A 112,113-nucleotide genomic window follows, 5' to 3' on the forward strand; every position below is an offset into this window, starting at 1 on the left:
TCGATGGCAGCCAGGATCTTCTTTTCGGTTTCCAGCAGCGGCGCCATTTCGTCGGAGCGAATGTCCACCGCCATGCGCGCATCGGGCGCAATGGTGTTGACCGACGTGCCGCCGCCCACCGTGCCCACGGTGAACGTGGTCTTGGGGAAGGTCGGCGTGCGCACGTCGGCAATCTTGGCAATGGCGCGGCCCATGCCGTGGATGGCGCTGGGCACCTGGCCGAAGGCGCCGAAGCTGTGGCCGCCCGGGCCCTTGAAAGTGACCTCGTAGCGGTGCGAACCGGTGCCCAGCATCAGCACCGTGCCTTCGGGCGCGGGCTCCAGGCCGACCATGCCGTCGATGTCCAGGTTGTCGCGAAAAATCGCTTTCATGCCGCGCAGGTTGCCCAGCTCTTCCTCGCCCACGTTGCCCACGAACAGCAGGTCGCCCACGGTCTGCACCTTGTTGTCGTTCAGCACCTTGAGCCACGACAGCAGCACCGACAGGCCGCGCGTGTCGTCGGAGATGCCCGGCGCATACAGCTTGCCGTCGCGCTCCTTCACCTTCACGTCGGTGCCGGCGGGGAACACGGTGTCCAGGTGGGCGGAAATGAGCAGCTTGGGCCCGTTGCCCGTGCCCTTGCGCAGGCCGACCACATTGCCTTCGGCATCGATCTTCGCGTCGGTGAGGCCCAGGGCCTTCATGCGGGCCAGGAAGGCTTCCGCGCGCCTCTGTTCCTTGAAGGGCGGGGCTTCGATTTCGGTGAGCATCTTCAGGTCGTCGACCGAGCGCTCATGGTCTGCCTTCACCGCGTCCAGCAGCTTCTGGATGGCGGGCGAGGCCATCAGCTGCGTGTAGGCCTTGTCGACGTCGGGGCGCACCTGCGTGGGCGTGGCCGCAACGGAGCCGGTCTGGGCATGGGCAAGGCCGGTGGCGGATGCAATGGCAAGCACGAGCGGGGCAAGGCGAAGGAGCGCAGGGCGTGACATGGTGAGCGGGAGTCCTTGAGAGTGAAGCAGTGAAACCGTGAGACGAAAAAAGGCACGCCGCCTGGGCAGCGTCGTCAGCAATTCTTGCGAGTGTGCTAGCCGCCTGCTCTGGTTTAATCTTCGGCGTTGTCAGTTTTTCTAACGAACCAGCCTTTTCAGGCGCCTTCATGGCCACCATGCGCCGACACATTCCCAGCACGCGCGCGCTGCTGATCTTCGACGCCGTGGCGCGCCATCACGGCGTGGGCAAGGCCGCCGAAGAGCTGTGCCTCACGCACAGCGCGGTGAGCCAGCAGCTGCGGCTGCTCGAATCGCAGATTGGCGTGCGGCTGGTGCAGCGCACCGCACGCGGCAGCGAGCTCACCGAGGCCGGGCGGCGCTACCACGGGCAGATTGCCGGCGACTTGCTGCGCCTGCAGAACCACACGCTCGAAGCCATGGCGCAGCGCACCGACGGCCTGCGCCTGCTGGTGGGCGCGGTGCCGGTGCTGGCCGAAGGCTGGCTCATGCCGCGCCTGCCGCAGTTCATTGCGCGGCACCCCGGCTGCAGCCTGCACCTGCAGGTGTTCCCGACCAACCTCTACATGGAAGACATGCCCTTCGACGTGGGCGTGCAGTACGACGACGCGGTGTGGCCCGGTGCCAATGCGCAGGCGCTGATGGGCGAGTCTTGCGTGGCGGTGTGCGCGCCCAAAGCCAAGGGACGCGCGGCCATGGCGCGTGGCGACTTCCGCGCCGCGCCGCTGTTGCAGTTGCGCACCCGCATGGGCGCGTGGGAAGAATGGTTTGCGCAGACGGCGCACGCGCGCGCGCCGGAGAACCTGGTGGCGGGCCACCGCTTCGACCTGTTCTCCACGCTGGTGGCCGCGGTGCGTGCCGACCTGGGCGTGGGGCTGGTGCCCGCGTACTTCGTGGAGCGCGAACTGCGCACCGGCGAGCTGGTGCTGGCCTGCCCGCACAGGGCGCCGTCGAGCCGGGGCTACAGCGTGTTCGTGGCGCCCAGCCGCACCGACGACCCGCTGGTCGGCGCCTTCGTGGCGTGGCTGCGCGCTGCGGCGGCCTCGCCGCCGGTCTAGCCCGCGCGGCGGAACAGCAGCACGGAGTTGGTGCCGCCAAAGGCGAATGAATTGCTGACGGCGGCTTCGAGCGACGGCGCCGCGGTGTCGCCGGGCATCACCAGGTTCAGCGGGCACGCCGGGTCGACCTGCGTGCAGTGCGCATTCGGCGGCAGTTGCCGGCGGTGCAGTGCCAGCACGGTGATGAGCGCCTCGATGGCACCTGCCGCGCCCAGCATGTGGCCGTGCAGCGCCTTGGTGGAGCTCACGCGCAGGGCGTCGAAGTCGTCGCCCCACACATCGGCCAGCGCATTGCGCTCGACCACATCGCCGATGCGCGTGGCCGTGCCGTGCGCGTTGCAGTAGCCCACGTCGCGCGGGTGCAGGCCGGCCTGGCGCAGGGCGGCGCGCAGGGCGCGCGCCTGGCCCGGGGCGTCAGGCTTGGTGAGGTGGGTGGCGTCGCTGCTCAGGCCCCAACCAGCCAGCGTGGCGTAGCTGCGGGCGCCGCGCGCGCGGGCGCGCTCGACCGATTCGAGAATCAAAAAGGCCGCGCCTTCGCCCAGCGCAAAGCCGCTGCGGTCGGCCGCAAAGGGCCGCACCGCGCGGCCTGCTTCGCCGGGCTGGAAGGTGGCCAGCGTCTGCATGGCCTGCCAGGCCACGACCACGCCGGGCACGATCAGCGCCTCGCTGCCGCCGGCAATGGCCACATCGACCTCGCCGCGCTGCACCGCCTTGGCCGCTTCGGCGATGGCCGCCGCCGACGACGCGCAGGCCACGGAATAGGTGAGCACCGGGCCCTGCACGCCCTGGCGCATGGCCACGTGGGCGGCCGGCGCGTTGGGCATGAAGGCCGGAATGGTGAGGGGAGAGACGCGCCCGTTGCCGCGGTAGGCCGCCTCCAGCGCCGCCGCGCCGCCCATGCCGCAACCGGCGTAGACGCCCATGCGCTCGGGGTGGGTGTCGCCGGCGTTCAGGCCCGCGTCGCGCATCGCCTGGTCGGCGGCGGCCACGGCCAGTTGGCTCACACGGTCGACGCCCGCCAGTTGCAGCTTGGTGAACCAGCGGGTTTCGTCGAAGGCGACGGTGGCCGCAGCGGCGGGCTTGGGCAGGTCCGCAAACACCGGCTGAATGGCCGAGCGGCCTTGCAGCAAGGCTTCGAACAGCGCGCCAGGCTCGTCGCCGTGCGGCGCCACCACGCCCAGACCGGTGACGGCAACCTGGTGGTTCACGCCGTCTTCGCTGCGCGCACCTTGTCGACCAGCAACGCCAGCTCGGCCAGGGTGTCGATGCTTGCGTCTTCGTCGGGCATGGTGATGCCGAAATGGTCTTCGATGGCGAAGAGAAATTCAGCGAGGGCCAGCGAATCGAGTCCGCCGGTTTCCCGCATCGATGCATGCGGGTCGAGCTTGGACGGCTCTATGCCGTACTTCTCGTGAATCAGGTCCTGCAATTCCTTCAGCGAACTCATCGTGCGATGCCTGTCGTCATGTGCCGCCGATCGATTGCCACCCACGCGGGGTGTGCCATTGAATCGATCCCTTCCTCGTTCGGTCAGCGGTGAGTGTGATCAATGGTTGCCGATGATATCCGCTCTCAAACGAGGGATATCCCCTGGCTAACGCTTGCCCGGGCGCCAGCGCAACGAAGGGAATGCAAACGCCATGCCCAGCAGCGCGCCGGCCGCCACGTCGAGCACCACGTGCTGCTTGACCGCCAGCGTCGAATAGGCAATGGCGGCAAACCACAGCCAGTTCAGCACGCGCCATACGAGCGGCGTGCGCGCCTCGCGCAGCAGCTGCTCCACGCGAATGGCGGTGAAGATGGCCACGGCCACGTGCATCGAAGGGCAGGCGTTGCCCGCCGCGTCCACGCCCTGCAGCATCGCAAAGCCCGGGTAGGCCGACACATCGAGCGGCAGCGGCGGAATCTGGGTCGGCCAGAAATAGAAGATGCCCAGCCCGGTGACGCACAGCGCGCCGATCCACAGCCCGTAGACCACCAACTCCTTGAAGGTCAGCTGCAGCCCGGGCGCCACGCCCACGTACAGCCAGAGCGACAGGTACGCGCCCAGCGTGTAGGGCTGAAAGGCAATGAGGTGGTCCAGCGCCGTCAGCGGCATCTCCGTGACCGGAAAGGCCGGGTTGCGCAGCAGGTGGAAGTAGCCGATGAAGAAGATCCACGTGAACACCGTGGTGCCGACCGCCTTCAGCAGAAAGTGCCGGCGCATGCGCAGCCAGATGTCGGCGGTCCATGTCGGCGGCCGGGCGTCGGGCGCCATGTGCAGGGGAATCGGTGAGTGCATGTCGGTCGCCGATCTTGCCAGAGCGGCAAGACGCGCCACACGCATGGCCCCGCAGCTTCAGACGCAGCCCGGTCCGGTTCAGTCCGGCCCAGCCCCGTTTCAGCCCCGTTTCAGGCCGCAGCAGCGCGCTTGCGGTGCTGGAACGACGTGGGCGAGCGCCCCGTGGCCGCCTTGAACATCGCGCAGAACGCGCTGTCGGTGGCGTAGCCGCTGGCCGCGGCCACCTGGCTCACGGCCATGCCGCGCGCCAGCAGGGGCAGGGCATGCGCCATCACGGCCTGCTGGCGCCATTGCTGCCAGCTCATGCCGAGCTGGTCGCGAAACAGCCGGGCCACGGTGCGCTCGCTGGCGCCGATGGTGGCCGCGCGCTCGGCCAGCGTGGCGCGGTCGGCCGGGTTGCGCAGCAGCGCCTCGCACAGCAGGCGCAGGCGCTTGTCGGTGGGCAGCGGCACGTCGATGCGAATCTGCGTGGCGCGCTCCACCTCGTCGACCAGCAGCGGCGCAATCATGCGTTCGCGCTGCGGCGCATGCGGGTCGGCCGGCGGCAGGCCGTCGGGCGTGGTGTCCAGCGCGAGCATGAGCGCGCGCAGCAGCGGGCTGATCTCCAGCACCTCGCATTTTTCCCAGGTGGGCGCGATCCAGGCGTGCAGGTACACGGTGCGCAGCTCGGCGTCTTCGATCAGCGTGATGCTGTGCTGCATGTTGGCCGGCACCCACAGCGCGCGCGAGGGCGGCACGATGTAGCTGCCGTCCTGCGTGCTCAGGCGAATCACGCCGCGGGTGGAGAAGGTGAGCTGCGGCCACGGGTGCTCGTGCAGCTCGACCCGCGTGTCGGCGGTGAGAAAGTGCTCCTTGGCGCGCAAGGGGCGCACCGCGTCGGGGGCGTACAGGTGGGGCGTGAGCGGGCCGACGCTGTGGGCGGGGGCGGTAGCGGGTCCGCGCGCAATGCGCGGGGGCGGCTGAACGGCGGGGGGCACTGCTTGCACAGTGGGCACCGTGGGCACCGTGGGCAGGGCGTTTGGGCCGGTCGCGGAGGTGGGTGAGGCGTCGCTTGGCATGGTTTCGACAAATGTTGTCGCTGTATCGCCATTCTGCCGCGTCACCGGCGCATAGCATCGACGCCCGCACCGGTTTTTTGTAGCAATCCATGTCCTCTTCTTCCTCGTCCGCAGCCGCCCCCGCCACCACCTTGCGCACCGACGCCAAGCTGATCGGCCTGGTCGGTCTGGCCCACGCGGTCAGCCATTTCAGCCAGCTCATCCTGGCGCCGCTGTTCCCCTGGCTCAAGGACGCGTTCAACGTGAGCTACGTGGAGCTGGGCGCCGTGCTCACGGTGTTCTTCGTGGTCTCGTGCATGGTGCAGGCCGCCTCGGGCTTCATCGTCGACAAGCTGGGCCCGCGCCCGGTGCTGTTCGTGGGCCTGGGCGCGCTGGGGCTGGCGGCCTTCGGCTATGCCGCGGCGCAGAGCTACTGGATGCTGCTGGCGTGCGCGGTGGTCGGCGGCATTGGCAACGGCGTGTTCCACCCGGTCGACTACACCCTGTTCAACCGCAAGGTGGCGCCCACCCGGCTGGGCCATGCGTATAGCGTGCACGGCATCACCGGCAGCCTGGGCTGGGCGCTGGCGCCGGCCTTCGTGGTGCCGATTGCCATTGCCTTCTCATGGCGCGTGGCGCTGGCCTCGGCCGGCGCGGTGGCCATCGTGGTGCTGCTGGTGCTGTGGGTGTACCGCAGCGTGCTTTCGCTGGACGCGGCGGCGGTGCAAAAGGCCACGGGGCAGGGCGCGGGTGCCCCGGCCGGCGGCGGCGACTTCGACTTTCTGCGCATCCCGGCCGTGTGGATGTGCTTCGGCTTCTTCTTTTTCTATGCCGCGGTGATCAGCGTGGTGCAGACCTTTGCGCCGGTGGCCGCGGGCCACCTGCATGCGGTGCCGGTGGCGCTGGTGGCGATGTGCCTCACGGTCTACATGGTGGCCAGCGCGACCGGCATGGTGTTCGGCGGCTTCCTGGCCTCCGACCCGTCGCGTTGCGAGCGCATCGTGGGCGCGGGCTTCGGCATTGCGGCAATCCTGGCGCTGGTGCTGGCCTTTGCCGACTTTCCGCCGGTGCTGGTGCCGGTGCTGTTCGGCGCGATGGGTTTTGTGTCGGGCATCGCGGGGCCGTCGCGCGACCTGCTGGTGAAGAAGTCGACGCCGCCCAACGCCACCGGGCGCGTGTACGGCGTGGTGTACGCGGGGCTCGACATCGGCCAAGCCGTGGCGCCACTGGTGTTCGGCCGGCTGATGGACAGCGGCCAGTACACGAGCGTGATCGTCGGCCTGGCGCTGGTGCAGGGCGTGCTGATTGCGAGTGCGTTCAACGTGCGTCGCGTGCGCCGCACGGCGTTGGTGCCGGCAGCGGCTTGAGGTTGGTTTGAGCTGACGCGCGGGCGAGGGCGGGCGTCGGCGGCATCGGCAGTCATCGGCGGCATCGACGCCGTTGCACGGAGGCTGACCGACCCAGCCGGGAACCTTCCCGGCTGCGCGGCTTCCAATCGCGGGCTGGCCGACTGAGCCGGCTTTTTTTCTTCTGGAGCGTCCCCCCCGAAATGCGCATTTGAGCCTCCCCTGATTCGCCGCGATGCAAGGCTCTTGCATCGCCTCGCAACGAACTCATCGGAGGGCCGCGCATGGCTCATCGCAAGCACGCTCCGCGTCCGGCCTCAGGCCTGGGCGCTTCTCTTTCTTCTTCTCCGTCTTCGTCTTCATCTGGTTTCGCGCTGCGCCACGTCAGCCTCGTGCTGCCCGACGGCCGCTTGCTGTTCGACGACATCGACCAGACCTTCCCCGCGGGCCGCACCGGCCTGGTCGGGCGCAACGGCGCGGGCAAGACGCGCCTCATCGATCTGCTCGCAGGCCGAGCGGCACCCAGCGCCGGCGTGGTGCTGCGGCCGGCGCGATGGGCCGACGTGCCGCAGAACATCGCGTCGGCACCAGGCGCCACCGTGGCCGACCTGGCCGGTCTTGCGCAGCCGCAGGCGGCGCTGGCGCGCATAGCGGCGGGCAGCAGCGCACCCTCGGACTTCGACCTTGCCGACGGCCACTGGGACCTGCCCGCGCGCTTCGCCGCGGCGATGGACGCTGCGGGGCTCGCGCTGTCGCCGCACCGCCTGGCCGATGGCCTGAGCGGCGGCGAGCGCACGCGCGTGGCGCTGGTCGGCGCCTTCCTGTCGAGGGCAGACGCCTTGCTGCTCGACGAGCCCACCAATCACCTCGACACCGATGCCCGGCGCTGGCTGCGCGAGCAGCTCGCCGCCTGGCGCGGCACGGCCGTCATCGCGAGCCACGACCGCGAACTGCTCGACGGCATGGACCGCATCTTGGAAATCACACCGCAAGGCCGCCTGCGCAGCTGCACCGGTGACTGGACCACCTACAGCGCTTGGCGCGAACGCGAAGCCGCAGCCGCACAGACCCGCCTCGACCATGCGCGCACCGAACGCGCCAGCGCGCTGCGCGACCAGCGCAAGCAGCACGACGCGCAACAGCGCCGTGCCGCGCGCGGCGCCAGTTGGGCGCGCGGCGCCAACCTGAGCGGCCTGCATCTGGGCCGCCTGAAAGAAAACGCACAAGCCTTCGCGGGCCGGGAAAGCGAACGCAAGCGCGAGATCCGAGAAACGCTCGACAGCGCCGTGCGCCAAGCCGCGGCGCGGGTGAACGCGCCCCCGGCCATCGCGCTCGCGCTGCCCGCCTCGGCCGTGCCCGCCGGGCGCCGCGTGCTCTGGCTCGAGGAGGCCGTCCCGCCATGGCCGACCGATGCGCTGCCGTTGAGCATCAGCCTGCACGGGCCCGTGCGCATTGGCATGACGGGCCCGAACGGCTGCGGCAAGACCAGCGTGCTGCGCATGCTTGGGGGCAGGCTGGCGCCGCTGGCCGGTCGTTGCGAGGCGCCGTTGCGATCTGCATGGCTGGGCCAGGGCCACGGTCACGGCGCCGACGGTGCGGTGCAGCCAGACCGGTCCGTGCTGCAGCAACTGCATGCGCTGCATTCGCCGCTGTCCGAGGGCGAATTGCGCACCCGGCTCGCACTGCTCGGCCTCGACGCGGACGCGGTGTGCCGCCCCGCTGCGCAGCTCAGTGGCGGTGAGCGCCTGAAGGCCGCGCTGGCCTGCGCGCTGTGGGGCGGCGAGGCCGCGGAGATGCTGCTGCTCGACGAGCCGACGAACCACCTCGACATCGCCTCGGTGCTTGCGCTGGAGCAGGCATTGCAAGGCTTTCCGGGAGTCATCGTCGTCGCGTCGCACGATGCGCGGTTCCTTGCGGCGCTGCGACTTACGCATCGGCTGGCTGCGACGGGGAGCGGGTGGGCGTTGATCGATTTGCGATAACGGAAGCGGCGCCGCTGCAAAGCGGCATTGGAGGGCCGGCGGAATGTGCAATACGCCGGCCCTGCTCCGACCCGCAGAGTTTTATGGCTTTCGGGTGATCGGTGGAAGCAGTACACAAAATGCGGCTTCGATATCCTTCTTTTCAGGCTGTTTGCCTTTCAATGCGACTGCGAATTTCTCTATTCTTTTGTGCCCGGTGGTCAGTTGCATCATTTCTGCATCTCGTGAATTGTCGTAGACGATGATTCCGTCGAAGCCGTCATAGGCGTATTCGTCTACATAGCTTTTCAAGGCTTCGTTCAACAATTTCTTTTCTGGAATTTTGCCTTTCAAGAAAACATCTGCAACAAGAGCATTGCTGATTTTTGGCGGGCGCTTTTTCATGTATAGCAACGATGTCCCGGTAAACCAGCTGCCGTTGCAGCGGGTCGACCTGTCGCTTGCGAATGACGCAACTATTTTGTTGACTCGTTCGCCGTTGGCGGATGAATCCAGATTTACCCAGACGACGTGTGGGCCGCTGACCGATCCGGCGAGTACCGGGACGCTAAACAGAAAAGCTAGCCAAAAGGCAATTCGCTTCGATAATTCTGTTCTTTGGAGGTGCAAAATAAATGGCGAAAAAATTTCAAAGTAGAGGTATAGGTTTGTTTTTTGGTTTTTCATTTTTTATTCCCATTGCTTTATTGGTTTCATCGGCGTTTGCATGTTCAAGTCCATCATTGGCGAGATCTTTTTTGGCTTGCTCGTAGTAAGAAATCGGGATAAAATATCTCAGATAAGTGCGGCTGCCCTTATGCCTTGTTGTTTTTCCATTTTTATCTTTTTCCGTATGCGGAGCGGAAAGCGAAATGTCGAATGGTGAGAAATTTATTCGTTGATTTTGGTTTCCTCCGAGTACAACCAGCTCTTTTGATCCAGTTCTTGCGTATACAAAGCCGACGTGATTGCCATGGTTTGATCTTGAAGTAACCATCGCAATCGCGCCATATATTGGCTTGTCCAACTCAACGAACAAAGGATTTCTTATGGTGGGGTAAGCACTTTCCTTTTTGTCTTTCGGCCCGCTCACCTCATAGAACCCGTGTGCGCGCGCCTTTGCGATCTTGCGATTGGGATAGCTTGCGTTTTCAATTGGGTAATTGGCCTGCGCCAGGCACCAATTGACAAAAGCTGCGCACCAAGCATTGTTGCTTTCGTACAGGGACTTCAGGCCGTCATCAATTTCCACGTGGTAATTGATTTTTTCCTGCAGCGTCAGCTCGGTTTCTCCGCCTCTGAATTTTGCTTCTGCTATGGCAATAGGCATCCAGGGTGCCCGGCCGGGCGACGGATTGATCAGCGCCAGAACCTTGCCCGTTCCTTCCTTGGATCGCACCGAATTCGAAGGTTGAGTGCTTGACGGCGCAGGAGGTTTTGGCGGTGTTGCAGGAACGGGACGTTTTCTGGGAGCTTGAGTGGAAATTCCGGGCGTTGCTTTTGGCATTGAAGCTTCAGATTTCCCATGTGCATTGATGGATTTTTCATTTTCATTTCCGCCGATAAAAAGAACTTCACCAGGAAATATCCTGTCATCGCTCAAATCATTGGTATTCATGATCGCGGCCGTGCTCGTGCGATGAAGTTTGGCAATTTTCCATAGGCTGTCTCCGGGTTGAACCACATAGCGGATTTGGCTTTTTGAATTAAGGCTGGCGCTGTTGATTTTTTCCGACCCAGCCACGCCCTTCCATTTGTCGAATTTCGCTACCAAGTTCACATCCCTGCCAACGTCGCCTTGAATTTTTCCAACCGTCACCAACTCTTTGGTCTTGCTGTCCGCCACTTTGACATGCACGGCGCTTTTATCGGCGGGATGAATCACCGGCGCGAAACGTCCTGTGGCATCGGATTTGACGGTTTTTTGCTTGTCGCCAATCTGCAGAACAATTTCGGTATCAGGCAGAGGCTGAATTCCATTGGTTGCATTGATCGTGCTCACCGTCACCCATGTTTCCTTGCGGGTTGCAGTGCTCGCGTGGTAGCCCTCTATTTCTGCAATGCTGTCCATTGTTTTTTGCAGGTCCGACTCGCTGAAATCCTTGATTTTCTTGTCGGCGCCAATGCCACTCGTTCTGAGTAGGTCGGCGATGTATTTTTCTGTGTCGTTTTCTTTTTTTGGCGCGTAGAAGGGAATGGCTTGCGGAATGGTCAGCTCGCCATGCATTCTTTTAAGATTTGCCTTCAACTCAGCGCGACCTGAATCCACATCCGGGAAAATAAGAAATGTTCTTGCAGATCTGGTGGTCGCAAATCCGATGTAGCCTTTTGCTTTTTTGGGCGCCGCTACACCGCCTTCCATTCGCGCAGTCAAATCTCCCGGGTTGTTTATTCGCCATGGCAGAGTACCGCCAGAGCGCAGAAGGTGTCGCCCATCGTCGCAAATGAATTCGGCGACTTCGATGTTCGGGTGGTAGGTTGCAGATATCAGTTTTGGCATGTTCATGTGAGGCGCTCAGGCAAGCCCGTTCAAATGAGATTCCACCGCCGATTCAGAAAGAAAACGGGTGGCACTGGCGTGAACTGGCAGGCTGTACCTGGTGCTGTCGATTTCTGACCACCTCGATTTCGAATCGCTGACCTCGAATTCGCCGTTGTCCATTTCGACGAGATCGGCCGACTCGGCCTCATCGGCGTCTGTGTGCACCATTTGCGCTGTCGGCGCCGGGCACCATGCCCACGTCTCCTCTCCCACGATCAGCGTGGCCTCGTCAGGTGTCGAAAAGACGACCCGCGGCAGCCGCCCGCTGGCTGGAATGACGCCTTCTGCCCGCACGGCATTGCGCTCGTCCAGGATCCGGTACGGCAAGCCGACCATGTCCGCGTGCTTGAAGATGTCGTCGCTGCCGAGGGGCGCGAAGCGAACGCTGTACCGGTCGTCGTCGCTGACGCCCTGCATCCGCACAACTTTGTCCATGTTCATCGGGCCGACCAGGCTGTGCGACGCGGCGTGTTCGCGCCACATGCCGCTGGTGCCGTGGACGATGCCCGCGGCATTCCACTTTGTGAAGCTGCTTCCCCCGTTGATCAGGATCTCGTCCTTGGCCGTGATGCTGATCCGGTCGGCCTCCAACTTGATGTCGAGCCTGGCCAGGAGGTTGATGCTGTTCTGAAGCGCAACGATATCGATGCCTGCCGTGGCGGCAGTCAGGCGAACGGCCTTGTAGGCGAAGAGACGCACGGCCTCCTTGGCGCTCACCAGAAAGCTCTTGCCTGCGCTGAGGCTGGTGTGGCCGCCGCTGCTGAGCGCGGTGTGCGCGATGCTCGCGATGTGCGTGGTCGTTCCAGCGGTGCTGTGAATGCCTGTGGCACTGGACAGCACCAGGTGCGGTTCGTCGAGCTCCGGAAACGGGGCGCCGCGTTCGTGGCCAGCACGGCCCCTGATGGTGTCGTTCTGCTGCGCCAGAACCTTCGTGACCGCGTCCTGGTCGCCTGCTTCGTGCGCTTTGGCCTCTTGCGCAGTTCGACTTTGGTGTTCGTGCAGATCGTGTGCGGCCGCAAGTCGCGCAAGGGTTTCTCCCATGTCGGTGATGTGCGCCCGCGCATCGGGCCGGGCCTCGGTGGTGACCAGCAGGCCTTTGGCGGCGCGGATTGCACCGTGGCCGTCGGTGCGCAGTTCGACACCCTGGCCCCGGTCGTCCTTGCGGCCCGACGTGCCGTCGATTCGCCCGATGTGCCCAAGGCTCAGGCTGCTGCTTTGGTGATCGCTCTTGAGTTGCGCCTGAATCTTGGCGGGATGGTCGTCCAGGGTGAGGTGGTTGCCTCTTGCCGTCGGGTTGCTGCCATCCGCACTCAGCTCGCGGCTGCGAAAGCCCGAGAGGTTCTGCTGACCGGGCAACTGCCTCGGCGGCATGTTCAGCCGGTTGTAGACACGCCCGGTGACGATGGGGCGATCGGGGTCGCCGTTCTCGAAATCGACGATCACCTCCTGTCCGATGCGCGGAACGTGCATGCCGCCGAACTGACTGCCGGCCCACGAGGAGGCCACGCGGATCCAGCAGGAGGCGTTCTCGTCCTTGGTGCAATAGCGGTTCCAGTGAAAACTGACCTTGATGCGACCGTATTCGTCGGTCCAGATGTCCTGGCCGGCCGGGCCGGTGACGATGGCAGTCTGCGGCCCCATCGTGCGGGGTTTGGGTTGCGTCTGCGGCAAGCGAAAGATGTTGTCGGCGGGTTGGACGTCGAAGTCGCAGTGGCAGGCGTAGCTGTCTTGGCCGCTTGCATGGCCGCTTTCGTGCAGTCGCAGCGTGCTTGCAATGACCAGGTAGTCGAGATTGGCCACGTCCTGCGGACACCCAAACAGCGAGAAGGTGCACCCCGTGACGACCGCGCGCAGGTTGCCGCTTCCCCGGCCGCGGCTGCCTGGTGCGCCGGTGGCCTCCATGCGTGTGCGCGCCAGATCCCGGCCCTCATCGGGCTCGCAGAAATCGCCCGGCCACTTGTAGAGCTCCAGTGTGCAGTTGCCGGTGTTGCGCGGCATTCTGGCGATTTGCCGGAGCCTGGCTCGCGGCTGCGTGAAGTCGAAGTCGTCGGTGACCCATTGGCCGGACGCCAGGTTCTCGATGCTGCTGAACGCGTGGCAGTGCTCCTCGTCGGTCCGGCGGCCCGGCGGGTGGTAGCGAATGGCCTGGTAGGCCTTGCTCTCGAAAGGCCTGTGCGCCCCGGCGTCGTCCACAAGCACCAGCCTGTGGGCGCCATGCCTGTGCTCGAAGAAATAGTAGATTCCGAACTCCTGCATCAACCGGGTGATGAAATCGAAATCCGTTTCGCCGTACTGGACCTGGAAGGTGCGCAGGGGGTAGCGATGGGTGATGCGTTTTTCCGTGGGGAAGCTGTAGTCGGCCAGCACCTCTTCGATGATCTCGAAGGGGGTCTTGTTCTGGAAGATCCTGTAGTCGCTGGTGTGCGTGGCCAGAATCAACCAGGGGCGCAGAACGATTTCGTAGATGCCTCGCCGGTCTTCCGAGCGCAAGAAGCGCGCGCTGGTCACAAGGCCGTTCAGCTCCCGTGTGCCCGCCCCCGTGCGCGCAGCGACGCCAGAGCCCTTGCCGTCGAGTTCGATGCGAATGCTGAACTCCTTGCCGACCAGTTGCTTGACCGGCACGTTGGCAGTCACCACTTCGGTGAGCAGCGGGCTCTCGGGCGTTTGCAGCTGCACGGTGTAGTCGAAGAGCTGCCCCAGGGCCTCGCTGCCTTCGAGGGACTTGAACGCCAGCGCCGGGGCGCCCAGCAGGCTGGGCATGGCGACGCTGCCAACGCAGACGGTTCGTGAGACGGTGAAGATGGAAGACATGCACGGGACCTTGACGAGTGATCGGTCAAAAAGTCTGATGCACGCCTTGCATGCACTGTTGCAAACAATGGTCGCCCGGGCGAATGCCGGCGCCAAACCCCACAAGAGTGCGAATTAGTTTGCGGCGTTCGTCTGGCGTGGGCGTCGGATGCGCAACCGCGGGCAGTGCTTGCCCGCCGTGAAGCCGCGCTGGCGCTACGGGGCTACCGCGGCAAGGCCAGCGCGAACGGCAAGCTCACCACCCCCAGCAAGGTCGACAGCGTCACCAGCCCCGCCACATACGGCCCGTTGTAGCCCATGCGCGCAGCCAGCACATAGGCGCTCGACGCTGTCGGCACGGCCGAGAAAGCCATCAGCACCGCCGCCTGCGTGGCGTCCAGCCGCAGCGCGTGCACCAGGCCCCACGCCACCAGCGGCGATAACAGGTGCCGTATCGACAGCACCGACACCGCCAGCACCTTGCCCGTGCCCAGCGTCGAAAACTTCATGCCCGCGCCAGCCGCCAGCAGGCCCAGCGCCAGCGATGCGGCGCCGATGCGCGTGAGCGTGGGCGTGGCCCAGGTCGGCACGGTGAGGCCCAGCACATTGGCCAGCAGCCCCGCCAATGTCGCCACGATCAGCGGGTTGCGCACCAGCTGGCGCATGAAGCCGGTCTGCGCATGCCGCGTCATCGGCCACACGGCCGCGATGTTGAAGATCGGCACGCACACGCCGATCAGCACCGCAATGAGCAGCAGGCCTTCGGCCCCGGCCAGCCGCTCGGCCAGCGCCAGGCATATGAAGGAGTTGAAGCGAAACGCAATCTGCGTGCTGGCCGCGTGGTCGCGCCGGTCGATGTGCGATCGCAGGCCGGGAACAAAGGGCAGGGCGTAGGCCGTCGCAATGCCGAAGGCGCCAATGCACAGGCCGGCCGTGAGCAGGTTCGACGTGGCGCCAAAGTCGAGCGGGCTGCGAACGATCGAATGAAACAGCAGCACCGGAAAAAGAAAGTAGTAAACCAGGCTCTCCACCTGGTCCCACACACGGCGGTCCAGCGCGGTGTAGCGGCACAGCAGCCAGCCGATGGCAATGAGGGAGAAGTCGGGGAAAAGCAGCTGGGCGTAGTTCACCGCTTCGAGGATAAACCGGGCAGACCGTGGGTATTCCACAGCACGTGCACGATGGCCGAACCGCTAGCATCCGGGCTTCGTTTTTTCAGACATCCGTCTATACCAAGGAGATATCGATGCAACGTCGTCAATGGAGCGCGCTGGTGGGGGCCGCCGCGCTGGTCACGGTCGCAGGCCAGAGCTTTGCCCAGGGCTATCCGAACAAGCCCGTCGAGCTGAGCGTGCCTTTCGCACCCGGTGGCACGACGGACATCGTGGCGCGCGTCATCTCCGACCCGCTGGGCAAGGTGCTGGGCCAGCCGGTGGTGGTGATCAACCGCGCCGGTGGCGGCGGCATTGTGGGCGCGGCCGAAACCGCACGCGCCACGCCGGACGGCTACAAGCTCGGCATTGCCACGGTGTCGAGCACGGCGGCCAACCCGGCCATCAACCCGAAGACGCCGTACGACCCGATCAACGACTTCACGCCCATCATCAACATTGCGGCCACGCCCAACATCATTGCGGTGAACCCGAGCTTTCCGGCCAAGAACTACGCGGAGTTCGTGGCGGAGCTGAAGAAGAACCCGGGCAAGTATTCGTATGCCTCGTCGGGCACGGGCGGCATCGGCCACCTGCTGATGGAGCTGTACAAGAGCCTGACCAACACCTTCGTCACGCACATTCCGTACCGCGGCGCGGGCCCGGCGCTGAACGACGTGGTGGCCGGCCAGGTGCCGATCATCTTCGACAACATTCCCTCGGCCATGCCCTTCATCACCAGCGGCCGGCTGATTCCCATCGTGGTGTCGGCGCCCCAGCGCCTGGCCGCGCTGCCAAATGTGCCCACCTTCAAGGAAGTTGGGCTGGAGCCGGTGAACCGCATGGCGTACTACGGCATCCTGGGCCCCAAGGGCCTGCCGAAGGAAGTGGTCGAGAAGATCAGCGCCGGCGTGAAGAAGGCCGTGGAAGAGCCGGCGGTGCGCAAGCGCATCGAGGACACCGGCTCGCTCATCGTGGCCAACACGCCCGAGCAGTTCTCCGCGCAGATCAAGGCCGAGTACGAGGTCTACAAAGACGTCGTGAAGAAGCAGAACCTCAAGCTCGACTGAGCGTTCTTTCGCCCCCTGAAAAAAGCCGCCCGCATGCCGGGCGGCTTTTCTTTTTGCTTTTTCTTTTGTTATCTTGCAGCGCATGACAGAGGCCGCCACGCAGACACCCGATATCGACGATTTCATCGACGCCCTCTGGCTGGAGGACGGGCTCTCGAAGAACACGCTGGCCGCCTACCGGCGCGACCTGGCGCTGTTTGCCCAGTGGCTGCGCGCCCAGCGCGAAGGCGCCGTGCTAAGCGCCGCGCGGGAGACCGACGTGCAGGCCTACATGGGCGCGCGCCTGTCGGACAAGGGCAAGGCCACCTCGGCCAACCGCCGGCTCACCGTGTTCAAGCGCTACTACCGCTGGGCGCTGCGCGAGCGTCGCGTGGTGGCCGACCCGACCATTCGCCTGATGCCCGCGCGGCAGATGCCGCGCGCCGTGAAGACGCTGTCGGAGAAGCAGGTCGACGACCTGCTCGGCGCGCCCGACGTCGAGACACCGTTGGGCCTGCGCGACCGCGCCATGCTGGAGCTGATGTACGCCAGCGGGCTGCGCGTGAGCGAGCTGGTGGCGCTCAAGGCCATCGACATGAGCCTGAACGACGGCGTGCTGCGCGTGCTGGGCAAGGGCAACAAGGAGCGGCTGGTGCCGTTCGGCGGCGAGGCGCGGCGCTGGATCGAGCGCTACATCGACGAGTCGCGCCCTGCCATCCTGGACGGCCAGCAAACGCCCGACCTGTTCGTGACCGCGCGCGGCGCTGGCATGACGCGCGTGATGTTCTGGATCATTGTGAAGAAGCATGCGGCCACCGCCGGCATTCATGTGCCGCTGTCGCCGCACACGCTGCGCCACGCTTTCGCCACGCACCTGCTGAACCACGGCGTCGACCTGCGCGCGGTGCAGCTGCTGCTGGGGCATGCCGACATCTCGACGACCACCATCTACACGCACGTGGCGCGGGAGCGCCTGAAGCAGTTGCATGCCAAGCACCACCCCCGCGGGTGAGCCGCAGGAATCCTGTCGCATCGGCTGTGCCGGCTGGAGCCTGCCACGCGCGCTGTGGGGCGAGTTCCAGGCCGAAGGCTCGCACCTCGAGCGCTATGCGCGGGGCTTTGGTGCGGTCGAGATCGACACATCTTTCCATCGGCCGCACCGGCGCGAAACCTACGAGCGGTGGGCGGCCGGCACGCCCGCGGGGTTCCGCTTTGCCGTCAAGTTGCCGAAGGTCGTCACGCATGAGCGGCGGCTGGTCGATACAACGCTGCCGCTCGAAGAATTTCTTGCGCAGGTCGGGGGGCTCGGCGACAGGCTCGGCGTGCTGGTGGTGCAGTTGCCTCCCAGCCTGGCGTTCGACGCGGCCGTGCTGCGCCGCTTCCTCGCGGCGTTGAGGCGCCGGCATGCAGGCGCGGTGGCGCTGGAGCCGCGGCATCGCAGCTGGTTCACGCCGCAGGCGGACGCATTGCTGGCGGGTTTCGAGGTGGCGCGCGTGCTGGCCGACCCGGTGCTGTTCGACGACGCTGCGGCGCCCGGCGGCTGGCCGGGCCTGGTCTACCTGCGGCTGCACGGCTCGCCGCGCCGCTATTGGTCGGCCTACGACGACGCGCTGCTCGAGCGGCTCGCGCAGCGGCTGCGGCTTGCCAAGGAGGAGGGCGCGCAGTGCTGGTGCATCTTCGACAACACGGCCGGCGGCGAGGCGGTCGGCAACGCGCTGACGCTGGAGCGCCTCCTGCAAAATCGATGACCGATCCGAGGAGACACAACATGAAATTCGACAGACTTTGCGCCGGCGTAGCTTTGGCCGCCGTCACCGGCCTTGCCGCCGCCCAGGGCTTCCCGAGTGCCAAGCCCATTCGCCTGATCGTCGGCTACCCGCCCGGTGGCGGCATCGACTTTGCCGCGCGCACCGTGCAACTGCCGCTGCAGGAGGCGCTCAAGCAGCAACTGGTGGTCGACTACAAGCCCGGTGCCAGCGGCATGATTGCCGCCACCGAGCTCACGCGCCAGCCGGCCGACGGCTACACGCTGCTGCTGGCCAACACCGGGCCATTCGCCATTGCGCCGTACCTGCAGAGCAAGCCGCCGTACGACCCGATCAAGCAGTTCACGTACATCGGCCAGATCAGCCAGGGCAGCTACATCGCGGTGACGCGGCCGGACCATCCCGCGAAGAACCTGAAAGAGTTCGTGGCGTGGGCCAAGGGGCAGCCGGGCAAGGTGAACTTTGCGTCGGGCGGCAACGGCACCTCGACCCATCTGAACGGCGAGCTGATGAACCAGGTGACGGGCCTGGACATGACGCACGTGCCCTACAAGGGCAGCGCGCCCGCGGTGCAAGACCTGCTGGGCGGGCAGACGCAGATCCTCATCGACGCGGGCAGCGTGCTGCTGCCGCAGGTGAAGGGCGGCAAGCTGAAGGCGCTGGCCGTCACCGGCCCGGTGCGCGACCCGCAACTGCCCGACGTGCCGACCGTGAAGGAGCTGGGGCTCGCGGGCATGGAGGCGGTCGGCTTTCAGGGCCTGGTCGGGCCGGCGAACATGCCGAAGGACGTGGTCGACAGGCTGTCTGGCGAACTGGCCAAGGCGCTGGCGCAACCCGACATCAAGGCCAAGTTTGCAGCCGCGGGCGCGGAGGTGCATTCGCTCGGCCCGGTGGAGTTCGCGGCCTTCGTCAAGGCGGACAATGAGAAATGGTCCAGGCTCATTCGCGAGCGCAAGCTGCAGCTGGACTGACCCCACCCACGCAAACCGACCGATATGAATTTCCTGGCATCTTCGAAGCATTCGCGCCGCACGGCGACCCGGCTCCTGGCCGCCGCGGCCCTGTGCGCCGCATCCGGCGCGCACGCGCAGGCCGTTCCCAAGACCTTGCGGCTGATCGTCGCGTACCCGGCCGGCGGCGTGAGCGACGTGATCGCGCGGGCGCTGGGCGACCGCCTGGCCGCGCAGATGGGCACCACGGTGATCGTGGACAACCGCGCCGGTGCCAGCGGCGCCATCGGCATGGACGCCGTGGCCAAGGCTGCGCCCGACGGCGCCACGCTGGGCTTCTCGGCCATCAGCCCGCTGGTGCTGAGCCCGCACCTGGGCAAGCTGCCATTCGATCCGCTGAAGGACGTGGTGCCGGTGGCCAGCGTGATGTATTCGCCCGTGCTGCTGATTGCCACGCCGGCCAGCAAGGCGAAGGACTTTCGCGCGCTGATCGACGACGCCAAGGCGCACCCGGGCGCGGTGCGCTGGGCCACGTCGGGCTCGGCCTCGCTGGGGCACATCGTGCTGGAGCAATTGCATGCGGCGGCCGGTGTCGACATCACGCACGTGCCGTACAAGGGCGGCGGCCAGCAGCTGAACGACGCCATTGGCGGGCAGTTCGAGATCTTGTCGACCAACGCGAGCCCCACGCTGTCTTCGCACATTCAGTCGGGCAAGCTGCGCCCGCTGGCCGTGGGCGCGCCGGCGCGGCTGGAGAGCCTGCCGCAGGTGCCCACGCTGGCCGAGCTGGGCTACAAGGCGGCGAACATCAATTCGCTGTTCGGCGTGTTCGCGCCGGCCGCCACGCCGCCCGCGCTGGTGGCCCGGTACAACGCCGAAATCAACAAGGCGCTGGCCAGCCCGGAGCTGCGCGCCAAGCTCACGGCCACCGACAACGTGCCGACCGGCGGCACCTCCGCGGCTTTCGCCAAGGAGATCGCGTCGGAGTTCGAGAGCAACGGGCGCATCGTGAAGGCGGCGGGCATCAAGGCCGACTAAGGCCGACTGAAGCTCGCTGACGCCGAAGTGACCATTGCGCTTGTGGTTTGATTTTACCTACCTTATAGTAGGTAGATGAGCACCACTTCCGCCACCGCTGCCGCCCTTGCCACCGGCAGCACCCGCGAGCAGATTCTTTCGGTGGCGCGCGGCTTTGTCGAAACGCGCTCCTACCTGGGCTTCAGCTTCCAGGACGTGGCCGACGCGGTGGGCGTGCGCAAGGCCAGCCTGTACCACCACTTCCCGACCAAGGAGGCGCTGGGCATCGCGGTGATCCGGGAGGCCACGCAGGGCTTCAAGGACTGGGACACGGCCCGTTCGCGCGAGCCCAGCGACGCACTCGAATCGTATTTCCGCATGTACCGCAACACGCTGCGGGCCGGCTCCGCCGTGTGCCCGGCAGGTGCGCTGGCCCCGGGCTGGGGCGTCATCAACGAAGAGCTGCGCCAGGCTGTGCAGGAGCTGCGCAACACGCAGGTGACGTGGCTCACCGGTGTGCTGGGGGCGCTGGGGTCCGTCCACGCGAAGGAGCCCCAAAGCGCAAAGAGCTCAAAGAGCACCAAAAGCGCCAAGGCACCGAAACCCCCCTCGGTCGCTTCCCAGGCTGCCTATGTGTTTTCGGTTTGCCAGGGCGCGCTGTTGTCGGCGCGCATGACGGGGCGCGTCGACGACTTCGACGACGCCATTGCGCAACTCAGGAGTTCACTGCCCGGCTGACCGCCTGGCCTGACGCGGGCACGTTTCGGCGTGCCTATTTCTTGACCTGATAGCCTACCGATTGGATGGTAGGTTTCGCCTGTTGGAGCACCCTCATGAAAGCCGTCATTTCCGCCTACGCCCGTTCCCCCTTTCACTTCGCGAAGAAAGGCGCGCTGGCCGACGTGCGCCCCGACACGCTCGCCGCCGGTGTGGTGCGCGGCCTGCTGCAGCGCACCGACCTCGACCCCGCGCTGCTCGAAGACATCATCCTGGGCTGCGCCTACCCAGAGGCCTCGCAGGGCAACAACTTGGCGCGCATCGTCGGGCTGCTGGCCGGCCTGCCGCACGAAGTGGGCGGCATGACGGTGAACCGTTTCTGCGGCTCGTCGATGCAGGCCGTGCACATCGCGGCCGCGCAGATCGAGGCGGGCATGGGCGAGGCCTTTTTGTGCGTGGGCGTGGAGTCGATGTCGATGGTGCCGCAGGGGGGCTTCAACTTCTCACCCAACCCCGAGCTGCTGCAGAACACCGACGCCTACATCTCGATGGGCGAGACGGCCGAGAACGTGGCGCAGCGCTGGAACGTGAGCCGCGCCGACCAGGAGGCGCTGGCCGTGCAATCGCACCGCAAGGCTGCCGAGGCGCGTGCGCAAGGGCGGCTGTCCGGCGAGATCGTGCCGGTGCGGCTGGCCTCGGGCGACATCGTCGACGCCGACGGCTGCATTCGAGCGACCACCTCGGCCGAGGCGCTGGCCCACCTGAAGCCCGTGTTCCGGCCCGACGGCGTGGTCACGGCCGGCACCGCGTCGCCGCTGACCGACGGCGCGGCCGCGGTGCTGGTCACCAGCGATGCGTTTGCCGCGAAGCATGGCCTGCAGGCACTCGCGCGCATCAAGTCGTTCGCGACGGTGGGCGTGGACCCGGCCGTCATGGGCATCGGCCCGATTCCCGCGACCCGCAAGGCGCTGGCGCGCGCCGGGCTGAGCGCGGCGGACCTCGACGTGATCGAGATCAACGAGGCCTTCTCTTCGCAGGCGCTGGCCTGCATCCGCGACTTGGGGCTGGACCCGGCCAAGGTGAACCTCGACGGCGGCGGCCTGGCCATTGGCCATCCGCTGGGTGCGACCGGCGCGCGCATCACGGGCAAGGCGGCGTCGCTGCTGGCGCGCGAGAAAGGCCGCTATGCGCTGGCCACGCAATGCATCGGCGGCGGGCAGGGCATTGCGACGATCCTCGAGCGTCTGTAATCGGCTGTGATCACCCGAGAATGACCGCCGTCACAACCAGGAGACCCTCCATGTCCAAGCTGTACCTCGACGACCTGAAGGTCGGCGACCGCTTCCAGAGCGCCGAGCACGCGCTCGACGTGGCGCAGATCAAGGCCTTCGCGCAGCAGTTCGACCCGCAGCCTTTTCACACCGACGAAGAGGCCGCGAAGAGCACCTTCTTCGGCGGGCTGGCGGCAAGCGGCTGGCACACAGCCGCGCTCACCATGAAGCTGCTGGTGGAGAGCGGCATTCCGCTGGCCGACGGCATCATCGGTTCGGGTGGCGAGCTGCAGTGGCCCCAGCCCACGCGCCCCGGCGACGTGCTGCATGTGGTGAGCGAGGTGGCGGCCATCGTGCCGTCGCGCTCCAAGCCCGGCCGCGCGATGGTGACGATGCGCTGCCAGACGCTCAACCAGCGCGGCGAGGTGCTTCAGCACTTCACGCCGAAGCTGGTGGTGCACGCGCGGCCTGGGTAGGCCGGCTCGTTCAACGCTTGTCGCGCGCCGCCTGGTCGGCCTGCGACGTCGCCACCAGCTGTCGCAGTTCCTCGTCGCTGAACCCGGCGCGCCCGCGCGCCTCCAGGTTGAACGGCGGCTTGTGGCGCGGCGCGTCGTAGCGCGCCACCAGTGCGGGGTAGGTCGCCTCGGCGTCCAGGCCGGCGCCGTCGCACAGCCATCGGTACCAGTGGTTGCCGATGGCCACATGGCCCACTTCGTCGCGCAGGATGATGTCCAGTATTTCGATGGCGCGCAGCGCGTCGGGCGTGTTCACGCGCCTGAGCTTGGCCTGGATGAGCGGCGTGGCGTCCAGCCCGCGCGCCTCCAGCGTGCGCGGCACCAGCGCCATGCGGGCGAGCACGTCGTCCTTGGTCTTCTCGCACATGTTCCACAGGCTGTCGTGGCCGGGGAAGTCGCCGTAGCGGTGGCCCATGGTCTGCAGGTGCGTGTGCAGCAGCGTGAAGTGCAGCGCCTCCTCGTCGGCCACGCGCAGCCAGTCGCGGTAGTAGGCCTCGGGCATGCCGTCGTAGCGCCACACGGCGTCCAGCGCGAGGTTGATGGCGTTGAACTCGATGTGGCAGATCGAATGCACCAGCGCCGCGCGGCCTTCGGGCGTGAAAGGCGAGCGCTGGTGCACCGCCGTGACGGCCACGCGCACGGGCTTGTCGGGGCGGCCGGGCACGCCGGTGTCGTCGCCGGGGGTGCGAATGGCGTCAGTTGCTATGGAATGCATAGCGGCTTGCGAAGCCGCGGCGCGCGTGGCCGCCACTTTTTCGTCGGGATCTGTGAGGCGTAACGCGGCGAGCGCGCTCAATCGGGGGTGCATCCCTACAATTCTAGTTTTGACCTTCTTTGACATTCCGGAGACAAAAACAATGGCGCTCTACGAACTCGACGGTGTGGCCCCCCAGCTGGGCGAAGGTGCATGGGTGGCCGACAGCGCGCAGGTCATGGGCAACGTCAAGCTGGCCGATAACGCCAGCGTGTGGTTTGGCGCCGTGCTGCGCGGCGACACCGAGACGCTGACGATCGGGCGCAACAGCAACATCCAGGACCTGTCGGTGCTGCACGCCGACGTCGGCTGCCCGCTGACCATCGGCGAGAACGTCACCGTGGGCCACCAGGTGATGCTGCACGGCTGCACCGTGGGCGACAACTCGCTGATCGGCATTCAGGCGGTGATCTTGAATAACGCGAAGATCGGCCGCAATTCGATCGTTGGCGCCGGCAGCGTGGTGACCGAGGGCAAGGAGTTTCCGGACAACTCGCTCATCATCGGCTCGCCGGCCAAGGTGGTGCGCACCCTCGACGACGCAGCGGCCGCCCGCTTGCGCCAGAGCGCGGCGCACTATGTAGAAAACGCCCATCGCTTTGCGAAGGGCCTCAAAAAGATCGCCTGACCCCTTGGGTTGCGGGCACACAGAGAAAGAAAACGTTTTGAGCGAGCTGCACAAATTCCTGTTCGATGGCCTGCCGGTGCGCGGCATGATCGTGCGCCTGACGGATGCGTGGCAGGAGATTCTTGCGCGGCGCGCCTCCAACACCGCCACCGGCCCGTACCCCACGCCGGTGGCCGAACTGCTGGGCGAGATGACGGCCGCGGCCACGCTGATGCAGTCGAACATCAAGTTCAACGGCGCCTTGATCCTGCAGATCTTCGGCGACGGCCCGGTGAAGGTGGCCGTGGCCGAGGCCAAGCCCGACCTGAGCCTGCGCGCGACCGCCAAGGTCATTGGCGACCTGCCGGCCGACGCGCGCCTGCCCGACATGGTGAACGTGAACAACAAGGGCCGCTGCGCCATCACGCTCGACCCGAAGGACAAGATGCCGGGCGCCACGCCATACCAGGGCGTGGTGCCGCTCTTTGGCGACGACGGCGAGAAGCTGGGCAAGCTCAGCGACGTGCTGCAGCACTACATGCTGCAAAGCGAGCAGCTCGACACCACGCTGGTGCTGGCGGCCGACGACAAGGTGGCCGCGGGCCTGCTGATTCAGCGTTTGCCGGTGAAGGGCGAGGGCAATCTCGAAGGCACCTCGGGCACCTCGAACAGGGACCACAACCAGGGCAACGAAGACCAGATCGGCCTGAACGAGGACTACAACCGCATCTCGATCCTGGCCTCCAGCCTGAAGCGTGAAGAGTTGCTCACGCTCGACATCGAGACCATTCTTCACCGCCTGTTCTGGGAAGAAAAGCTGCTGCGCTTCGAGCCGCAGGCCGGCCCGCTGGGCCCGCACTTTGCGTGCACCTGCGGGCGCGAGCGCGTGGCGCAGATGATTCGCGGGCTTGGGCTGGAAGAGGCCGAGAGCATCCTTGCCGAGCGCGGCGACATCGAGGTGGGCTGCGACTTCTGCGGCAAGCAGTACCGCTTCGACGCGGTCGATGCGGCGCAGATCTTCCGTCCGCCGACCGACCAGATTCCGGGCAGCCCGATCGTTCAGTAAGCGACAGGCGCCGCCGCGCTTTTCAGCGTGGCGCGTCGTCGAATTCGCTGAAGGCGATGTCCGGCGCGCTGGTGTTGTGCTTCGACGGCAGGCTGCGGCCAAAGCGCACCTGCGTGGCCTGCAACGTCTTCACCTCGGGCAGCGGCAGCACCTGCGGTGTGGCCTGCGGCGAGGCCTGCCAGCGCACCTCGCTCACGTCGGCGTTGTCGGGCGTCACGTACATCGAGCGCAGCACCGCGAAGGGCTGTGCGCTGGCGGTGGGCGTCGACAGGGTCACGTCGAGCGCGGTGCGCCGGCGGCTGATTTCGTCCACGCGCGCCACGGCGCTGCCACCGTCGGTGAAGCGCACGTGAATGGCCAGCGGGCGCGGCACGATGCGGATCGACGCGATGTTCACCACGGGCCGCGCCCCGGCTTCCACCGGCCCGAGCAGGAACGACGAGCCGTACACGCCGTCGCCAAAGCGCGCATCGGGCAGCGGCTTCAAGCGCCAGTAGCCGTCGGACGGGTAGAGCACGATGGCCTCCAGCGCCTTGCCGTTTTCTTTCTTGAACAGCTGCAGCAGATGAAAGCCGCTGTCCTTGCGCTTGCCCACCTGCACCGGCACGCGCTGTGCGCGCCAGAAGGTGGGCAGCGTCATGCCCACGATGCGCCACTGGGCGTTGTCCATCAGCACCACGGTGCGCTTGCGGAAGCGGTGCGCGGGGTCGGTGGGGTGCGCGCCGCCGTCGAAATTGCAGCCCGAGAAGTCGGGCTTGGTGACGTCGTTGCCGATGTTGTCGAGGTAGTCGGGCTGCAGCGCCTCGATGCGCATGTGGCGGATGCCGTCGCCGCGCAGGGTCAGCGAAACGTTGTCTTCCTCCGCGCAGGCGGTGGGTGTGGTGCCGTTCTCGACGGTGGCGGCCACCGGGGCCGCAAGGGCGGACGCGGCGGCCAGCAGCAGGGTGGCGAAGGTGGCGGGAACAAGCGCGGCACGCGCAACGGTCGGCAGGGGCATCGGGTCTCCGGTGAAGGGGAAGCGACGGGGCGCGCGGGCGTTATTCGCGGCGCGCGATCAGGTCGCTGAAAAGCTTATGTTCGCATTCCGGGTCGGAACACTTCTCGCAAGGCCATGACCACGAGGCGGGCTTCGATTCAGCGCTGCTGCGCGCGCTGGGCGCGCGTGCGCGGGCCTCGTTTCCCGCGATGGAATTGATGGCGTTCCATGCATTGGCAAGCCGCTCGTCGCCGCTGCCGTGCACCACCGCAAACGACAGCCTTGCGCGCGTGAGCGCGGCGCGCACCAGAGCATCGGTCGGCTGGCGTGCGTGCGGGCCGTCGCGCATGTCGTCGGCCACCCAGGGCAGATCGAGCGCGGTGAGCAGGGTGATGGCGTAGCGCCGCTGCGCGGCCAGTGCGCTGTCGTAGAGCGCGGTGTCGGCGAACAGCTGCTCGCTGTACACCGCCGTCATCAGCGCGGTGGTGTCGGCCACCACCACGCCCAAGGCAGCGGCGGCGCCGATGCGGCGGGTCTGCTCGTCGGCGATGGCCTGTTGTTCGTCGGGGCGCGGCGTGCGGCCTTCGCGCTCGCACCATTCGCGCAGGTACTCGCTCACCAGGGTGGTCGGCGTGCCGCGGTCTTGCAGGCGCTGCGCAATGGCGCGGGCCAGCTCGGTCTTGCCGGTGCTCTCCGCGCCCACGAGCGCAATGACGCAACCGGTGGGCAGGCTGGGCGTCATGCGGTCACCGCCTTCGCGGCCGTGCCCGGCATGCGCTGGCGCCATGCCAGGTAGCCGGCCACGCTGAGCACCGCGAACACCGCGTACAGGCCCACGGTGAGCCACAGGCCCTTGTGGATGAACAGGCCCACGCTCACCACGTTCACGGCCAGCCAGATCAGCCAGTTCTCGATGAACTTGCGCCCGAGCAGAAACTGGCCGACCAGGCTCAGCCCGGTGGCAAAGCCGTCCCACCAGGGCACGTCGGTGTCGGTGAAGCGGCGCAGAAAGAGGGCGACGGCCGGCCATGCGAAAGCGCAGGCGGCCAGCGTGAGGGCGATGCCGCGCGGGGAGAGCCGGCTTACCTGCAGCGCGCTGCCGTCGGCGCGACGGCCACGCAGCCATTGCGCCCAGCCCCACAGGGCGACGAAAGCGAAGAAGACCTGGAGCGAGGCGTCGCCGTAGATGCGGGCCTTGGCGAACACCGCCACATAGAGCAACGAGCTGACGATGGCCAGTGGCCATCCCCAGTGAATCTCGCGCATGTTGCAGCCGACCATGGCCAGCGCCAGCAGCGCGGCCACCAGCTCGAGCCAGCTCACGGGAGAGCCCCACAGCAAGAAGGCGGGGGCCGAGAGAAGCTCGGTCATCGGCGGGCTAAATACAGGCTGGAAAGAGAGTGGACCGGGCCAGCGAGTGAAGGGTCAGTGCGCGATCTGCACGAACACTTCGTTCGGCTTGACCATGCCGAGCTCGGCGCGCGCGCGCTCCTCGACCATCTCGAGGCCGTCCTTCAGGTCGTTGACCTCGGAGGTCAGGCGCTCGTTGTTCAGCGCGGCCTTGCCGTTGGCTTCCTTCTGGTCGGCCAGCTTGGTGCGCATCTGCGCCACGTCGCGCACGCTGCCGCGCCCGTTCCACAGCTGCCACTGCAAAACGGCCAGCAGGAGCAACAAGATGATGGGTGGAACGAGGCGGGCGCGCATGACGCGGGCAGGGGTGGCGTTACTTCAGGTTGTAGAACGCGCCGCGGCCGGGGTACATGGCGATGTCACCCAGGTCTTCTTCGATGCGCAGCAGCTGGTTGTACTTGGCGATGCGGTCCGAACGCGAGAGCGAGCCGGTCTTGATCTGGCCGGCGTTGGTGCCCACGGCAATGTCGGCAATGGTGCTGTCCTCGGTTTCGCCCGAGCGGTGCGAAATGACGGCGGTGTAGCCGGCGCGCTTGGCCATCTCGATGGCGGCGAAGGTTTCGGTGAGCGTGCCGATCTGGTTGATCTTGATCAGGATCGAGTTGGCAATACCCTTGTCGATGCCCTCTTGCAGGATCTTGGTGTTGGTGACGAACAGGTCGTCGCCCACCAGCTGCACGCGCTTGCCCAGGCGTTCGGTCAGGTGCTTCCAGCCGTCCCAGTCGCCTTCGTGCATGCCGTCTTCGATGCTGATGATCGGGTACTTGTCGACCCAGGTCGCGAGCATGTCGGTCCAGCTTTCGGCCGACAGCGACAGGTTTTCACCAGCCAGCACGTACTTGCCGTCCTTGTAGAACTCGCTGGCCGCGCAGTCCAGGCCCAGGGCAATTTGCTCGCCCGCCGTGTAGCCGGCCTTGTCGATGGCTTCCAGAATCAGCAGGATGGCCGCTTCATGGCTTTCCACGCTGGGGGCAAAGCCGCCTTCGTCGCCCACCGCCGTGCTGATGCCGCGGTCGCCCAGGATCTTCTTCAGTGCATGGAACACTTCGGCGCCGTAGCGCACGGCCTCGCGGAAGCTCTTGGCGCCTACGGGAATGATCATGAACTCCTGCAGGTCCAGGCTGTTGTTGGCGTGCGCGCCACCGTTGATGACGTTCATCATCGGCACCGGCAGCTGCATGCCGCCCATGCCGCCGAAGTAGCGGTACAGCGGCAGGCCGGACTCTTCGGCCGCGGCGCGGGCCACGGCCATCGACACTGCGAGCGTGGCGTTGGCGCCCAGGCGGGCCTTGTTGTCGGTGCCGTCCAGGTCGATCATCGTGCGGTCCAGGAAGGCCTGTTCGCTGGCGTCCAGGCCCAGCACGGCTTCCGAGATCTCGGTGTTGATGTTCTCCACGGCCTTGAGCACGCCCTTGCCCAGGTAGCGGCTCTTGTCGCCGTCGCGCAGCTCGATGGCTTCGCGCGAACCGGTGGATGCGCCCGAGGGCACGGCCGCGCGGCCCATGGTGCCCGACTCGAGCAGCACGTCGCATTCGACGGTGGGGTTGCCTCGGCTGTCGAGAATTTCGCGGCCGACGATGTCAACGATTGCACTCATCTTTTGTCTTTCTCTTTCTGGTCTCTTGGGCGAACAAATGAAATGGGATCAGAGGCCTTCGACCGCAATCATGTTCATGATGGCGGCGCCGGCACGCGCTTGCCGTGCCTTCAGGTACTCGGGCGTTTCATAGAAGGCCTTGGCCTTCTCGAAACTGGCGAACTTGAGCACGACCACGCGCGTGGGCTGCCAGTCGCCTTCCAGTGGTTGCACTTGGCCGCCGCGCACGCACACTTCGGCGCCGTGTGCCTGCATGGCAACGCTCGACCACTTCTTGTATTCCTCGTACTGGGTCGGGTTGGTCACCTCGACGTGGGCAATGACGTAGCCACTGCTCATGCCACGGCCTTCAGCGACTTGTTGGTGCTGCCGGCGCCCTTGTCCTTGTGCTCGAGCGCCGCCTTGATGAAGGCGTTGAACAGCGGGTGGCCGCCCCATGGGGTCGACTTGAACTCGGGGTGGAACTGCACGCCCATGAACCAGGGGTGCACGTCCTGCGGCAGCTCGACGATTTCGGTCAGGTGCTCGCGCTGCGTGAGCGCGGAGATCACCAGGCCCGCGTCGCGCAACTGGTCGAGGTAGTTCACGTTGGCTTCGTAGCGATGGCGATGGCGCTCGGTGACCACGTCGCCGTAGATGCTGTGGGCCAGCGTGCCGGGCGTGACGTCGGAGCTTTGCGCGCCCAGGCGCATGGTGCCGCCCAGGTCGGACTTTTCATCGCGCGTCTTCACGGTGCCGTCGGCGTCCTTCCACTCGGTGATGAGGGCGATCACGGGGGTGGGCGTTTCGGGGTCGAACTCGGTGCTGTTGGCGTTCTTCAGGCCGGCCACGTGGCGGGCGTATTCGATGGTGGCCACCTGCATGCCCAGGCAAATGCCCAGGTAGGGCACCTTGCCTTCGCGGGCGAAGCGGGCCGCGGAGATCTTGCCTTCGACACCGCGCTGGCCAAAGCCGCCGGGCACCAGAATGGCGTCGTACTTGGCCAGGCGCGAGACGTCCTGCGTGGTGATGGTCTCGGAGTCGATGTAGTCGATCTTCACGCGGGCATGGTTCTTCATGCCGGCGTGGCGCAGGGCTTCGTTCAGCGACTTGTAGCTGTCCGACAGGTCCACGTATTTGCCGACCATGGCAATCGAAACTTCCTTTTGCGGATGCTCGACTTCGTAGACCAGGTCGTCCCAGCGCTGCAGCTTGGCGGGCGGCGTGTTGATGCGCAGCTTGTCGCAGATCAGGCCGTCCAGGCCCTGTTCGTGCAGCATGCGGGGCACCTTGTAGATGGTGTCCACGTCCCACATGGAGATGACACCCCACTCGGGCACGTTGGAGAACAGCGAAATCTTGGCGCGCTCGTCGTCGGGAATGGGGCGGTCGGCGCGGCACAGCAGCACATCGGCCTGAATGCCGATGGCGCGCAGTTCCTTGGCGGTGTGCTGCGTGGGCTTGGTCTTGAGCTCGCCGGCGGCGGCGATCCAGGGCACGTAGCTCAGGTGCACGAAGGCCGAGTTGTTCGGGCCGTTGCGCAGGCTCATCTGGCGCACGGCTTCCAGGAAGGGCAGCGACTCGATGTCGCCCACCGTGCCGCCAATTTCCACGATGGCCACGTCCACCTCGTGCGAGGTGCCGATGCCGGCGCCGCGCTTGATGTATTCCTGAATTTCGTTGGTGATGTGCGGAATTACCTGCACCGTCTTGCCGAGGTAGTCGCCGCGGCGTTCCTTCTCGAGCACGGTCTTGTAGATCTGACCGGTCGTGAAGTTGTTGGCCTTGCGCATGCGCGTGTTGATGAAGCGCTCGTAGTGGCCGAGGTCGAGGTCGGTCTCCGCGCCGTCGTCGGTGACGAACACTTCGCCATGCTGGAACGGTGACATCGTGCCGGGGTCGACATTGATGTACGGATCGAGCTTGATGAGGGTGACTTGGAGGCCGCGCGATTCGAGGATCGCGGCGAGCGAGGCGGAGGCGATTCCCTTGCCAAGGGAAGAGACGACACCACCGGTGACGAAGACAAATTTGGTCATGCCAGTTCCGGATGCTGTGAATCCGGGCAGTGGGAAATTGCGATTATAGGTGTGCCCCTTGCGACACCTTCCACCAAGGGCTTGTTGCCGTTTGTTCGACGGCCTATGCGCAACAATACGGCCCATGCAAGATCTCGCCGGCAAACACATCGTCCTGGGCCTCACTGGGGGCATTGCCTGCTACAAGTCGGCCGAGCTGTGCCGCCTGTTCGTCAAGGCCGGCGCAACCGTTCAGGTCGTGATGACCGAGGCGGCGGAGCAGTTCATCACGCCCGTCACCATGCAGGCGCTGTCCGGGCGCACCGTGTACACCTCGCAGTGGGACACGCGCGAGCCCAACAACATGCCGCACATCAACCTGAGCCGCGAGGCCGACGCCATCGTGCTGGCGCCCTGCAGCGCCGACTTCATCGCGCGCCTGGTGCAGGGGCGCTCCGACGACCTGCTCAGCCTGATGTGCCTGGCCCGCCCGACGGAGCGCATTCCGCTCTTGATCGCACCGGCCATGAACCGCGAAATGTGGGCCCACCCCGCCACCCAGCGCAACCTGATGCAGGTGGCCGAAGACGGTGCCACGGTGCTCGGCGTGGGCAGCGGCTGGCAGGCCTGCGGCGAGACCGGCGACGGGCGCATGCTCGAGCCGGCGCAGTTGCTGGAGGACGTCACCGCCTTCTTCAGCCCCAAGCTGCTGGCCGGGCAGAAGATGCTGGTGACGGCCGGGCCGACCTTCGAGGCGCTCGACCCGATTCGCGGCATCACCAACCATTCCTCCGGCAAGATGGGTTTTGCCATTGCCCGCGCGGCCCGCGAGGCGGGCGCCGAGGTCACGCTGGTGGCCGGCCCGGTGCACCTGCCAACCCCGCGCAGCGTGACGCGTGTCGACGTGCTGTCTGCCCAGGACATGCTCGAGGCGACCGTCCGCGCCGCGGAGTTCGCTAGCATTTTTGTAGCAACTGCCGCGGTGGCCGACTGGCGCCCGGCCGCGCAGAGCGACCAGAAGATCAAGAAGGACGGCAGCGGCAAGACGCCGGTGCTCGATTTCGTCGAGAACGCCGACATTCTTCTGACCGTGGCGCGCAGCGAGCGCGCACAGTCGAAGAAACTCTTTTGCGTGGGCTTTGCCGCGGAGAGCGAAAACCTCGTCGCGCATGCCAAGGCCAAGCGCGAGCGCAAGGGCATTCCGCTGCTGGTCGGCAACATCGGCCCGCTGACCTTCGGGCAGGACGACAACGCGCTGCTGCTGGTCGACGCCCATGGCGTGCGCGAACTGCCGCGCGCGCCCAAGCTCACGCTGGCACGCGAACTCATGACTGAAATAGCCGCACGACTTTCCGACTGGAGGGCCCCATGAACCTGAATCCGCAATGGAACACACCGCCGAATGGCGACTTCGCCCGCTACGTCGAGCGGCTGTCGGCCCAGGCCGCGCTGCCCAAGCGCGCGGCGAAAGAGGGCGAGCCCGGCCTCGACGTGGGCATCACCACCTTGCCCAACCAGCCAGGCCCCGTGACGGCCGCGATGCAGCAACGCAGCGGAGCCTCGAATGGCGAGGTGTCAGGGTCCGAACCCGGCTCTTTCGACCCGGCGACGCTGAAGGTGATGGGCGTGGTCGGCGCGCTCGTTTTCCTGGTGCTGTGGGCGTGGGGCGTGCCTTTTGGCGCTCTGGTGGTCCTGCTGGGGCTGGCGGTCTGGTTCGGACGCAAACTGAAGGGCGTCAAGTTGAAGGGCGTCACGTTCAAGCCGGGCATTGCCAAGTGGCAGCAGGTGCTCGAGGACGCGGCGCGAAAGCAAAGAGAACAGCAATACAAACAAGGCAGCAAGTAAGTGAAAGTCGACGTTCGAATTTTCGATCCGCGCATGGTGGATCAATTGCCCGCGTATGCCACCCCCGGCAGCGCCGGCCTCGACCTGCGGGCGTGCCTCGATGCCCCCATCACGCTGGAGCCCAACGGCTGGCAACTGGTGGGCACTGGCATCGCGATCCACCTGGCCGACCCGGCCTACGCGGCCATGATCCTTCCGCGCTCGGGCCTGGGCCACAAGCACGGCATCGTGCTGGGCAACCTCGTCGGCCTGATCGACAGCGACTACCAGGGCGAGCTGAAAATCAGCGCCTGGAACCGCAGCGACACGCCCTTCGTGCTGCAGCCGATGGAGCGGCTCGCGCAACTGGTCATCGTGCCGGTGGTGCAGGCGCAGTTTCGGGTGGTCACGGAATTTGCACCTACGCAACGCGGCGAGGGCGGCTACGGTTCCACGGGCAAGCACTGAGCTTTTGCGGGCCCATTTTTCTTAAGGGGACCTGAGTGTCCGAGCGGTAAAGAACGGAACTGCGGCCGCTGTCGGGCCTCGAAGGTTTCAGTGTGTGTTTTGCGTCATCGCGGCAGCGGCTGCGGCGTTAGTCACACGCAGGTGCATTCTTCGTGCACCGTTTCTATCCGAGGAGCCTCTCAACATGAAGATCTCAATGCGCTTCGTTTCCGTCACCGCTTGCGTGCTGGCCGTGGCCACGCTCACCGCTTGCGTGGCACCCGCGCCGGTCTACCAGACCTCGCGCTATCCGTACCAGGCGCCACCGCGTGCCATCCAGTACCAGGAAGCTTCCTACGTCGAATACGGCCATGTGGCCAACATCGAAGTGCTGCGCAGTGAAACTGCCGGCAGCGGCACGAGCGGCGGCGGCGCGGTTGCCGGCGGCGTCATCGGTGGCGTGGTGGGCAATCAGTTCGGGCGCGGCAACGGCCGTGCCGCGGCCACCGCGCTGGGCATCGTGGGCGGCGCCTTGCTGGGCAACACCATCGAGGCGCAGCAGAACGGACCCCGTGCCTATGAAACCTATCGGGTGTCGGTGCAGACCGACCGCGGCGGCTACCGCGCGTTCGACGTGCAAAGCCCGGGCGACCTGCGCGTTGGCGATCGCGTGCGCATCGACAACGGTCAGATCTCGTGCATGTAAGCATGTAATAGCGCGCGTGTGATCCCGCGCTGTTCGACACACGCTGAAAAGCCGGGCATGCCCGGCTTTTTCTTTGGCTTGGTGCGGCCTCAGTGCAGCGTCTGGTTGCCCGGCGCCATCGGCGCGACCTTGAAGAACCCGGTGCCTGCCGACCCGCGGCCAATTTCTTCCTCGGTGGCTTCGCGCACCGTGCGCACCGTGATGTCCAGCCGTATCGCAATGCCCGCCAGCGGGTGGTTGCCGTCCAGCACGAGGTGGTCCGGGTAGGTTTCGGCCACCGTGTAGATGGTGTCCTTCGGAATCGCCTCGCTCACGCCCTTGGGCAGGGCGGAGCCGTCGAAGGTCATGCCTTCTTCCGTGCCCTCGGGAAAGAGCGAACGGGGCTCCAGAAAGAGCAACTGGTCGTTGAAGTCGCCGAAGCCCTGCTCGGGCTCCACCTGCAGCTGCACCCGGGCGCCGGGCTCATGGCCCTGCAGGGCCGCTTCGATCACGTCGAAGAGGTCGTCGCCGCCAACCAGAAATTCCACCGGTTCATCGAGCACGTCCAGCACGTCGCCGAGCGTGTCTTTCATTGTCCAGGTCAAGCCGACCACGCATTGTTCAGAGATTTCCATTGCAGAATTCTCCCATGGAGATTACACAACCGCTGCCGTTGCTCGGCGGCCTGAGTGCCGCGCAGTTCATGCGGCGACATTGGCAGAAAAAACCCTTGCTCGTTCGCCAGGCGATTCCCGCCATGGTGCCACCGATCGAGCGCAGTGCGCTGTTTGCGTTGGCCGAGCGCGAAGAGGTCGAGTCCCGGCTGATCCGGCATGGCAAGTCCGGCTGGTCGCTGAAACACGGCCCGCTGGCCCGGCGCGCCTTGCCCCCGCTCAAACAACCCGGCTGGACGATGCTGGTGCAGGGTGCCGACCTGCACCACGAGGGCGTGCACGAGTTGTTGCGGCAGTTTCGTTTTCTGCCCGATGCGCGGCTCGACGACCTGATGATCAGCTATGCCAGCGACACCGGGGGGGTCGGCGCGCATTTCGACAGTTACGACGTGTTCCTGCTGCAGGCCCAGGGGCGGCGCAAATGGTCGATCGGCAAGCAGAGCGACCTGAGCCTGCAGCCTGGCGTGCCGCTGAAGATTCTGCAGAACTTCGAGCCGGAGCAGACCTTTGTGCTCGAGCCAGGCGACATGCTGTACCTGCCCCCCAAGTACGCCCATGACGGCGTGGCCGTGGGCGACGACTGCATGACCTGCTCCATCGGCCTGCGTTCTTCCGCGGTGGGCGAAATGGGGGCCGACCTGCTGTCCCGCATGGCGCAGGCCTACTCGGAAGACCTCGAAGATGCCGGGCCGGCCGAGCTGGCCCGTTACCGCGACCCGAGCCAGCCGGCCGTCGATGCCCCGGCACAGATGCCCGCCGCCTTGCAGGACTTCGCGCGCAAGGCCGTGCAGGCCGCGTTGCGCGACCCCGACGCCATTGACCGCGCGCTGGGCGAATCGCTGACCGAGCCCAAGGCCAACGTGTGGTTCGGTGAAGGCAGCGACATGCCCGCCGCGGTGCAGCGCGTGGCGCTCGACCGTCGCACGCGCATGCTCTACGACACGCGGCACATCTACATCAACGGCGAGAGCTTTCGCGCCGGCGGCGCCGACGCCACGCTGATGCGCCGGCTGGCCGATCAGCGCGCCCTGGGTCCACGCGAGCTGGCCCGCGCGAGCGAAGGCGCCCTGGGGTTGCTCGACGAGTGGTGCGCGTCAGGCTGGCTGCATGCCGAATGAGCCCGATCAACCCCTGAGCGAAGGCCGCTTCGACGGCCGCGAGGCCTTCGACACCATCTTGCGCGGCGCGCTGGCCTCGGCGGCGCGGGAAGGCTGGCAAGAAATCGTCTTCAGCGACCCCGACTTCGCCGACTGGCCGCTGGGCGAGCGCGCCAGCATCGAGGCGCTGCAGGCCTGGGCCGCGAGCGGTCGGCGCCTCGTGCTGCTTGCGCAGCGTTTCGACGTGCTGGAGCGCGGGCACGCGCGCTTCGTGCCGTGGCGGCGCATGTGGGACCACATCGTCGAATGCCGCGCCAGCGGCAAGGCCGTGGGTTCCGAGGTGCCCAGCGCCATCTGGACGCCCACATGGTTCGTGCATCGCATCGACCCCGAGCGCAGCCGGGGCCTGAGCAGCACCGACGCGCCTGCGCGCCGTGCCTTGCGCGAGCGCATCGACGCCTCCTGGCGTCTGGCACGCCCGGCCTTTGCGGCGTCGACACTCGGCTTGTAAGCCAATGCCGCGAATCGGCCGCCAGACACATTCGGGCAGGGATGCGGGTCTAGAATTTTTTCGTTCCAGACCTTCATTGCCAAAGGAGATTCCATGAAGAAGTCCACATCCGTCCTGGTTGCCTCGCTGATTGCCGCTGCCGCGCTCGTCGCCTGCGGAAAAAAGGAGGATGCCGCGCCGGCGGTGGTGACGCCGCCTCCTGCGCCCGTGACCGAACCCGCGCCGGCACCAATGGCGCCTGCGACTGCACCGTCCGCCGATTCGGGCGCCATGGCACCGGCGCCGGGTGCTTCGTCGGCACTCGACGCCGCGAACGCCGCGACCGAAGCCGCCAAGAAGAACGACGCCCCCAAGCCGTAAAAGTGCTGCGAGGCATTCGCCAACGAAAAAACCGCCGTCGGGCGGTTTTTTTACGGGTGCAGTTTCAATTTCAGCTCACACGTCGAGCCAGGGCGAGCCCTCGGAGGCTGTTGCAGTGAGCATCTCGGCCTCGTCGCCGCCGAGCGCGTCGGCCATCAGGCGCCGCACGATCTCGGGCCTGTTGTTCTGCTCGCTCAGGTGCGCGGCCACCACATGGCGCAGGCCGTCGTGCAGCACGGCGCGCGCAATATCGGCCGCGGCCATGTTCGACAGGTGCCCATAGTTGCCACCCACGCGGTGCTTCAGAAATGCCGGATAGGCCGAGTTGGCCAGCAGGTCGCTGTCGTGGTTGAACTCCAGCAGCAGCGCATGCACGCCGCTCAGCCGGGCCAGCACATGGGCCGTGGCATGTCCCAGGTCGGTCAGCACGCCCAGCGTGCGGTTGCCGTCTGTGCAGCGCAGCTGCAGGGGCTCGCGCGCGTCGTGCGGCACGGTGAAGGGCTGCACGCCGATGTCGCCAACCGCAAACTCGGCGTCGTCGCGTGCAAGGTTGAGCCGGCCTTCGAAGTCGCGCCCGCCCGTGGCAAGCCACGTGCCTTCGCTCATCCAGACAGGAATGCGGTTGCGCCGCGACAGCGTGTGGGCACAACCAATGTGGTCGCCATGCTCGTGAGTCACGAAGACCGCATCGATGTCGCTGGCAACAAGGCCCGCCCGGGCCAGCCGCAGGTCGAGCTGCTTGATGCCGAAGCCGCAGTCGACCAAAAGGCGGGAGGTGTGGCCGGCGCTGGTCGCTTCGACCAGCGCGGCATTGCCCGTGCTGCCGCTACCGAGGCTTCGGAAGCGGAGCATGCGGGTTACTTCAGGTCGTCGGCAATGACCTTGACGATGCGATCGGCATTGGCCGTTGTGACCGGTGCGCCAGCTTCGTTGAGCACAGACACCGTGGTGGCGTCGCCCTGGCCCTTGACGGAAATGCGGAACTTGATGGGTGCTTCGTCCTTCGGCGAGCCGCTGAACAGCTTGCCGAAGAAGCCGGGCTCCTTCTTGTCGGGGTTGGGTGTCACGTAACGCACGTAGTACAGGCCGGCGCTGCGGTCGCGGTCTTCCACGGTGAAGCCGGTGCGGTCGAGTGCCAGACCGACACGGCGCCATGCGCGGTCGAAGCCTTCGCTGATCTGCACGACCGGTTGGCCGCCGACGTTGACAACGGTAGCGGTCTTGGTCGGGGCGCTGGTGGCCGCGATGATCTTCGACTGCTCTTGCGACACACCAAGCTTGACCATCAGGCGGCGCAGGAATTCGGTCTCGAGTTCAGGATCGCTGGGGCGGGGCTGCCACACGGTCTGGTCCTGGCGCGAGTTGTTGTACACCTCTTGCATGCCGCGGTGGCTCACGAAGATCTCGGTGCCGTTGGGCGTGCGTTCCAGGCGGGTGCGAAAGCGGTCGAGTTCGCCGGTCGAGTAGACCGAGTCGACCAGCTTGCCCAGCGTGCCGCGGATGATGTCCTGCGGCAGCTTGGCGCGGTTCTCGGCCCAGTCGGTTTCCATGATGCCGAGGTTGCGCTGCTCGGTGGTCAGCAGAAAACCGCTTTCCTGCCAGAAGTCTTTCACCGGGTCCCAGAGCTGCTCGGGGGTGCGGCTGACGACGATCCAGCGTTGCGTGCCAGAGCGCTCCATGCGCACATCGCCCAGATTGCTCACGGCGGTGGGCACACCGGGTGCGTTGGCAACGCCGGCCTGGTAGGCATTGGCGGTGACCGCGCCGCCGGGCACGGCGTAGCGGTTGTCGCGCGACAGCTGGGACAGGTCAGGCGGGACTTCGAGCGTGGGGGCCTTGCCGGCGCTCTTGTAGTCGATCTTGTCGCTCTCGAGGACGGAGCAGGCGGCGAGGCTGGCAACGAGGGCCAGCAGTGCAAGTCGCGAAAGGTTCTTCAACGTCTTCTTCCTTGTTGGAATGGTTCGGTCTGTCGTCTGTCTATGGGCCGCAATGCCCGCCATCTCTGAGCATGGTTCCCGCAAAAGGTTGCTTAACCTTGTTGCGGCCAGGGTAAAGACGGGTCAGGGGATTGTGGAGTGGGTGCCGTTCAAGCCTTGAGCAGGCCGGTGGCGCGCAGGGCGCCTTCGACTGCCGGGCGGCTGGCTTCGCCGAGTTCGGTGAGTGGCAGGCGCAGGGCGCCACCGCACAAACCGAGGCGGGCCATGGCCCACTTCAGGGGAATGGGGTTGGGTTCGACGAACAGGTTGCGGTGCAGGGGCATCAGCTCGAACTGAATCTCCATGGCCCGCTTCACATTGCCCGCCAGCGCGGCCACGCACAGTTCGTGCATCTTGCGCGGCGCAATGTTGGCCGTGACGCTGATGTTGCCCTGCCCACCGCACAGCATGAGCGCCACCGCGGTCGGGTCGTCACCGGAGTACACGGCAAAGTTCTTCGGCACGTCGCGAATGAGCCATTGGGCCCGCTCGATGTTGCCGGTGGCTTCCTTGATGCCGATGATGCCGGGCACCTGCGTGAGCCGCAGCACGGTGTCGTGCGCCATATCGGCCACGCTGCGCCCGGGCACGTTGTAAAGCACGACGGGCAGGTCGCCCACGGCTTCGGCAATGGCCTTGAAGTGCTGGTACTGGCCTTCTTGCGTCGGCTTGTTGTAGTAGGGCACGACCTGGAGCTGCGAATTGGCGCCCACGCCCTTGGCGAACTTGGCGAGCTCGATGGCTTCCTTGGTCGAATTGGCGCCGCAGCCGGCCATGACGGGCACGCGGCCCTTGGCTTGCTCGACGGATACGCGAATGATTTCGCAGTGCTCTTCGACATCGACCGTCGGCGATTCGCCGGTGGTGCCGACCACGCCAAGGCAGTCGGTGCCTTCTTCGATGTGCCAATCGATGAGCCGCCGCAGGGCGGGGTAGTCGACACTGCCGTCGTCGTGCATCGGCGTGACGAGCGCGACGATGCTGCCTGTCAGTTGCTCCAAGGGAATCTCTTTGTCGGTGGACGAAAGCGCCGATTCTACTTACTCCGGGGCCCCGGCAGGCAGCTGCCCCGGCCCCGCTCAGTTTCTCTTCAGGAGGTGGCGATCGGGCTGGCCCGTGCCGCCCGCGCCCGCCCGCACGGCCGCAATGCGCTGCACGAAGCGTGCGGGCTCCTGAATGAACCCTTCCTCGTAGGCCACCACGCGCAGGCCGGCGCAGGCCGCCAGCAGCTCCCCCGGCTGCAGCAGAAAGTCGGGCCGCGAGGGCTTGCCGACGGTTTCGTTGCCCGCTGCAAAGGTCTCGTAGAGCAGCACGCCGCAGGGCGCCACGGCAGCCACGATGTCGGCCATGCGTGCACGCCACAGGTAGTTGGTGACAACCACCGCGCCGAACGCCTGGCCGGCAAAGGGCCACGGGCCGCCCTCGATGTCGGCCTGCACGGTGCGACCGAACGCGCCGGACGACGCCAGCGCCTCGGGTGACCGGTCGACCCCTGTCGCCGCATGCCCGCGCTCTGCAAACCACTGCATGTGCCGACCGGACCCGCAGGCCACGTCCAGCACCGTTGCGTCGGCGGCCAGCAGGTGCGACCAGCGCACGATCCATTCAGAAGGCGTGGACATGCCGTGCACCGGCGCTGTGTTTGTCATGGCGGTACTCAAAAGCAGGACCAGATCTGGTCGACCAGCGTCACCAGAAAGCTCGGGTGCACGTACATCACGAACACCCCGCCCAGCGCGGCCAGCGCCGCGGCAAGCCAGGCGGCGTGAATGACGTGGTGGCGCATTTGCGGTGTCATGGTGCGGTTGCAGCGCAATCAGCCCGCCGCGCCCACCGGCTGGGGCGCACGCGCAATGGCGTTCTCCTTCACCGGCAGGTTGATCAGCGCCGCAAACACGCCCAGCGCAATCGAGAGGTACCAGACGATGTCGTAGCTGCCCGTGGTGTCGTACAGGTAGCCGCCCAGCCACACGCCCAGGAACGAGCCCACCTGGTGGCTCAGGAACACGAAGCCGCTGAGCATCGACAGGTGCGCCACGCCGAAGATGCCCGCCACGATGGCGTTGGTGGCCGGCACCGTCGACAGCCACAGGAAGCCCATGGCGGCGGAGAACACATACACGCTGGCCGGCGAAATCGGCACCATCAGGAACAGCGCGATCGACACCGCCCGCGCCAGGTAGATGGCCGCCAGAATCTTTCGCTTGGCCAGCTTTTGCCCCAGCAGCCCCACCGTGTAAGTGCCGAACACGTTGAACAAACCGATCAGCGCCAGCGCATAGCCCGCCACCTCGGCCGGCAGGGCGCGGTCGCGCAGGTAGGTCGGCATGTGGATGCCGATGAACGCCAGCTGGAAGCCGCAGACGAAGTAGCCCGCCATCAGCAGCCCGAAGCTGGGGTAGCGAAAAGCCTCGCCCACCGCCTGCAGCACCGACTGCTGGCGGTGCCCGGCCAGCGCCGCCGTCTTGGGCTCGCGCAGCCCGAACGACAGCGGAATGATCACCAGCACCAGCACCGCCACCACAGCCAGCGCGGTCTGCCAGCCGACGGTGCCGATCAGGCGGCCCTCGATGGGCGCCATCAGGAACTGGCCGAACGACCCGGCCGCTGCAGCCACGCCCATGGCCCACGAGCGCCGCTCCGCCGGAATCTGCCGCCCGATCACGCCGTAGATCACCGCGTAGGTCGAGCCCGCCTGCGCTGCGCCAATCAGCACGCCCGCGCTCAGCGTGAACAGCAGCGGCGTGGGCGAATGTGCCATGCCGAACAGCCCCAGCGCATAGAGCACCGAGCCGCCGATCAGCACCCGGAACGCGCCGAAGCGGTCGGCCAGCATGCCCGCGAACACGCCGAAGATGCCCCAGGACAGGTTCTGTATGGCCAGCGCGAACGAGAAGGTCTGGCGGCTCCAGTCCTGCGCCTGCGTGATCGGCTGCAGCCAGAGGCCGAAGCCATGTCGGATGCCCATGGAGAGCGTGACGATCATTGCCCCGCAGAACAGGACTTGCTTGATCGAGAGGGTGGGGGCGGGCGCTTGCATGGGGTCGAATGTAGCTACTTGCATGCCGCGGCAGGTGCGCCGACGGCCAAAGCCATTGATGATTTCTGGGCGGCCTTTCAATGCGCTTTACGCATCAAAGCCGCCGTGTCAAAGCGCTGTCGCGCCTGCGACAGCCCCCGCGCGCGGAAAGCCATGCGCGCAAGCCCGCCAGGCCAGCCACAGCGCCGGCACCAGCAGCACGATCAGCGACCAGGGCAGCGCGCCCGCGCCCCGGCTCTGCAGCAGCACGCCGCCGACCAGGCCGCCCCCCGCAATGGCGATGTTCCATGCCGTCACCACCATCGACTGCGCCACGTCGGCCGCGTCGCCGGCCGCCTGTGCCGAGGCCGTCTGAAACAGCGCTCCCGCCCCGCCGAACGCCACGCCCCACACGGCCACCGCAACGAACACCAGCACCTGCGACCCCGTGGCCGCGGCCAGCAGCAGCGCCGCCACGGCAAAGCCCGCGGTGCCGGCCAGCACCAGTTCGCGCAGCCAGCGGTCGATCAGCAGGCCCGTCACCCAGATGCCCGCCAGCGAGGCGCCGCCGAACACCAGCAGCACCAGGTCGACCCGCTCGCCCAGCCCCGCATGCGCGAGGAACGGCGCGATGTACGTGTAGAGGATGTTGTGCGCCAGCACAAAGCCCAGCATCACCGCCAGCACCGGCCGCACGCCGGGCAGCAAGAACACGCGCCGCACGCTCTGCTGGCTGCCGGCCGCCTGGCCGGGAAAGTCGGGCACCTGCCAGCGCACCCAGCCCAGCAGCAGCACCGAGAGCGCCGACATGATGAGGAAAGCCGGCCGCCAGCCCACGCCGTTGCCCAGCAGCGTACCGGCCGGAATGCCCAGCGCCAGCGCCAGCGGCGCGCCCAGCATGGCCACCGCAATCGCCCGGCCCTGCAGCGCGGGCGGCACCATTCGCGCCGCCTGCCCGGCCAGCAGCGCCCAAAGCAGCCCGGCGAACACGCCCGCGAAGAAGCGCGCGACCAGCGTCAGCGCGTAGTCGTGCGACAGCGCGGTGACGGTGTTGACGACAGCGAAGCCGCCGATGGCCAGCAGCAGCAACGGCCGCCGGCGCCAACTGCGCGTGAAGGCCACCAGCGGAATGGCCGCCAGCAGCGACCCCAGGGCGTACACCGTGACCAGCTGGCCGACCAGCGCGGGCGTGACGCTCAGGCTCGCGCCGATCTGTGGCAGCAGGCCGGCGGGCATGGCCTCGGTCAGCACGGTGATGAAGCCCGCGGCGGCCAGGGCGAGCAGGCCCGGCAGCGGCAGTCTGGCGTCGGCGCGAGGAGAAGCGTTGTCTTCACGCATGCGCTGCATCCCGCAGGTCGGTCACGAAGCGGACCCACATGCCTTGCGGCCACCAGCCCGGGGCGAGCCGGAAAAGGGCGCGCTCGCGCGACGGCTCCGGGCCACGCCAGCCCAAGGCCGTCGTGGAAGAAAAAGATGGGCAGGTTGTGTGGGCGAATGACATGCCGCCAACGATAGGAAGAAGCCGACTGCGGAAAAAGGGGGCTACAGTTCCGCTCAATACGGACATTGAGTTCCGCAATGGAGCATTCGCATGGACAGCCTCAGCGGCTTCACCGTCTTCATCCAGGTGGCCGAGACGCGCAGTTTCGTCACCGCCGGCCGCGCGCTGGGCGTCTCGGCCTCCGCCGTGGGCAAGCGCGTGGCGCGGCTCGAAGAGCGGCTGGGCGTGCGGCTGTTCCACCGCAGCACGCGCAGCATCACGCTCACCGCCGAGGGCACGTTGTTTCTCGCGCGCAGCCGCCGCGTGCTGGCCGAAATCGAGGCCGCCGAGCAGGAGCTCTCGCACTCGGCGGGCGCGCCGCGCGGCAAGCTGCGCGTCAGCCTGCCGCTGGTCAGCTCGCTGGTGCTGCCGGTGCTGGCCGACTTCATGCGCGACCACCCGGCCATCGCGCTCGACCTGGATTTCAGTGACCGGTTGGTCGACGTCATCGAGGAGGGTTTCGACGCCGTGGTGCGCACCGGCGAGCTGGCCGACTCCCGCCTGTCGGCGCGGCGCCTGGGCGAGTTTTCGCAGCTGCTCGTGGCCTCGCCCGACTACCTGGCGCACCACGGCACGCCGCAGTCGCTGGCCGACCTGGCCGCGCACGCCTGCCTGCACTACCGCTATCCCGCCACGGGCAAGGTCGAGGCCTGGCCGCTGCTGCCCATGGCGGACGGCAGCGAGTGCCGCCCGCCGGTTTCCATGGTCTGCAACAACCTGGAAACCCGCCTGTGCTTTGCGCTGCGCGGCCGCGGCATCGCCTTGCTGCCCGACTTCAGCGTGCGCGAGGCGCTGGCCGCGGGCCGGCTGCGCCGCGTGCTGGCCGAACACCTGCGCCCGCACAGCATCGGGCTGGGCGTGCTGTGGCCTTCAGGGCGCCACCCGTCGCCCAAGCTGCGGGCCTTCATCGATTACCTGGGCACCCATCTGACCATGGCGCCGGACGTTTCCTGTATGGGTATCCAGTCATTTCCTGTCCACTGACTACAATCCGCCCCCATGGCGACTCCCCTCAAGACTCCCCCCGCTTCATCTTCCGCGTCCTCCGGCTATTCGGAGGGCTCCATCCGCGTGCTGAAGGGCCTCGAGCCCGTCAAGCAGCGCCCGGGCATGTACACCCGCACCGACAACCCGCTGCACATCATTCAGGAAGTGCTAGACAACGCCGCCGACGAGGCGCTCGCGGGCTACGGCAAGAAGATCAAGGTCACGCTGCACACCGACGGCTCGGTCAGCATCGAAGACGACGGCCGCGGCATTCCGTTCGGCATGCACCCTGAAGAAAAAGCCCCCGTGGTCGAACTGGTGTTCACCCGGCTGCACGCCGGCGGCAAGTTCGACAAGGGATCGGGCGGCGCCTACAGCTTTTCGGGCGGCCTGCACGGCGTGGGCGTGTCGGTCACCAATGCGCTGTCGACGCGGCTGGAGGTCAGCTCGCACCGCGAAGGCTCCGTCGCCAAACTGGCCTTCGGCGCCGGCGACGTGATCGAAGCGCTCGAGGTGCGCAAGCTGGAGGCCGGCGAACGCAAGCAGGGCACCACCGTACGCGCATGGCCCGACGCCAAGTACTTCGAAACCGCCACGCTCCCCATGAGCGAGCTGACGCACCTGCTGCGCAGCAAGGCCGTGCTGATGCCCGGCGTGAGCGTCACGCTCGTCAACGAAAAGACCAAAGACAGCCAGCAGTGGCTCTACAAGGGCGGCCTGAGCGACTACCTCATGCAGACGCTCAACGGCGACCCGGTCATTCCGCTGTTCGAAGGCAGCGGCCATGCCGACAAGAACGCCGACAACTTCGCCGAAGGCGAGGGCGCCGACTGGTGCGTGGCCTTCACCGAAGACGGCCAGCCGGTGCGCGAGAGCTACGTCAACCTGATTCCCACCAGCGCTGGCGGCACGCACGAAAGCGGCCTGCGCGACGGCCTGTTCACCGCGGTGAAGGGCTTCATCGAACTGCACTCGCTGCTGCCCAAGGGCGTGAAGCTGCTGCCCGAAGACGTGTTTGCGCGTGCCTCCTATGTGCTGAGCGCCAAGGTGCTCGACCCGCAATTCCAGGGCCAGATCAAGGAGCGCCTGAACTCGCGCGATGCCGTGCGGCTGGTGTCCAGCTTCGTGCGCCCCGCGCTGGAGCTGTGGCTCAACCAGCACGTCGACTACGGCAAGCGGCTCGCCGACCTGGCCATCAAGGCCGCGCAGACGCGCCAGCGCGCCGGCCAGAAGGTCGAGAAGCGCAAGGGCTCCGGCGTGGCCGTGCTGCCCGGCAAGCTGACCGACTGCGAAAGCAAGGACATCGGCCACAACGAAGTGTTTCTGGTCGAGGGCGACTCCGCCGGCGGCAGCGCCAAGATGGGCCGCGACAAGGAAAGCCAGGCCATCCTGCCGTTGCGCGGCAAGGTGCTCAACACCTGGGAAGTGGAGCGCGACCGGCTGTTTGCCAACACCGAAATCCACGACATCTCGGTGGCCGTGGGCGTCGACCCGCACGGCCCCGACGACACGCCCGACATGAGCGGCCTGCGCTACGGCAAGGTCTGCATCCTGAGCGACGCCGACGTGGACGGCTCGCACATCCAGGTGCTGCTGCTCACCTTGTTCTTTCGGCACTTTCCCAAGCTCATCGAAGCCGGCCATGTGTATGTCGCCAAGCCGCCATTGTTTCGGGTCGACGCGCCCGCGCGCGGCAAGAAGCCGGCCTCCAAGGTCTATGCGCTGGACGAGGGCGAACTGACCGCCACGCTGGACAAATTGCGTAAAGATGGCGTGCGCGAAGGCGCCTGGAGCATCAGCCGCTTCAAGGGCCTGGGCGAAATGAACGCGGAACAATTGTGGGAAACCACGCTCAATCCAGACACCCGGCGCCTGATGAAGGTCCAATTGGGCCGGTTCGACTTCACCGCCACCCAGGGCGAAATCACCAAGCTCATGGGCAAGGGCGAAGCGGCAGCGCGGCGCGAGCTCATGGAGTTGCGCGCCGACGATGTCGACATCGATGTTTGACCCCTCCACCACGCATGTCAGCTTTCAAGCGCTTGTTGCTATCTGCCTTCCTGCTGCTCGGCCAGTTGGGGGTGGCGCGCGCCGCTGACGTCTACGGCTACATCGACAGCAAGGGCGTGGCGCACTTCGCCGCCGAGAAGGTCGACGAGCGCTACCAGGTGTTCTTTCGTGGCGGCCAGAGCTTCGACACGGCGCAGGGCCTGTCGCCATTGGGGCACGGCGGGCGCAAGCTCGACGGCAAGGTGTCGACGGCCTCGCAGACGCTCATGGCCATGTTCGAGGCATCGCCCAGCTACAAGAGCGCCAAGGCGGCGCTGCGCGATGCGTCGAGCAAGCATTCGATCGACTACGAACTGCTGCAGGCGCTGATTGCCACCGAGTCGGGCTTCGACGCGCAGGCCGTCTCGCCCAAGGGCGCCATGGGCCTGATGCAGCTCATGCCCGCCACCGCGCAGCGCTACGGCGTGTCGGCGGACAAGCGCGCGACCATCGAGGCCAAGCTGTTCGATCCGCGCATCAACATTGCCGCCGGCTCGCGCTACCTGCGCGACCTGATCGCAATGTTCCCGGGGCAGATCGAGTTGGCGCTGGCCGCCTACAACGCGGGCGAGGGCGCGGTGCAGCGCGCGGGCAACAAGATACCCAACTACAAGGAAACGCAGAACTACGTGCAGACCGTGCTGCAGCTGTATGCGTACCTGAAGCCCGGCGCCACCGGGCGCATGGGCGGCGGCAGCAGTGGCAGCAGTGGCCTGGTCGGCAAGTCGCCAGGGCGCATCCGCATGGAAATGGGCGGCGCCATCGGCCGCGGCAACATGCCGGCCGAACACCCCGCGCCCATGCCTGCCTTGCCCGGCCTGTCCGACCTGCCGCAACCGTCCGGCGCGCCAACCTCTCCCTACATGCCCGATGTGCCTGTGTCGTCCGCGACAGGCTCGCCGTCGGTGGCCATGACCGAATAAACAAGCAACCGCAATCTTCCGAGAACGACAGACGATGGATTCCCAACCTCCGCTCGACCTTGCAGGCCCCACCGACGGCGACACCACGCTGACCCTTGCCGATTACGCCCAGACCGCCTACCTCGAGTACGCGCTGAGCGTGGTCAAGGGCCGCGCGTTGCCCGATGTGTCCGACGGCCAGAAGCCGGTGCAGCGCCGCATTCTGTACTCGATGTCGCGCATGGGCCTGGGCTTTGGCGGCACCAACGGCACCGTGGGCGCCAAGCCCGTGAAGAGCGCGCGCGTGGTCGGCGACGTGCTCGGCCGCTTCCACCCGCACAGCGACCAGGCCGCCTACGACGCGCTGGTGCGCATGGCGCAAGACTTCTCGCAGCGCTATCCGCTGGTGGACGGCCAGGGCAATTTCGGCAGCCGCGACGGCGACGGCGCCGCGGCCATGCGCTACACCGAGGCGCGCCTGGCGCGCATCACCAGCCTGCTGCTCGACGAGATCGACGAAGGCACGGTCGACTTCATTCCCAACTACGACGGCAGCACCGAAGAGCCGCGCCTGCTGCCCGCGCGGCTGCCCTTCACGCTGCTGAACGGCGCCAGCGGCATCGCCGTGGGCCTGGCCACCGAAATTCCGAGCCACAACCTGCGCGAGATTGCCGACGCCTGCGTGGCGCTGATCAAGTCGAACGGCCAGCTCAGCGAAGAAGAACTGCTGGCCATCGTGCCCGGCCCCGACTACCCCGGCGGCGCGCAGATCATCAGCAACGCCAGCGACATTGCCGACGCCTACCGCACCGGCCGCGGCTCGCTCAAGGTGCGCGCGCGCTGGAAGATCGAAGAGCTGGCGCGCGGCCAGTGGCAGCTGGTGGTGAACGAGCTGCCGCCCGGCGTCAGCACGCAGAAGGTGCTCGAGGAAATCGAGGAAATCACCAACCCCAAGGTCAAGACCGGCAAGAAGGCCCTGAGCGCGGACCAGACGCAGCTGAAGGCCTCGATGCTGTCGATGCTCGATGTGGTGCGCGACGAGTCGAGCAAGGACGCCGCGGTGCGCCTGGTGTTCGAGCCCAAGACCTCGCGCATCAGCCAGGAAGAATTCATCACCACGCTGCTGTCGCAGACCTCGCTGGAAACCTCGTCGTCGATCAACCTGACGATGGTGGGCATTGACGGCAAGCCCACGCAGAAGTCGCTGCGCCAGATGCTCAACGAGTGGATCGCGTTCCGCGAGATCACCGTCGAGAAGCGCTCGCGCCACCGCCTGAACAAGGTGCTGGAGCGCATTCACATCCTCGAAGGCCGGCAGCTGGTGCTGCTGAACATCGACGAGGTGATTGCGATCATCCGCGCGGCGGAAGACCCGAAGGCCGCGCTCATTGCGCGCTTCAACCTGAGCGACCGCCAGGCCGAGGACATTCTTGAAATCCGCCTGCGCCAATTGGCGCGGCTGGAGGCCATCAAGATCGAGCAGGAGCTCAAGGGCCTGCGCGACGAGCAGAAGAAGCTCGAAGACATTCTGGGCAGCCCGGCCACGCTGCGCCGCCTGCTGGTGAAAGAAATCGAGTCCGACGCCAAGACCTTCGAGGACGCGCGCCGCACGCTCATTCAGGCCGAGAAGCGCGCCGTGTCCGAAGTGAAGGTGGTCGACGAGCCGGTCACGGTCATCGTGTCGCAGAAGGGCTGGGTGCGCGCGCAGAAGGGCTGGGCCAGCGAGAAGGCCGCAGCCAATGCCAACGGCGCGAACGGAGAAAAGGCTGCCGCGCCCGAGTACAGCTTCAAGTCCGGCGACACGCTCTACAGCGCCTTCGAATGCCGCAGCGTCGACACGCTGCTGGTCTTCGGCAGCGCCAAGGACAAGGGCGTGCGCGTGTACACCGTGCCCGTGGCGTCGCTGCCCGGCGCGCGTGGCGACGGCCAGCCCGTGACCACGCTCATCGACCTGGACGCCGGCACGCACGTCACGCATTTCTTTGCCGGCCCGGTGGGCGCCAGCGTGCTGTTGGCCAACACCGGCGGCTACGGTTTCATTGCCACGGTCGAGAACATGATGTCGCGCCAGCGCGGGGGCAAGGCCTTCATCGACGTGGGCGAGGGCGAGCAGCTGTGCCGGCCTTCGCTGGTGGGCGGCGCGAGCGGCGCCGAGCCGATGCCCGCGGCCACGCATGTGGCCTGCGCCTCGACGGGCGGTCGCATCCTGACCTTCGAGATTGCCGAGCTCAAGAGCCTGCCCAAGGGCGGTCGCGGCCTCACGCTGATCGACCTGGAGCCCAAGGACACCCTGGCGGGCGCGGCGGCCTATACGCGCAGCGTGCGCATCGAAGGCATCGGCCGCGGTGCCAAGGAGCGCGAGGAAACGCTGGAGATCCGCACGCTGAACAACGCGCGCGGCAACCGTGCGCGCAAGGGCAAGGCGGCCGACCTCGGCTTCAAGCCGACGGGCGTCGTGCGGGTGCTGTGATGGGCGGTATCGACGTCAGCATCATCGGCATGTTCATTGCCGTGGTCACCGGCCTGGGCAGCTATGTGCTGGGCAAGCGCATGCGCGAGAAGCGCGCGGCAAAGCGGCGCGAGAAGGACCGCATCGCCTCGCAGGCCGGCGAGACGCGCCAGGTGCGCCGGGCGCGCGAGCGCAAGGAGCGCGACGGATAGTCGGACGCGCGGCCGGCTGTCCGGTCGCCTGCTTGCCCTCTACTTGCGGGACAACCCCAGCGCGTCGAGGATCTCCTTCTCGCGCTTCATCGCATCTACTGCAAAGGCGCGATAGTCCTTCGCGCTTTTGTAGTCCGGCTCCATTTCGTAGCGGGCCAGCATCTCCTTGAATTCCTTCGTCTGCATCGCTTGTTTGAACGCGTCATGCAGCTTGGCGGCAATGGCCGGGTCCAGCCCCTTGGGCCCGACCAGCCCCCAGGGCGAGGTCTGCACGATGTTCGCGCCGCTTTCCTTCAGCGTGGGCACGTTCGGGTAGCGCGCCATGCGCTTGTCGCCCCACACCGCAATCAGCCGCAGCTTGCCCGAATCCACATAGGGCACGAAAGCCGAAGTCTCCGCCGCGGAATCGACCTGGCCGCCCACGATGGCCTGCAGCGACTCGGCACTGCCCTTGTAGGGAATGTGGTTGAGCTCGATCTTGTACAGCCGCGACAGCTGCTCCATCGTCAGGTGGTTGGTGGTGGCGATGCCCGGCGTGCTGTAGGTGAGCTTGCCGGGGTTGGCCCGGGCCTGCGCCACGTAGTCCTGCAGCGTCTTGATGGGCGAGCTGGCGGGCACGACGATGCCGAAGGCGTAGCCGGTCAGGCCGATGACGTAGGTGAGGTCCGTTGCCGGGTCCCACTTGATGTCGTTGGTGTACGGCAGCCGGTAGACGCCGGCCGATGCAATGCCCAGTGTGTAGCCGTCCGGCGCGGCCGACTGCAGGCTTTGCGCCGGCATGGTGCCGCCCACGCCGGGCTTGTTCTCGATGACGATGGGCTGCTTGAGGATGGCGCCGGCCTTCTCCGCGAGCACGCGCATCGGCGCGTCGGTCGAGCCCCCGGGCGAGAAGCCGATCATGATCTTGATAGGCCGCGAGGGGTAGGCGCTGGCCTTTTCTTCCGCGGTGGCCTGCGAGGCGGCGGTGAGCGCGGTGAGCGCGGCGGCCACGGTGCACAGCGTGAGGGCAAGGGTGCGAGCGGTTCGATGGTGCATGGGAGTCCGAAAGAGAAGGGTGTTCATGGACGAGGTCATTCGAGGGTGTGCAGCGGTGTCTGCGCAAGCGTCTTCAGCACGCCCTTGAGCACCTTGCCGTTGGGCGCCGAGGGCAGTGCGGCCATCGCGCGTATCTCGCTGGGCTGCTTGTAGGGCGACAGGTGCTGGCGCAGGTGCGCGCGCAACGGCGCGTCGTCCAGCGGCAGGCCCTCCCGGGTCTCGATGAAGGCCACGATCTCCTCGTTGTGCCCGGCCTCGCGGCCCACGACCGCCGATTGCACGATGCCTGGGTAGGCGTTGAGCACCTGCTCGACCTCCAGCGGGTACACGTTGAAGCCCGAGCGAATGATCAGCTCCTTGGTGCGCCCCGAGATGAACAGCGCGCCGTCCTGCGTGAGCCGCGCCAAGTCGCCGGTCTTGAACCAGCCCGCGCCGTCGATCACGGCCGCCGTGAGCTCGGGGCTGCGGTAGTAGCCCTTCATCACGCCGGGCCCGCGCACCCACAGCTCACCGATCTCGCCGGGCTGCACGTCGGTGCCGTCGGCGCCGCGGATGCGCGCCTCCACGCGCGGAATGACCGGGCCCACGGCGCAGTCGTCGCGCGGTGTGTCCAGCCGGGTCTGCGCGACGGTGGGCGCGGTTTCGGTCAGGCCGTAGCCGTTGTGCAGCGGCAGCCCGAAGGCGCGCTCCACTTCGGCCTTCAGGCTCGGCGTGAGCGGCGAGCCGGCCACGCTGATGAGCCGCAGTGCGGGCGCCTCGATGGCGGCGTCGTTCTTGCGCGCCCACTCCAGAATGCGCGCGAACAGCGCGGGCACGCCGGTGAACACGGTGACGCCGTCGTTGCGCAACGCGCGCAGCGCGCTGTCGGGGGCAAAGCGCGGTTCCAGCAGCAGCGTGGTGCCCGCGCACATTGCGCCCAGGAACTGCGTTGACAGGCCCACCACGTGCGCCATCGGCAGCACGCCGTAGACCACGTCGCGCGGGCCGAAGCGGCGCAGGTCGCGCGCGCAGGTGGCCACGAACATCAGGTTGGCGTGGGTCAGCATCACGCCCTTGGGCGCACCGGTGGTGCCCGATGTGTAGACCATGGCGGCCACCTGCTGCGCGGGGTCCGCGCTGCAGGGCTCCGGCAGCACGTCGTGCGCGAGCGGGCCAATGGCAATCTCGCCCAGCGTGCTGACAAATGGCACGGCCTCGTGCTGGCGCGCATGCGCGCTGGCCTCGGGCGACACATGGCACAGGTACAGCACGCGCCGTGCGCCGGAGTGCGCGATGAACTGGCCGATTTCGCGTGGCGTGAGCCGTGCGTTCACGGCGATGGTCCAGGCGTCGAGCCGGCTCAGCGCCATGAAGATGACGCACAGCGCCACGCTGTTCTCGCCCACGATGAGCACGCGGTCTCCGGCGCGCACGCCCGCGTCGGCCAGCTGCCGCGCCATGGCCTCCATCTGCGCGCCAAGCTCGCCGTAGGTCAGCGACACATGGGCGTCGCGCAGCGCCAGGGCGTTGGGCTGCGCGGCAACCCAGGGCGCAAGGAGTTCGTGCACCCGCGTGGGTGGGGCAGGCAGTGGAAGTGTCTCGGTGGTCATCGTGGGTTCGCGTTCCGGGGCTTGGGTGGCGGCGAGTCTATGAAGCAAGCGGCCCGCACAGCGCGTTCGAAAAACTGCACTGCAGAACATCGAACAGGGATTTCCCCAATGAGCGGTGCATTTGATTTGCAGCCTTCGCAGAGAAATCGCAAAAATCGCCCTGCGACTCGGAGTTCTGCAATGCAGTTCTGAATTGCGTCTGCGGTTCACTGTTTGCCAGCCTGGCATTTCAGAATGACGAGGCCGCACGACGACCCCGTGTGCATTCACCGACCGACCGACGAAAGACACCGCATGAACGACAAGAAAGCCATCCTCGTGATTGGCGCCGGAGACGCCACCGGTGGCGCAATCGCCAAGCGATTCGCCCGCGAGGGCTACATCGCCTGCGTCACCCGGCGCACCGCCGACAAGCTCGAACCCCTGGTGCAGGAGATCAAGGCCGCCGGCGGCGACGCGCACGGCTTCGGCAGCGACGCCCGCAAGGAAGAGGAGATGGTGGCGCTGGTGGACAACATCGAGAAGAACATCGCGCCCATCGAGGTGGCGGTGTTCAACATTGGCGCCAACGTGCGCTTCGGCATCACCGAGACCACGGCGCGCGTGTACTTCAAGGTGTGGGAGATGGCCTGCTTCGGCGGCTTTCTCATGGGCCGCGAAGTGGCCAAGCGCATGCTGGAGCGCGGGCGCGGCACCATCATCTTCACGGGCGCCACCGCCAGCCTGCGCGGGCGCGAGGGCTATGCCGCCTTCTCCGGCGCCAAGCACGGCCTGCGCGCGCTGGCGCAGAGCATGGCGCGCGAGCTGTGGCCCAAGGGCATCCACGTGGCGCACCCGGTGATCGACGGCGCCATCGACACCGAGTTCATTCGCACCAACTTTCCCGAGCGCTATGCGCTTCTGGAGCAGGGCGGCGTGGTGTCGCCCGACAGCATCGGCGAGGCCTACTGGCAGATTCACCAGCAGCCGCGCAACGCGTGGACGCACGAGATGGAACTGCGCCCCTGGATGGAGACGTGGTGAGCATGAACACGCCCAACGACGTGAAAGCCCGGTTCCTGTTCGACTTCGGCAGCCCCAACGCCTACCTGTGCCACAAGGTGCTGCCCGCAGTGGCGGCGCGCACGGGCGTTGCGTTCGACTACGTGCCGATTCTTCTGGGCGGCCTGTTCAAACTCACGAACAACCGCTCGCCCGCCGAGGCGTTCGCCGACATCGCGAACAAGCGGGCCTACGACGCGCTGGAGTTCCAGCGCTTCCTTGCCAAGCACCAGATCACGGCGTTCCGCCGCAACGCGTTCTTTCCCGTGAACACGCTGAGCGTCATGCGCGGCGCGGTGGCGGCGCAAACGCTGGGCTGCTTCGCGCACTACGTCGACACGGTGTTCTCTTGCATGTGGGAGCGCAGCCTGAACATGGCCGATGCGGGCGTGGTGAGCGCCGCGCTGAACAGCGCCGGCCTGCCCGCGGCCGACCTCTTCGCGGCCATGCAGACCGCCGAGGTCAAGCAGGCCTTGATGGCCAACACGCAAACAGCCTTCGAGCAAGGCGCCTTCGGCTCGCCCACCTTCTTCGTGAACGACCAGATCTTCTTCGGCAAGGACCGCTTGCGCGAGGTCGAGGAAGAAATCATCCTGCAACGCGACCACTGAAACATCGACCATGCACACCAGAATCACAAAACTCTTCGGCATCGAGCACCCCATCATCCAGGGCGGCATGCACTACGTCGGCTTTGCCGAGCTGGCCGCGGCGGTGTCGAATGCCGGGGGGCTGGGCATCATCACCGGCCTCACGCAGAAAACGCCCGAGCTGCTGGCCCGGGAAATTGCGCGCTGCAAGGACATGACCGACAAGCCCATCGGCGTGAACCTCACCTTTTTGCCGACCTTCGCTTCGCCGCCGTATCCCGAGTACATCGACGCCCTCATCCAGGGCGGCGTGCGCATCGTGGAGACGGCCGGGCGCAGCCCCGAGGCGTACATGCCGCAGTTGAAGAAGGCGGGCGTGAAGGTCATTCACAAGTGCACGTCGGTGCGGCATTCGCTCAAGGCGCAGGCCATCGGCTGCGACGCGGTGAGCGTCGACGGTTTCGAATGCGGCGGCCATCCGGGCGAAGACGACGTGCCTAATTTCATTCTGTTGCCGCGCGCGGCCGAGGCGCTCGACATTCCGTTCGTCGCCTCCGGCGGCATGGCCGACGGGCGCAGCCTGGTGGCGGCGCTGGCGCTGGGTGCGGAGGGCATCAACATGGGCACGCGCTTCATCGCCACGCAGGAGGCGCCGGTGCATGCGAACGTCAAGGCGGCCATCGTGGCAGCGTCGGAGCTGGACACGCGTCTGGTGATGCGCCCGCTGCGCAACACAGAGCGCGTGCTGAACAACGCGGGTGTCGAGGCGCTGCTCGCCATCGAGAAAGAGAAGGGCGCCCACACCCAGATCGACGACATCCGCGAGTTCGTGGGCGGCGTCTATCCGAAGGTGATGGTCGACGGCGACATGAACGCCGGCGCCTGGAGCTGCGGCATGGTGGCCGGGCTGATTCACGACGTGCCCACGGTGGCCGAACTGGTCGCGCGCATCATGCGCGAGGCCGAGGGCATCGTCTCGCAGCGGCTCGCGCGGCTGCTCTAGAGTCGGGGGCATGAAGCGCGCAGAAGTCCATTCCAAGCGGGAGCTCGGCGAGTACGAAGACGTCGAGCACAACAAGGTCAACGCCAAGGAAGACCGCCACTTCGTGACGGCCCTGGCGCGCGGCCTGCAGGTGCTGCAGTGCTTTGCCTCGGGCGAGGAGCGCCTGGGCAACCAGGAGCTGTCGGAGCGCTGCGCGCTGCCCAAGTCGACCGTCACGCGGCTGACCTACACGCTGACCAAGCTGGGCTTTCTGCACCACGTGGCCGAGTCGGGCCGTTACCGGCTGGGCATGGCCACGCTCACGCTGGGCGGCACCACGCTGTCCAGGCTGGACGCCAAGGAGGTCAGTCGCCCGCTCATGCAGCAGCTGGCCAACGACACCGGTTGCCTGATTGCGCTGGGCATGCGCGACGGCATGTCGATGCTCTATGTGGAGACCTGCCGCAGCGACTCGATCGTCACCATTCGGCTGAACATCGGCTCGCGCATTCCGCTGGCCACCTCGGCCATGGGGCGGGCCTACCTTGCGGCTGCCAAGCCTGGCGCGCGGCGTGGGCTGGAGGAGCGCATTCGCACGCTCGACATGGCCGGCTGGCCGCGCATCGAGCAGGGCATTCGCCAGGCGGTGGAAGACATCGACCGCCACGGCTGCTGCAGCTCGTTTGGCGACTGGCGCGGCGAGGTGAGCGCCATTGCCTCACCGCTGCGCGTGGGCAAGGGCATGCCGCTGATGGTGCTGAGCGCGGCCGGCCCGCGCTCGATGCCGCCGGAGGTGTTCATGCAGGAGGTGCGCCCGCAGTTGCTGGACACGGTGCATGCCATAGAGCGGCATTTCCGCAAGACGAATTAGCGCAGCCCCACCCACCACCGCGTGTTGGTGCGCGCCTGCCCCACCGTCACCACCTCGCCGATCACCGGCGTCGCCAGCTCGATCTTCTTCGCCTCAGTAAGGCTCGCGATGCGGTCCAGCGGGTCGTGCCAGGTGTGGAAAGCGAGGTCGAAGGTGCTGTTGTGCACCGAGAAGAACACCTTGCCGCGCAGGTCCTCGAAGGCCTGCACGCTTTGCTCGGGTGTCATGTGCACGGCGGGCCACATGGCGTCGTAGGCGCCGTTTTCCATCAGCGCGATGTCGAAGCCGCCGAAGCGGTCGCCGATTTGCTTGAAGCCTGGAAAGTACCCTGAGTCGCCGCTGTAGAAAATGCGCTGGTCGCCGCTTTGCACAACCCACGAGGCCCAAAGCGTGCGGTCGCGGTCGCCCAGGGTGCGGCCCGAAAAATGTTGCGCGGGCGTGGCGGTGAGCTTCACGCCGTCGTGTTCGGCGTCTTGCCACCAGTCGAGTTCGGTCACGCGTTCGGCCGGCACGCCCATCACCATCAGCCGGGTGCGCACGCCCAGCGGCACGAAGAAGTGTTTGACGGTTTTCGAGAGGTATTCGATGGTGGCCAGGTCGAGGTGGTCGTAGTGGTCGTGCGAAAGAATGACGCCTTCGATGGGTGGCAGTTGTTCGAGGGTCATGGGTGGCTGGTGAAAGCGTTTGGGGCCGGCCCATTGCACGGGCGACACGCGTTCGCTGAAAACCGGGTCGATCAGCCAGTATTTGCCGCGCAGCTTGAGCAGGTGCGAGGAGTGGCCTAGGCGGGCGACGTGGTTGGTGTTGGTGTCGAGTGCATCCAGTGTGGCTTTGTCGAGCGGCTTCACGGGAATGGGGTCGGTGGGCACGCTGTCGACTTTGCTGCCGACGATGAAGCGCGACCAGATGCGCCAGGCGCTGGCCTGTGCGGGCAGGTCGGGGTTGGCCATGTTGTGAAACCCACCGTCCTTGAACTGGGGCGAGTTGTCGTAGCGTGCCTCGCCGCCCGCGGCGCTGCACCCCGCCACGAATGCGCAGCCGGCCGCGGCCAATGCGGTGCTTCGGCGCAGGAGTTGCGGCAGGTAGGAGCCCTGCGAGCCTGATTCTTCAGCCATGGGAGCCTTCTTGTTTGTGTTTGTGGGATGGCGGAAGGTTAGCCATGGCTGGTGTTTCAATGGTTTCAGCCGTAGAAACATTTGGGGCGCGGGGGTATGTTTTTTTTGTTGTCGTTTGGACGCGCTGTTGTTCAGGGCGTGTGCACAGGCCGCCGGGTGCTCCCCTCCGCGAATGTCCCCCGGGGCTGCGCCCCTCCTCCTTTATTTCGCTGCGGGGAGCACCCGACGCCCTGTGCACCTGGGCACGCTCTGTGTGATCGCACGATCAACCCCGGCTCTGTACAACGCACACGCCGATGGGGTGCCTTGCGCAGCGAAATAAAGGACGAGGGCGAAGCCCGGGGGACATTCGCGGAGCAAGGTACCCCGTCGGCGTGTGCGTCGCCCTGAACAGCAGCGCTCCCGAACAGGAGCCCTGAAACCCGAGCCCTACGCCATGCGCTGTATGGCGCTCCCCAAACCGTCTCGTCACACTGGAGTGCTTCATCGCATCCAGACGAGGCGGCACATTCCATGAGCAGCAATCGCTATCCCATCATCTACGTGCGTGGGTACGCCATGACCGAAGCCGAACGCGACGACACCGCGGCCGATCCGTTCTGCGGCTTCAACCTGGGCTCCACGGTGTACCGCGCCACGGTGAAGAAAGAGGCCCCCGCGCAGAAGTTCGTCTTCGAGTCGCCCGTGGTGCGCCTGCTGGCCGACTTTCAGTACCAAAGCGTCTACCAGAACGGCCTGGACATCCTCGACCCCGACTGGAAACCCTCGCCCGACGACACCGGCAAAGACGTCGACGGCATTCCCTCGGCCTCGGTCATCATCTACCGCTACTACGACTCCGGCTCCGAACTGCTCGGCGACGGCCAGTCGAAAGATGTCACCGTGTACGCGCAAGGCCTGAGCCAACTCGTGCTGCGCGTGCGCGACCTCGTGGCACTGCGCGAAGGCCCCGGCTACGCAGTGGCCGACTTTCGCTGCTACCTCGTTGCGCATTCCATGGGCGGCCTCGTGGTGCGGGCCTTTCTGCAGAACCCCGCACTCGGCGACGCGGCGGCGCGCGCCTGTGTCGACAAGGTGTTCACCTATGCCACGCCGCACAACGGCATCGACATGGGCGGCATCAACGTGCCGGCCTGGCTCACCGCGGCCGAAATGAACACCTTCAACCGCGACAGGATGTCCGACTTTCTGGCCACCGCGCCCGTCGATGGCCGCATGGACTACCTGCCGGCCACCGCCTTTCCGCCCGAGCGCTTCTTCTGCATGGTCGGCTCCAACCGCGGCGACTACGAAAGCGCCAAGGGCCTGTCGCGCATGTTCGCGGGGCACGGCAGCGACGGGCTGGTGCGCATCGAGAACGCCTCGCTCTGGTCGCGCGACGCCGACGGCAAGGCGCAGCCCGTGGCCACGGCCTACACCTACCGCTCGCACTCGGGCTTCTTCGGCATCGTCAACTCCGAGGAGGCGTACCAGAACCTGGTGCGCTTCCTGTTCGGCGATGTGCGGGTGGACCTGTGGTTCGACGTCGACGGCGTCACGCTGCCGCCCGACCTGCCCGCGGGGGCCGACGTCGATGCGCTCTACCAGGTCGAGCTGCTGGCAGCGCCGCGCGGCAAGCGCTGGTACCTGAGCCGGCGCGTGGCGGAAGAAGACTCGCCCGCCTGCCGCACGCACAAGGAGCTGACCGACCCGGCCACGGCCGAGCGCCGCGCCATCTACCTGTCGAGCGTGTTCCTGGCCAACAAGGCCCGCGTGAAGCAGGACCGCCCGACGCTGGCCTACGCCATGACGCTGGGCGTGCGCGTGCCCGACTACCAGGTCAACAACAAGTTCTGGCTGGACGGGCATTACGAAGGCAGCTCGCTGTTTCGTGACACGCTGGTCATCGAAATTGCGCCGCCCCTGGCCGACGACCCGGCGCAGAACTGGAACGTCAAGTACGGCTGGCAGACCGACACGGCAGGGCAGGCGTCGCTGCCCATGAGCCCGACGCAGCTGGCCGGGGGCAAGCTGCAGTTTGTGGTGCCGCTCTCCAGCCTGGGCGCCGCACCGGCGGCGCCGGGCATCAGCGGGAAGGTGCGGCTCGAAGTGAGTGCGTGGAATTGATGGCCTGAAATTGAGTGCCTGGAATTGAGTGCCTGAATTGGAGCGGGCGGCTACGATGCCCGCATGAAAACTGCCGTACTTGTCATCGATGTTCAGCGCGGTCTGTGCGACGACCCGCCCCGCCCCCATGAAGCCGAAGCGGTGGTGCAGCGCATCAACGCGCTCACCGAACGCGCCCGCGCGGCCGGCGTGCCGGTGGCGCTCATTCAGCAGGAGAACGCTGTGGACCTGGAGTTCGACTCCGAGCGCTGGCAACTCGCCAGTGCGTTGCACACCGACGCGCGCGACACGAAGATCCGCAAGACCACGCCCGACTCGTTCCTGCGCACCCCGCTGGACGCATGGCTGTCGGACCACGGCGTGAAGCGCGTGGTTGTCTGCGGCTATTCGTCGGAGTTCTGCGTGGACACCACCACGCGCCGTGCCGCCGCGCTGGGCTACGAGGTGGTGCTGGCCGCCGATGCGCACACCTCGCACGACAAGGCGCATGCCACGGGCGCGCAGATTCGCGCACACCACAACGCCACGCTGGCAGACATCACCAGCTTCGGCGTGCCGATTCGCGCCGTGCCCGCCGCCGACATCGTGCTGGCCGGCTGAACGTTTTCTAGCGGCTCAGTTCGGCGGTGTGGGCGCGCCAGAAGGCCGCGTCGCCGTACGTGCCCTTGCCGGCCGCCGCGTTGTCGGTCATGTGCTCCGCGCGGCTGGTGCCCGGAATCACGCAGGTCACGCCGGGATGGCTCAGCACGAACTTCAGCAGCAGTTGCGCCCAGCTGGTGCAGCCGATCTCGCCGGCCCACGCGGGCAGCGGCCTGTCGCGCAGCCGGCGCAGCAGACCGCCACCGCCAAAGGGCAGGTTGACGATCACCGCCACGCCGCGCTCTGCCGCCAGCGGCAGCAGGCGCTGCTCGGCCTCGCGGGCGTCGGCCGAATAGTTGATCTGAAGAAAGTCGAGCTTCTCGGCGCGCAGCACCGCCTCGACCTCGGCATACGCGGAGGCCGTGTAGTGCGTGATGCCGATGTAGCGCACGCGGCCCTGCGCCTTCCAGTCGCGCAGCGTGGCAAGGTGCGTGCGCCAGTCGAGCAGGTTGTGCACCTGCATCAGGTCGATGCGCCTGGTGCGCAGCCGCTCGAACGACTGTTCCATCTGCGCGATGCCGGCCTCGCGGCCCGAGGTCCAGACCTTGGTGGCGAGGAAGGCCTTGTCGTGCTGGCCCGAGGCGGCCAGCAGCTCGCCGGTGGTCTGCTCGGAGCGGCCGTACATCGGCGAGCTGTCGATCAGCTGGCCGCCGGCCGCGAACAGGGCGTCGAGCACGCCGGGCAGGCGCTGGTATTCAGCGGTGCCGGGGCGTTGGTCGAAACCTATCCAGGTGCCGCAGCCGATGACGGGCAGGGCTTCCTGCGTGGAGGGGATGGGGCGGGTGTTCATCTTCATCGGCGGCTTGGGCGGTGTGAGTTGCTGCTGCTGCTGCTGCTGCGCGAACGAGGAAAGCGCCGCGCCCGCCGGCAGCGCTGCAAGGAGCCGCAGGAACCGGGCGCGGGTGAGGTGCGCGGGGAGCAAGCCGTGTGGTGTCATGGAACGGCTGCCACGTTAGCACCGCGGGGCTTGTTCATGCAGGCCGTGGCGCACACGGTGCAGGCGGCCGGGCTGAAGGGCTGGTCAGCGCAGGTAGCGCCCGTCCGCCTTGAGCATCGACAGCTCGGAGAAGGTCAGCCCGCGGTGCTCGCCGGGCCGGTAGGCCACCGCGATGCCACCCAGGTCGAGCGTCTTGAACGACTCCAGGCCCTTGTGCAGCGAGTCCGGCGTGGGGTTGGCGCCCGCGCGCTTCAGGCCCTCGACCATCACCTTGGCCGTGACGTAGCCCTCCAGGCTGGCGTAGCTGAACTCGGTGGCGCCAATCTTCTTCATGGCCGCCTGGTACTCGGCAATCACCGGCATGGCGCTGTTCCAGGGGTAGGGCACCACCTGCGAAATGACCACGCCGGCCGAGTCTTTCCTGATGTCCTGAAAGAGCTTCTGCCCATTGAGGAACGAGAACGAATAGAAGGCCGTCTCGCCGCCGGCCGCGCGGTAGGCCGTGATGAACTTCGCCGCCACGTCGTTGGTGGCCGACAGCACCACCGCCTTGGGCTTGAGCTTGGCCAGCTCCGCCGCGCGCTCGGTGGCGTCGGAGCCGTCGTTCTTGATGGCCACGCTGCCCACCATCTTGTCGCCCCGTTCGGCAATGAACTTCTGCGTGCTTTCCATCGCCGAGCGGGCGCCGGGGTTGTCGTTGTAGGCGAAGGCAATGCGCGACAGGCCGATGGTGAACAGGTGGTTCACGATGCGGCTGTATTCCTCGTCGAAACTGATGCGCACCGGAAAGCCGTACTCGGAGAACTTCACCACCGGCCCCGCGCCGGTGTACGGGCCGACCACCGGAATCTTCAGTTCGTTGGCCGTCTTCAGCGCACCCACCGACGACGAGGTGCCGATGGGCATCAGGATGCCGACCGCGCCTTCGTTGACGAATGTCTTCACGTTCTCCGCGCCCTTGGCGGGGTCGTAGGCGTCGTCGAGCTGGCGCAGCTCGACCGGCCGGCCGTTGATGCCGCCGCTGGCGTTCAGTGCCGTGAACATCGCGCGAATGCCGACCAGCGGCTCGGTCGACAGCGAAGCCAGCGGCCCGGTCTTCACGTAGGTCTGGCCGATGACGATGGACTTGGCCTGCCCCTGTGCCAGCGCGGGCAGCGAAGGGGCGATGGCCAGGGTGAAGGCAGCGAGGGTGGAGACGATCAGGCGAATCATTTTGTGTGAAGAAGTCACAAAGTGTTAACAAATTGATCTTAAGGCGGTGGGCCTTCAAGGTAAATCGATCTTTGTCGAGGCGGGCTGTTGCGACTCAGGAAATACTGTATAAAAATACAGTTAACAGTCTTCACCATGGGCCTTCCTTTCCTCGACTCCTTTTCCACTGCCGCGGGCCGCGGCGTCTGGCATGCCGACGAGCTCGGCCTGGCCGACGCGCAGGTCGTGGCCACCGGCCACGCCGCGCTCGACGCCGAGCTGCCCGGCGGCGGCTGGCCGGTGGGTGCCATGACCGAGCTTCTGCAGGCCGCGCCCGAGGCCCATGTCTGGCGGCTGCTGCTGCCCGGGCTGGCGCAGGCGGTGCAGATGCGTGGCGGGCCGGTGGTGCTGATCGGCGCGCCCTACGAGCCTTGCGGTGCGTCGCTGGCGGCCCAGGGGCTGCCGGTGGGGTCGCTCATGTGCGTCAAGAGCGCGGCGCCGGCCGCGCGGCTGTGGGCCTGCGAGCAGGCGCTGCGCTGCGCGGAGGTGGCCGCCGTGGTCGCCTGGCTGCCGCAGGCGCGCGTGGGCGAGCTGCGGCGGCTGCAATTGGCGGCCGCGCAGCACGAGGTGATGCTGTTCGTGTGCCGGCCCGCGTCGGTGGCGCTGTCGGCCTCGCCCGCGCGGCTGCGGCTGCGGGCCGAGCGTTGCGAGGCCGATGCGTCGCAGATCGAGCTGCACATTCTCAAGCGCCGCGGGCCGCCGCTGTCCGCGCCGGTGATGCTGCCGGCGCGCAACGAGCGCATGGCCGCGCTGCTGGCCGCGGCCCGGTTGCGGCGCAAGCTGCGCCTGCAGCAGCAAGGCACGGTGCCCGCAGGCGAGGCCGAAACGTCCGCCAAGGTGGTGCGCATCGATGTGTGGAAAGGAGGCCGGAATGCACTGGATCGCGTTGCGGTGGCTGTTTGAGGCCGACACACACACAACCACACCCACACCCATGACTGCCGACGCACCGACGCTTCCCACGCCCGAAGCGCTGGGCTGGTGGGCGCTGCGCTACACCCCTCACGTCGCTTGGCAGGACGAGGCGCTGATGCTCGAAGTCTCCGCCTGCGAGCGCCTGTGGGGCGGGCGGCTGCAGCTGATGCGCCAGTTGCTGGCCGACAACCCCGCGCCCGACGTGCGCATGCAGGGCGCGCAAGGCGCCACCAGCCTCATCGCGCTGGCGCGGCTGCGCCTGTTCGTGCGGCAGGAGCAGCGCCCCAAAGACATGCCCGCCGGCCTGCCGCTGGACACGCTGAGCGCCGCACGCACCCACCTCGACCTGCTCGCGCGCCTGGGCTGCCGCACCTGGGGCGACGTGGCGGCGCTGCCGCGCGGCGGCCTCACGCGGCGCTTTGGCGCGGAGCTGCGCGCGGCGCTCGACGCCGCCTGGGGCCTGCGCCCCGAAAGCCACGCCTGGCTCACGCTGCCCGACGTGTTCGAACAAAAGCTGGAACTGCCCGCGCTGGCCGAGACCGGGCCCGAACTCATGTGGTCGGCCAACCGGCTGCTGTCGGCGCTGCAGATCTGGCTGCGCGGGCGGCAGCGCGGCGCGCGCGCGCTGGAGCTGCAATGGACGCTCGACCTCAAGCGCTTCAACGGCGTGAACCTGCCGCCGCACCAGCAGGTCACCGTGCGCACGGCCGAGCCCACGCAGGACATGGCGCACCTGCGCCGCCTGCTGTCCGAAAAGCTCGCCCTCACCACGCTGGCCGCGCCCGTCAGCTGGCTCCGGCTGCGCACGCTCGAAACCGATCCGTGGGCCGGCGCCAGCACCAGCTTCTTGCCGGAAGACAACCGCAAGGGCGACAAGCTGCACGAAATGGTCGAGCGGCTCAGCGTGCGGCTCGGCGCGCAGCAGGTGGTGGTGCCGTCGGCGCAGGCCGACCACCGGCCGGAGCGCAAGCAGGCCTGGCAGCCGGCGCTGCACAAAGACCCGCCGCCGACCGACAAGCCACACAAGCAAACCAAGCAAGCGAACAAACAAGCCCAGGCCGCCGCCTCGCAACCCGACGTTCTCTACCCGCCGTGGCTGCTGCCCGAGCCGCAACTGCTGGAGATGGACGGCGAGCGCCCGTGCTACCGCGGCCCGCTGAGCAAGCTGAGCGGCCCGCAGCGTGTGGAAGCCGGCTGGTGGGGCGACAAGGAGGAGGGCGGCCAGCCCGCCCTGCGCGACTACTACGTGGCCGAAAGCCCCGAGGCCGGGCTGGTGTGGATCTTCAGGGAGCGGCACTCCGCGCGCTTTTCCGCCGGCGAGGTGCGCTGGTACCTGCAGGGCTTCTATGCCTGAGCTCAGCGACAAACAGGAACGCAAGCGCCAGCCGGCCCAGGTGCATGCGCTGCCGGTGCCGATGCGCAAGAAAGTCGCGCGCATGCTGCCCGGCTATGCGGAGCTGCATTGCCTTACCAACTTCAGCTTTCAGCGCGGCGCCTCGACGCCCGAAGAAATGGTGGAGCGCGCCTACCAGCTCGGCTACGAGGCGCTGGCCATCACCGACGAATGCTCGGTGGCAGGCATCGTGCGGGCGCATGTGGCCTTGCGCGACCTGCCCGCGAAGCTGGACGCCTACGAGCTCGAGCACCCCGACGAACCGAAGATTGCGCGCAACCCCGACTTTCGCCTGCTGTTCGGCAGCGAATTTCATTTCGAGCGCTTCAAGCTCGTGGTGATCGCGAACGACACCGAGGGCTGGGGCAACCTGTGCGAGTTCATCACCGCCGCGCGCAACACCGAGCTGCCCAAGGGCGAGTACCGCGTGCGTTGGGAAAGCAGCGACGTGGCATCGCTGCAGCGATGCCAGATTCTTTTCGTGCCGAACCGCAACCCGGGCGGCACTGTGGACACGGCCACGCTGCATGAAGACCTGGCCGCCGCCAAGGCTCTTTATGCAGACAACCTCTGGCTGGCCGTGGAGCTGTTCAACGAGCTCGACGACGACCTGTGGTTCGTCACGCTGATGCAAGCCGCCGAGCAGGCCGGCGTTGCGCTGGTGGCGGCCGGCGACGTGCACATGCATGCGCGTTCGTGCAAGCCGCTGCACGACGTGCTCACTGCGGTGCGCGAGGGCAAGACGGTGGCCGAATGCGGCTTTGCGCTGCAGTCGAATGCCGAGCGGCACCTGCGCCCGCGCATGCGTCTGGCCGAGCTGTACCTGGGCGACATGCTGATCAACACGCTGGTCGTGGCAGAGCGGTGCAGGTTCGACCCCGAGGTGATTCGCGAGACCTACAAGTACCCGCTCGAAAGCGTGGGCAACGACGAAACACCCACGCAGACGCTGGAGCGCAAGACCTGGGAGGGCGCGCGGGGCCGCTACCCCCAGGGCATTCCCGAGAAGGTGCGTGCGCAGGTGCAGAAAGAGCTCGCGTTGATCGTGGAGCTTGGCTACCAGATGTTCTTTCTCACTGTGGAAAACATCGTCAGCTTCGCCATGTCGCAAAAGATTCTTTGCCAGGGGCGCGGCTCGTCGGCCAACTCGGCCGTTTGCTATTGCCTGGGCATCACCGCCATCGACCCCGACAAGGGCACGCTGCTGTTCGAGCGCTTCCTGAGCCGCCACCGCAAGGAGCCACCGGACATCGACGTCGACTTCGAGCACCAGCGGCGCGAGGTGGTCATCCAGTACATCTACGAAAGGTACGGCCGCGAGCGCGCGGCCATTGCGGCCGTCGTCATCTGCTACCGCTCGCGCAGCGCGCTGCGCGACGTGGGCAAGGCCATTGGCATCGACGAGCGGCTGATCGACGAGTTCGCCAAAGACCATTACTGGTTCGACGACACATTGCTCGGCGAGCAACTGAACGCGGCATGCGAGCGCGCGGGCGTGCGCGAAGACGAGCTCAAGCTCGAACAGTGGATGGAGATGACGCAGCGGCTCAAGGGCTTTCCGCGCCACCTGAGCCAGCACGTGGGTGGCTTCGTGCTCACGCACACCAAGCTCACGCGGCTGGTGCCGGTGGAGAAGGCGTCCATGAAAGACCGCTCCGTCATCCAGTGGGAAAAAGACGACCTGGAGGCCATGGGCATGCTCAAGGTCGACGTGCTCGCGCTCGGCATGCTCAGCGCCATCCGCCGGGGGCTCGACCACATGAACCGCTGGCGGGGATCGATGGTGGAGATGTACCAGGTTCCGCACAACGACCCGAAGGTGTTCGAAATGATCTGCGACGCCGACACCGTGGGCGTGTTCCAGATCGAGAGCCGGGCGCAGATGTCGATGCTGCCGCGGCTGCAGCCGCGCTGCTATGAAGATCTGGTGATCGAAGTGGCCATCGTGCGGCCCGGGCCCATTCAGGGCGGCATGGTGCATCCGTACCTCAAGCAGCGTGAACGGGTGCGCAAGGGCTTGCCCATTCACTACGAAAACGACGAGCTGCGCCCCGCGCTGGAACGCACGCTGGGCATTCCGATCTTCCAGGAGCAGGTGATGCAGATCGCGATGATCGCGGCCAAGTTCTCTGCCGACGAGGCCGACCAGCTGCGCCGCGCCATGGCCGCATGGAAGCGCAAGGGCGGCCTCGACAAGTTCCACCAGAAGCTGGTCGAAGGCATGACCGGCAATGGCTACAAGGCCAGCTTTGCAGAAGCCATCTTCAAGCAGATCCTCGGCTTCGGCGACTACGGCTTCCCAGAAAGCCATGCCGCGAGCTTCGCGCTGCTGGTCACGGTGAGCAGCTGGCTCAAGAACCACGAGCCCGCCTGCTTCCTGGCGGCGTTGCTCGACTCCCAACCGATGGGCTTCTACAGCCCTTCCCAGCTGGTGCAGGACGCGCGCCGCCATGGCGTGGAGGTGCGCCCGGTCGACGTCATGCAGAGCGAGCACGACACCACGCTCGAAGCCCGCGCCCCCGATGCGCCGCGCATGCCGCACGGCACCGACGCGCGCTACGCCGAGCGTCTGGGCAACGACAACCAGCCCGCGGTGCGCCTGGGCCTGAACCGCATCCAGAGCCTCAGCGCGGCCGGTGCGAAGCGCCTGCTCGACGCGCGCGCGCAAGCGCCGTTCACCAGCACCGAAGACCTGGCCCTGCGCGCCGAACTCGACGGCAAGGACATGGCCGCGCTGGCCGCGGCCGATGCGCTGATGTCGCTGTCGGGCCACCGCCGCCAGCAGATATGGGATGCCACCGCCCAGCGGCGCGCGCCCGGCTTGCTCAAGGGCGTGCCCATCAACGAACAGGTGTTGCAGTTGCCCGCCGCGCCGGAAGGCGAGGAGATCGTGGGCGACTACGCGGCGCTGCGCCTCACGCTGCGCCGCCATCCGCTCGCGCTGCTGCGCCCGCGACTGGCGCGCATGAACCTGCTGAGCGCGGCCGAGCTGCGCGAGGTGCGAACGGGCCAGACGGTGCGCGCCTGCGGCATCGTCAAGGGGCGGCAGCGCCCGCAGACGGCCAACGGCACCATCTTCGTCACGCTGGAGGACGAGACCGGCAACGTCAACGTGATCGTGTGGAACCATGTCGTGGACGCCTGGCGCGAGCCGCTGCTCAAGTCGCAGCTGCTCGCGGTGCAGGGCACGTGGCAGCGCGACGACGACAGCGGCGGCAAGGTGCAGCACCTGGTGGCCACCGGCTTCAGGGACCTGACGCCGCTCATGGGCCGGCTGGCGCAGAGCAACACCAGCCGGGACTTTCATTGATGCAACCGTTGGTTGCATGCCTCGCGCCGCGCGAGACTTTTCGCTAACCTGCCTGAGCCATGACAGAACTTGTTCTAGACCCCATCGTTGCGACACCCATCGGCCCGCCGCCGCCCGCACCCGACGTGCCGGTGCCCATGCCGCCCCCACCGCCCAACATTCCGCCGAACACGCCGCCGCCCGAAGGCGATCCGCCGCCTGCGTTGCCGCCCATCACCGACCCCGGTTTTCCTGCTCCCGTGGTGGAGCCGCCACCCCTGCAGCGGGCCGCCGCGGAGGTGCCGTTCGGCAAGCCGCATGCGCGGCGGCTGCGCGAGATCTACCGCTCGGCGGGCTGGCCGTGCTGCGACGGCATCGAGGTCGAGCTGCTCGCGGGCGGCTACCTGGAGCGCGTGCGCACGCCGCATGGCCACGAGACGCTGCGCGTGACCGATGCGGGCATTGCGCGCATCGCCACCACGCTCACCCTCAACCGCGCCGCGCTGTCGCCGCACGAGGCCCTGGTGGAGCGCGTGGCGCGCGAGATGACGCGCGGCGGTCGCATCGCATGGCGCGGGCTGGGTTTGCGCGCGCGGCTGGCGCCGCTGGAAGAAGGCGGCAAGGCGCGCTGGTGCATCGCGCGGCCCGACGTGTTCTCGATCCGCAACACCAGCGTGGAGGCCTATGCGCACCCCATCGTGCACGAGGTGAAGGTCAGCCGCGCCGACCTGCTGGGCGACCTGCGCAAGCCCGACAAGCGCGCAGCCTACCTCGACCTGGGCGGCGAGTGCTGGTACGTGCTGGGCAACGATGCCAAGGGGCGCTGCATCGCCACGCCCGACGAAGTGCCCGCCGAGTGCGGCGTGATGGTGCTCGAAGCCGACCGCCTCGTGGTGGCGCGTGCGGCGGTGCACCGCGCGTTCGAGCGCATTCCGTTCGCTGTGTGGCTGGCCTTGGCCAAGGCCCAACCCATTTCGGGCTTCGAGGACGACGCGCAGGACTTGCTGACCTGACGCGGCGTTGCCGCTCGCGCAGGCTCAGGTGACGGCTTCGTAGCTCTGGTGCGCGATGGCGACCACGTCGTTCGGCGCGAACTGGCGCTGCAACTGGCGCAGGCCTTCCTCGCGGTCTTGCGCGCTGGCTGCGGCGTCGAACATCAGGTCGCAGCACGCGAGCACGTCTTGCGTGATGCGCTCGTAGCGGTAGTGGGCCAGCGCCACGGCGTCGATGTCGGTGGCGCCGTAGCCTTCGTAGAACAGCGCTGCTTGTGCCGGCGTGTTCCACACAGGACTGCCGCCAATGAACATCAGGTCGCGTTCTTTCGGGGCGAGCACCAGCGCGCGCCAGTCGACGATGGCCAGTCGCCCGTCATCTCCTACGAGCACGTTGCCTGCATGCAGATCGCCATGGCACGGCACCAGCCGGGGCGGTCGCTCCAGCAGGATCGACGCGAGCTGCTCGCTGCGGTAGACGACGGTGTCGATCTCTTCCGCGCGGTCTTCCCAGAACGCGAAGAAGCGCATGACGATGTCGTCGCCGGTCACGCCGTTGATGAACCGGCGCTGGTAGCGCCGCACGCCTTCGCGCGCCTTGTGGGCGTAGCGCTCCTTGGGCAGGCTGGCCGACAGTGCCTCGGGCAGTTCGGTGCGGTGGATGGCGCCCACGGCCTTGCCGAGCGCGCGCCACTGCGTGTCGGTCAGGGCGCGCTGGAATCCGTTGCCGCCTTCGAAGAAGGGGTACAGCGCCCAGTCGAAGCCGTCGGCCCGCACGCTCAGTGCGCCGCCCGTGGTGGGCAGCGGGGCCATCACGGCGTCGATGCCTTGGTCGTTGTGCAGAAAGGCGGGAACGGCGAAGACCGGCTGGGGCAGGCCTTCAGGTTGCAACTGGAGGAAGTACGCGGCGCGGTCATCCGCATCGATGCGGAACGCGGCGGAATGCGCGTTGGCGCCTGGCGGCAGCGATTCGGCGCGCACCTTGTGCAGGCCGTAGGCCTGGGACAGGCATTGCTGGATGGCGTCGTGCGACAGGGGCAAGGATGGGGCGAGAGCGGTTGGCGTCAGCATGAGACGACTGTAGCGCCGGATGAATGTCCGACTTCACGCACCGGACGGCCACCAACTCTCGGCCGTCGTGCGGATGACGCGCGCGGCCTGAATGCGCACATCGTTCATTTCATTCGCGTCCGGGGGGCCCTTGTCGCGGGCCACCTTGAAAGGCCAGGTCGAGAGGCGGCCCGTGCGCGAGCGGGTCTGCAACTGCTGCAGGCGGGAGAAAAAAAGCGCCTGCGCCGGGGCGGTCGCAGGCGGGTTGGCGGTGGTCATGGTGTCGCCTCGGTGGTGTTCTTGGAGACGACGAAGTTTAGGGAAATGCTGTATCTATGTACAGTGTTTTCCGAACTGCAAACCCGATGCAAACCTTTGGCTCACGGCGGAATGTGCATGCCGAGCAATGCCTCCAGGTCGATGGCCGCGGCCATCGCCTTGTAGCCCGCGTCGCCAGGGTGCAGATGGTCGCCCGAGTCCATGGCCGCCTTCAGCCGCGCGGGGTGTGCGGGGTCGCGCAGCAGTGCATCGAAATCGACCATGGCGTCGAACGCGCCGCTCTCGCGGATCCATCGGTTCACGGCCTGGCGCACCTGGTCTTTCTCGGGCGAATAGTGGCCTTCGAGCGGCGTGCCTTGCAGTGCGCGCTCGGTCGGCGGAATGGTGGCGCCCATGATGCGCACGTTGTGCGCGTGGGCCATCGCTATCAGTTGGCGAAAGCCCTGGACCAGTTGCTCCGCGCGCACGGCGGGCTCGGCCGGTGCGAACGCGCCGCCGGGCCAGCCGATGTCGTTGGTGCCCAGCAGCACGACCATGGCGCGCACGCCGGGCTGCGCGAACACGTCGCGCTCCGCGCGCGCCAGCCCGGCGCGGCCCATGCCGTCCTTCAGCAACCGGCCGCCGGAGATGCCCGCGTTCAGCACCGCGACGTGTCGGCTCGCGAGCCGCTCGGCCAGTGCGTCGGACCAGCGGGTGTTGGCACCGGGCGTTGCGCCGTTGCCGTCGGTCAGCGAATCGCCGAAAGCGACCACGGTGACGGGCGCCTCGGGCGTCTCAACGATCAGGCCACTCAGGTACACGCGGGTGCTCAGCGGTGTGGCGTCGGCAGGCATTCGCATGGAGGCCGTGAGGTCGCCGTCGGCCACATAGGCGGTCTGGCGGGCGTCGAAGTGAAAGCCTGCGGGCTGGCTGGGTTGCGGCAGGTACAGCGACACGGCCACTTCGGCCAGCGCGGGCAGGGCGATGTCCACCGGGTCGCTCACCCACCGCGCGCCGGGCGGCAGCGTGACCTGCGCCTGCCCGCCGAAGCGCAGCGGCTGGTCGCTGCCCTCCACGGTGGCCGAGCCCTGCGCATGCCGCGCCACGCGGGCCGCGCCAATGTGCAGCGGCGCCGTGCCGCCTTCGTTGCTGATCACCACGCGCAGCCGTGTGCCGCCGATGCTCAGGCGCGCCACCTGGCGCACCGTTTGGCGGTTGAACTGAAAGGGCACGCCGGTGGGCAGCACGAAGTCGCCATGCCACAGCGGCTGCGTGCTCGCCATCCAGCTGGGGCTCCAGTGGGTGGAGGGAGGGGCGGCAGTCGATGTGCTGGCCATGCCGGCCAGGGTGAGCGCAAGGGCGCCATGGCGAAGCAGCGATGTGAAGGTGGATGTGGTCATGAAGATGTCCTCGGAAAAGTCGAAGTCGGGAGGCCACTTTCTTGCATTCGCACTCGCATGGGTAGACGGCAGAATCGCATCCACTCCATTCCCTATTCGAATACATCCCATGGACACTTTGCGCGCCCTCCAGGCCTTCGTGCACAGCGTGAAACTCGGCAGCCTGTCGGGCGCGGCCCGCGCGCTGGACACCACGCAGCCCACCGTCAGCAAGCTGGTGGCGGGGCTGGAGCGCTCGCTGGGCGTGCGGCTGCTGCGGCGCACTGCGGCCGGCCTGAGCCTGACCGAGGAAGGGCAGCGCTTTCACGAGCGCGCGCGGCGCGTGCTCGAGGACTACGGCGACGCGGTGGCCGATGCGCGCGAAACCACGCAGCAGCCGCGCGGCCTGCTCCGCCTGAGCGCACCGGTCACGTTGGGGCAGCGGCACCTCAACGCCATGGCGGTGGAGTTTCTGGCGCTGTACCCCGACATCGAACTCGAACTGGTGCTGGACGACCGCTTCATCGACCCGCTGGAAGAGCGCATCGACGTGTCGCTGCGTGTCGGTGGCGTGCTGCCGCCCGACCTGGTGGCCCGCCACCTCGGCACCTGGCCGCGCGTGCTGGTCGCTTCGCCCGGCTACATCGCCGCACGCGGCAAGCCGCGCAAGCCGCAGGACCTGCTGTCGCACGACTACCTGCGCTATGCGCCCGGCGACGACGGCGTGCTGCTGCAGGGGCTTGACGGAGCGGTTGCCGTGCCGGTGCGCAGCCGCTACCGCGTGAACAACGCGGTGGCGCTGCTCGACAGCGTGCTGGCCGGGGCAGGCATCTCATTGCAGCCCACGTGGATGGTGGCCGAGCTGCTGGCGCAAGGCCGGCTGGTGCGGGTGCTGCCGCGACACACAGGGCCGGCGCAAGAGGCGCACCTGCTGTATGCGCCACGTCGACAGCTGCCGTTGAGGGTGCGCGTGCTGATCGACTTTTTGGCCGAGCGTGTGTCCAAGCTGCCGGGGGCCGCGCGCAAGTGAGTCGGCCAGGCCGGCAAGATGCGGCCGCCGCGGCGTGTCAGGTGTTGCGCAGTTCGCGTGTGCCGACCGGTGTGTCCGGCCCGGTGCGCAGGTTGCGATCGATGAACTCGCGCGCAATGGCTTCCACGTTGGCGGGCGCCGGTGCATTGAAAGACATGCGGTACTTCAGCAGCCGGCCGCCGCGTGCCGTGAGGTAGGTGTACGAGTCGTACGCCTTGCCGTCGCGCGCGTTCACCAGCCGGAAGGAGATGGCGCGAAAGGTGATGCCGTCGATGCGCACGTCGCGCGTGGCGCCAACCTTGGCGCTGGCGTACAGGCCCTGCGCAATGGCGCGCTGCACCTCGACGATGGTGCCTTTGAAGTGCGCGTCGAACTGCGGGTCGTCCACGCCGGGGCGCCAGTCGGTGCGCTTCATGTCGTACACATACACGTCGACCCAGCCGACGCTGCTTTCGAAGCGATGGCTGTGCCCAAGGCCTGCGCCGGCGCTCGTGGTTTCGTACGACTTGGTGTTGATGTAGCGCCACCGCACGCCCGTGGGCTCGGGTGCAGGCGCTTGCGACGCTTCGGCCGCTTCGCCGGAGGCGGTGGGCGGTGATGTGCCCGGTGCTGTCGCGCAGGCGCAGAGCAGGGCGCAGAGAAACAAGGCAGAGAGCAGTTTCATGGCCGGCTCCTGAAGGGAGAAAAATTCAGTCGATGCGAATCTCGAAGTACGCCTCGTCGGCTTCGCCCAGTGCGCGAAAGCCCGCGGTCTTGGCGGACTCGTAGGCCTTGGCCCAGGCGGCGGCCAGTGCAATGTCGTTCTTGGTGAGTTCGTCGGCGCTCGACTCGCTGGCGTTCTCGAACGCCTTCAGCGCAGGCACCACGCCGTCGCCCAGCAGCTTGTCGAGTTCGCGGCGAAAGCGGGACTCCGCGGAGGCGAACACATCGGCCGGCGCGTCAGGAAAATCGATCAGTTTCACGGTGTAGCTCATGGCCGGATGCTACGTGATGACCGGTGCGAGGGCGCACTGCCGCGCAATGTATTCATGCTCGACAAGCTCGGCCAGACCCGCGGTGACAGGCGGAAGAAATGTCTGGGGGAAGGGGAGGGAGCGGCGGCGCGGTGGAGCGGGTGAAGGGAATCGAACCCTCGTCAGTTGCTTGGGAAGCAACAGCTCTGCCATTGAGCTACACCCGCATCGGGCAACCGTTGAACGCATGCGGTGCGAAAAACGGAAGCCGCGAGTATAGGCGGTCAAGAAGGGCCTGCTCAGCAGTGCCCGTCATCGTCCCGCAGCTCATACATGCCGCTGCTGGGCTTGAGCCCAGGCAGCTTTCTGGAGAGGTCCAGCCACGCAACCCCGACCTCGATGCGCACGCATGACGCCGCTTCCCCCTGGTTGGCGTCCACCACCACGGCAAAGCCTTGCGAGCGCAACGCTTCGATGGCCGACGTGTTCAACCCGATGTCGTGGAAGACGTTGCGGGTGGCCAGCCGGTGGGCATGAAAAAACGCTTCATAGCCGATGCCCGGAAGCGACTTCGCGACGTCGTTCCACTTCAAAACAAACCGTGCGCTTTCTGGCCACGGCTGAACCGCCAGCGTCTTCAGCGCTGCAACGACCCGCTCGATCTCACTTGCGCCCGGCATCTCCGCCTCATGTAGTTTGGCGGGATCGTAGCTCGGCCACTCGGCAAGCCCGGAACAAATCGACACAAATCGCACCGTTGTCAACCTTAGTTAATACTTGTGAATTAGTTCCTGGAGCCGAATGGCACCCCCCGCCTATGCTGGGTTCACCATGCGAGCGCCATCCACCCTGTTCGAACTGCCCGACGGCTGGTCGGCGGACTTCGAAGTCATGCGAACGGTGCACGGCTCTTACGCCGGTATTGCCAAGCTGAGCCTCGAAGGCGTTCAGAAATGCGCGCTCGTGATCACGCAGCAACTGACATGGGACGGTGCCTTTGAACGCGCGTGCGTTCGGGCGACGCACTTCGTGAAGGAGTGGATCGCCAGCCCGCGAGATTGAGCAGGCCCTGCATTCTTGTGACATCTGGGAACGTTCTTCACAGAAGCGATGTGAGCGTCAGCCGCCGGTCAGGCGTTGTCGAGGTATCGGGATTGTTCCCGCACTTCTGGAGACGACGTGACCCTTCATCGAAACACTTTCAAGATCGCCGTGGCAGCCGTGCTGGCCGCCGGCGCATTGTTCGCAACGGCTTCGGCAAGCGCCGAGACGCGTTGGTCCGTCGGCATCAACCTTCCGGGCGTCGTGGTGGGCACGCCGGCCCCGGTGTATTACGAGCCTGCGCCTGTGTATTCGCAGCCCGCACCCGTCTACTACCAGCCGCCGCCGCCCGTGCGCTATCGCCCGGCTGCGGTCTATGAGCCGGCACCGGTCTATTACGAGCCCGCCCCGCGCTGGGGCCGTGACGAGCGCCATGAAGAGCGTCGCGAATGGCGCCGCCGCGAGTGGGAGCGTCACGAGCACTATCGCCACTACCGCGACTGATCGGTGGCAGCGGCAGCCGACGCGCAGCACGTCAGCAGAGACGTTTTGACGCTGCCCGGTGCGCGATCCGGGCCCGAGCTACAGGCCGCTTCAACTTTTTTTCGCACGGTGCCTGTTTCGCAGGCACCGTGTTGCAGGCCACGCCAGGCAACGGTTTCGCACACTGCACACACAGTTTTCCACAGCATTGTCCCCATTCGTCAGGGACAACGCTTCATGTCCGTGTGCTAGGTAAAAACGAACGAGGTAGCCCGGCGGTAGGCCGCACGCCGACAGACTCGGCAGGGCGATCGGGAGGAACATGGCGTGTGCGCGCCGTTGCGCAAAAAGGAGCGTGAAATGACGTTCGACTTCTTGTTCCGCCCCGCCCACACCGCCTACCTGCGGCGTGCCGCGGCACTGCTGGAAGAAGCGCAAATGGCGCGCATCGAGCACCAGGCGGCTGCCGAGCACCACGCCGCCCTGGCCCGCATGTATGCGGAGCGCGTGATGCGTCTGGAAAACGAGCTGTTCCGACAGCCGCGCACCACCGCCGACCATGCGCCAGTCGACCCCAGCCTGGAAGACCGCCCACAGCTCTATTCGCTGGACGCGAACCGCAAACCGGGTTTGAACTCGGCCTGAATTCGGCGTGAATTCGGGCTGAACGCCACCTCTCACCCCCAAAATCTCCAGGCAAAAAAATACCCGCCGAAGCGGGTGTCGAGGAGCCCTGGCGGGCGCTCTAAGGAATACAGAGAGCTCTTCTTTTGTGCGGCCCTGTTGCGTGACAGCAATCTGCATAGTCGATGAAGATCCTGTTTGCGGGTGTCAGTCAGAAACAGTCACCCGCCGTAGGACACTTCTCGAAACGTGAACTAATTGACAGTTTTCAGCCTGCGGCGTCAGTTGTTGCTGCGCGGCGCCAAGCCACGCAATGTGAAAGTGCCGGCCCTGTCCGACACGGTCTTTTCTTCTGAAGCCCTAGATTTTGTGAACTCGCCTCTGTGTGCGAGTTCTCTGTGTGTGACAGCACCCAAGAGGTTCACAACCCAGCCAAGCGCTGGGTTTTTTTTGGTCGCGGTCATCGCAGCAGCTCGAATTGGAACGCCGTGCAGTGCGGCTTGCTCAACAAGGGCGCGGCCTGTTCGCTCGCGCGCTCCCATGCCTCTTTCCAGGTACGCGCGTGCGCCTTCTGTGCTTCGCTCAATGTCTCGCTGCCCGACTCGAGCTGGCTGGCCCATGCCCGGTAGCACTTCACCACTCGGGGCGGTGCGCCAATGTGCTGCTCCAGCAGCCGCAGAAAGGTGAAGCGCGTTTCCATCAGGTCGCGAATGGAAAGGTCGGGACCTTCCAGGCGGACGGTGTAAGGGGGCTCGCGGGGGGCTGTGTTTTCAAACATCGGGCTCGCATGCAAAAGGGCTGCGAGCCAACTTGCCAGGAGCGGGTTGCCGCTCTTCCGAAGGTCTCAGGCCTCGCCTCTAGAAAGGTGTGAGCGGCGGATACTAACGAGGCGTTCGTTGCAAAAAGCGGAACGCCGGTCCCGCTTTGTCCATTTGCGCAGGGCCAGTTTGCGGATGCGCGGCAGCCGTTGTATGCAATTACTGTCCACGGTGCCTGGGCAATCTAGCGCAGGAACACATGCTGCATGAACTGCCTGATCGGGTACTGAATCACGGTCTGCAATCTCGCCGGCAACTCCAGCGGACGCATCAGCATCTTCAGCGTGGTGGCCGCGCTCAGGTTGGTGCGGATGGTGCTGTTCATGTTCGCGCTCAGCGCCTGCACGTAGGCCGCGTCATTGGCGCGCTCGGGCGAGCGTGCCTGCACCACGTGGCGAATCGCGCAGTCGGCGTCCTCGCTCTTGAGTTCGAGCGTGCGCCGCCCGATGGTGCCGAAAACGCGAAACCGGCTCAGCCGCTCCTGCTCGCGGTAGCGGCGAAAGAAGCGGTAGAAATGCTTGTAGTGGTTGACCTCGTCGGTCGCGATGCGCGTGGCCAGATCGCGCAGCACCGGCTCGCTGGTGCTGCGGGCCATGGCGCGGTAGTAGGTGGCGGTGCCTGTTTCCACCACGCAGCGCGCGGTCATCTCCAGGGCGCGCGTGGGGGCCAGCAGCTCGACCTTGCAGTAGGTCGCGTACTCCGTCAGGAAGCCCTGGTAGGCGGTGTCCCATTCGAACTCGGGCCACACATGGCGCACGTAGGCGCGAAGGGCCTTGCCGTGCTGCAGTTCCTCCAGCTCCCAGTGGTTCGACAGCCAGTCGGTGACTTCGTCGTCGCCGCGAAAGAAATCGACCAGGTTCTGGGTGTAGAGGTCGGAGCCGCTTTCAATGAAAGAGGCGGACGTCACCAGGTAGAAGAGGTTCTCGTCGGGTCGTACCGTGTCGAGCGCGATGCGCGAGAAATCGAGGTCCTCGATCCGCCAGTGTTGTTCCGCCTCTTGGCTTGCCATTCGAACTCCTTGATCTTTTATGTCCGTACAAGTACGGATGGCGCAGACCGTCTTTGGTTCTCGTTTTTTGCGCCACGTCACATATTAGCCGTGCCGACTGTGCCATGCAGTTTGCCCCGGCGCGGCGCGGGCGTCATGGCCAAACCTATAATTGTTCGTTCAAGCAAATCAAGCAGTCAGGCCGGTTCGCCGCAGTGGGTTCGACACAGGGTCGCCAGCGCCGCGCCGCCCTCGACAGAAGACGAATCCAAAGATGAGCCAGCCCACATTCACGGTCGCGGACATCCGCAAGACCTTTCTCGATTTCTTCGCGTCCAAGGGCCACACCGTGGTGCCTTCGAGCTCGCTGGTGCCGGGCAACGACCCGACGCTCATGTTCACCAACTCGGGCATGGTCCAGTTCAAGGACGTGTTTCTCGGCGAAGACAAGCGCAGCTACGTGCGCGCCGCATCTGTCCAGGCCTGCCTGCGCGCCGGCGGCAAGCACAACGACCTGGAGAACGTGGGCTACACCGCGCGCCACCACACCTTCTTCGAGATGCTGGGCAACTGGAGCTTTGGCGACTACTTCAAGCGCGAGTCGCTCACCTGGGCCTTCGAGTTGCTGACCAAGGTCTACAAGCTGCCGGCCGACAAGCTCTGGGCTACCGTCTACATCGAGGACGACGAGGCCTACGACATCTGGACCAAGGACATCGGCCTGCCGCCGGAGCGCGTGGTGCGCATCGGCGACAACAAGGGCGGACGCTACATGTCCGACAACTTCTGGATGATGGCCGACACCGGCCCGTGCGGCCCGTGCTCCGAGATCTTCTTCGACCACGGCCCCGAGATCCCCGGCGGCCCGCCCGGCTCGCCCGACGAAGACGGCGACCGCTACATCGAGATCTGGAACAACGTGTTCATGCAGTTCGACATGCAGCCCGACGGCTCGGTCAAGAAACTGCCCGCACCCTGCGTGGACACCGGCATGGGCCTGGAGCGCCTGGCCGCGATCCTGCAGCACGTGCACAGCAACTACGAAATCGACATCTTCGACGCGCTCATCAAGGCCGCGGGTCGCGAGACCGGCACGCAAGACCTGTCGAACAACTCGCTGCGCGTGATTGCCGACCACATTCGCGCCACCTCGTTCCTGGTGGCCGACGGCGTGATTCCGTCGAACGAAGGCCGCGGCTACGTGCAGCGCCGCATCATTCGCCGCGCCATTCGCCACGGCTACAAGCTGGGCCAGAAGAAGCCGTTCTTCCACAAGCTGGTGCCTGATCTGGTGAAGCTCATGGGCGACGCGTACCCCAAGCTCGTGGCCGACGAGAAGAAGATTACCGAGACCTTGAAGGCCGAAGAAGAACGCTTCTTCGAAACGCTGGCCAACGGCATGGAAATTCTTGACGCGGCGCTGGCCGGCGACGCCAAGACGCTGCCCGGCGACGTGGCCTTCAAGCTGCACGACACCTACGGCTTTCCGCTCGACCTGTCGGCCGACGTGTGCCGCGAGCGCGGCGTGAGCGTCGACGAGGCCGGCTTCAATGTGGCCATGGAAAAGCAGAAAGCCGCGGGCCGTGCCGGCGGCAAGTTCAAGATGGACCGCAACGTCGAATACGCCGGCGCGGGCAACACCTTCACCGGCTACGAACACCTCGAAGAAAACGCCAAGGTCGTGGCGCTTTACGTCGAAGGCGCGGCCGTGCAGGAACTGAAGGAAGGCCAGTCAGGCATCGTGGTGCTCGACACCACGCCCTTCTATGCCGAGAGCGGCGGCCAGGTCGGCGACCAGGGCGTGATCGTTGCCGAGGGCGTGCAGTTCGGCGTCGACGACACGCAGAAGATCAAGGCCGACGTGTTCGGCCACCACGGCACGCAGACGCAGGGCACGCTGAAGGTGGGCGACGCGGTGAAGGCCGCGGTCGACATCGCGCGGCGCAACGCCACCATGCGCAACCACTCGGTCACCCACCTGATGCACAAGGCCCTGCGCGAAGTGCTCGGCGACCATGTGCAGCAAAAAGGCTCGCTGGTCGATGCCGACAAGACCCGCTTCGACTTCGCGCACAACGCGGCCGTGTCGCGCGAGCAGATCCTCGAAATCGAAAAGCGCGTCAACGCCGAAGTGCTGGCCAATGCGCCCACCCAGGCCCGCGTGATGGACATGGAGGCGGCCCAGAAGACCGGCGCCATGATGCTGTTCGGCGAGAAGTACGGCGACAGCGTGCGCGTGCTCGACATCGGCTCCAGCCGCGAGCTGTGCGGTGGCACCCATGTGGGCCGCACGGGCGACATCGGCCTGTTCAAGATCGTCAGCGAAGGCGGCGTGGCCGCCGGCGTGCGCCGCATCGAAGCGGTCACGGGCGCCAATGCGCTGAGCTATCTGCAAGACCTGGAGTCGACCGTGCACAGCGTGGCCGCCACGCTGCGCACGCCGGCCGCGGAACTGCAAGGCCGCCTCACGCAGGTGCTCGACCAGGTGAGGGCGCTCGAGCGCGAAGTGGGTGCGCTCAAGGGCAAGCTTGCTTCGTCGAAGGGCGACGAACTGGTGTCGCAGGCCGTGGACGTCAACGGCCTGAAGCTGCTGGTCGCCAAGCTCGACGGCGCGGACGCCAAGACGCTGCGCGACACCATGGACAAGCTGAAGGACAAGCTCAAGACCGCCGTGATCGTGCTGGCCGCCGCGGATGGCGACAAGGTGCAGATTGCGGCCGGCGTCACCGCCGACAGCGTGGGCAAGGTCAAGGCTGGCGAGCTGGTCAACTTCGTGGCCCAGCAGGTCGGTGGCAAGGGCGGCGGCAAGGCCGACATGGCCATGGCCGGCGGCACCAACGCCGCGGGCCTGGCGGCCGCGCTGCAATCGGTGCAGGCCTGGGTCGCGCAACGCGCCTGACCCCGCCACTCACCACACAGCCTCACCGGACACACGCGCTTCATGCCTGAAGACATTCCCGGTGAGGTGCTTGTAATGGGCGCCGGCACCATCGGCTGCTTCATCGGCGGCAGCCTCGCGGCAGCGGGTGTGCCAGTGACCTTCGTGGGCCGTCCGCGTGTGCTCGACAAGCTCGCCACGCACGGCCTCACGCTCACGGACATCGACGGCAACAAGCTCAAGCTGCCCGCCGCGCGGTTGCAGCTGAGCGAGCAGGTGCCCCCCGGTGCGCAGCCCGCCTTGGTGCTGCTGTGCGTGAAGAGCGGCGCCACGGCCGAGGCCGCCGCCGAGCTCGCGTTCGCCTTGCCCGCAGGCACCACGGTGGTGTCTTTGCAGAACGGCATTTCCAACTGCGCGGCGGCATCGCTGGCCGGCCCGTCGCTCAATGTGCGCGCCGGCATGGTGCCGTACAACGTGGCCGAGATCGGCCAAGGCGCCTTCCACCGCGGCACGCCTGGCCGGCTCGCCGCCGAAGACGACGCGGCGCTGCGCCCCTGGCTCGACGTGTTCGCGCGCGCCGGCGTGCCGCTCGACCTGCATGCCGACCTGGTGCCCGTGCAGTGGGGCAAGCTGATGCTCAACCTCAACAACCCGGTCAATGCGCTGTCGGGCCTGCCGCTGCGCGACGAGCTGATGCAGCGCGGCTACCGCCGCTGCTTCGCGTCGCTGATCGAAGAGGCGCTGAGCATACTGAACGTCGCGGGCATCACGCCGGCGCAGGTGGCCGCGGTGCCGGCCCATCGGCTGCCCGGCCTGCTGCGCCTGCCCGACTGGCTGTTTCGCATCGTTGCGGCGCGCATGCTGCGGGTCGACGCCAAGGCGCGCTCCAGCATGGCCGACGACCTGGCGCTGGGCCGCCGCACCGAGATCGATTCGCTCAGCGGCGAGGTGGTGCGGCTCGCGCAGGAGCATGGGCTGAGCGCGCCGCGCAATGCGCGCATGGTGGCGCTGCTCGAGGCCTGGCCGCAAAGCCCCAGGCGCTGGACGGCACGCCAATTGCAGGACGCCCTGGGCCTCTAGCGTTCAGCCCTGTACCCTCGGCTGCATCGCTGGATGGCGGCTTCAAAAAGGGTTGTTCTCATGCAGGTACTGATTCTTGGCAGCGGTGTCATCGGCACGTCGGTGGCGTATTACCTGGCGCGCGCCGGGCACGAGGTGACGGTGCTGGAGCGCCAGCCGGCCCCCGCGCTCGAAACCAGCTTCGGCAACGCGGGCGAGGTGTCGCCCGGCTACTCCGCGCCATGGGCCGGGCCGGGCGTGCCGGTGAAGGCCGTCAAGTGGATGCTGATGCAGCACAGCCCGCTGGTCATCAAGCCCATGCTCGACCCCGCCATGTGGCGCTGGGGCCTGTCGATGCTGCGCAACTGCACCCAGGCGCGCTACGAGGTCAACAAGGGCCGCATGGTGCGGCTGGCCGAGTACAGCCGCGATTGCATGAAGGCGCTGCGCGCCGACACCGGCATTGCCTACGACGAGCGCATGCAGGGCACGCTGCAGCTGTTTCGCACGCAGCAGCAGCTCGACGGCACCTCGAAAGACGTGGAGGTGCTCCAGGCCTCGGGCGTGCCTTACCAGGTGCTCGACCGCGAAGGCTGCGTGCAGTACGAGCCCGCGCTCGCGGCCGTCAAGGACAAGTTCGTCGGCGGCCTGCGCCTGCCCGGCGACGAGACCGGCGACTGCTTCAAGTTCACGCAGGCGCTGGCCAAGCTGGCCGAGGCCGAGGGCGTGGTCTTCAAGTTCGGCGTCAACATCCAGGCCATCGAACACGACGCGGCCAAGGGCGTGACCGCGGTGCGCACCGACCAGGGCAGCTTCACCGCCGACCGCTACGTGGTCGCGCTCGGCAGCTATTCGCCCGCGCTGGTCAAGCCGCTGGGCATCGATTTGCCGGTGTACCCGGTCAAGGGTTTTTCGATCACCGTGCCCATCACCGATGCCACCGGCGCGCCCGAATCGACCGTGATGGACGAGACCTTCAAGGTGGCCGTCACGCGGCTGGGCGAGCGCATTCGCGTGGGCGGCACGGCGCAGCTTTCGGGCTTCGACCTGCGGCTGGACGCGGGCCGGCGCGACACGCTCGAACACGTGGTGACCGACCTGTTTCCGCGCGGCGGCAATGTGCGCGACGCCTCCTTTTGGACCGGCCTGCGCCCCATGACGCCCGATGGCACGCCGCTGATCGGCGCCACGCGCATTCCCAACCTGATGCTGAGTACCGGCCACGGCACGCTGGGCTGGACCATGGCGGCGGGCACCGGCCGCGTGATGGCAGACCTGATCGCGGGCAGGGCGCCCGAGATCGACATGGAAGGCCTCACCGTGGCGCGCTACGGCTGAGCAGCACCCGGCGCAAAGCTCCCGGCAGAGCTCCCCCAACGCTCCTCTTTCGCAGGGCGGCCCCCACAAGGGCCGCCCTGTTTTCGTTGCGTTACTTCTTCGTTCCAGTGATCTAGGGTTTCTACTTAGTCATGAAGTTGTCTTCATCGGTATTCTTCGTTTTGTTCCATTAATAAATCGTTGTTTCATTAGAGAAACAAACACCGAACCCACGGACCCGATGCAACACACACGCCGCCACGCCCTTGCCGCTGCTCTTGCCGCAGTCATTTCGTTGGCCGCCGCGTGCGCCCCCGGGCTCGCCTGGGCAGACAGCTACCCGAGCAAGCCGATCACGCTGGTCGTGGCCTATCCGGCCGGCGGCGACACCGATGCCCTGGCGCGGCTGTTCGCCGAAAAGCTCGCCACCCGCGTCGGCCAGCCCGTGGTGGTCGACAACCGCCCGGGCGCCAGCGGCATCATCGGCAGCGCCTATGTGTCCAAGGCCGCGCCCGACGGCTACACGCTGCTGCTCGCACCCAGCACCTTCTCCATTGCGCAGCTGGTGCTCAAGGCCAACGGCTCGTCGGGCTACGACGTGCTGAACGGCTTCACGCCCATCGTGCAGACCGGCAGCCTGCCGCTCTTTCTGGTGGCCAGCGGCAGCAGCGGCCTTGCCACCCTGAAGGACGCCGTGGCAGCGGCCAAGGGCGGCAAGTCGCTGAGCTATGCGAGCCCGGGCAGCGGCTCGCCGATGCACATTCTGGGCGAGATGTTCGCCCGCGCCTCGGGCGCCAGCCTGGCGCACGTGCCGTACAAGGGCGTGGCACCGGCCGTCAACGATCTGCTGGGCGGCCATGTGCCCATCTCGTTCATCACGCTCGGCCCGGTGTCGCCTTACTTCGCCAACGGCAAGCTGCGCGCGCTGGCCGTGGCCTCGGCCCAGCGTTCGCCGCTCGCGCCCAATGTGCCGACGCTGGCCGAGCAGGGCTACAGCGACGTCGAGGTGACCGCATGGAACGGCCTCTGGGGCCCGCGCAACCTGCCGCCCGAGATCGTGAAAACGCTCAACGGCCACTTCAACGACATCCTGAAGATGCCCGACATCGCCGCGCGTATGGCCGTGCTGGGCACCACGCCCGTGGGCGGCAGCGCCGACGTGCTGGGCAAGACCAACGCCGCCGACTACGCGCGCTTCGGCAAGGTCATCAAGGAGCTCGGCATCCAGGCCGACTGAACCCGCAAGACATTCCCATGACCGAACTCAAAGCCATTCCCGACCCCTCGAGCCTGCAGGCGCTGCTGGCCGAACTGCCCGCCAATCTGCTGGCCGGACGCCGCGTACTCGTGACCGGCGGCGCGCGCGGCCTGGGCCTGGCTTTCGCGCAGTGCATCGCGGCGGCGGGTGCCAGCGTGGTGCTGGCCGACATCCTGGGCGAGCTGGCCGAGAGCGAGGCGAAGGCGCTGCGCGAAGCGGGCCGCACCGCCCATGCGCTGAGCGTCGACCTGTCGAACCCCGATTCGATCGTGGCCTGTGCCAATGAAGCCATCCGCCTGCTCGGCGGGCTCGACGGCCTGGTCAACAACGCGGCCATCACCAACTCGGGCGGGCGGGACGCGCACCAGCTGGAAGTCGACATGTGGGACCGCGTGATGAGCGTCAATGTGCGCGGCAGCTGGCTCATGGGCCGTGCCTGCCGCGGTGCGCTGGCCCAAAGCGGCCGTGGCGCCATCGTCAACCTCGCCTCCGACACCGCGCTGTGGGGCGCGCCCAACCTGCTGGCCTATGCGTCGAGCAAGGGCGCCGTCATTGCCATGACGCGCTCGCTGGCGCGCGAATGGGGCGGCGACAACATCACCGTCAACGCCGTGGCGCCCGGTCTCACGCTGGTGGAGGCCACCGAATACGTGCCCATGGCGCGCCACCAGAAATACCTCGAAGGCCGCGCCATTCCGCGCGAGCAGCAAGCCGCCGACGTGTGCGGCGCCACGCTGTTCCTGCTGTCCGGCCTGGCGCGCTTCATGACGGGCCAGCTGCTGGCCGTCAACGGCGGCTTTGCGATGCACTGACCCCCCGCAGGCGACACCCACTTTTTCGACCAAGGAGTTTCCCGATGAGCGATTTGTCCGAACAGCAAAAGATCACCGATGCACCCGCCACCACCCTGGCGCAGCCCGAAGGCACGAGCCTCGCGGAGTGGATGAACAGCCGCATCGCGCGCTACGAAACCCGCAAGTACGACTGGGACGCGCTGAAGTTCCAGGCCGACTTCGACCCCAAGTTCCGCCGCGCGCAGATGCGCTACGTGGGCACCGGCGGCACCGGCATTGCCGCGGACGTCAACACCGTGCCCGCCGAGCACTTCACCTTCTCCACCATGGTGATTCCCGCCGGCCACGAAGGCCCGCCGCATCTGCACACCGACGTGGAAGAAGTGTTCTTCCTGATCCGCGGCAAGCTCAAGGTGGTGATCGAGAAAGACGGCGAGCGCTTCGAAACCATCATGACCGACCGCGACCTGATCTCGGTGCCGCCCGGCGTGTACCGCGAGGAGATCAACATCGGCGACGAAGACGCGCTGATGTGCGTGATGCTGGGCGCGAAGAAGCCGGTGACGCCTACATACCCGGCCGATCACCCGCTTGCGAAGATCAAGCGCTGAGCTCGCCGTGAACGACGCCATCACCCCTCAAGCACCGACCCTGCCGGCCTCCGAGCTGGCACGGCTCGACGCGCGCTTTCCGGCCCGCAACGTCGCGGTTGGCGGTGGTGCCGTGGTGTCGGTGCGCGAGTGCGGCCAGGGCCCGGTGGTCGTGTGCCTGCACGGCATCGGCTCGGGCGCGGCGTCGTGGATCGACACCGCCGCACTGCTGGCGTCGCAGGCCCGCTTCATCGCGTGGGACGCGCCGGGCTACGGTGAATCGACCCCGCTCGACAACGTGGCACCGACCGCGGCCGACTACGCCGCACGGCTGAGTTCTTTGCTCGACGCGCTCGCCATCGATTCCTGCGTGCTGGTCGGCCATTCGCTGGGCGCCATCACCGCCGCGGCGGCCGCGCGCACCGACACCCGCATTCGCCGCCTCGTGCTCGTGAGCCCGGCCATCGGCTACGGCGCGGCGCACCGTGCGCAAGCCCGCGCCAGGGTCCGCACGGAGCGCCTGGCCACGCTCGACGAACTCGGCATCGCCGGCATGGCCGCGCAGCGCGCCGGCCGGCTGGTGTCCGACAAGGCCAGCGAGCACGCCCGCTTGTGGGTGCGCTGGAACATGGCGCGGCTGAACGACCAGGGCTACCGCCAGGCCGTCGAACTGCTGTGCAACGCCGACCTGCTGGCCGACCTGCCGCCGCCCGTGCCGGTGCGCGTGGCCTGCGGCGCACTCGACGTGGTCACGCCGCCCGCCAGCTGCGAAGAGGTTGCGCGCCGCTGCGGCGTGCCGCTCGAATTGTTGGACGATGCGGGGCACGCCGGCTATGTGGAACAACCGCAGGCCGTGGCCGCACTGCTGCGCGAATCGCTCGCGGGCTGAGCGCAACGAACACAAGACATCCAAGGAAACAACAGGCATGGCCACCAACGACAACGAAGTGATGGAAGAGGGCGCGGACCGCTACAACGTGCCCGCGCTGGAGCGCGGCCTGCGCGTGCTGTGCGAGTTCAGCCGCGAGAACCGCACGCTCTCCGCGCCCGAGCTGGCCCGCCGCTTCGACCTGCCGCGCTCCACCGTGTTCCGCCTGCTCACCACGCTGGAGAACATGGGTTTCCTGGAGCGCGCCGAGGGCGGGCGCGACTACCGCCTGGGCATGGCCGTGCTGCGCCTGGGCTTCGAATATCTCGCCTCGCTGGAGCTCACGCAGCTGGGCACGCCGCTGCTCAATCGCCTGTGCGACGAGCTGCGCACGCCCTGCAACCTGGTGGTGCGCGACGGCCGTTCCATCGTCTATGTGGCCAAGGTGGCGCCGCCCACGCCCTTCGCGAGTTCGGTCAGCGTGGGCACGCGGCTGCCGGCCCATGCCACCGTGCTCGGGCGCATCCTGCTCGAAGACCTCACGCTGCCGCAACTGCGCGCTCTCTACCCAGAGGACAAGCTCGAGACCTTCTCGCCGAACACGCCCAAAACCGTGACCGAACTCTTCGACATGGTGCAGGCCGACCGCCAGCGCGGCTATGTGTTGGGCGAGGGCTTCTTCGAATCCAACATCTCCAGCATTGCCGCACCAGTGCGCGACCACAGCGGGCACATCGTCGCGGCGCTGGGCGCCACCATCACGGCGAGCCACATCGAGGAAAGCCGCATGGACGAAATGGTGCAGCGCGTGCGCGTCACCGCCGACGAAATCTCGGGCCTTCTCAACTATTCGCCCGCGCGCTCCGCCAAGGTGGTGCCGCTGCGCAGCGCCTGAACGCCATGACGATGCAGCCTTCATCCTTCTTTGCCGCCGATGCGCTGGCCGGCCGCGTGGCCGTGGTCACGGGCGGGTCGTCGGGCATCGGCCTGGCCACCGTCGAGCTGCTGCTGGGCTGCGGCGCCGCGGTGGCGCTGTGCGGGCGCAATGCCGAGCGGCTCGACGCCGCCGTGGCGGGCCTGCGCCAGCAGCATCCGAACGCCAAGCTCTTCGCGCAGCCTTGCGACGTGCGCGACGCCGCGTCGGTGCGCGCCTTTGCCGCCGCGAGCGAGGCGGCCATCGGCCCGGCTTCGATGCTCGTCAACAACGCCGGCCAGGGCCGCGTGTCCACCTTCGCCGACACCGACGACGCGGCCTGGACCGAAGAGCTGCACCTGAAGTTCTTCTCGGTGATTCACCCCACGCGCGCCTTTCTGCCGCAGCTTGCTACGCAGCGCGCGGCACTGGGCGATGCGTCCATCGTCTGCGCCAACTCGCTGCTCGCGCGCCAGCCGGAGCCGCACATGGTCGCCACCTCGGCCGCGCGCGCCGGCCTGCTGAACCTGGTGCGTTCCATGGCCACCGAGTTCGCGCCGCAGGGCGTGCGCGTCAACGGCATCCTGCTGGGGCTGGTCGAGTCGGGCCAGTGGCGCCGCCGCTTCGAGGCGCGCGAGGACCGGTCGCTCGACTGGGCCGCATGGAGCGGCCAGCTCGCAACCGACAAACACATTCCGCTGGCTCGCCTGGGGCTTCCGAGCGAAGCCGCGCGCGCCATTCTTTTTCTGGCATCACCGCTCGCGTCGTACACGACCGGCAGCCACATCGACATCTCTGGAGGCCTTTCACGCCATGCATGACTCTTCGAACAACAACACAGTCACCGTCGGCGCCGTGGTCGCCGCCTTTCTGGAGCAGTGCGGCGTCAAGGCGGCCTTCGGCGTCATCTCGATCCACAACATGCCCATCCTCGATGCCTTCGCGCAGCGCGGTGCCATCCGCTTTGTGCCGGCGCGCGGCGAGGCCGGCGCGGGCAACATGGCCGACGCCTATGCGCGCTCCACGGCCAGCCTGGGCGTGTGCCTCACCAGCACCGGCCCGGCCGCCGGCAACATCGCGGGCAGCATGGTCGAGGCCCTGACGGCCGGCGCGCCGCTGCTGCACATCACCGGGCAGATCGAAACGCAGTACCTCGACAAGGGCATGTCGTACATCCACGAGGCGCCCGACCAGCTCACCATGCTCAAGGCCGTGTCCAAGGCGGCCCTGCGCGTGCGCAGCGTGGAGACGGTGCTGGGCACGCTCAAGCGCGCGGTGCAGCTCGCCATGACGGCGCCGAGCGGCCCGGTGAGCGTGGAGATTCCTATCGACATTCAGTCGGCGCTGACGACCATGCCGGCCGACCTGTCCCCGCTGCCCATCGAGCGGCCCGTGCCGTCGAAGGCCTCGCTCGACGCGCTGGCCACGCGCCTGGGCGGGGCCACGCGGCCGATGCTCTGGGTGGGTGGCGGTGCGCGCCATGCACGCGGCGCCATCCAGCGCCTGCAGAAGCTGGGCTTTGGCGTGGTCACGACCACGCAAGGCCGCGGCACGGTGCCTGAAGACGATGCCGGCTCGCTCGGCTCGTACAACATCCACAAGCCGGTGGAGGCGCTGTACCAGCGCTGCGACGCGATGCTGGTGGTCGGCTCGCGCCTGCGCGGCAATGAAACGCTCAAGTACGAGCTGAAGCTGCCGCGCCCGCTGCTGCGCATCGACGCCGACGCCGCCGCCGAAGGCCGCGGCTACACCACCGACCTGTTCGTGTGCGGCGACGCCGCGCTGGCCCTCGAAGGCCTGGCCGACCGCCTCGAAGCCGCCGGCTACAAGGCCGACCCCGCGCTGCTGACCGAACTGCGCACCGCGCACGCACAGGCCGTGGCCTCGCTCACCGACGGCCTCGGCCCGTACACAGAGCTGGTGAAGGCGCTGCAGTCGGTCGCCGGCCGCAACTTCAACTGGGTGCGCGACGTCACCGTGTCGAACAGCACCTGGGGCAACCGCGAACTGCGCATCTTCGAACCCAGCGCCGGCGTGCACGCCACGGGCGGCGGCATCGGCCAAGGCATGCCCATGGCCATCGGCGCGGCCATTGGCGCGGCAGAAACCGCATCGGGCCGCAAGACCTTCTGCCTGGCCGGCGACGGCGGCTTCATCCTGAACCTGGGCGAACTCGCAACCGCGGTGCAGGAAGAGGCCGACATGGTCATCGTGCTCATGAACGACAAGGGCTACGGCGTCATCAAGAACATTCAGGACGCGCAGTACGGCGGCCGACGCTGCTACGCCGACCTGCACACGCCCGACTACGCGCTGCTGTGCAAGTCGCTGTCTCTGCCGCACGCCCGTGTGCAGCACGTCGACGAACTGAAGGCCGGGCTGGGCGAGGCGCTGTCGAAGAAGGGCCCGTTCCTGCTGGAGATCGACATGCTCTCCATCGGCAACTTCAAGAGCGCCTTCGCGGGCCCGCCGACCAACACCGTCACGCAGATTCCGGCGCTCAGCAAGGCCGCCGCTTCGGTGGCGTGAACAAGGTGAACGAGTTGCCCGCACTTCGCATTGCGCTCATCGGCTGCGGTGCCATCGGCACCTCGGTGCTCGAACTGCTTCAGGGCGATGCCGCGCTGAAGGTGGTCGCCATCGTCGTGCCCGCGGAAGGCATGGCCGCCGCGCAAGAGACGGCGCAGCGGCTCGCGCCCGGCGTGCAGGTGGCCAGCAGCGTGCCCGCCGACGGCATCGACCTGGTGGTCGAGACCGCGGGCCATGCCGCCATCGAGCAGCACGTGCTGCCCGCGCTGGCCCGGGGCACGCCCTGCGTGGTGGCCTCTGTCGGCGCGCTGTCGGCCGAGGGCTTCGCCGAAAAGCTCGAAGCCGCGGCCGTGGCCGGCCGCACGCAGGTGCAGCTGATTGCGGGCGCCATCGGTGCCATCGACGCGCTCGCCGCCGCCCGCATCGGCGGCCTGGACAGCGTGCGCTACACCGGCCGCAAGCCGCCGCAGGCATGGAGGGGCACACCGGCCGAGCAGGGCCGCGACCTCGATGCGCTGACGCAGCAGACCGTGATCTTCGAAGGCAGTGCGCGAGAAGCGGCCTTGCTCTATCCGAAGAACGCGAACGTCGCGGCCACCGTCTCGCTCGCGGGGCTGGGGCTCGACAAGACGCAGGTGCGCCTGATCGCCGACCCGGCCACCACCGAGAACGTGCACACCGTCGAAGCCGAAGGCGCCTTCGGCAGCTTCGAGCTGACCATGCGCAACAAGCCGCTGGCAGCCAACCCCAAGACCTCCGCACTGACCGTGTACAGCGCCGTGCGCGCGCTGCGCAACCGCGTGGCCGCGCTGGCCATCTGACCCTTCGGATCCGACCCTTCGAGCCTGACCCTTCGAGCCACCCCATGATTTCTTCCGAACTCCTTCCCATCTGCATCGCCGGCGAATGGCGCCTGGGCGGCGGCGACGTCTACGAAAGCCTCTACCCCGCCACGGGCGAGCCCATTGCGCGCCTGAAGGCCGCGAGCCTGGCCGACGTGGAAGAGGCCATCACCCGCGCCGACCACGCCTTTCGCACCAGCGGATGGGCCCAGCGCCTGCCGCACGAGCGTGCCGCCGTGCTGCACCGCGTGGCGCAGCTGATTCGCGAAGAGGGCGAGTCGCTTGCGCAGAAGCAGCGGCTGGACAACGGCAAGCCCATCACCGAAACGCGCAACCTCGTGGCCAGCGCCGCGGCCACGTTCCAGTTCTTTGCGGCCGCACTGGAAACGCTCGAAGAAACCATCACCCCGTCGCGCGGCGCCTTCGTGACCATGAGCGTGCACGAGCCGATGGGCGTGGTCGCGGCCATCACCCCATGGAACTCGCCCATCGCCAGCGAGGCGCAGAAGCTGGCGCCCGCGCTGGCGGCCGGCAACGCGGTGGTCGTCAAGCCCGCCGAAGTCACGCCGCTGATGGCGCTGGAGCTGGCCCGCATCTGCGAGCAGGCCGGCGTGCCCAAGGGCATCGTGAGCGTGTTGCCGGGCCGGGGCTCGGTGATCGGCGACGCCATCACCAAGCACCCGCTGGTCAAGCGCGTGTCGTTCACCGGTGGCACCACCACCGGCAAGCACATTGCCCACATTGCGGCCGACAAGATGATGCCGGTGTCGCTGGAGCTGGGTGGCAAGTCGGCCACCATGGTGCTGGACGATGCCGACCTCGACCATGCGGTGAGCGGTGTGCTGTACGGCATCTTCAGTTCGTCGGGCGAGTCGTGCATTGCGGGCTCGCGGCTGTTCGTGGCGCGCGGTATCTATGACGAATTTCTCACGCGGCTGGCCGAGGGTGCCAACGCGCTGCGCGTGGGCGACCCGGCGTCGGAGCGCACGCAGATGGGCCCGCTCATCACGGCGAAGCACCGCGAGGGCATCGAGCGTTATGTGGAACTGGGCGTGTCCGAGGGCGGGCGCATCCGCACCGGTGGTGTGCGTCCACACGGCGCGGGCTATGACAGCGGCTACTTCTACCGTCCGACGATCATCGAAGGCCTGACCAACAGTGCGCGCACGGCGCAGGAAGAAATCTTCGGTCCGGTGCTGGTGGCGATGCCGTTCGACACCGAGGAAGAACTCATCGCGCAGGCCAACGACAGCATCTATGCATTGGCAGCTGGCGTATGGAGCCGCGACTTCAAGCGTGCCTGGCGGCTGGGTCGTGCGGTGCAGGCCGGCACGGTGTGGGTCAACACGTACAAGCAGTTCTCGGTGTCGACGCCGTTCGGTGGTTGGCGCGACAGCGGTCTGGGCCGTGAGAAGGGCCGCGAGGGCATCTTTCAGTACATGGAGCAGAAGAGCATGTACTGGGGCACGAACGAGCAACCTCTGCCGTGGGCGCTGGGATGAAATTGTTGTCTTCGCTTCGTCGTGTTGTGCGTTCTGGGCTCCGTTCAGGGGTCCGTTCAGGGCGCGCCCACGCCGACGGGGTGCCTTGCTCCGCGAATGTCCCCCGCTTCGCTCCTCCTTTATTTCGCTGCGCAAGGCACCCCATCGGCGTGTGCGTCTTCAGAGCCAGGGTTGATCGACGAGCACACAGAGCGTGTCCAGGTGCACAGGGCGTCGGGTGCTCCCCGCAGCGAAATAAAGGAGGAGGGGCGCAGCCCCGGGGGACATTCGCGGAGGGGAGTACCCGGCGGCCTGTGCACACGCCCCGAACGAATCACCCCGCATCCCAAACGAACTACCTGGTGTGTCCAATGCACGCGCCGCGAACGAACCACAGCGGAAACCTGACATGAGCGTACTTGGCATCGACCAGATCACCTACGGCGCGGACGACCTGCCCGCATGCCGCCAGTTCTTCGAAGACTGGGGCCTGACGTTGACAGCGCAAGCCACCGACGAACTCGTCTTCGAATGCCTCAACGGCTGCAAGGTGATCGTCGCGGCGTTGAACAAACCGGGCCTGCCGCCCGCCATGGAAGACGGCCCAACCCTTCGCGAAGTGGTGTGGGGCGTCGAAAGCGAGGCAGACCTCGACCGCTACGCCACGGCCATCGCGCAAGACCCCGCCTTCTTCGACACCACCGTCGACGGCGCCCGCCGCATCGGCTGCATCGACCCCAACGGCCTGGCCGTGCGCCTGCAGGTCAGCCGCAAACATGCAGTGCAAGTCGACTGCGGCGCCATGAACACCTGGAACGCCAAGCCGCGCGTCAACCAGGCCGCGCCCATCTACGAACGCGCCACGCCCATCGAAGTGGGCCACGTCGTGTTCTTCGTCAACGACGTAGTGGGCACCAGCGCGTTCTACGCAGATCGCTTCGGCTTCATCGCGTCCGACAGCTACCCCAACCGCGGCGCCTTCATGCGCTGCGCGGCAGAGGGCGGCCACCACGACCTGTTCCTGCTGCAGATTCCTTCAGGCAAGCGCGGTCTCAACCACGTGGCCTTCACCGTGCGCGACATCCACGAAGTGTTCGGCGGCGGGCTGCACTTTTCGCGCCGTGGCTGGGAAACGCAACTGGGCCCGGGCCGCCACCCGGTGTCGTCCGCGTACTTCTGGTACTTCAAGAACCCGGCCGGCGGCCTCATCGAGTACTACGCCGACGAAGACCAGCTCACCGCCGACTGGCAACCGCGCGAGTTCGAGCCCGGCCCCACGGTGTTTGCCGAATGGGCCGTCGACGGCGGGCTGGACGGCCACACGCGCCGCCAGAAGAACGCCGAAGGACCCAAGGGCGCCTTCCTGACCGAAAAGAAATGAAGCTCACAAAGGCCCCCACCATGCAAAGACGTTTCTCCTTGCCGGCTCTGTTCTCGGCCATCGCCACGCTCGCGGCCTTTGCCGTGGCTGCACCCGTGCACGCGCAGCAGACCGATGCGCAGAAGCAGCTCGCCAGCGATCGCTTCACGCTCGTCTCGCCGTTCCCGCCGGGCGGGCCGGTCGACACGCTGGCGCGCATCCTGTCCGACGGCCTGGCCAAGCGCTACGGCCAGGCGGCGGTGGTGGACAACCAGGTGGGCGCGGCCGGCAACATCGGCATGGAGAAGGTCAAGCGCGCCAAGGGCGACGGCCACACGCTGCTGGTGATTCCGGCGGGCAACGTCACCATCAACCCGACGCTGATGCCCGCCTTTCCGTTCGACATGGCAAAAGACTTCGTGCCCATCACCATGCTGGCCAAGGCGCCCAACGTGCTGGTGGCGTCGCCCGGCTCGGGCATCAAGAACGCGAAGGAGCTGGTGGCACTGGCCAAGGCCAAGCCCAACACGCTGTCGTATGCCTCGCCCGGCGTGGGCAGCGGCCTGCATCTGGCGGGCGAGCTGTTCAAGCAGCAGGCCGGCATCGACATGCTGCACGTGCCCTACAAAGGCACCGCGCCCGCGCTCAACGACGTGCTGGGTGGCTCGGTGCCGCTGATGTTCAGCAATCTACCGGCCACGCTGCCGTTTCTGAAGCAGGGCAAGCTGGTGGCCATCGGCGTGACCGAGGCCAAACGCAGCGACGCCGCACCCGACATTCCGACGCTGGCGGAGCAGGGCATTCAAGGCGTCACCGTCACCTCGTGGTACGGCCTGATGGCGCCCAAGGGCACGCCGCCCGCCGTGGTCGAGCAACTGGCGAAGGACGCGGCCGAGATGCTCGCTGCGCCCGAGGTGCGCGAGCGCCTGAAGCTGCAGGGCATGACCGGCGCAGCCATGAAGCCCGCCGAGTTCGCCACCTACATCCGAGATGAAACGGCCACCTGGGCCCGGATCATCAAGGCCCGCAACATCGTGGCCGAGTAGGCCGACTCAAAACGCTGCACAACCGCAGGGGAAGCCTCCATGAAGACAAATGAATCGACCATCGGCATCGTGGGCGCCGGCATCGGCGGCCTGGTGGCAGCCATTGCGCTGCGCCGTGCCGGGCATGACGTGAGGGTGTTCGAACAGTCGAAGCAGTTCGCCCGCGTGGGCGCCGACATCAACCTCACGCCCAACGCTGTGCGTGCGCTCGACGGCCTGGGCGTGGGCGAAGCGGCCCGCGTGACCGCGGCGCGCCCGTCGCACCGCATCAGCCGCACCTACGACACCGGCGAGGAAACCTCGCGCCTGGAAATGGCCGACTCGGCCGAGCAGCGCTACGGTGCACCGCAGCTCACCATCCACCGCGCCGACCTGCTGGCGGCATTGACCGACATGTTCCCCGCCGAGCAGGTGACGCTGGGCAAACGCGCCGAAACCATCACGCCGGACGACCAGGGCGTGACCATTGCCTTCACCGACGGCACCAGCGCGCGCGTGGGCGCACTCATCGGCGCGGACGGCATTCACTCGTGCGTGCGCACGGCCATGTTCGGCGCGGAGAGCCCGCGCTTCACCGGCATCGTGGCCTACCGCGCCGTGGTGCCCGCCGAGCGCGTGGCCGGCGTGCCCAACCTGGGCGCCTTCACCAAGTGGTGGGGCCCGAACCCGCAGAGCCAGATCGTCACCTTCCCGCTGAACCGCGGCAAGGACATCTTCATCTTCGCGACCACGACACAAGACACCTGGCACCTGGAGTCCTGGACGGCGCCGGGCAGCGTGGACGAACTGCGCGAGCAGTACGTGGCCTACCACCCCGAGGCACGCGCCTTGCTCGACGCCTGCGACACCGTGCTGAAGACCGCGCTGTACGAGCGCGACCCCATGCCCGCGTGGACGCAAGGCCGCATGGCGCTGCTGGGCGACGCCGCGCACCCGATGCTGCCTTTCATGGCGCAGGGCGCGGGCATGGCCATCGAAGACGCGGTGGTGCTGTCGCGCCATCTCGACGGCGTGGCGCTGGCCGACGTGGCCGCCGCGCTGCAAGCCTTCGAGCGGGCGCGCATCGAGCGCGCAAGCCAGGTGCAGCTTGGCTCGCGCGGCAACAACTGGCTGCGCGAAGGCGGCAATGCCGACTGGGTGTATGCCTACGACGCGTGGACCGCGCCACTGGGCACGCCGGCCATCGCTGCGGTTGCCGTTGCCGTTGCCGAAACTGCCGCCGCCTGATTCATTCCACCTCACCCCACCGAGGCCCACGATGCAACAAGACCGCTACCTGCAACCGCACCAGGCGCGCCAGCGCCCCGCGACCACCTACGAAGACCTGCTGGGCGACGTGATCGAACGCGCCTTCGGCGACGGCATTCACGACCTGCCCGGCCTGGTGCAGCGCCTGAACGACAGCGGCCTGGCCACGCCCGGCGGCCAGCCCTGGACCGAAGCGCTGTACCGCAAGGAAATGGCCACGCTGGCCGGCTGAGAGGAACACACCATGACCATCGCCATTCAACCCATTGCCGCGGACCCGGTCGATCATCTGCTCGAGATCGGCCTGAAAGACCTGTGGTATCCCATCTGCCCCTCGCATTTCATCAAGGAGAACCCCGTCTCCCTGCGCCGCCTCGGCCGCAAGCTCGCGCTGTGGCGCGACGGCGAAGGCGTGCTGCATGCGCTGGAAGACCGCTGCCCGCACCGCGGCGCGCCGCTGTCGCAGGGCGTGATCCTGGGCGACCGGCTTTCGTGCCCTTACCACGGCGTGGAAGTGCGCCATGACGGCGTGGTCACGCGCGTGCCCGGCAGCCCCGGCTGCAAGCTCGAAGGCTCGCAGGCCACGCGGCACTTTCATGTGCAGGAGCGCGCGGGCGCGGTGTTTCTCTACAACTCGAAGGAATCGGTCGACGTGCCGCCGCCGCTGGTGCTGCCCGAGCAACTGACGGACGACGCCGAGTATTCGTCCTTCCTCTGCTACACCGAGTGGAAGGGCGACTACCGCTACGTGCTCGACAACGTGATGGACCCGATGCACGGCACCTACCTGCACAAGCAGTCGCACTCCATGGCCGAGGGCGATTCCAGCGCCAAGTTCGGCATTCGGCCGACCGACATCGGCTTCGTGTTCGAGAAGGAAGGGCAGCGCAACGTCAACTTCGACTGGACCGAGTGGGCCGACACCGGCATGCACTGGATGCGGCTCGAAATTCCGTACCCCAAGACCGGCGGCCCCGGCGGCAACTTCATCATCATCGGCGCCTTCTCGCCCATGGTGAAGGGCATGACGGCCACCTTCTTCTGGCGCGTGCGCAAGCTGCCCAAAGACTGGCAGCGCGACACCTGGCGCTTTCTGTACCGCAACCGCCTGGAGGCGCGCCACTGGCATGTGCTGGAGCAGGACCGCGTGATGCTCGAGGAGATGGAGGCCGACGCCAACCAGCACGAGAACCTGTACCAGCACGACCTGGGCATCGTTCGCCTGCGCCGCCACATGCGCAACCTGGCGGTGGCGCAGTTGGCCGAGCAGAGCAAGTCGGCCGAGGCCGCCACGGCCTGAGCGGGAGCGAGCGCAGCCATGTCTTCCCCCACGCTGAACGCCCTTGTGCACACCATGCGCTACGAGGCCGACGGCATCGTGAGCGTCGAGTTCCGACCGGCCACGCCGGGCGTGGACTTTCCCGCCTTCGAGGCCGGCTCCCACATCGACCTGCACCTGCCCAACGGGCTGGTGCGCAGCTACTCGCTGTGCAACCCCGCGAGCGACCGCCAGCGCTACGTGGTGGGCGTGCTCAACGACCGCAAGAGCCGCGGCGGCTCGCGCTACGTGCACCAGCAACTGCGGGTGGGCATGACACTGCCCATCTCCGCGCCGCGCAACAACTTCAAGCTGGTGGAGGCCGCGCAGCGTTCGGTGCTGGTGGCCGGCGGCATCGGCGTGACGCCCATCTGGTGCATGTTGCAGCGGCTGGTGGCCATCGGCCAGCCGGTCGAAATCTTGTACTGCGCGCGCACCCGCAAGGAGGCCGCCTTCTGCGAAGCCATCGAGGCGCTGGCAAGCGAAAAGCAGGTACAGCTCACCTGGCACTTCGACGACGAACAGGGCGCGCCGCCCCGGCTCGCCGAACTGCTGCAAGGCAAGGGCGCAGGCAGCCACTACTACTGCTGCGGCCCCACGCCCATGCTCGACGCCTTCGAGAAGAGCTGCGAACAACTCGGCTATGCCAACGTGCACATCGAGCGCTTTGCCGCCGTGCATGTGGAGGCGCCCGCCGCCACGCAGAGCTGCGTGGTCGAGTGCGTGAAGAGCGGCAAGAGCGTGGAAGTGCCCGCGGGCAAGTCGATTCTCGACAGCCTGATCGACGCCGGCCTCAACCCCGACCACAGCTGCAAGGAAGGCGTGTGCGGCGCCTGTGAAACCTCTGTGCTCGAAGGCGAGATCGACCATCACGACGGCATCCTCACCAAGATCGAACGTGCGTCCAACAAGACCATGATGATCTGCGTATCGCGCTGCAAGGGCGCGCGGCTGGTGCTCGACATCTGAACCCCCAGGCCTGCGGCCAGAAGAAAACCCCCCGAGATCCTTCATGAAAAAGTACTTGCTCACGCTGGTTTCGATCAGCGCGGCTGGCGGAGCGCTGGCCCAATCTTCCCTCACGATGTTCGGCGTGGTCGATGCCGCCGTCACCTACACCCAGGGCAGCGGCGCTGGCGCGGCCCACAAGACGCAGCTGAGCAACAGCGGCAACATGTTCAGCCGCCTCGGCTTTCGCGGCACCGAAGACCTGGGGGGCGGCTACTCGGCCAACTTCTGGCTCGAGATGGGGCTGCAGAACGACAGCGCGCTGGGCTTTCCGTCGAACTCGAACAATCAGGCCAGCGGCAACGGCACGGCCGGCGTGCTGAGCTTCAACCGCCGCTCCACCGTGAGCCTGGCCAGTGCGTTCGGCGAGGTGCGCCTGGGCCGCGACTACGTGCCCGCCTTCTGGAACACGGCCATCTTCGACCCCTTCGGCACGGGCGGCGGCATCGGCGCCAACCAGATCTATTTCTCGGGCCTGGGCGGGCTGGTGGCGCCCACGGGCACGCGCGCCTCCAACAGCATCGGCTACCTGCTGCCGGCCAGCCTGGGCGGCTTCTACGGGCAGGTGATGTACGCCATGGGCGAGAACGACTCCAACTCGCTGTTGCCCAACACGCTGGTGTCGAACCGCCACGACGGCGACCACACCGGCGCGCGCTTCGGCTACCAGAGCGGCGGGCTCAACATTGCACTGGCCACCGGCCGCACGCGCTACGCCAGCGGCGACCTGCGCGTGACCAACCTGGGCGCGGCGTACACCTTCGCTCCATCGCTCATGAACCTGAAGCTCACGAGCGAGCTGTACAAGGAGTCGAAGGGCAGCACCGACGCCACCGGCGCGCTCATCGGCCTGCAGCTGCCCATCGGCCCCGGCGAGATCAAGGCCTCGTATGCGCGCTACTGGCTGGAGCCGGCCGGCGCGCTGCTGAAGCCCACCTCGTCGAAGCTGGCCATCGGCTACGTGCACAACCTGTCCAAGCGCACGGCGCTGTACGCGACCGTCGCGCGCATCGGCAACAGCAACGGTGCCGCGGCGGCCCTGTCGGGCGCCATCACCGCGCGGAACCGGGCCTCCAGCGGCACCGAGTTCGGCATGCGCCACATGTTCTAAAGCGGGCGCGCGCCGCGCCTTCATTGCCACCCCACATCCGCAGGACAGGTCATGCACAGCAGCAGCAAGAACTTTCGTTGGTACGGCGTCATCACGCTGTTCGTGATCGTCGCGATCTCCTATGTGGACCGCATCAACATCGCGGTGCTCATCACCGACAAGGCCTTTTTGGCGCACGTGGGTCTGGCGGCGGACGACCGCGTGGGCCAGGGCTTTCTGGCCACGGCCTTCATGCTGGGCTACGGCGTGTCGGCCTTCGTGCTCACGCCGTTCTGCTCCGCGCTGTTCGGCGTGCGGCGCAGCCTGGTGTTCGGCCTGGTGCTGTGGGGCGTGGTGACCTGGGCTTCGCCGATGTTCGACAGCTACGGCATGCTGCTGGCCTCGCGCGTTCTGCTGGGCGTGTCCGAAGGGCCGCTGTTCTCGCTGGCGTCCGCCTACATCAAGGCGCACTTTCGCAGCGACGAAAACGGCAAGCCCAACGCCCTGGTGAACATGGGCACCGGCCTGGGGCTGGCGGTGGGCTATCCGCTGGTGGGCTGCCTGCTCACGCAGTTCGCATGGGACACCTCGTTCCATGTGCTGGGCATCATGAACATCGCGCTGGGCATTCCGCTGGTGCTGGCCTTCGTGCGCATGCCGGCCGCGCATGTCGACGGCGTGAAGCCTTCGTCTTTCGGCGAGGCGATGGCGCGCGTGGGCGGCATCGTGAAGGGCGCGCTGCACACGCGGCACCTGTTCCTCATCACGCTGCTGACCTCGGCGGCGCTGGCCTATCTGTGGGGCAGCAGCAACTGGCTGCCGACCTACCTGCGCGAGGCGCGCGGCTTCTCGCTGCGCGAGATGGGCTGGCTCGCTTCGCTGCCGCAGTACGCCACGGTGCTTGCAGTGTTCGTGGGCGGCGTGCTCATCGACAAGCTCGGCCGCGAGCGCGTGCCCTTCATCTTCATGGGCGCGAGCGTGGGCGTGGCGCTGTCGGTGCTGATGGCCATCAACGCACATGACCCGTATGCGGCGGCGTGCTGCCTGGTGGCGGCCAACTTCTTCTGGGGCCTGCAGAGCCCCGCCATTCCGAGCACGGTGCAGTATTGCTCGCGGCCCGAGCACACGGCCAGTGCCTTCGGCGTGACCAACGGCGCGGGCAGCCTGGTGGCGGGCTTCATGCCGGCGTTGATGGGCGGGGTGATCATGGCCGTATCGCATGGCAGTGGGGCTGCAGGTGCATCGGGCGCATCAGGTTTGGCCGTCACTTCGGCCGCATCGGCATCGGGATTTTTCGCCGGCTTCGCGCTGCTCATCGGCACGCAGGTGGTGGTGTTCGCTTGCGGTCTGCTGCTGTGGTGGCGCGATCGCACGCGCGGCGCTGCTGCAGTCTCTGGTTCACAGCTTTCGTAGCTTTTTCGAAGGCTGGTACCTTGGTACTGTGGCCGCGCTGTCACAGCGCGGCACACCGTTTTTCGTCATCTGCGTGAGCAGGTGTTTCTGCGGCAGAACCATCTTCTTAGCGCATGGCATGCGTTGCGTGCCATGACGCCATTCGGGCTATGACGCGCGAACATTTGGAGAGCGAATAGTTCCGCAATTCATTGAGCCGACGCAGTCGATCAGATAAAACTGGCGCACTTCAATGGACGAGGGAATGCGCGTGAAACCAACGACAAGAGCCGCAGAAAGTCTCCCCATGGCCGCGATGAAATGCACCGGGGCCGGCACCCGTATCAGCGCCTGCATCAGCGCTCCCATCAGCGCTCTCATCAGCGAGCCCATCAGCACCCCCATCAGCGCCGGTCTCACACCGCCGCAGCACCGCTCGACGCGCCCGCACGGGCACTGAGCAACACCCCGCTTTCGCTTCCCCTCAAGACCCCGCATGACGACGGGCATGGCGCGGCTCGCGCCTCGCATCCTGGGACCGCCTGAATTGCCGCGGTGAGACCCGTGCGGCCGCGTGATCCTGACGAACCGAGTGTTCGCCGGGAGGGCGTTGTGTTGCCCGCCGTTGCTGCGCAGCGGCTGTTCATTTCAGCACCGCGCGTGTTCCGCGCATCGCCGGCTATCAGCTGGCGCATGCAGGGGCGGCGCATGTTTCTTCTTACCCAGAATATCCAGAGGCAATCATGAAAAAACTCAGTACGTCGGTCTTCCATCATCTGACCATCACGGCAGTGACCCTTGCCGTGTTGACGGCATGCGGCGGCGGCGGAGACAGTGGCGGCGGCAGCTCGGCCGGTGGCGTCGGCCTTGGCGCACCGGCTGATCCGGTGGTGTCGGGCGACGCCAGCGGCAAGACACCCGACGACGGCGTGCCGAACGCACAGAGCCTTGCCGTGGCGGCGGTCGACCGCTCGGCCAAGCCGATGGAGCTGCCCGACACCGTGTGGCCCAGCAATTACAAGCTGTGGTTCCGCCCCGATGCAGCGCTCAAGACTTTCGTGGGCCGCGGCGATGTGGAGATCGAGGTGCTCAAGCCGGTCGACGCCATCGTGGTGGCCGCGCACAACCTGAACTTTGCCAAGGGCCGCACCACGCTGCGCAAGGTGTCGAACCCGGGCGTGGCCACGCCGCTGATTCCCACCCCGCAGACGCTGGGCGACTTCGTGCAGCTGCGCCTGAGCGACGGCCAGATCGCCAAGGGCAAGTACCTGCTGCACATGGAGTGGGACGGCAAGATCCAGTTCTCCGATGCCGAATATTGCCCGCCCGCCGAAGTGCAGCGCAACCCGTTCTGCTCGGCCGCCACCGGCGTCTTCAAGGTCGGCCTCTCCACGCCCGAGGGCGTGAGCAGCGACGCCATCGTGACCCAGGGCGAAACCAACTACGCGCGGCAGTGGTTCCCGGGCTGGGACGAGCCGGCGTTCCGCCACACCTTCGAGATTTCGGCCGAGGTGCCGGGCGACTGGAAGACGGTGTCCAACGGCGCGCAGACCGAGGCCGTGAAACTGCCCGACGGCTACCAGCGCGTGGCCTTCGAAAAGACGCCCTCCATGCCGATGTACCTCGCCTTCTTCGGCGGCGGCAAGTTCGATGTGCTGGCCGACAACTTCAGGAACCCGCTGGACGGCAGCGACATGCCGCTGCGCTGGTTCACCCCGCCGGGCCGCGCCGACTGGGCCAAGTTCGCGATGGCGTGGACCAAGGTGTCGATGGACTATTACTACAAGTACACCGGCATTCCGCTGCCGTTCAAGAAGTTCGACACCGTGGCCGCCAACGACAGCTACAACAACAAGCCCAACACCGGCTTCGGCGGCATGGAGAACTGGGGCTCCATCTTCGAGTTTGCCGACGCGGTGCTCACCAAGCCGGGCGACACGCCCACGCTGTATTCGGTGACGGTGGTCACGCACGAGGTGGCGCACCAGTGGTTCGGTGATCTGGTCACGCTCGACTGGTGGGACAACGTGTGGCTCAACGAGTCGTTCGCGCGCTGGTTCGAAAGGCGCACCACCATCAAGTTTCACCCCGAGTACTACAGCTTCTCCGACTACGTGCTGGACAAGCACAGCGTGATCGTGGCCGACCTGCGGAGCACGGCCGTGCCGGTGCAGCGCAACCTGAACGACGCGGGCTCGTTCGGCTTCATCAGCCCGTCGATCTTTGTCTACAACAAGGGCAGCCATGTGCTGGAAACCATTCAGAACTACATCGGCGAAGAGGCGATGCAGAAGGGCCTGCAGATCTACCTGAAGGACTACGCCTTGGGCAACGTCACGCCGTCGCGGTTGTGGAGTTCGCTGGAGAAGGCCACCGACAAGAAGGTGGCCGACATCGGCGACAGCTTCATCCGCCAGACCGGCATTCCGCTGCTCACGCTGGACGCGCAATGCGCGGGCAACAGCACCTACGTGAACATCACGCAGGAGTCGTTCCCCAACCAGAACCAGTTTCCGGCCTCTGCCTGGACCATTCCCGTCACGCTGGCCTATGGCGACGCGATGGACCAGCGCAAGACCTTCGTGATGAGCGGCAACAGCACGCAGGTGGAGCTGCCGGGCTGCACCGCGGTGCTGGCCGGGCCCACCGGGCAGGACTACTACGTGAGCAACTACAGCGCGCCTTCGTGGAGCGCGCTGCTGGCCAAGGCGCAGAGCTTTGCGGGCAACAAGCCGCTGCTGTTGAACATAGAGCGCGACGCGTTCCGGCTGCTGGGCGTGGGCCGCATCACGCAGGCGCAGTACGACCAGATCAAGGGCATCGTCAACCTGCCGGCCCCGATGCTGGCAAAGATGCAAGCCAGCGAGCAGAAGATGGTTGCGGTGGACGCCGGCTTGGAGAAGGAGGAGTACCCGCACGCGCTGCGCTTCCAGGGCAGCCTGAAGCTGCGCGAGAACGACAAGCGCTGAGCGCCTGAATGAATGCGTGGGCACGCATTGCCGGGCCACCGGCGGTGCGTGCCTCGTCCCTTCACGATCACCCGGAACCATCTCCATGCATACGAATTTGAAATGGCTTGCAGCGGCCTTGGCTGCCGTGGCCGCGATGCTGCTCGCCGGCTGCGGCGCGCGCGGCGAACCCGAGGCCGACCTGGTCGGCATCTATGCCGTCAAGCAGAACGGCGTGCTAAAGGAGCTCGTGAAGATCGAGCGGCAGGGCGAACGCTATGTGATGCGCGACAAGGTGCGCACCGCCGACTGGAGCGAGCCCAAGATGCAACTGCAGCCCGTCACGCGCGAGCGCTGGAGTCGGCTCACCGCCGACCAGGAGAACACCACCTTTGTGGGCGTGGCGAGCGAGCAGCTCGGCATCTTCAAGGTGCCAGCGGGCTGGAAGAAGAACGGCTTCAGCACCGAGACCGGCTACTTCCTGTTCTATTCAAGGGGTCCGGTGGAGGCCTACAAGCTCTGAGACACCCAGGCCCTTTCAGGCCGCGGGCGCCACCCCCGCGCCTTCGATGCGGTGGCGCTTCAGCGCATCCGCCACGAAGCCGCTGGCCTTCATCTCTTCCACGAACGACGCCAGCAGCGCCTGCGCCTGCGCACCGCGGCTGGCCGGCGTGCCCATGGCCTGCTGTATCACCATGAAGCGGCCCGGCAGCACGCGCACGCCGCTTGCGCGCAGCGCCTCGCCTTCGAGCATCTGGCGGATGCCGGCCGCCACCTCGACCTCACCCGCGCGCAGGGCCGCCAGCGCCGGGCCGGCGCCTTGCAGCCGCACGATGTCGGCCGCCTTGAGCTCGCGCGTCAGGAACAGGTCGTAGGCGCTGCCCGCGCCCACCGAGATGCGGTGACCCGGCGCATCGACCTGCGCGTTGTCGGTCAGCGCCGACGCGTCGGGCACCAGGTAGCTGCCCTCGATCAGCACGTAGGGCGCGGTGAACAGCAACCCCTCGCTGCGCGCCGGGTCGATGGCGAAGAAGCCGATGTCGGCCTTCTCGTTCTTCAACGCATCGACCGAGGCGGCGGCTTTCTCGAACACCACCAGCTCCACGCCCACCCCCAGGCGCCGGGCGAATTCGCGGGCCAGGTCGACGGACACGCCCACCGGCTCGCCGCTGGTGGCGTCCTTGTTGGCCAGAATGGGGTTGCCCAGATTGATGGAGGCGCGCAGCGTGCCACTGGGGGCGAAGGTGTGGGAAAGGGGTGTGGGCTGAGGCTGTGTCATGGCGTTCTGGCTGAAGGAAAAAGGACGGGAGTACAGCGGGCGGCGGGCCAGTTTACGGCCGCCCGGCATGGCTTATTTCCTACTGGATGTAGGGAAGCACGCTCACCGGCCGTGCGGCGACTTCGCGTAGGCTCGCTTCATCCGCAAATCGACCATCCGCAGCCGTGCCGCTTTCCACTTTTCTCGTTGAAGACAACCCCCACATTCGCCACTACCTCATTGCCGCAATGGAGGACGAAGTCGACGTTCATCTCATAGGCACCGCCACCACCGAGGCGGAAGCGGTGGCCTGGCTGGACGACAACCCCGGGGCGTGGGACCTGCTTGTGGTCGACCTGTTTCTGCAAGAGGGCTCGGGCCTGGGCATCGTCAAGCGCTGCGGCAAGTGCCGCCCCGGCCAGCGCGTGGTGGTGCTCACCAACTACGCCACCGGCGACATTGCCGACTGGGCACGCGAGCTGGGCGCGGACGCCGTGTTCGACAAGGCCGCCGAACTCGATGGCTTCTTCGCTTTGTGCGCCCGGCTGGAGACCGAGGCCCGCACCGCTGGCGACGAGCCTCTGACGGCGGTGGCGCCATGAGCACGCCCGCCGCCAACTCCGCTGGCCCTGCCGGCCCTGACGCTTCCACCGCGCCTGCCGCTTCCGTTGCAGACGTGTTGCGCCCGCTGCGCAACGCCACACAGGCGCTTCACGAGGCGCTCGACAGCCGGTTGCCCATTGCCCGCGCGCAGGCCACGCTGGCCGACTACGCCGCCCACCTGCGCGCGCTGCGCCCCTGGCTGGAGTCGGTGAGCGGCGCGCTGGCCGCGTCCGGCGACCCGGGCCTGGAGCGCGTGGCGCGGCGCACGCAGCAGCGCCTGGCCGCGCTCGCGCTCGACCTGGAAGACGCCGGCGCGGCACCGGTCGGGGAGGGCGCGCCGCCTGTTCCTGCCGACGGCCTGCCCGAGCCGTTGATGGACGCCACCCGAGACCCCTCCTTCGCTTGGGGCCTGGCCTACGTGCTCGAAGGCTCGCAGCTCGGCGGCGCGGCCATGTCCAAGCGCCTCGGTCCGCGTCTCGCGCCGCACCCGATGCGCTACTTTCAGCCGGTCGACGCCACCGAAAGCCTGGCCGCGCAGTGGAAGGACTTCGTGGCCCAGCTTGCCGCCGCGCTGCACAGCCCGGCCGCCATGGAGGCGGCCCAACGCGGCGCTGTAGCAGGCTTTCAAACCCTGATGCCGCGCTTCGGCCTTCATGCCGACCTGACCGACCTCGCCGGCCCGACGACCGACCCGCGCGCTTCCCGCGACGCCGATTGACCATGTCCACCGTGCCCCTCATGGAATCCCGCGCCCTGGAGCCCGTGCCGGTCGACCTGTCGTCCTGCGACCTGGAGCCGATTCGCGTGCCGGGCTCGATCCAGCCGCACGGCCGCCTGCTGGTGCTGCAACCCGACTCGCTGGCGCTGGTCGCCTGGAGCGAGAACTGGCCCGACGCCCAGTTGGCCGCCGCGCAGCACACGCTCAAAGGCCTGTCGTTGCCCGCACTGCAGCCCGGTGCGTCGCCGGTCTCTCTGGGTGCCGTGCGCGTGGGCGACGCGCATTTCGACGTGTCCGCCAACCGCAGCGAGCGCCACCTGATCGTGGAGTTCGAGGCGGCCCTGCCCAGCGCCGGCAACGAGGCGCCCATCTATTCGCTCACGCGTGTGTTCCTGCCGCAGCTGCATCAGGCCGACACCATCGCCGGGCTCGCGGCCCTGGCCGCGCGCGAGATGAAGCGGCTCACCGGCTTCGGCCGCTGCCTGGTCTACCGCTTCGATGAAGCCGGCCACGGCCAGGTGCTGGCCGAGCAGGCCGACCCGGGCTACGACAGCTACCAAAACCATCACTTTCCGGCGACCGACATTCCGCAGCAGGCGCGCGCGCTGTACCTCGTCAACCACTTCCGCCTGATTGCCGACGCCAACTACCAGCCGGTGCGCCTGCTTGCACACGATGCGTCGCTCACCGCGGCCGACATCGACCTGTCGCAGGCACAACTGCGCAGCGTGTCGCCCATTCACCTGGAGTACATGCGCAACATGGGCACGCTGTCGTCCATGTCGGTGTCGATCGTGGTCGAGGGCAAGCTCTGGGGCCTGGTGTCGTGCCACGACCATGGGCCGCGCTTTCTGGACACCGCCACTCGCCTGGCGTGCGAGCACCTGGGCCAGCTGCTGTCGCTGCAGATCCAGTCGAAGGAAAGCAACGGCGAGGTGGCCGAGCGGCTGGAGCTGCGCCAGCTCACGCTGCAGATTGTTTCGCACCTGGGCGAGAGCGACGCCACCCTGCAGCACCTGGTGGCCGAGCCCTCTCTCATGCTGCGCGTGATGCGCGCCACCGGCGTTGCCGTGGTGCTGGACGACGAGGTCTGGAGCATCGGCGACGTGCCCGAGCGCACGCAGGTGCAGGCGCTTGCGGGCTGGATCGCCGGGCTGGGCACCGAGGTGTACGAGAGCGACTCGCTCGCCACGCACTTTGCGCCCGCCGAGGCGTTTCACGGCACGGCGGCCGGCGTGCTGGCCATTTCCATTTCGCAGGTGCACCGCCACCTCATTCTTTGGTTTCGCCCGGAAATCGTGCGCACCGTGCGCTGGGCGGGCGACCCGCGCAAGCCGGTGAGCACCGACGGTGGCCGCATTCATCCGCGCCTGAGCTTCGCCAGCTGGGTGGAGAACATTCGCGGCCATTCGCGGCGCTGGTCGGGCGCGGAAGTGGGCGCGGCGCTGGAGCTGCGCCAGGCGCTCATTGGCGTGGTGCTGCGCCGGGCCGAAGAGCTGGCCGCGGTGGCCACCGAGCTGGGCCGCGTCAACAAGGAGCTGGAGGCGTTCTCGTACACCGTGTCGCACGACCTGCGCGCGCCCATGCGCCACATCTCGGGCTATGTCGATCTGGTGATGCAGACCGAAGGCCAGCAGATCAGCGACCGGGCGCGCCGCTACCTGGGCAACGTGAAAGACGCGGCCGCGTTCGCGGGGCAGATGGTCGACGCGCTGCTCGACTTTTCTCGCATGGGCCGCTCCGCGCTCAAGCAGCGCCCGGTCGACACCGCCTCGCTGGTCGATGGCCTGGTGCGCGAGCTGAGGCGGGTGGAGCCGCAGCGCGCCATCGAATGGCAGATCGACCCCGCGCTGCCCTCGCTGCATGCCGACCCGCTGCTGCTGCAGGTGGCGCTGCGCAACCTGCTGGCCAATGCGGTCAAGTATTCGCGCACGCGCAGCCCCTCGCGCATTGCGGTGCGCGCCATTCGCGGCGAGCTGGAAGGCGCGCCGGCCGAGGGCATTGAGGTGGAAGACAACGGCGTGGGCTTTCAGATGAAGTACGCCGACAAGCTGTTCGGCGTGTTCCAGCGCCTGCACCAGGCCGAAGATTTCGAAGGCACGGGCATTGGCCTGGCCAGTGTGAAACGGATCGTGGAGCGCCACGGCGGCACGGTCCACGCCCAGGGAGAGGTGGACGCTGGCGCGCGCTTCGGTTTCCTCCTGCCGCATGGGGACCCTGAAAAGGCAGACGCAGCCGCTCCGGCTGCCAACGGAGAAGGACATGCTTAAGCCGATCCTGCTGGTCGAAGACGACAAGCGCGACCTCGAACTCACCCTCATTGCGCTGGAGCGCAGCCAGCTCGCCAACGACGTGGTGGTACTGCGCGACGGCGCCCAGGCGCTCGAATACCTGCGCCGCAACGGCGAGCACGCCGATCGCGCCGAAGGCAACCCGGCGGTCATCCTGCTGGACCTGAAGCTGCCCAAGGTCACCGGCCTGGAAGTGCTGAAGGAAGTGCGCGGCGACCCGGTGCTGCGCAGCATTCCGGTGGTAATGCTCACGTCGTCGCAGGAAGAAACCGACGTGCTGCGCAGCTACGAGCTGGGCGTGAACGCCTATGTGGTCAAGCCGGTGGCGTTCGACCGCTTCGTGGCGGCCATTGCCGACCTGGGTGTGTTCTGGGCGGTGCTGAACGAGCCGCCACCCGGCTCGCTGAAGGCCGCGCGCAAACTTGAATGACCGGCATGAATGACCCGCTCGACGTGCTGATCCTCGAAGACTCGCGCTTCGACGTCGAGCTGCTGACCCATGCGCTGGCGCAGGCCTTGCCGTCGGTGCGAACGCGGGTGGTGCGCGACGAGCCGGGCTTTGTGGGGGCGCTGGCGGAGCAGGCCTACGCGCTCATCCTGTCCGACTACGAGCTGCCGGGTTTCTCGGGCGCGCATGCGCTGGAGCTGGCGCGGCACATGGCGCCGCACACGCCTTTCATTTTTGTGTCGGGCGTGATCGGGGAAGACAACGCGGTGGAGTTGCTCAAGAGCGGCGCCACCGACTACGTGAGCAAGGGCCGCCTGGCGCGCCTGCCCGTGGTGGTGGGGCGCGCCCTGACAGAGGCGGCCGACCGCCGCGCCAAGAGCCTGGTCGAGCGCGAGCTCAGCGTGGCCCAGGCCGCCATGGCGCAAGCCGAGGCCCGCCGCCTGTCGTTGATGGAGCTGGGCGACCGCATCCGCGACATGGACGACCCGGGCGACATCGCCTATGCCGCCTCCGAGCTGCTGGGGCAGCGGCTGAACGTCGACCGCGCCGGCTACGGCCTGGTGGACACCGCGGCCGAGACCGTCGCCATCGAGCGCGACTGGACGGCACCTGGCGTGACCAGCCTGGCCGGGCAGCTGCACTTTCGCGACTACGGCTCCTACATCGAAGACCTGCGCCGCGGCGTGACCGTGGCCTTCGAAAACGCCCATGAAGACCCGCGCACGCGCGACACCGCCCATGCGCTGGACGCCATTTCCGCGCGCGCCGTGGTCAACATGCCGCTCACCGATGGCGGCGGGCTGGTCGGGCTGCTCTACCTCAACCATGGCCAGGTACGGCCCTGGTCGCGCGACGAGCTCGACTTTGTGCGCGAGGTGGGCGACCGCGTGCGCTCGGCCATCTCGCGGCGCGAGGCGCAGATGCAACTGCAGGCCTTGGCCGCGTCGCTGGAGCACCAGGTGCGCGAGCGCACGCACGAGCGCGACCGCACCTGGGCGCTGAGCCAGGACTTGCTGGGCGTGGCCAACCACGAGGGCTACTTCATCGCCGTGAACCCGGCCTGGGAAAAGCTGCTGGGCTGGAGCCCCGACGAGATCCGCGCCATGCCCTTCATCGACCTGCTGCACCCCGACGACCGCCGCGGCACAGAGGTCGAACTGGCCCGCCTTTCAGGCGGCGCGCGCACCACCGGCTTCGAGAACCGCTACCGCACCAAGGCCGGCGACTACCGCTGGCTCTCCTGGACGGCGGTGCCCGACAACGGCTTTCTGTATGCCGTCGCGCGCGACATCAGTGAGCAGAAAGAGCGTGCCGCCGAACTCGACGCCGCGCGCGAGCAACTGCGCCAGAGCCAGAAGCTCGAAGCCGTGGGCCAGCTCACGGGCGGCCTGGCGCATGACTTCAACAACCTGCTGGCCGCCATCAGCGGCAGCCTGGAACTGATGCGGCGGCGCGGCATTGAAGGCAAGCCCGCCGACATGGAGCGCTATGTGGGCGTGGCGCAAGGCGCGGTGAAGCGCGCCGCGGCGCTCACGCACCGGCTGCTGGCCTTCTCGCGCCGCCAGACGCTGGAGCCCAAGTCGGTCAACGCCAACCGGCTCGTCACCGACATGGAAGAGCTGGTGCGCCGCACGCTGGGCCCGCACATCACGCTGGAAACAGTGGCCGCCGTGGGGCTGTGGAACGTGCATGCCGACCCCGGCCAGCTGGAGAACGCGCTGCTCAACCTGTGCATCAACGGCCGCGACGCCATGCCCGAGGGCGGCAAGCTGGTGGTGGAAACCGCCAACCGCTGGATAGACGCGCGCACTGCGCGCGAGCGCGACCTGCCCATGGGGCAGTACGTGTCGCTCACCGTCAGCGACAACGGCGTGGGCATGCCCAGCGAGGTGGTGGCGCGCGCCTTCGACCCCTTCTTCACCACCAAGCCCATCGGCATGGGCACCGGCCTGGGCCTGTCGATGATCTACGGCTTTGCCAAGCAGTCGGGCGGGCAGGTGCGCATCTATTCCGAGGTGGGCGCGGGCACTTCGGTGAGCATCTACCTGCCGCGCCACGACATGCAGGAAGACACCGCCAGCCCGCCAGCGGAAGCACCGCAGGCCCCGCGCGCCGACCAGGGCGACACCGTGCTGGTGGTGGACGACGAGCCTGCGCTGCGCATGATCATCGTGGAGGTGATGCAGGGCCTGGGCTACGCCACGCTGGAGGCCGGCGACGGCGCCGAGGCGCTGCGCATCCTGCAGGCGCCGCGCCAGCGCATCGACCTGCTGGTGAGCGACGTGGGCCTGCCCGGCGGCATGAACGGGCGTCAGGTGGCCGACGCCGCGCGCACCGCGCGACCCGGCCTCAAGGTGCTGTTCATCACCGGCTATGCGGAGAACGCCGTGCTCAGCCACGGCCACCTCGACCCCGGCATGCATGTGATGACCAAGCCCTTCGAGATGGACGTGCTGGCGCGCCGGGTGAAGCAGCTCATCGAGAGCCGGTAGGCCCGCAAGCCTTTGGGCCGACAGGGGCGCCGCTTTCAGCGCCGCGCCTTCCTTCGGTTCAGCGCGCGGTGATGGGCTCCAGCCCCGTCTTCGCAATGGTCGGCGCGGCGGCCGGCGAGTTCAGGTAGCGAATGAGCTCGCGCGCGGCCTCCGGCTGCTTTGACGCGCTGGCGATGCCGGCGGAAAACACCGTCACGCGCTGCACCTCGGCCGGCAGCGGGCCGATGTAGTCGACGCCCGCCACCGGCAGCAGCTCGCTCACCTGCTGCAGGCCCAGCGCCGCGTCGCCCCGCGCCACCACGGTGCCCACGCGCTCGCTCAGGATGCGCTTGCTCTTGGGCAGCACCTGCGCCTCGATGCCCAGCGTTTTCAGCAGCTCGGTCTCATAGTAGGTGCCGCTGGCGCTGGCCGAGTAGGCGATCGACGGTGCCGCGATCAGCGTGCGCTTGAGCGCGTCGACCGTGCCGATGTCGGGCCGGGGCGCGCCCTTGCGCACCGCGAAGCCGATGGCAGAGCGCACCAGGTCGACCTGGCTGCCCGGCACCACCTTGCCCTGCGCCACCAGCGCGTCGAGCGCGGGCCGCGCCAGGATCACCACGTCGGCCGGCTCGTTGCGCGAGAGTCGGCTGGGAATCGAGTCGCTGGCGTTGCCCATCGAGGCGCCGTAGGCCGTCTTCACGGTGCGCCCGCTGCTGCGTTCGAACGCGGGGCGCAGGTCGTTGTAGGCGGCGGTGAAGCCGCCGGAGGTCATGACGTGGATGTCGGCTGTGGTGGTGGCGGTGTCGTTCTTCGCGGTGCCGAGGCCGCCGCAGCCCGCGAGCGCGAGGGCGGCGATGAGGGGAAGGGCGGCGCGGCGCGTGAGGGCGAGAAGGGGCGTGGTGTGCTTCATGGGCGTGTCTCCGGGGGGCTTCTTGGAAGAGCCCATCGTAGAAGCCACGGCTGTCATTCCGCCGTCAGTCGAATTGGTGTTTGACCTTATCTCGACCGCTTGTCCCGCCGCTTCTGGGTGCTGTGCATCGCGTATTCAGCACCGGAGTGATTTGATTGATTAATTAGTTGGATTCAGCAAATCGGGTAATGAATAAAAAATCGCCATCCCCAAATTGCCAGCAGCATGAAAAATATCCACAGCGTGTAGTGAATTCTTTTTTGCCGGATCGATTTCGTTATTCCTGTTGCCAAAAAAGGAATCAGCAAAAACAAATAACCGCTTCTGAGATCGATGCCATCGTCAATTGGCAGTCCGCAAAAAGTCAGGCCTTCTGCGCTTGCGCTCGGCTCGTCCAGCATCCACTCGAATTTGTTCGCCGGGATGATGAGTATGAGCCCTGCCCAACACAGGGCGTATAGCGACGCCGCAGGCGCACCGAGTTTTTTCATCTTCAAATTATTCAAAAGAATGCTCACCACTGGAAGACG

108 protein-coding genes and 1 tRNA gene (1 of these 109 cut by a window edge) are annotated in these 112,113 nt (G+C 67.1%); 66 read left to right on the forward strand and 43 right to left on the reverse strand.

What is annotated here, in order from left to right:
• Positions 1–968: the 5' portion of a M20/M25/M40 family metallo-hydrolase gene (locus VLK31_RS05730; RefSeq protein ID WP_409167424.1), read on the reverse strand. Its footprint begins 385 nt before the window's first position; the window shows 968 of its 1,353 coding nt (coding positions 1–968); it begins with the start codon at positions 966–968; its stop codon lies beyond the left edge, outside the window.
• A gap of 176 nt (positions 969–1,144) precedes the next feature.
• Between VLK31_RS05730 and VLK31_RS05735 the strand changes: the two genes are divergently transcribed.
• Positions 1,145–2,044, forward strand: coding sequence for a LysR substrate-binding domain-containing protein (locus VLK31_RS05735; protein WP_409168027.1), 900 nt, complete (start codon positions 1,145–1,147; stop codon positions 2,042–2,044).
• Here VLK31_RS05735 and VLK31_RS05740 read toward each other — a convergent pair.
• The 4 genes from VLK31_RS05740 to VLK31_RS05755 all read right to left on the reverse strand — a co-directional run bounded on the left by VLK31_RS05740 (position 2,041) and on the right by VLK31_RS05755 (position 5,302).
• Positions 2,041–3,252 (reverse strand): beta-ketoacyl-[acyl-carrier-protein] synthase family protein, encoded by a 1,212-nt coding sequence (locus VLK31_RS05740; RefSeq protein WP_409167425.1) that lies wholly within the window; start codon positions 3,250–3,252, stop codon positions 2,041–2,043. The genes VLK31_RS05735 and VLK31_RS05740 overlap by 4 nt on opposite strands.
• Positions 3,249–3,491, reverse strand: coding sequence for an acyl carrier protein (locus tag VLK31_RS05745; protein WP_007830850.1), 243 nt, complete (start codon positions 3,489–3,491; stop codon positions 3,249–3,251). Before VLK31_RS05745 ends, VLK31_RS05740 begins: the two co-directional genes overlap by 4 nt.
• A 147-nt stretch (positions 3,492–3,638) precedes the next feature.
• Complete coding sequence (locus VLK31_RS05750; RefSeq protein WP_409167426.1) at positions 3,639–4,325, reverse strand: phosphatase PAP2 family protein; 687 nt, start codon at positions 4,323–4,325, stop codon at positions 3,639–3,641.
• A gap of 110 nt (positions 4,326–4,435) precedes the next feature.
• Positions 4,436–5,302: an AraC family transcriptional regulator gene (locus VLK31_RS05755; protein WP_409168028.1), complete on the reverse strand. Its 867-nt coding sequence runs from the start codon at positions 5,300–5,302 to the stop codon at positions 4,436–4,438.
• 170 nt (positions 5,303–5,472) lie between these two features.
• On the opposite strand from VLK31_RS05755, the gene VLK31_RS05760 reads away from it, so the two are divergent.
• A complete protein-coding gene (locus VLK31_RS05760) occupies positions 5,473–6,729 on the forward strand; it encodes an MFS transporter (protein WP_409167427.1) in 1,257 nt (418 codons plus the stop codon).
• A gap of 263 nt (positions 6,730–6,992) precedes the next feature.
• A complete protein-coding gene (locus tag VLK31_RS05765; RefSeq protein WP_409167428.1) occupies positions 6,993–8,690 on the forward strand; it encodes an ATP-binding cassette domain-containing protein in 1,698 nt (565 codons plus the stop codon).
• Between the two features lie 81 nt (positions 8,691–8,771).
• Here VLK31_RS05765 and VLK31_RS05770 read toward each other — a convergent pair whose 3' ends face one another.
• From VLK31_RS05770 to VLK31_RS05785, 4 genes are all read right to left on the reverse strand, one after another.
• Positions 8,772–9,356, reverse strand: coding sequence for a hypothetical protein (locus VLK31_RS05770; protein WP_409167429.1), 585 nt, complete (start codon positions 9,354–9,356; stop codon positions 8,772–8,774).
• Positions 9,319–11,175 (reverse strand): LysM peptidoglycan-binding domain-containing protein, encoded by a 1,857-nt coding sequence (locus VLK31_RS05775; RefSeq protein ID WP_409167430.1) that lies wholly within the window; start codon positions 11,173–11,175, stop codon positions 9,319–9,321. The genes VLK31_RS05770 and VLK31_RS05775 overlap by 38 nt, the downstream gene beginning before the upstream one ends.
• A gap of 9 nt (positions 11,176–11,184) precedes the next feature.
• Complete coding sequence (locus VLK31_RS05780) at positions 11,185–14,022, reverse strand: type VI secretion system Vgr family protein (protein WP_409167431.1); 2,838 nt, start codon at positions 14,020–14,022, stop codon at positions 11,185–11,187.
• Between the two features lie 203 nt (positions 14,023–14,225).
• The gene (locus VLK31_RS05785) at positions 14,226–15,131 is read right to left on the reverse strand and encodes an AEC family transporter (protein ID WP_409167432.1); all 906 of its coding nucleotides are present in this window, start codon (positions 15,129–15,131) and stop codon (positions 14,226–14,228) included.
• Positions 15,132–15,247: 116 nt separating this feature from the next.
• On the opposite strand from VLK31_RS05785, the gene VLK31_RS05790 reads away from it, so the two are divergent.
• The 8 genes from VLK31_RS05790 to VLK31_RS05825 all read left to right on the forward strand — a co-directional run bounded on the left by VLK31_RS05790 (position 15,248) and on the right by VLK31_RS05825 (position 22,398).
• Positions 15,248–16,222: a tripartite tricarboxylate transporter substrate binding protein BugE gene (locus VLK31_RS05790; RefSeq protein WP_409167433.1), complete on the forward strand. Its 975-nt coding sequence runs from the start codon at positions 15,248–15,250 to the stop codon at positions 16,220–16,222.
• 82 nt (positions 16,223–16,304) lie between these two features.
• Positions 16,305–17,213: a site-specific tyrosine recombinase XerD gene (xerD, locus tag VLK31_RS05795; protein ID WP_409167434.1), complete on the forward strand. Its 909-nt coding sequence runs from the start codon at positions 16,305–16,307 to the stop codon at positions 17,211–17,213.
• Entirely contained in the window at positions 17,188–17,949 is a 762-nt protein-coding gene (locus VLK31_RS05800) for a DUF72 domain-containing protein (RefSeq protein WP_409167435.1), read from the forward strand. Before xerD ends, VLK31_RS05800 begins: the two co-directional genes overlap by 26 nt.
• Before the next feature lie 20 nt (positions 17,950–17,969).
• Positions 17,970–18,938, forward strand: coding sequence for a Bug family tripartite tricarboxylate transporter substrate binding protein (locus VLK31_RS05805; protein ID WP_409167436.1), 969 nt, complete (start codon positions 17,970–17,972; stop codon positions 18,936–18,938).
• A 24-nt stretch (positions 18,939–18,962) separates the two neighbouring features.
• Positions 18,963–19,955 (forward strand): Bug family tripartite tricarboxylate transporter substrate binding protein, encoded by a 993-nt coding sequence (locus VLK31_RS05810; protein WP_409167437.1) that lies wholly within the window; start codon positions 18,963–18,965, stop codon positions 19,953–19,955.
• Positions 19,956–20,030: 75 nt separating this feature from the next.
• Positions 20,031–20,672: a TetR/AcrR family transcriptional regulator gene (locus tag VLK31_RS05815; protein WP_409167438.1), complete on the forward strand. Its 642-nt coding sequence runs from the start codon at positions 20,031–20,033 to the stop codon at positions 20,670–20,672.
• A 95-nt stretch (positions 20,673–20,767) separates the two neighbouring features.
• Complete coding sequence (locus VLK31_RS05820; protein WP_409167439.1) at positions 20,768–21,901, forward strand: thiolase family protein; 1,134 nt, start codon at positions 20,768–20,770, stop codon at positions 21,899–21,901.
• A 50-nt stretch (positions 21,902–21,951) separates the two neighbouring features.
• Complete coding sequence (locus tag VLK31_RS05825; RefSeq protein WP_409167440.1) at positions 21,952–22,398, forward strand: MaoC family dehydratase; 447 nt, start codon at positions 21,952–21,954, stop codon at positions 22,396–22,398.
• 10 nt (positions 22,399–22,408) lie between these two features.
• Here VLK31_RS05825 and VLK31_RS05830 read toward each other — a convergent pair whose 3' ends face one another.
• On the reverse strand, positions 22,409–23,245 hold the full coding sequence (locus VLK31_RS05830; RefSeq protein WP_409167441.1) for a ferritin-like domain-containing protein: 837 nt from the start codon (positions 23,243–23,245) through the stop codon (positions 22,409–22,411).
• Between the two features lie 49 nt (positions 23,246–23,294).
• Here VLK31_RS05830 and VLK31_RS05835 point away from each other — a divergent pair, with 49 nt between their 5' ends.
• Positions 23,295–23,819, forward strand: coding sequence for a gamma carbonic anhydrase family protein (locus VLK31_RS05835; RefSeq protein ID WP_409167442.1), 525 nt, complete (start codon positions 23,295–23,297; stop codon positions 23,817–23,819).
• 37 nt (positions 23,820–23,856) lie between these two features.
• A complete protein-coding gene (locus VLK31_RS05840; RefSeq protein ID WP_409167443.1) occupies positions 23,857–24,864 on the forward strand; it encodes an Hsp33 family molecular chaperone HslO in 1,008 nt (335 codons plus the stop codon).
• Between the two features lie 22 nt (positions 24,865–24,886).
• Here the strand turns inward: VLK31_RS05840 and VLK31_RS05845 are convergent, their stop codons facing one another.
• Genes VLK31_RS05845 through VLK31_RS05875 form a run of 7 tightly spaced genes read right to left on the reverse strand, consistent with a single transcriptional unit; the run spans position 24,887 to position 30,865 of the window.
• The gene (locus VLK31_RS05845) at positions 24,887–25,861 is read right to left on the reverse strand and encodes a hypothetical protein (RefSeq protein ID WP_409167444.1); all 975 of its coding nucleotides are present in this window, start codon (positions 25,859–25,861) and stop codon (positions 24,887–24,889) included.
• A gap of 40 nt (positions 25,862–25,901) precedes the next feature.
• Positions 25,902–26,582 carry an AAA family ATPase gene (locus VLK31_RS05850; RefSeq protein ID WP_409167445.1) on the reverse strand — a complete coding sequence of 227 codons (681 nt, stop codon included), beginning with the start codon at positions 26,580–26,582 and terminating at the stop codon, positions 25,902–25,904.
• On the reverse strand, positions 26,579–27,211 hold the full coding sequence (gene pnuC / locus VLK31_RS05855) for a nicotinamide riboside transporter PnuC (protein WP_409167446.1): 633 nt from the start codon (positions 27,209–27,211) through the stop codon (positions 26,579–26,581). Before pnuC ends, VLK31_RS05850 begins: the two co-directional genes overlap by 4 nt.
• 54 nt (positions 27,212–27,265) lie before the next feature.
• A complete protein-coding gene (gene ftsB, locus VLK31_RS05860; protein ID WP_409167447.1) occupies positions 27,266–27,544 on the reverse strand; it encodes a cell division protein FtsB in 279 nt (92 codons plus the stop codon).
• A gap of 19 nt (positions 27,545–27,563) precedes the next feature.
• On the reverse strand, positions 27,564–28,847 hold the full coding sequence (gene eno, locus VLK31_RS05865; RefSeq protein ID WP_409167448.1) for a phosphopyruvate hydratase: 1,284 nt from the start codon (positions 28,845–28,847) through the stop codon (positions 27,564–27,566).
• Positions 28,848–28,895: 48 nt separating this feature from the next.
• Positions 28,896–29,186: a DUF1330 domain-containing protein gene (locus tag VLK31_RS05870; protein WP_409167449.1), complete on the reverse strand. Its 291-nt coding sequence runs from the start codon at positions 29,184–29,186 to the stop codon at positions 28,896–28,898.
• Positions 29,183–30,865, reverse strand: a complete 1,683-nt coding sequence (locus VLK31_RS05875) for a CTP synthase (RefSeq protein ID WP_409167450.1) — start codon at positions 30,863–30,865, stop codon at positions 29,183–29,185. The genes VLK31_RS05870 and VLK31_RS05875 overlap by 4 nt, the downstream gene beginning before the upstream one ends.
• Before the next feature lie 124 nt (positions 30,866–30,989).
• Here VLK31_RS05875 and coaBC point away from each other — a divergent pair, with 124 nt between their 5' ends.
• The 4 genes from coaBC (at position 30,990) to VLK31_RS05895 (ending at position 33,821) form a co-directional block, all read left to right on the forward strand.
• A complete protein-coding gene (gene coaBC, locus VLK31_RS05880) occupies positions 30,990–32,216 on the forward strand; it encodes a bifunctional phosphopantothenoylcysteine decarboxylase/phosphopantothenate--cysteine ligase CoaBC (RefSeq protein ID WP_409167451.1) in 1,227 nt (408 codons plus the stop codon).
• Positions 32,213–32,689 carry a hypothetical protein gene (locus tag VLK31_RS05885; protein WP_409167452.1) on the forward strand — a complete coding sequence of 159 codons (477 nt, stop codon included), beginning with the start codon at positions 32,213–32,215 and terminating at the stop codon, positions 32,687–32,689. Before coaBC ends, VLK31_RS05885 begins: the two co-directional genes overlap by 4 nt.
• The gene (gene dut, locus VLK31_RS05890; RefSeq protein ID WP_409167453.1) at positions 32,690–33,136 is read left to right on the forward strand and encodes a dUTP diphosphatase; all 447 of its coding nucleotides are present in this window, start codon (positions 32,690–32,692) and stop codon (positions 33,134–33,136) included. It begins immediately after the preceding gene.
• 184 nt (positions 33,137–33,320) lie between these two features.
• Positions 33,321–33,821, forward strand: coding sequence for a glycine zipper 2TM domain-containing protein (locus tag VLK31_RS05895; RefSeq protein ID WP_409167454.1), 501 nt, complete (start codon positions 33,321–33,323; stop codon positions 33,819–33,821).
• Positions 33,822–33,910: 89 nt separating this feature from the next.
• On the opposite strand, the gene VLK31_RS05900 is transcribed toward VLK31_RS05895, so the two are convergent.
• Positions 33,911–34,435, reverse strand: coding sequence for a peptidylprolyl isomerase (locus tag VLK31_RS05900; RefSeq protein WP_409167455.1), 525 nt, complete (start codon positions 34,433–34,435; stop codon positions 33,911–33,913).
• A 14-nt stretch (positions 34,436–34,449) separates the two neighbouring features.
• Between VLK31_RS05900 and VLK31_RS05905 the strand changes: the two genes are divergently transcribed.
• The 3 genes from VLK31_RS05905 to VLK31_RS05915 all read left to right on the forward strand — a co-directional run bounded on the left by VLK31_RS05905 (position 34,450) and on the right by VLK31_RS05915 (position 36,442).
• Positions 34,450–35,592, forward strand: a complete 1,143-nt coding sequence (locus tag VLK31_RS05905) for a JmjC domain-containing protein (RefSeq protein ID WP_409167456.1) — start codon at positions 34,450–34,452, stop codon at positions 35,590–35,592.
• Positions 35,582–36,082 (forward strand): hypothetical protein, encoded by a 501-nt coding sequence (locus tag VLK31_RS05910; protein WP_409167457.1) that lies wholly within the window; start codon positions 35,582–35,584, stop codon positions 36,080–36,082. Before VLK31_RS05905 ends, VLK31_RS05910 begins: the two co-directional genes overlap by 11 nt.
• A gap of 93 nt (positions 36,083–36,175) precedes the next feature.
• Positions 36,176–36,442, forward strand: a complete 267-nt coding sequence (locus tag VLK31_RS05915; protein WP_409167458.1) for a hypothetical protein — start codon at positions 36,176–36,178, stop codon at positions 36,440–36,442.
• A gap of 75 nt (positions 36,443–36,517) precedes the next feature.
• On the opposite strand, the gene VLK31_RS05920 is transcribed toward VLK31_RS05915, so the two are convergent.
• The 7 genes from VLK31_RS05920 to VLK31_RS05950 form a co-directional block, all read right to left on the reverse strand.
• Entirely contained in the window at positions 36,518–37,294 is a 777-nt protein-coding gene (locus VLK31_RS05920) for an MBL fold metallo-hydrolase (protein WP_409167459.1), read from the reverse strand.
• 5 nt (positions 37,295–37,299) lie between these two features.
• The gene (gene bamC / locus VLK31_RS05925; RefSeq protein ID WP_409167460.1) at positions 37,300–38,379 is read right to left on the reverse strand and encodes an outer membrane protein assembly factor BamC; all 1,080 of its coding nucleotides are present in this window, start codon (positions 38,377–38,379) and stop codon (positions 37,300–37,302) included.
• A gap of 149 nt (positions 38,380–38,528) precedes the next feature.
• A complete protein-coding gene (gene dapA, locus VLK31_RS05930; protein ID WP_409168029.1) occupies positions 38,529–39,425 on the reverse strand; it encodes a 4-hydroxy-tetrahydrodipicolinate synthase in 897 nt (298 codons plus the stop codon).
• Positions 39,426–39,497: 72 nt separating this feature from the next.
• Positions 39,498–40,067, reverse strand: coding sequence for a class I SAM-dependent methyltransferase (locus VLK31_RS05935; RefSeq protein WP_409167461.1), 570 nt, complete (start codon positions 40,065–40,067; stop codon positions 39,498–39,500).
• An 8-nt stretch (positions 40,068–40,075) separates the two neighbouring features.
• Positions 40,076–40,216: a hypothetical protein gene (locus VLK31_RS05940; RefSeq protein ID WP_409167462.1), complete on the reverse strand. Its 141-nt coding sequence runs from the start codon at positions 40,214–40,216 to the stop codon at positions 40,076–40,078.
• 18 nt (positions 40,217–40,234) lie between these two features.
• A complete protein-coding gene (locus VLK31_RS05945) occupies positions 40,235–41,458 on the reverse strand; it encodes an MFS transporter (protein WP_409167463.1) in 1,224 nt (407 codons plus the stop codon).
• A gap of 108 nt (positions 41,459–41,566) precedes the next feature.
• Entirely contained in the window at positions 41,567–42,775 is a 1,209-nt protein-coding gene (locus VLK31_RS05950) for an MFS transporter (RefSeq protein WP_409167464.1), read from the reverse strand.
• A 253-nt stretch (positions 42,776–43,028) separates the two neighbouring features.
• Here VLK31_RS05950 and VLK31_RS05955 point away from each other — a divergent pair, with 253 nt between their 5' ends.
• From VLK31_RS05955 to VLK31_RS05975, 5 genes are read left to right on the forward strand one after another with little or no spacing between them, the layout of a single operon-like run.
• Positions 43,029–43,961: a LysR family transcriptional regulator gene (locus VLK31_RS05955; protein ID WP_409167465.1), complete on the forward strand. Its 933-nt coding sequence runs from the start codon at positions 43,029–43,031 to the stop codon at positions 43,959–43,961.
• Between the two features lie 15 nt (positions 43,962–43,976).
• Positions 43,977–45,974 (forward strand): DNA topoisomerase IV subunit B, encoded by a 1,998-nt coding sequence (locus VLK31_RS05960; RefSeq protein ID WP_409167466.1) that lies wholly within the window; start codon positions 43,977–43,979, stop codon positions 45,972–45,974.
• 14 nt (positions 45,975–45,988) lie between these two features.
• Positions 45,989–46,936, forward strand: a complete 948-nt coding sequence (locus tag VLK31_RS05965; RefSeq protein ID WP_409167467.1) for a lytic transglycosylase domain-containing protein — start codon at positions 45,989–45,991, stop codon at positions 46,934–46,936.
• A 34-nt stretch (positions 46,937–46,970) separates the two neighbouring features.
• Positions 46,971–49,385, forward strand: a complete 2,415-nt coding sequence (parC, locus tag VLK31_RS05970; RefSeq protein WP_409167468.1) for a DNA topoisomerase IV subunit A — start codon at positions 46,971–46,973, stop codon at positions 49,383–49,385.
• Positions 49,385–49,576 (forward strand): hypothetical protein, encoded by a 192-nt coding sequence (locus VLK31_RS05975; RefSeq protein ID WP_409167469.1) that lies wholly within the window; start codon positions 49,385–49,387, stop codon positions 49,574–49,576. Before parC ends, VLK31_RS05975 begins: the two co-directional genes overlap by 1 nt.
• Positions 49,577–49,615: 39 nt before the next feature.
• On the opposite strand, the gene VLK31_RS05980 is transcribed toward VLK31_RS05975, so the two are convergent.
• A complete protein-coding gene (locus tag VLK31_RS05980) occupies positions 49,616–50,611 on the reverse strand; it encodes a tripartite tricarboxylate transporter substrate binding protein (protein ID WP_409167470.1) in 996 nt (331 codons plus the stop codon).
• Positions 50,612–50,646: 35 nt separating this feature from the next.
• Positions 50,647–52,200 carry a class I adenylate-forming enzyme family protein gene (locus VLK31_RS05985; protein ID WP_409167471.1) on the reverse strand — a complete coding sequence of 518 codons (1,554 nt, stop codon included), beginning with the start codon at positions 52,198–52,200 and terminating at the stop codon, positions 50,647–50,649.
• Between the two features lie 294 nt (positions 52,201–52,494).
• On the opposite strand from VLK31_RS05985, the gene VLK31_RS05990 reads away from it, so the two are divergent.
• The 4 genes from VLK31_RS05990 to VLK31_RS06005 are packed head-to-tail and all read left to right on the forward strand — an operon-like array spanning position 52,495 to position 55,684.
• Entirely contained in the window at positions 52,495–53,223 is a 729-nt protein-coding gene (locus VLK31_RS05990; RefSeq protein WP_409167472.1) for an SDR family oxidoreductase, read from the forward strand.
• Between the two features lie 2 nt (positions 53,224–53,225).
• Positions 53,226–53,852, forward strand: a complete 627-nt coding sequence (locus VLK31_RS05995; RefSeq protein WP_409167473.1) for a 2-hydroxychromene-2-carboxylate isomerase — start codon at positions 53,226–53,228, stop codon at positions 53,850–53,852.
• A 10-nt stretch (positions 53,853–53,862) separates the two neighbouring features.
• Positions 53,863–54,834, forward strand: coding sequence for an NAD(P)H-dependent flavin oxidoreductase (locus tag VLK31_RS06000; protein WP_409167474.1), 972 nt, complete (start codon positions 53,863–53,865; stop codon positions 54,832–54,834).
• Between the two features lie 10 nt (positions 54,835–54,844).
• Positions 54,845–55,684, forward strand: a complete 840-nt coding sequence (locus VLK31_RS06005) for an IclR family transcriptional regulator (protein ID WP_409167475.1) — start codon at positions 54,845–54,847, stop codon at positions 55,682–55,684.
• Here the strand turns inward: VLK31_RS06005 and VLK31_RS06010 are convergent.
• A complete protein-coding gene (locus VLK31_RS06010; RefSeq protein ID WP_409167476.1) occupies positions 55,681–56,799 on the reverse strand; it encodes an MBL fold metallo-hydrolase in 1,119 nt (372 codons plus the stop codon). The two genes, VLK31_RS06005 and VLK31_RS06010, sit on opposite strands and share 4 nt — an antisense overlap.
• A gap of 513 nt (positions 56,800–57,312) precedes the next feature.
• Here VLK31_RS06010 and VLK31_RS06015 point away from each other — a divergent pair.
• Both VLK31_RS06015 and VLK31_RS06020 read left to right on the forward strand, forming a co-directional pair.
• Positions 57,313–58,905 (forward strand): esterase/lipase family protein, encoded by a 1,593-nt coding sequence (locus VLK31_RS06015; protein WP_409167477.1) that lies wholly within the window; start codon positions 57,313–57,315, stop codon positions 58,903–58,905.
• 63 nt (positions 58,906–58,968) lie between these two features.
• Positions 58,969–59,505, forward strand: a complete 537-nt coding sequence (locus tag VLK31_RS06020) for a cysteine hydrolase family protein (protein ID WP_409167478.1) — start codon at positions 58,969–58,971, stop codon at positions 59,503–59,505.
• Between the two features lie 7 nt (positions 59,506–59,512).
• On the opposite strand, the gene VLK31_RS06025 is transcribed toward VLK31_RS06020, so the two are convergent.
• Together VLK31_RS06025 and VLK31_RS06030 are read right to left on the reverse strand one after the other, a co-directional pair.
• Positions 59,513–60,481 carry an aldo/keto reductase gene (locus tag VLK31_RS06025; protein ID WP_409167479.1) on the reverse strand — a complete coding sequence of 323 codons (969 nt, stop codon included), beginning with the start codon at positions 60,479–60,481 and terminating at the stop codon, positions 59,513–59,515.
• Positions 60,482–60,565: 84 nt separating this feature from the next.
• Positions 60,566–61,693, reverse strand: a complete 1,128-nt coding sequence (locus VLK31_RS06030) for an ABC transporter substrate-binding protein (protein WP_409167480.1) — start codon at positions 61,691–61,693, stop codon at positions 60,566–60,568.
• A gap of 135 nt (positions 61,694–61,828) precedes the next feature.
• Between VLK31_RS06030 and imuA the strand changes: the two genes are divergently transcribed.
• From imuA to VLK31_RS06050, 4 genes are read left to right on the forward strand one after another with little or no spacing between them, the layout of a single operon-like run.
• On the forward strand, positions 61,829–62,635 hold the full coding sequence (gene imuA, locus VLK31_RS06035) for a translesion DNA synthesis-associated protein ImuA (RefSeq protein ID WP_409167481.1): 807 nt from the start codon (positions 61,829–61,831) through the stop codon (positions 62,633–62,635).
• Positions 62,604–64,001, forward strand: coding sequence for a Y-family DNA polymerase (locus tag VLK31_RS06040; protein WP_409167482.1), 1,398 nt, complete (start codon positions 62,604–62,606; stop codon positions 63,999–64,001). The genes imuA and VLK31_RS06040 overlap by 32 nt, the downstream gene beginning before the upstream one ends.
• Positions 63,994–67,350, forward strand: a complete 3,357-nt coding sequence (locus VLK31_RS06045) for an error-prone DNA polymerase (RefSeq protein WP_409167483.1) — start codon at positions 63,994–63,996, stop codon at positions 67,348–67,350. Before VLK31_RS06040 ends, VLK31_RS06045 begins: the two co-directional genes overlap by 8 nt.
• Before the next feature lie 59 nt (positions 67,351–67,409).
• Complete coding sequence (locus VLK31_RS06050; RefSeq protein ID WP_409167484.1) at positions 67,410–68,342, forward strand: hypothetical protein; 933 nt, start codon at positions 67,410–67,412, stop codon at positions 68,340–68,342.
• 24 nt (positions 68,343–68,366) lie between these two features.
• Here VLK31_RS06050 and VLK31_RS06055 read toward each other — a convergent pair whose 3' ends face one another.
• From VLK31_RS06055 to VLK31_RS06065, 3 genes are all read right to left on the reverse strand, one after another.
• The gene (locus VLK31_RS06055; RefSeq protein ID WP_409167485.1) at positions 68,367–69,362 is read right to left on the reverse strand and encodes a phosphotransferase; all 996 of its coding nucleotides are present in this window, start codon (positions 69,360–69,362) and stop codon (positions 68,367–68,369) included.
• Positions 69,363–69,425: 63 nt separating this feature from the next.
• Complete coding sequence (locus VLK31_RS06060) at positions 69,426–69,650, reverse strand: hypothetical protein (RefSeq protein ID WP_409167486.1); 225 nt, start codon at positions 69,648–69,650, stop codon at positions 69,426–69,428.
• Between the two features lie 101 nt (positions 69,651–69,751).
• On the reverse strand, positions 69,752–71,029 hold the full coding sequence (locus tag VLK31_RS06065; protein WP_409167487.1) for a GDSL-type esterase/lipase family protein: 1,278 nt from the start codon (positions 71,027–71,029) through the stop codon (positions 69,752–69,754).
• A gap of 109 nt (positions 71,030–71,138) precedes the next feature.
• Between VLK31_RS06065 and VLK31_RS06070 the strand changes: the two genes are divergently transcribed.
• Positions 71,139–72,038: a LysR substrate-binding domain-containing protein gene (locus VLK31_RS06070; protein WP_409167488.1), complete on the forward strand. Its 900-nt coding sequence runs from the start codon at positions 71,139–71,141 to the stop codon at positions 72,036–72,038.
• A 37-nt stretch (positions 72,039–72,075) separates the two neighbouring features.
• Here VLK31_RS06070 and VLK31_RS06075 read toward each other — a convergent pair whose 3' ends face one another.
• From VLK31_RS06075 to VLK31_RS06090, 4 genes are all read right to left on the reverse strand, one after another.
• Entirely contained in the window at positions 72,076–72,702 is a 627-nt protein-coding gene (locus VLK31_RS06075; RefSeq protein WP_409167489.1) for a hypothetical protein, read from the reverse strand.
• Positions 72,703–72,727: 25 nt separating this feature from the next.
• The gene (locus tag VLK31_RS06080) at positions 72,728–73,012 is read right to left on the reverse strand and encodes a hypothetical protein (RefSeq protein ID WP_409167490.1); all 285 of its coding nucleotides are present in this window, start codon (positions 73,010–73,012) and stop codon (positions 72,728–72,730) included.
• 132 nt (positions 73,013–73,144) lie between these two features.
• A tRNA-Gly gene (locus VLK31_RS06085) sits at positions 73,145–73,218 on the reverse strand.
• A 72-nt stretch (positions 73,219–73,290) separates the two neighbouring features.
• Positions 73,291–73,746: a hypothetical protein gene (locus tag VLK31_RS06090; protein WP_409167491.1), complete on the reverse strand. Its 456-nt coding sequence runs from the start codon at positions 73,744–73,746 to the stop codon at positions 73,291–73,293.
• 46 nt (positions 73,747–73,792) lie between these two features.
• Here VLK31_RS06090 and VLK31_RS06095 point away from each other — a divergent pair, with 46 nt between their 5' ends.
• From VLK31_RS06095 to VLK31_RS06105, 3 genes are all read left to right on the forward strand, one after another.
• Entirely contained in the window at positions 73,793–74,053 is a 261-nt protein-coding gene (locus VLK31_RS06095; protein ID WP_409167492.1) for a hypothetical protein, read from the forward strand.
• A 117-nt stretch (positions 74,054–74,170) separates the two neighbouring features.
• Positions 74,171–74,536 (forward strand): hypothetical protein, encoded by a 366-nt coding sequence (locus VLK31_RS06100; RefSeq protein WP_409167493.1) that lies wholly within the window; start codon positions 74,171–74,173, stop codon positions 74,534–74,536.
• Positions 74,537–74,875: 339 nt separating this feature from the next.
• Positions 74,876–75,160 (forward strand): hypothetical protein, encoded by a 285-nt coding sequence (locus VLK31_RS06105; RefSeq protein WP_409167494.1) that lies wholly within the window; start codon positions 74,876–74,878, stop codon positions 75,158–75,160.
• Between the two features lie 439 nt (positions 75,161–75,599).
• Here VLK31_RS06105 and VLK31_RS06110 read toward each other — a convergent pair whose 3' ends face one another.
• Entirely contained in the window at positions 75,600–75,917 is a 318-nt protein-coding gene (locus tag VLK31_RS06110) for a hypothetical protein (RefSeq protein ID WP_409167495.1), read from the reverse strand.
• 224 nt (positions 75,918–76,141) lie between these two features.
• Positions 76,142–76,966 carry a ferritin-like domain-containing protein gene (locus VLK31_RS06115; protein ID WP_409167496.1) on the reverse strand — a complete coding sequence of 275 codons (825 nt, stop codon included), beginning with the start codon at positions 76,964–76,966 and terminating at the stop codon, positions 76,142–76,144.
• 253 nt (positions 76,967–77,219) lie between these two features.
• On the opposite strand from VLK31_RS06115, the gene alaS reads away from it, so the two are divergent.
• The 20 genes from alaS (at position 77,220) to VLK31_RS06215 (ending at position 99,957) form a co-directional block, all read left to right on the forward strand.
• On the forward strand, positions 77,220–79,844 hold the full coding sequence (alaS, locus tag VLK31_RS06120; RefSeq protein ID WP_409167497.1) for an alanine--tRNA ligase: 2,625 nt from the start codon (positions 77,220–77,222) through the stop codon (positions 79,842–79,844).
• A 42-nt stretch (positions 79,845–79,886) separates the two neighbouring features.
• Positions 79,887–80,903, forward strand: a complete 1,017-nt coding sequence (locus tag VLK31_RS06125) for a 2-dehydropantoate 2-reductase (protein WP_409167498.1) — start codon at positions 79,887–79,889, stop codon at positions 80,901–80,903.
• A 60-nt stretch (positions 80,904–80,963) separates the two neighbouring features.
• Positions 80,964–82,220 (forward strand): D-amino acid dehydrogenase, encoded by a 1,257-nt coding sequence (locus VLK31_RS06130; protein WP_409167499.1) that lies wholly within the window; start codon positions 80,964–80,966, stop codon positions 82,218–82,220.
• 220 nt (positions 82,221–82,440) lie between these two features.
• Positions 82,441–83,436: a Bug family tripartite tricarboxylate transporter substrate binding protein gene (locus VLK31_RS06135; RefSeq protein ID WP_409167500.1), complete on the forward strand. Its 996-nt coding sequence runs from the start codon at positions 82,441–82,443 to the stop codon at positions 83,434–83,436.
• A 17-nt stretch (positions 83,437–83,453) separates the two neighbouring features.
• Positions 83,454–84,269: an SDR family oxidoreductase gene (locus VLK31_RS06140; RefSeq protein WP_409167501.1), complete on the forward strand. Its 816-nt coding sequence runs from the start codon at positions 83,454–83,456 to the stop codon at positions 84,267–84,269.
• 44 nt (positions 84,270–84,313) lie between these two features.
• Positions 84,314–84,862 carry a cupin domain-containing protein gene (locus VLK31_RS06145; protein WP_409167502.1) on the forward strand — a complete coding sequence of 183 codons (549 nt, stop codon included), beginning with the start codon at positions 84,314–84,316 and terminating at the stop codon, positions 84,860–84,862.
• 7 nt (positions 84,863–84,869) lie between these two features.
• Positions 84,870–85,730, forward strand: coding sequence for an alpha/beta fold hydrolase (locus VLK31_RS06150; protein ID WP_409167503.1), 861 nt, complete (start codon positions 84,870–84,872; stop codon positions 85,728–85,730).
• 37 nt (positions 85,731–85,767) lie between these two features.
• A complete protein-coding gene (locus tag VLK31_RS06155; RefSeq protein ID WP_409167504.1) occupies positions 85,768–86,604 on the forward strand; it encodes an IclR family transcriptional regulator in 837 nt (278 codons plus the stop codon).
• A gap of 11 nt (positions 86,605–86,615) precedes the next feature.
• Positions 86,616–87,443, forward strand: coding sequence for an SDR family oxidoreductase (locus tag VLK31_RS06160; RefSeq protein ID WP_409167505.1), 828 nt, complete (start codon positions 86,616–86,618; stop codon positions 87,441–87,443).
• Entirely contained in the window at positions 87,436–89,151 is a 1,716-nt protein-coding gene (locus VLK31_RS06165) for a thiamine pyrophosphate-binding protein (protein WP_409167506.1), read from the forward strand. The genes VLK31_RS06160 and VLK31_RS06165 overlap by 8 nt, the downstream gene beginning before the upstream one ends.
• Positions 89,152–89,165: 14 nt before the next feature.
• Entirely contained in the window at positions 89,166–89,972 is an 807-nt protein-coding gene (locus VLK31_RS06170) for an aspartate dehydrogenase (protein WP_409167507.1), read from the forward strand.
• Positions 89,973–90,016: 44 nt separating this feature from the next.
• Positions 90,017–91,495 (forward strand): aldehyde dehydrogenase, encoded by a 1,479-nt coding sequence (locus VLK31_RS06175; RefSeq protein WP_409167508.1) that lies wholly within the window; start codon positions 90,017–90,019, stop codon positions 91,493–91,495.
• Between the two features lie 388 nt (positions 91,496–91,883).
• Positions 91,884–92,855: a VOC family protein gene (locus VLK31_RS06180; RefSeq protein WP_409167509.1), complete on the forward strand. Its 972-nt coding sequence runs from the start codon at positions 91,884–91,886 to the stop codon at positions 92,853–92,855.
• A 20-nt stretch (positions 92,856–92,875) separates the two neighbouring features.
• Positions 92,876–93,880: a Bug family tripartite tricarboxylate transporter substrate binding protein gene (locus VLK31_RS06185; protein WP_409167510.1), complete on the forward strand. Its 1,005-nt coding sequence runs from the start codon at positions 92,876–92,878 to the stop codon at positions 93,878–93,880.
• Between the two features lie 39 nt (positions 93,881–93,919).
• Complete coding sequence (locus VLK31_RS06190) at positions 93,920–95,107, forward strand: FAD-dependent monooxygenase (RefSeq protein ID WP_409167511.1); 1,188 nt, start codon at positions 93,920–93,922, stop codon at positions 95,105–95,107.
• Between the two features lie 31 nt (positions 95,108–95,138).
• Complete coding sequence (locus tag VLK31_RS06195; RefSeq protein WP_093129672.1) at positions 95,139–95,360, forward strand: recombinase-like helix-turn-helix domain-containing protein; 222 nt, start codon at positions 95,139–95,141, stop codon at positions 95,358–95,360.
• Between the two features lie 12 nt (positions 95,361–95,372).
• On the forward strand, positions 95,373–96,428 hold the full coding sequence (locus tag VLK31_RS06200) for a Rieske 2Fe-2S domain-containing protein (protein ID WP_409167512.1): 1,056 nt from the start codon (positions 95,373–95,375) through the stop codon (positions 96,426–96,428).
• An 18-nt stretch (positions 96,429–96,446) separates the two neighbouring features.
• Positions 96,447–97,415 carry a PDR/VanB family oxidoreductase gene (locus VLK31_RS06205; protein ID WP_409167513.1) on the forward strand — a complete coding sequence of 323 codons (969 nt, stop codon included), beginning with the start codon at positions 96,447–96,449 and terminating at the stop codon, positions 97,413–97,415.
• A 43-nt stretch (positions 97,416–97,458) separates the two neighbouring features.
• Positions 97,459–98,565: a porin gene (locus VLK31_RS06210; RefSeq protein WP_409167514.1), complete on the forward strand. Its 1,107-nt coding sequence runs from the start codon at positions 97,459–97,461 to the stop codon at positions 98,563–98,565.
• Between the two features lie 51 nt (positions 98,566–98,616).
• The gene (locus VLK31_RS06215) at positions 98,617–99,957 is read left to right on the forward strand and encodes an MFS transporter (protein ID WP_409167515.1); all 1,341 of its coding nucleotides are present in this window, start codon (positions 98,617–98,619) and stop codon (positions 99,955–99,957) included.
• A gap of 147 nt (positions 99,958–100,104) precedes the next feature.
• On the opposite strand, the gene VLK31_RS06220 is transcribed toward VLK31_RS06215, so the two are convergent.
• Positions 100,105–100,446, reverse strand: coding sequence for a hypothetical protein (locus tag VLK31_RS06220; protein ID WP_409167516.1), 342 nt, complete (start codon positions 100,444–100,446; stop codon positions 100,105–100,107).
• 233 nt (positions 100,447–100,679) lie between these two features.
• On the opposite strand from VLK31_RS06220, the gene VLK31_RS06225 reads away from it, so the two are divergent.
• Both VLK31_RS06225 and VLK31_RS06230 read left to right on the forward strand, forming a co-directional pair.
• A complete protein-coding gene (locus VLK31_RS06225) occupies positions 100,680–102,905 on the forward strand; it encodes a M1 family metallopeptidase (RefSeq protein WP_409167517.1) in 2,226 nt (741 codons plus the stop codon).
• An 85-nt stretch (positions 102,906–102,990) separates the two neighbouring features.
• A complete protein-coding gene (locus VLK31_RS06230) occupies positions 102,991–103,407 on the forward strand; it encodes a hypothetical protein (RefSeq protein WP_409167518.1) in 417 nt (138 codons plus the stop codon).
• A gap of 15 nt (positions 103,408–103,422) precedes the next feature.
• On the opposite strand, the gene VLK31_RS06235 is transcribed toward VLK31_RS06230, so the two are convergent.
• The gene (locus tag VLK31_RS06235) at positions 103,423–104,163 is read right to left on the reverse strand and encodes a transporter substrate-binding domain-containing protein (RefSeq protein ID WP_409167519.1); all 741 of its coding nucleotides are present in this window, start codon (positions 104,161–104,163) and stop codon (positions 103,423–103,425) included.
• Positions 104,164–104,327: 164 nt separating this feature from the next.
• Here VLK31_RS06235 and VLK31_RS06240 point away from each other — a divergent pair, with 164 nt between their 5' ends.
• From VLK31_RS06240 to VLK31_RS06260, 5 genes are read left to right on the forward strand one after another with little or no spacing between them, the layout of a single operon-like run.
• Positions 104,328–104,744 (forward strand): response regulator, encoded by a 417-nt coding sequence (locus tag VLK31_RS06240; protein WP_409167520.1) that lies wholly within the window; start codon positions 104,328–104,330, stop codon positions 104,742–104,744.
• Positions 104,741–105,463 (forward strand): biliverdin-producing heme oxygenase, encoded by a 723-nt coding sequence (locus VLK31_RS06245; RefSeq protein WP_409167521.1) that lies wholly within the window; start codon positions 104,741–104,743, stop codon positions 105,461–105,463. Before VLK31_RS06240 ends, VLK31_RS06245 begins: the two co-directional genes overlap by 4 nt.
• A 2-nt stretch (positions 105,464–105,465) precedes the next feature.
• Positions 105,466–107,733: an ATP-binding protein gene (locus VLK31_RS06250; RefSeq protein WP_409167522.1), complete on the forward strand. Its 2,268-nt coding sequence runs from the start codon at positions 105,466–105,468 to the stop codon at positions 107,731–107,733.
• Positions 107,726–108,184, forward strand: a complete 459-nt coding sequence (locus VLK31_RS06255; RefSeq protein WP_409167523.1) for a response regulator — start codon at positions 107,726–107,728, stop codon at positions 108,182–108,184. The genes VLK31_RS06250 and VLK31_RS06255 overlap by 8 nt, the downstream gene beginning before the upstream one ends.
• Positions 108,185–108,189: 5 nt before the next feature.
• Entirely contained in the window at positions 108,190–110,694 is a 2,505-nt protein-coding gene (locus VLK31_RS06260; RefSeq protein WP_409167524.1) for a response regulator, read from the forward strand.
• A gap of 58 nt (positions 110,695–110,752) precedes the next feature.
• Here VLK31_RS06260 and VLK31_RS06265 read toward each other — a convergent pair whose 3' ends face one another.
• Both VLK31_RS06265 and VLK31_RS06270 read right to left on the reverse strand, forming a co-directional pair.
• Positions 110,753–111,583, reverse strand: coding sequence for a substrate-binding domain-containing protein (locus tag VLK31_RS06265; protein WP_409167525.1), 831 nt, complete (start codon positions 111,581–111,583; stop codon positions 110,753–110,755).
• Positions 111,584–111,756: 173 nt separating this feature from the next.
• The gene (locus VLK31_RS06270; protein WP_409167526.1) at positions 111,757–112,074 is read right to left on the reverse strand and encodes a DUF2645 family protein; all 318 of its coding nucleotides are present in this window, start codon (positions 112,072–112,074) and stop codon (positions 111,757–111,759) included.
• Between the last annotated feature and the right edge of the window lie 39 nt (positions 112,075–112,113).

It is taken from the genome of Variovorax sp. H27-G14 (assembly GCF_046156345.1).
GTDB lineage: Bacteria > Pseudomonadota > Gammaproteobacteria > Burkholderiales > Burkholderiaceae_C > Variovorax.

Bases quoted from the DNA above. Each gene is read 5' to 3' on its own strand.
- VLK31_RS05735 (WP_409168027.1), top strand. From the start codon at position 1,145: ATGCGCCGACACATTCCCAGCACGCGCGCGCTGCTGATCTTCGACGCC.
- VLK31_RS05745 (WP_007830850.1), bottom strand. From the start codon at position 3,491: ATGAGTTCGCTGAAGGAATTGCAGGACCTGATTCACGAGAAGTACGGC.
- VLK31_RS05750 (WP_409167426.1), bottom strand. From the start codon at position 4,325: ATGCACTCACCGATTCCCCTGCACATGGCGCCCGACGCCCGGCCGCCG.
- VLK31_RS05760 (WP_409167427.1), top strand. From the start codon at position 5,473: ATGTCCTCTTCTTCCTCGTCCGCAGCCGCCCCCGCCACCACCTTGCGC.
- VLK31_RS05765 (WP_409167428.1), top strand. From the start codon at position 6,993: ATGGCTCATCGCAAGCACGCTCCGCGTCCGGCCTCAGGCCTGGGCGCT.
- VLK31_RS05770 (WP_409167429.1), bottom strand. From the start codon at position 9,356: ATGAAAAACCAAAAAACAAACCTATACCTCTACTTTGAAATTTTTTCG.
- VLK31_RS05775 (WP_409167430.1), bottom strand. From the start codon at position 11,175: ATGAACATGCCAAAACTGATATCTGCAACCTACCACCCGAACATCGAA.
- VLK31_RS05780 (WP_409167431.1), bottom strand. From the start codon at position 14,022: ATGTCTTCCATCTTCACCGTCTCACGAACCGTCTGCGTTGGCAGCGTC.
- VLK31_RS05790 (WP_409167433.1), top strand. From the start codon at position 15,248: ATGCAACGTCGTCAATGGAGCGCGCTGGTGGGGGCCGCCGCGCTGGTC.
- xerD (WP_409167434.1), top strand. From the start codon at position 16,305: ATGACAGAGGCCGCCACGCAGACACCCGATATCGACGATTTCATCGAC.
- VLK31_RS05800 (WP_409167435.1), top strand. From the start codon at position 17,188: ATGCCAAGCACCACCCCCGCGGGTGAGCCGCAGGAATCCTGTCGCATC.
- VLK31_RS05805 (WP_409167436.1), top strand. From the start codon at position 17,970: ATGAAATTCGACAGACTTTGCGCCGGCGTAGCTTTGGCCGCCGTCACC.
- VLK31_RS05810 (WP_409167437.1), top strand. From the start codon at position 18,963: ATGAATTTCCTGGCATCTTCGAAGCATTCGCGCCGCACGGCGACCCGG.
- VLK31_RS05815 (WP_409167438.1), top strand. From the start codon at position 20,031: ATGAGCACCACTTCCGCCACCGCTGCCGCCCTTGCCACCGGCAGCACC.
- VLK31_RS05820 (WP_409167439.1), top strand. From the start codon at position 20,768: ATGAAAGCCGTCATTTCCGCCTACGCCCGTTCCCCCTTTCACTTCGCG.
- VLK31_RS05825 (WP_409167440.1), top strand. From the start codon at position 21,952: ATGTCCAAGCTGTACCTCGACGACCTGAAGGTCGGCGACCGCTTCCAG.
- VLK31_RS05830 (WP_409167441.1), bottom strand. From the start codon at position 23,245: ATGCACCCCCGATTGAGCGCGCTCGCCGCGTTACGCCTCACAGATCCC.
- VLK31_RS05835 (WP_409167442.1), top strand. From the start codon at position 23,295: ATGGCGCTCTACGAACTCGACGGTGTGGCCCCCCAGCTGGGCGAAGGT.
- VLK31_RS05845 (WP_409167444.1), bottom strand. From the start codon at position 25,861: ATGCCCCTGCCGACCGTTGCGCGTGCCGCGCTTGTTCCCGCCACCTTC.
- VLK31_RS05850 (WP_409167445.1), bottom strand. From the start codon at position 26,582: ATGACGCCCAGCCTGCCCACCGGTTGCGTCATTGCGCTCGTGGGCGCG.
- pnuC (WP_409167446.1), bottom strand. From the start codon at position 27,211: ATGACCGAGCTTCTCTCGGCCCCCGCCTTCTTGCTGTGGGGCTCTCCC.
- ftsB (WP_409167447.1), bottom strand. From the start codon at position 27,544: ATGCGCGCCCGCCTCGTTCCACCCATCATCTTGTTGCTCCTGCTGGCC.
- eno (WP_409167448.1), bottom strand. From the start codon at position 28,847: ATGAGTGCAATCGTTGACATCGTCGGCCGCGAAATTCTCGACAGCCGA.
- VLK31_RS05870 (WP_409167449.1), bottom strand. From the start codon at position 29,186: ATGAGCAGTGGCTACGTCATTGCCCACGTCGAGGTGACCAACCCGACC.
- VLK31_RS05875 (WP_409167450.1), bottom strand. From the start codon at position 30,865: ATGACCAAATTTGTCTTCGTCACCGGTGGTGTCGTCTCTTCCCTTGGC.
- coaBC (WP_409167451.1), top strand. From the start codon at position 30,990: ATGCAAGATCTCGCCGGCAAACACATCGTCCTGGGCCTCACTGGGGGC.
- VLK31_RS05885 (WP_409167452.1), top strand. From the start codon at position 32,213: ATGAACCTGAATCCGCAATGGAACACACCGCCGAATGGCGACTTCGCC.
- VLK31_RS05895 (WP_409167454.1), top strand. From the start codon at position 33,321: ATGAAGATCTCAATGCGCTTCGTTTCCGTCACCGCTTGCGTGCTGGCC.
- VLK31_RS05900 (WP_409167455.1), bottom strand. From the start codon at position 34,435: ATGGAAATCTCTGAACAATGCGTGGTCGGCTTGACCTGGACAATGAAA.
- VLK31_RS05905 (WP_409167456.1), top strand. From the start codon at position 34,450: ATGGAGATTACACAACCGCTGCCGTTGCTCGGCGGCCTGAGTGCCGCG.
- VLK31_RS05910 (WP_409167457.1), top strand. From the start codon at position 35,582: ATGCCGAATGAGCCCGATCAACCCCTGAGCGAAGGCCGCTTCGACGGC.
- VLK31_RS05915 (WP_409167458.1), top strand. From the start codon at position 36,176: ATGAAGAAGTCCACATCCGTCCTGGTTGCCTCGCTGATTGCCGCTGCC.
- VLK31_RS05920 (WP_409167459.1), bottom strand. From the start codon at position 37,294: ATGCTCCGCTTCCGAAGCCTCGGTAGCGGCAGCACGGGCAATGCCGCG.
- VLK31_RS05935 (WP_409167461.1), bottom strand. From the start codon at position 40,067: ATGACAAACACAGCGCCGGTGCACGGCATGTCCACGCCTTCTGAATGG.
- VLK31_RS05940 (WP_409167462.1), bottom strand. From the start codon at position 40,216: ATGACACCGCAAATGCGCCACCACGTCATTCACGCCGCCTGGCTTGCC.
- VLK31_RS05945 (WP_409167463.1), bottom strand. From the start codon at position 41,458: ATGCAAGCGCCCGCCCCCACCCTCTCGATCAAGCAAGTCCTGTTCTGC.
- VLK31_RS05950 (WP_409167464.1), bottom strand. From the start codon at position 42,775: ATGCGTGAAGACAACGCTTCTCCTCGCGCCGACGCCAGACTGCCGCTG.
- VLK31_RS05955 (WP_409167465.1), top strand. From the start codon at position 43,029: ATGGACAGCCTCAGCGGCTTCACCGTCTTCATCCAGGTGGCCGAGACG.
- VLK31_RS05960 (WP_409167466.1), top strand. From the start codon at position 43,977: ATGGCGACTCCCCTCAAGACTCCCCCCGCTTCATCTTCCGCGTCCTCC.
- VLK31_RS05965 (WP_409167467.1), top strand. From the start codon at position 45,989: ATGTCAGCTTTCAAGCGCTTGTTGCTATCTGCCTTCCTGCTGCTCGGC.
- parC (WP_409167468.1), top strand. From the start codon at position 46,971: ATGGATTCCCAACCTCCGCTCGACCTTGCAGGCCCCACCGACGGCGAC.
- VLK31_RS05975 (WP_409167469.1), top strand. From the start codon at position 49,385: ATGGGCGGTATCGACGTCAGCATCATCGGCATGTTCATTGCCGTGGTC.
- VLK31_RS05980 (WP_409167470.1), bottom strand. From the start codon at position 50,611: ATGCACCATCGAACCGCTCGCACCCTTGCCCTCACGCTGTGCACCGTG.
- VLK31_RS05985 (WP_409167471.1), bottom strand. From the start codon at position 52,200: ATGACCACCGAGACACTTCCACTGCCTGCCCCACCCACGCGGGTGCAC.
- VLK31_RS05990 (WP_409167472.1), top strand. From the start codon at position 52,495: ATGAACGACAAGAAAGCCATCCTCGTGATTGGCGCCGGAGACGCCACC.
- VLK31_RS05995 (WP_409167473.1), top strand. From the start codon at position 53,226: ATGAACACGCCCAACGACGTGAAAGCCCGGTTCCTGTTCGACTTCGGC.
- VLK31_RS06000 (WP_409167474.1), top strand. From the start codon at position 53,863: ATGCACACCAGAATCACAAAACTCTTCGGCATCGAGCACCCCATCATC.
- VLK31_RS06005 (WP_409167475.1), top strand. From the start codon at position 54,845: ATGAAGCGCGCAGAAGTCCATTCCAAGCGGGAGCTCGGCGAGTACGAA.
- VLK31_RS06010 (WP_409167476.1), bottom strand. From the start codon at position 56,799: ATGGCTGAAGAATCAGGCTCGCAGGGCTCCTACCTGCCGCAACTCCTG.
- VLK31_RS06015 (WP_409167477.1), top strand. From the start codon at position 57,313: ATGAGCAGCAATCGCTATCCCATCATCTACGTGCGTGGGTACGCCATG.
- VLK31_RS06020 (WP_409167478.1), top strand. From the start codon at position 58,969: ATGAAAACTGCCGTACTTGTCATCGATGTTCAGCGCGGTCTGTGCGAC.
- VLK31_RS06025 (WP_409167479.1), bottom strand. From the start codon at position 60,481: ATGACACCACACGGCTTGCTCCCCGCGCACCTCACCCGCGCCCGGTTC.
- VLK31_RS06030 (WP_409167480.1), bottom strand. From the start codon at position 61,693: ATGATTCGCCTGATCGTCTCCACCCTCGCTGCCTTCACCCTGGCCATC.
- imuA (WP_409167481.1), top strand. From the start codon at position 61,829: ATGGGCCTTCCTTTCCTCGACTCCTTTTCCACTGCCGCGGGCCGCGGC.
- VLK31_RS06040 (WP_409167482.1), top strand. From the start codon at position 62,604: ATGCACTGGATCGCGTTGCGGTGGCTGTTTGAGGCCGACACACACACA.
- VLK31_RS06045 (WP_409167483.1), top strand. From the start codon at position 63,994: ATGCCTGAGCTCAGCGACAAACAGGAACGCAAGCGCCAGCCGGCCCAG.
- VLK31_RS06050 (WP_409167484.1), top strand. From the start codon at position 67,410: ATGACAGAACTTGTTCTAGACCCCATCGTTGCGACACCCATCGGCCCG.
- VLK31_RS06060 (WP_409167486.1), bottom strand. From the start codon at position 69,650: ATGACCACCGCCAACCCGCCTGCGACCGCCCCGGCGCAGGCGCTTTTT.
- VLK31_RS06065 (WP_409167487.1), bottom strand. From the start codon at position 71,029: ATGACCACATCCACCTTCACATCGCTGCTTCGCCATGGCGCCCTTGCG.
- VLK31_RS06070 (WP_409167488.1), top strand. From the start codon at position 71,139: ATGGACACTTTGCGCGCCCTCCAGGCCTTCGTGCACAGCGTGAAACTC.
- VLK31_RS06075 (WP_409167489.1), bottom strand. From the start codon at position 72,702: ATGAAACTGCTCTCTGCCTTGTTTCTCTGCGCCCTGCTCTGCGCCTGC.
- VLK31_RS06080 (WP_409167490.1), bottom strand. From the start codon at position 73,012: ATGAGCTACACCGTGAAACTGATCGATTTTCCTGACGCGCCGGCCGAT.
- VLK31_RS06095 (WP_409167492.1), top strand. From the start codon at position 73,793: ATGGCACCCCCCGCCTATGCTGGGTTCACCATGCGAGCGCCATCCACC.
- VLK31_RS06105 (WP_409167494.1), top strand. From the start codon at position 74,876: ATGACGTTCGACTTCTTGTTCCGCCCCGCCCACACCGCCTACCTGCGG.
- VLK31_RS06110 (WP_409167495.1), bottom strand. From the start codon at position 75,917: ATGTTTGAAAACACAGCCCCCCGCGAGCCCCCTTACACCGTCCGCCTG.
- VLK31_RS06115 (WP_409167496.1), bottom strand. From the start codon at position 76,966: ATGGCAAGCCAAGAGGCGGAACAACACTGGCGGATCGAGGACCTCGAT.
- alaS (WP_409167497.1), top strand. From the start codon at position 77,220: ATGAGCCAGCCCACATTCACGGTCGCGGACATCCGCAAGACCTTTCTC.
- VLK31_RS06125 (WP_409167498.1), top strand. From the start codon at position 79,887: ATGCCTGAAGACATTCCCGGTGAGGTGCTTGTAATGGGCGCCGGCACC.
- VLK31_RS06130 (WP_409167499.1), top strand. From the start codon at position 80,964: ATGCAGGTACTGATTCTTGGCAGCGGTGTCATCGGCACGTCGGTGGCG.
- VLK31_RS06135 (WP_409167500.1), top strand. From the start codon at position 82,441: ATGCAACACACACGCCGCCACGCCCTTGCCGCTGCTCTTGCCGCAGTC.
- VLK31_RS06140 (WP_409167501.1), top strand. From the start codon at position 83,454: ATGACCGAACTCAAAGCCATTCCCGACCCCTCGAGCCTGCAGGCGCTG.
- VLK31_RS06145 (WP_409167502.1), top strand. From the start codon at position 84,314: ATGAGCGATTTGTCCGAACAGCAAAAGATCACCGATGCACCCGCCACC.
- VLK31_RS06155 (WP_409167504.1), top strand. From the start codon at position 85,768: ATGGCCACCAACGACAACGAAGTGATGGAAGAGGGCGCGGACCGCTAC.
- VLK31_RS06160 (WP_409167505.1), top strand. From the start codon at position 86,616: ATGCAGCCTTCATCCTTCTTTGCCGCCGATGCGCTGGCCGGCCGCGTG.
- VLK31_RS06165 (WP_409167506.1), top strand. From the start codon at position 87,436: ATGCATGACTCTTCGAACAACAACACAGTCACCGTCGGCGCCGTGGTC.
- VLK31_RS06175 (WP_409167508.1), top strand. From the start codon at position 90,017: ATGATTTCTTCCGAACTCCTTCCCATCTGCATCGCCGGCGAATGGCGC.
- VLK31_RS06180 (WP_409167509.1), top strand. From the start codon at position 91,884: ATGAGCGTACTTGGCATCGACCAGATCACCTACGGCGCGGACGACCTG.
- VLK31_RS06185 (WP_409167510.1), top strand. From the start codon at position 92,876: ATGCAAAGACGTTTCTCCTTGCCGGCTCTGTTCTCGGCCATCGCCACG.
- VLK31_RS06190 (WP_409167511.1), top strand. From the start codon at position 93,920: ATGAAGACAAATGAATCGACCATCGGCATCGTGGGCGCCGGCATCGGC.
- VLK31_RS06195 (WP_093129672.1), top strand. From the start codon at position 95,139: ATGCAACAAGACCGCTACCTGCAACCGCACCAGGCGCGCCAGCGCCCC.
- VLK31_RS06200 (WP_409167512.1), top strand. From the start codon at position 95,373: ATGACCATCGCCATTCAACCCATTGCCGCGGACCCGGTCGATCATCTG.
- VLK31_RS06205 (WP_409167513.1), top strand. From the start codon at position 96,447: ATGTCTTCCCCCACGCTGAACGCCCTTGTGCACACCATGCGCTACGAG.
- VLK31_RS06210 (WP_409167514.1), top strand. From the start codon at position 97,459: ATGAAAAAGTACTTGCTCACGCTGGTTTCGATCAGCGCGGCTGGCGGA.
- VLK31_RS06215 (WP_409167515.1), top strand. From the start codon at position 98,617: ATGCACAGCAGCAGCAAGAACTTTCGTTGGTACGGCGTCATCACGCTG.
- VLK31_RS06220 (WP_409167516.1), bottom strand. From the start codon at position 100,446: ATGCCCGTCGTCATGCGGGGTCTTGAGGGGAAGCGAAAGCGGGGTGTT.
- VLK31_RS06225 (WP_409167517.1), top strand. From the start codon at position 100,680: ATGAAAAAACTCAGTACGTCGGTCTTCCATCATCTGACCATCACGGCA.
- VLK31_RS06230 (WP_409167518.1), top strand. From the start codon at position 102,991: ATGCATACGAATTTGAAATGGCTTGCAGCGGCCTTGGCTGCCGTGGCC.
- VLK31_RS06235 (WP_409167519.1), bottom strand. From the start codon at position 104,163: ATGACACAGCCTCAGCCCACACCCCTTTCCCACACCTTCGCCCCCAGT.
- VLK31_RS06245 (WP_409167521.1), top strand. From the start codon at position 104,741: ATGAGCACGCCCGCCGCCAACTCCGCTGGCCCTGCCGGCCCTGACGCT.
- VLK31_RS06250 (WP_409167522.1), top strand. From the start codon at position 105,466: ATGTCCACCGTGCCCCTCATGGAATCCCGCGCCCTGGAGCCCGTGCCG.
- VLK31_RS06255 (WP_409167523.1), top strand. From the start codon at position 107,726: ATGCTTAAGCCGATCCTGCTGGTCGAAGACGACAAGCGCGACCTCGAA.
- VLK31_RS06260 (WP_409167524.1), top strand. From the start codon at position 108,190: ATGAATGACCCGCTCGACGTGCTGATCCTCGAAGACTCGCGCTTCGAC.
- VLK31_RS06265 (WP_409167525.1), bottom strand. From the start codon at position 111,583: ATGAAGCACACCACGCCCCTTCTCGCCCTCACGCGCCGCGCCGCCCTT.
- VLK31_RS06270 (WP_409167526.1), bottom strand. From the start codon at position 112,074: ATGAAAAAACTCGGTGCGCCTGCGGCGTCGCTATACGCCCTGTGTTGG.